Raw genomic sequence first — 90,714 nt, forward strand, 5'->3', positions numbered from 1 at the left:
CCCAAGGGGCTCAGGCCTTTGGCGGGGGTTCGGGGGCGGAGCCCCCGAGTGACCAGGGCTCTGCCCTGGACCCGCAAAAGGTCGCAGACCTTTTGAAACCAGGACTTTTCAAGAGGCGATGCGTGCGCTCTGAGGATCTTAGCGATGGAATCTGAGCCGACATCCGACTTGCCCCTCGCCGGGATCCGCGTCCTCGACCTGTCCCGGGTCCTGGCCGGGCCGTGGTGCGCGCAGGTGTTGGGCGATCTCGGCGCCGACGTGATCAAGGTCGAGCATCCGGAGCGCGGCGACGACACGCGCGATTGGGGCGTGGCGACCAGCCCCGGCAACACCTCGTATTTCGACAGCGTCAACCGCAACAAGCGCTCGATCGGGGTCGACCTCGCCACGCCGGAGGGGCTGGCGATCGTCAAGGCGCTGGCCCGCGAGAGCGACGTGCTGGTCCAGAACTTCAAGACCGGCGGCGCCGACAAGCTCGGGCTCGGCTACGCGGCCCTCTCGGCCGAGAACCCGCGGCTGATCTACTGCTCGATTGCCGGCTACAGTTCGGATGGCTCGGAGGCCGGGCGGCCCGGCTACGACCTCGTGGTGCAGGGCGAATCCGGCGTGATGGCGCTCAACGGCGAGGCCGGCGGCCCGCCCCTGAAGTTCGGGGTCGCGGCGGTGGACCTGTTCACCGGGCAATACGCCGCCCAGGCGGTGCTGGCGGCCCTGTTCCAGCGGGAGCGCACCGGGCGCGGCAAGACCATCGACCTCGCCCTGTTCGATTGCGGCGTGGCGCTGACCTCCTATTACGGGCTGGAGGCGCTTGCCCGAGGGATCGACCCGCCGCGCTACGGCAACGCCCATCCGTCGATCGTGCCGTACGGGGTATTCGAGGCCAGCGACGGGCCTGTGGTGATCACGGTGGGCAACAACGCCCAGTACCGCCGCTTCTGCGAGCAGGTGCTTGAGCGGCCGGACCTCTGCGCCGACCCGCGCTTTTCTACCAATCTCGACCGCTCGAAGAACCGGGCCGCCTTCATCCCGATCCTGGATGCCGAACTGGCCAAGTGGGAGCGGGCGCCCCTGATCGCGCGCCTGCGGGCGGCGGGCATCCCCTGCGGGGAGGTGATGGGCCTGCGCGAGGCGCTGACCTGCGACCGCGCGCGGGAGGCCGGCCTCGTGGTCGAGGCGCCCGGCAACGCCCATGTCATCGCCCCGCCCTACCGCCTCGACGGACGCCGCCTGCCGGTCCGCCGCATGCCGCCGGGCCTCGGCGATTCGAGCCGGGAGATCCTGGCCGAGCGGCTGGATGTTTCGGCGGAGGCGCTGGACGCGCTCGCGGCGAGCGGGGTGGTCCGGTAAGGGCTGCTCAGCCCTCGGCCGGCGCCAGCCGGGCGCGGGCATCGTCCAGCACCCGGGTCAGGGCGTCGTCCCAGGCGACCCGGGGTTGCCAGCCGGTGGCTTCGTGCAAGCGGCTGGCATCGCCCGCCGCCAGCGGGATCTCGTTCGGGCGCACCCGCTCGGGGGCGATGCGGATCTCGAACGGCACCCGGGCGCGGGCGCGCAGCCCGTCGAGGACGCTGGCGATCGTGCGGGGCACGCCGGAGCTGATGTTGAACACGCTCCCGTCCGCCAAGGATTCCGACCGGCCGATCAGGTCGACGTAAGCGCCCGCCACGTCGGCGACATCGAGGAAATCGCGGTACGAGGAGAGATTGCCGACCTCGAGGACGGGCGGCGCGCGGCCGGCCTCGATCCGGGCGATCTGCCCGGCGAAGGAGGCCACGACGAAGCGCTCGTCCTGGCCCGGGCCGATATGGTTGAACGGCCGCAGCACCACGAGCTTCACCCCGATCCGGGGCAGCAGGTCGTGCAGCACCTGCTCGCCGACCCATTTCGACCGGGCGTAGGTGTTGCGCGGCAGGGGCTCGGCCTCCTCGGTCAGCGCGTGCCCGGCCAGGAAGGCGCTGCCGTAGACTTCGCCTGAGCTGACGAAGAACAAGGTGCAGCCCGGCACCGCCGCGACCGCCGCCACGAGGTTCATCAGGCCGTTGACGTTCACCCGCCAGGTCTGGCCCGGCCCGGTGGCGGACTGGCCCACTGAGGCCAGGCCGGCGAGGTGGAGGATCTCGGTCGGCCGGAAGCGCGCCACGAAGGCGGTCAGCGCGGCTTCGTCGAGGAGATCGATCGATTCGTAGGTCACCCCCTCGGGCAGGCCCCGGGGCGCTCCGCGGCCGATCCCGGCCACGCGGGCGCCTGTCGCCGCCAGCAGCGGCAGGACATGGCCGCCGACGAAGCCCGCCGCGCCGGTGACGAGGATGCGCCTCACGCCGAGCCTGCCGATCCGTTCCACGGGGTCGTCATCATCGTGCAGTCCCGGACGAGGTCAGGCGTTGTCTCCTTCTCGGAGAACGCAGGCATATAAAGCCGCACACCGGCAAGGAAACGGGTTTCCAAAGGGCCCACGGCCCTTTGGCGGGGTATCGGGGCGGAGCCCCGATGGCATCGAGCTTCGCTTGACCCAGGGCTCCGCCCTGGACCCGCAAAAGGTCGAAGACCTTTTGAAACCCTGACTCTTCAGCTCATCGTCCGGGTGCCCCAGCGGGTACCCATGCGGCTCTGGGCGCTGCCGGGGGAGCTGCCGGCATCGGCGCCGATCGCCGGCCCGGACGCGGTCTGCGGCCTGTGCTGGGAGCCCGCCGCCATGGGCGTCGGTGCGATCGAATCCGGCACCTCGGCCAGGTATTCCTCGTCCCGGTCGGTGGCGAACTGGCCGGCCTTGCGGAACGGCCAGAGATAGCCCGGCACCACCGCCTCGGCGGCGGTCGGGGTGATCCCGAGCGCCTCGATGGTCCGGCCCTCGGCCTTGGCGGCCTCGGACACGACATTGTCGTTCTGGAGCAGGATCACTTGGTCGCGGGTCAGCTTCAGGCTGTCCGGCAGCAGGCCGAAGGTGAGCGTGTCGGCGACCTCCAGGAGCCGGGCCTGGATCTTGGCCACGGGCAGCGGCAGGTCGATCACGGCGCGCTTGCGCTGGATCGTCTTCAGCATGTAGCGCACGAGGTGCTCCAGCGTCGCCACCTCGGGGCCGCCGAGCTCGTAGACCTTGCCCCCCGGCACGACGCCGTCCACCGCCCGGGCGATCGCCTCGGCGACGTCGCCGACGAAGACCGGCTGGAAGCGCGACTGGCCGCCCGCGAGCGGCAGGACCGGCAGCGCCCGGGCGAGTCCGGCGAAGCGGTTGAAGAAGCTGTCGCCCGGCCCGAAGACCAGCGACGGCCGGAACACCACGGCATCCGGGCAGGCGGCGAAGACCCGGGCCTCACCCTCGGCCTTGGTGCGGGCGTAGAGCGACGGCGAGGCCGGGTCCGCCCCGATCGCCGAGACGTGGATCATCCGGGCGCCCTGCCGGGCGGCGGCGCGGGCGATCTCCGCGGCGCCGTCGACCTGAAGCCGCGCGAAGCTCTGCGACCCGGTCTCCTGGAGGATGCCGACGAGGTTGATCACCACGTCCGAGCGCTCGGCCGCGCGGGCCACCGATTCGGGGTAGCGGAGGTTGGCCTGGACGGCCACGATCTGGTTGACCTTGCCCAGCGGCTGCAGGAACAGCGCCAGGTCCGGCCGGCGCACCGCGACGCGGATCCGGTAGCCGCGCTTGGCGAGCGCCCGCACCACGTGGCGGCCCAGGAAACCGGAGCCACCGAAGATGGTCACGAGCTGGGATTGCGGGCGCAGCGGGCCCGAAGCGGCGGTGGTTGCGGGCATGCTGTCCTGAGGCGTGTTCTGTGGGCCGGTCATCGCCGTGGTCTCGGGCTCCTCGCGCGCCCCGGGGCGCCGTCGTGCGCGCCTACTTAGCCTAAGTTCGGCGCCTTGGGAGCCGCCCATGCGCGTCGGGGCGCGATTAGCGCTTCGCAGCGCCGGAAGCGACCGGGAACGGGGGCCGGTCCCGCGCATTTCCACGGACGAATTCGCCGGGCCGGGGTGCCGGCCGGGACGCGCCGGGGACCACGATGATTCTAGGGATGCTCGTCTCGGCGTTGATCGCCGTCTTCGGCCTGCTCGTCGCGCTGGGCCAGATCGGCCATCCGATCGATGCGCAGCTCGTCACCACCTACGGCTGGAGCATCCTGACGGTCGGTGTCGCGCTGTTCGTCCTGTTCGCCTATCGCCGGTTCGGCCAGACGCGGCGCGGACGCTCCATCTGACCTACGGGATCAGGCGACCCTGATCCGGCGGCGGACCTCGCGCGCCACCGTGGGGCGGCCGCCCGCGCGGCGGCCCACCGAGCGCGGCGCGCCGACCGTGATGCTCTGAAGCTCCCGGGCGATGAAGGCGGTGGGCATCTCGGCCTGGAGATCCGCCTCCATATCGCGCAAGGCCGTGTCGGAATGGGCCGGGTGCAGGTGGATGATCGCCAGCGCCTTGACCCCGGCGGTCTGCGCGAGCTCGACGCCCTTCTGCCAGGTGGAGTGCCCCCAGCCGCGGCAGGTCGGGTACTCGCCGTCGGTGAACATGCCGTCATAGACCATGAGGTCGGCGCCGGCGACGAACCGGGCCAGCTCGGGCTCCGGCCACGGATCGCTGTGCTCGATGTCGCTGATCAGGCACAGGCGCCGCCCGGCATGCTCGAACCGGTAGCCGACCGATCCCTGCGGGTGGTTCAGCAGGATCGTGTCGACCCGGGTGCCGTCCGGGAAGGTCAGGGTCTGGCCGGCCTCGAAGCCGTGGTGGTTGAAGGTGCAGCACAGCTTGTCGAGCGTAACCGGGAACAGCGGCGGCGCGAACAGGCGGTCGAGGGTCGGGCCGGCCGATTCGCCGCCGAGATTTCCGCAATAGGTGTTGATCACCCGGTCGGAATCGAGGACCGCCGGCTTGAAGAACGGCAGCCCCGCGGTGTGGTCGAGGTGCAGGTGGCTGAACAGCAGGTCGACTTCCCGCGGCAGATCGGTGCGGTGGCCCTGGCCGAGATTGTAGATGCCCGAGCCGGCATCGACCACGAACATCCGCTCGCCGCAGCGCACCTCGATGCAGGGCGTGCTGCCGCCGAATTCGGCGTATTGCGGGCCGCTGACCGGGGTCGAGCCGCGGACGCCCCAGAAGCGGAGGACGAGGCCCTCGTCGGCCGCACGGATAGTCGGCTCGGAACAATTGGACATGGCGATCACGAATCTGCGGACAGTCGGTCCCAATCCGTTACGATCGAAACCCCGTCGCCGTTCCGGGAAGGTAGCGCTGAATAGGGCCGGCCGACGGGACAGGAGTACCGCTCATCCCCTGCCTGACAATGAATTGGGGGGTCGCAGGCGGCCGTGATGTGCGGCCGCGCACACGAACCGGCCGCGCTTCGGGGCGGCGCCACCCCTAGAGACGCTCGGCCGAGGCGATCAGGCCGGCCCCCGCGCCGGCGGGAATCGGGTGTCCGGCGACGGCGCCGCGCGAATCGGCCAGGCCCGCCGCCAGCAGGGACGGCAGGGCGTCGCTGTAGCGCGCCGGGAGGCGGCCTGCCAGGGCCCCGAACGGGTCGGGCGCGCGCTCGTAGGACGGGACGAAGCCGGCCATCTGCCGCAGCGCCAGCCCCGAATCCGGCGCGGCCCAGGCGGCCCAGACGGATTCCGGCACCGGGCGCGGCGCCCGGTGGCCCGGCACGACCACAACCTCCTGGCCGGCATAGGCCAGCGCCTCCGGCCGGCTGATGTCGCCGACGGCGCCGCCCCGGGCCGTGTAGGCCGCCCAGAACGCGTGCTGGCCGCCGTCGGAATAGGTGGTGCGCACGGCGGGCTCGCCGGCTTCCGCGAGCGCCGCCATGCGCGCCTCCTCGACGGCGTGGTAGGTCGCGACGGCGGCCTCCCGGGCGGGATCCCGGGACGGCGCGAAGGCGTAGCGGCCGGCGACCACCGAGACTTGAAGCTCCTCCCGGCTCGCCTCGAACCGGTCGGAGCCGGCCTTCAGCTCGCGCCAGAACGCGATGTTCGGGTCGGCCCGGTGACGGGCCATGTTCTCGGCGCTCATCCGGAACGGGTAGGACTGGAACTGGAAGGCCGCCTGCCCGCCGTTCAGGGCCTCGCGCGCGATGGCGTAGATCTCGCCGACCGTGGCGTCGGTCATGGCGAAGCAGCCCATCGACGAGCAGATGCCGTGGACCATCACGGCCGAGCCGGTGCCGCCATGGGCGCGGTCGTAGGCGTTGGGATAGCCGACGTCGAAGGACAGGTAGTAATGCGAGTTCGGGTTCATCTGGCGCTTGGGCACCATGTAGAACCCCTCCGGGGTCTGCCGGTCGCCGCTCTTGCGCTTGGGCCCGAGCTGGCCGGACCAGCGGCAGATCGGAAAGGTCTTGATGTGGACGAACCCGGCCGGGCCCTTCTTCCAGACCTCGATCTCGGATTCCTTCTTGTAGGCCCGGAACAGCACCGGGGCGGCGGCCGTGGTGCCCTTCTGCGCCATCAGGGCGAGCGTCGCGGCCGGGATCGGCGCGTCGGCCTTCCCGGCCTGCGCCGCGACCGGGCCGCAGACGGTCAGGAGCACGAGGCCGGCGGCGAAGGATCTCGGGATCGGGAGAGGCATGAACCGTCCGCGCTGGATCGGCCGGGCGAAGGCGTGGCGTGCCGGTCGAGCACGGCGTCCCGACCTGACGGGCCATTGCGGCCGTCGTGAGGCCGGCGCGGTCGCCGGCCCGCCGCTCAGGCGAGGGCAGGCTCCGCTTCCTCGGCCGTCTCGCGGACCGGGGGCGCGGCCAGGGCGCTGTTCTCCACCGCGATCACCGCGTCGAACGGCTCGATCCCGTCGGACACGCCCGCTTCGGGCAGGCAGACGATGAAGCCGCGGCCGGCCCTCGCCTGCCGGAGCCGGGCGAGGCGCTCGCGCACGCCCTCGACCGTGCGGTCCTCGAGCGCCACCGCGACCACCAGGATATCGGGCTCGCGGGCGAGGCAGCGGGCCAGCTCGATCGCGACGCGCTCCCGGGCGTTGATGGCGCCGTCCGTCAGCGCGCCGGTGCTGGGCTGGATCTCGACCTTGCTGTCCAGGCCGAGGCTGTAGACGGAGGCTTCGAGCCCCTCGTCGGCGAGAACGCGCTGCACCAGCGCCCGCACCCGCGGCTCGGCATTGGCCTCGCCGAGGCTGATCCGGCCGAACAAGAGGTTCTCCTCCAGGCTCGCCGCCGGATTGACCCGGCTGGGATCGTGGAACTCGACGGCGCCTGCGAGATGCGGCGGCAGCATCCGGGCGAACGAGCGGCGCGCCTGCACGAGGCGCTGCTCGAAGGCGGCGTCGATCAGCCCGAAGCGGTGGCGGGATTCGCTGTAGCGCAGGGCGAGGCCGATCAGCCGCGTGCGATCGCGCTGGCCGGCGGGCCCGCGGCGCAGGCTCGCGGCATTCGGCAGGCGGACGACGAGGTCTTCGAAGTAGCCGCGCTCCGAGGCCTGGAACAGCGAGTAATTGTCGAAGAGCGAATGATCGTTGGGCAGGTCGGCGAAGATTTCCACCGTGCTGCGGGCGACCGCCAGGCCGATCTCGGTGAGGGGGCGCACCAGCTCCTCGGCCTCGAGCACCGCCCGCAGGTAGGGGTGGCGGGCGAACCGCAGGGGCGCGAAGGCGCCGCCAACCGGCTCGCCGAACAGGATGTTCTCGCCGATGCTGGCCTGGTGGTTGTAGCGGTCCGGGTCGAACGGCTCGACCAGGCGCTCGGCCCCCTTGGCGGCCAGGGCCGCCCGCATGGTCCGGCGGGCCGCGACGATCGCCGCCGCCAGACGGGGCTGGCTAGCCGGGTCCAGGCGGCCGGTGAGCCCGCGGGCGTAGACGAAACTGTCGAGCCCCGCGAGCCGGCAGATCCCGATCAGCGCGATGTCGTCGGGGGCGTTGGCCGGCTCGGTGCCGTAGAGCAGGTTCTGGCGGAGCGAGCCCTCCATCAGGATCGCCTCCCCGGCCGCGAAGGCGATGCGACGGGCGCGCTCGGCGGCGTCGAAGCCGCGCAGGTCGGAGCCCGCATAGGTGACGGCGCCCGCGGTCGGCTCGACCTGGCCGGCCAGCACCGCGGCCAGCACCCGGGCACCGCTGCCCCGGCTGCCGGTGATCGCCACGTGGCCCGGCATGGTGACGGCGACGTCGACGCCGGTCAGCCGCTCGCCCGTGGCCGGATCGAAGGCGCCGACCCCCTGGGTCGCCAGGATTCCGGAGCGGGGCAGCGGCGGCGGCGCGACCCCGGTCCGGGGCGCCCGCGCCTGCCGTCCCTGCAGCTGGGCGATGATGCGCGCGACGTCCCGGAAGCGCGGGCGGACCGATTTGCGCACCGTCCAGAGCCGGGCGCAGATCGCCGCGAGCCAGCCGGCGAGGCCGAACGCCCCGGTGGCGGCCAGGAGCGCTGCGGGATCGACCGGCGGTGCCGGCGGGGCGCCCGGCGTCGCGGAACGCCACAGGGCCGTGCCGACGGCGATCGCCGGCAGGATCACCGCCAGGGCCAGTGCCGGCGCCCGGGCATAGGCCAGCCGCGCCTCGGCCCGGGCCACGTTGGTGCGCATCGCCGCGACCCGGGCGGCGATGCGCGTCCGCTCGAGGGCGGCGGCCCCGTGGACGCGGACCGCCGGCAGCCGCCGCACCAGGTCGTTCAGGTTCGTCTCGGCGCGGGTGCTCGTGCGCAGCCGCAGGTCCTGCCGGTCCCGGGCGCGCTCCAGCACCAGCCCGTAGGCGAGCCCGATCGCCGCCAGCCCGATCGCCGCGGTCGGGATCAGCCGGGGCGCGGCCAGCCCCGCGAAGCCGAGCGCCAGGAGCAGGGCGGCGAGCGTCATCGCCGGCACGACGATCCCGGCGGCGAGCAGCCGGTCGCCCCGGCCCAGAACCTCGCCGACGAGGCGCGCCAGGCTGCGGGCCTCGTCCCGGGCTCCGGCCGGCGCGTCGAGGATCGCCCGCAGGACGTTCTCCCGGACCGCGTCCGCGGCCCGGTTCTGGGCCTTGAAGCACAGGCGCGCCACGACCCAGCCGATCCCCGCCAGGGCCAGGGCGCAGACGGCGATGCACAGGAAGGCGGCGAGCTCCAGGTCGACCGGGCGCATCGGGAAGCCGGGGGCCAGCACGATCTCGCGACCGGGCAGCGACAGGGCGAGCCGCAGGAACCGCAGCGTCGGCGCCTCGTCGTGCGGCAGCACCGCAACCAGATCCCGCAGGCACAGCAGGGCGAGCGCGCAGAGCGGGGCGCCGATTCCGACCGCGAGGGCGGCCGCGGAAGCGTGCAGGCGGCGGGCCGCGCGCCAGGTCAGGACGATGGGATCGGAATCCATAGGGCTCCGGGGCGAGTCCGGTTTGGGCGGCGGCGGGATCGGGCCGCCGGATCCTGGTCAGGCAGCGCATAGGCCCTCGCGCCGCCGGCGGGAAGTGGCGCGGAGCCGGCGCACGCGGCGGCCGGCATTCTGATCCATGTTCTAGCCCTCGTCTGGAAAAGCTCTAGGTTCGGCAGCGGGGCATCCGGGACGGTCGCGGTGCGGCCGCCCCGGGGCCCGGCCGCTTTGGTCGCATTGCGCGAGCGATCCGGTGCACCGCACACTTCAACCCGGGACCAATGGTGGGGCGACGCTTGCGGCGCGAGGCTGAGCAGATCGAACCCGACGACCGGACCTTCGCGCCTTCCGGGCGTGCTGGCCTGTCCGGCGGGCGCACCTGATGGCGCAGCTGTTCACGCCCGGCGCGGACGCGGTCTACCGGCTCGCCCTGATGACCGGCGTGGCCTGCCTGGTCGGCCTGCCGGTTCTGGCGGCCGGGATCGTGCGCTCGAACTACGTCACCGGGGTCGGCATCGCCCCGGCCCAGCCGGTGCCGTTCAGCCACAAGCACCATTCGGGCGAGCTCGGCATCGATTGCCGCTACTGCCACACCACCGTCGACAAGGTGGCCTCGGCCGGCATCCCGCCGACCCATACCTGCATGACCTGCCATTCGCAGATCTGGACCGGCTCGGACATGCTCAAGCCGGTGCGCGACAGCTACGCGCAGGACAAGCCCCTGGAATGGGTCCGGCTGAACAAGCTGCCGCAATACGTCTACTACAACCACTCGGTGCATGTGACGAAGGGGATCGGCTGCTCGACCTGCCACGGCGACGTCACGTCGATGCAGATGACCTACCGGGCCAACGCCTTCGAGATGCAGTTCTGCCTCGATTGCCATCAGGCGCCGGAGAAATACGTCCGCACGCCCGACCAGGTCTGGAACATGACCTGGAAGCCGCCGGCCGACCAGGCGACGCTCGGGCCGAAGCTGGTGGCCGAGTACCATATCCGCGGCGGTTCGCGGCTGACCGAGTGCGGGATCTGCCACCGATGACCAGCGGATCCGACATCGCGTCCCTGCGCGAGAAGCTCGCCGGCAGCGACGGCCCGCGCTTCTGGCGCAGCCTCGACGCCGTCGCCGACAGCCCGGAATTCCGCGACTACCTCGCGGCCGAGTTCCCCTCCGCGGCCCGGCTCGCGGCCTCCCCGGAGCGGCGCGGCTTCCTGAAGCTGATGGCCGCCTCCTTCGCGCTCGGCGGCCTCACCGCCTGCGGCGGCGGCGCGAGCCGGGATTACGAGGTGCCCTACGTCAACCAGCCCGAGCGGATCGTGCCGGGCACGGACCTGTCCTACGCCTCCTCGGCCGTGTTCGACGGGTTCGGCAACGGCATCCTGGTCACCACCCGCAACGGGCGGCCCCTGAAGATCGAGGGCAATCCCGAGCATCCCTGGAGCCTCGGCGGCACCGACGTGCTGGCGCAGGCCTCCGTGCTCGGCCTCTACGATCCGTTCCGCTCCCAGGCGGTGCAGCATCTCGGCAAGCCGAGCTCCTGGGCGGCGTTCCGGGCGGAGCTCCAGGCGCAGATGCCGGCCTGGCACGCGGCCGGGGGCGAGGGGATCGCGGTGCTGACCGGGCCGGTGACCTCGCCCACCGTGGCGGCGCAGATCGCCCGGATGCGGGCCGCCTATCCGGCCTCGCGCTGGTTCGTCGGCGGCGGGGCGGGCCGCGAGGCGATCTACGAGGGCGCGCGCCGCGCCTATGGCCGGCCGCTGGAGACGATTCCGGATTTCGGCCGGGCGCGCACCATCGTGGCCCTGGACGGCGACTTCCTCGATCTCGGGCCCGGCCAGGTCGGCCTGTCGGGGCGCTGGAGCGCGGGCCGCCGCGCGGCCTATGCCGAGGGCCGCCTCCTCAGCCTCCACGCCGCGGCGCCGACCCCGACGCTGACCAGCGCCAAGGCGGATCACGCGGTGGCCGTACCGGAGGGCCGCCTCGAAGCCCTGGCGCATGATCTTCTGGGCGTGGCCGGGGGCGGCCCGGCGCCCGGGGGCGACGATCCGGTCTCTCGCTGGGTCCGGGGTGCCGCCAAGGCGCTGATTGAGGCGCGGGGCGCCGGCATCGTCACCGCCGGGCTCACCACGAGCCCCGACCTGCACGCCCTGGTCCACCGCCTGAACGGCGCGCTGGGCAATACCGGCGCGACCCTGCGGCACGCGGCGCCTGTCGTCGAGCACGGCGCGGGCACGCTGGCGGAACTGGCGGAGGCGATGGAGCGCGGCGCCGTCAAGGTGCTGATCGTGCTCGGCGCCAACCCGGTCTACGACGCCCCGGCCGCCCTCGATTTCGCGGCCCGGATGGAGCGCGTGCCGCTCAAGATCCATGCCGGGCTCTATGCCGACGAGACCGGGGCCCATGCCGACTGGCACCTGCCCACCGCCCACCCGCTCGAATCCTGGGGCGACGTGCGATCCCTCGACGGCACGGTCGGGCTGATCCAGCCGACGGTGGCGCCGCTCTATAACGGCCGCACCCTCCAGGACATGCTGGCCTTCCTGACCGATGGGCGCGGGAGCGAGGGCGGCGCGGACGCGCTCGGCCTGGTCAAGGCGCGCTGGCGGAAGGAGGGCGAGGATGCGGCCGCCTTCGAGGCCCGCTTCGCCGACGCCCTGCGCCGAGGTTTCTTTCCGGACAGCGCCGGCGCCGCCGAGGATGTCGCCCTCACCCAGGAGGCGCCGCCCGCCCCTCCGGCGCCTGCTCCGGGCGGGATCGAGGTGGTGTTCCGCCCCGATCCCACGATCTGGGACGGCACCCATGCCGACCTCGCCTGGCTGCAGGAGCTGCCCAAACCCCTGACCAAGATCGTCTGGGAGAACGTCGTCGCCCTCAGCCCGCGTCTCGCCGAGCGCGAGAGCATCGCCATGGGCGATATCGTGCGGGTCGAGGCCGACGGGCGCGCCGTCGAGGGCGCCGCCTGGATCCTGCCCGGCCAGGCCGCCGAGACCGTGACCCTGAGCCTCGGCTACGGCCGCAACGTGCCGGACCACCTGTCGAACGGCCTCGGCTACGACGCCGCCACCCTGCGGCCCGTCGCGACGCCCTGGCGGCTCACCGGGGCGCGGCTGACCAAGACCGGCCGACGCCGGATGCCGGCGACCACCCAGAACCTCGGCACGATGGAGGGGCAGGACATCGTCCGGGTCCAGGCTCTCGGCGCCGCGCCGGTGGGCGACCCCAAGGACGCGGCGGCCCCGGCCTCGTTCTACCCGCCGCCGGAGAGCCAGCTCACCGGCGAGGCGGCGCAATGGGGCATGGCGATCGACCTCGATGCCTGCATCGGCTGCAACGCCTGCGTCACCGCCTGCCAGGCCGAGAACAACATCCCGGTGGTCGGGCGCGAGGAGGTCGCGCTCGGGCGCTGGATGGGCTGGCTGCGGGTCGACCGCTACTACGCGGGCGACCTCGACGCGCCGGCGACGCATTTCCAGCCGGTGCCGTGCATGCATTGCGAGCAGGCGCCCTGCGAGGTCGGCTGCCCCGTGGAGGCGACCCTGCACGACAGCGAGGGCCTGAACCTGCAGGTCTACAACCGCTGCGTCGGCACCCGGACCTGCCAGAGCTACTGCCCCTACAAGGTCCGCCGCTTCAACTACCTGGACTACACGGGCGGCATGACCCCGGTGCAGCAGCAGCAGCGCAATCCCGAGGTCACGGTCCGCGCCCGCGGCGTGATGGAGAAGTGCACCTACTGCATCCAGCGCATCGCGGCGGCCCGGATCACCTCCGCCAAGGATGCGCATGCCCCGATCCCGGACGGCGCCGTCGAGACCGCCTGCCAGGGCGCCTGCCCGACCCGGGCGATCACCTTCGGCAACGTCGCCGACCCGGGAAGCCGGGTCTCGGCCGCCCGCAAGGATCCGCGGGAATACGCGCTGCTCGGCCACCTGAACACGCGCCCGCGCACCACCTACCTTGCCGGGCTCGCGCCCGCGGCCGATCCCACCGGACGGGAGGGCTGAGCATGTCCGGCGCCCTCTTCGGCGGCCAGCCGGCCGGCCCCCTGATCGGCCCGGAAGAAACCCTCCAGGGCATCGGCGGCGCGGTGGCGGCGATCCCGCTGACGCATCCGCGCAACCGCCGCTGGTGGATCGCCTTCGCGGGGGCGGTGGCCTTGCTCGGCGTGTTCGGCTTCACCCTCGGCTACCTGCTCTATGCAGGGCCGGGGGTCTGGGCCAACAACAACGCCGTCGTCTGGGCGCTCGACATCGCGAGCTACGATTGGTGGATCGGCGTCGCCTCGGGCAGCCTGCTGGTCTCGGCCGTGCTGCTCCTGCTCGGGGCGGAGTGGCGCGGGGCCGTGAACCGCATCGCCGAGACCCTGGCGCTGCTCGCCACCGCGTCGGCCGGGCTCTACCCGATCATCCATCTCGGGCGGCCGTGGTTCTTCTTCTGGAACCTGCCCTACCCCAACACCTACAATCTCTGGCCGCAATTCCGCTCGCCGCTGCTCTGGGACGCGATCGACATCGTCGCCTTCCTGGTGATCTGCGTGAGCCTCTGGTTCATCGGGATGCTGCCGGACCTCGCGACCCTGCGCGACCGCGCCTTCGTGGAGGCGATGCGCCAGAGCGACGCCAAGGCCCGCACCCGCAAGCTCGCTTTGCTGCGCGCGCAGGTCTACGGCATCGTCGCCTCCGGCTGGCGCGGCTCGGCCGCCCATTGGCAGATCTGGGTCCAGGCCTACCGGACCGTGGCCCTGCTCGGCGTGCTGCTGGTCGTCTCGGTCCAGACCGGCGCCTCGGTGATGCTCGCCGGATCGCTGATGCCGGGCTGGCACAGCACGCTCCTGCCGGTGAGCTTCCTGGTGAACGCGGTCTATTCCGGCGTCGGCGTCACCGCGGCGATCGTGGTGCTGATCCGCATCGTCTACGGCCTCGACGCCCTGGTGAGCGTGCGCCATCTCGACGTGCTCGGCCGCCTGCTGCTCTGCCTCGGCTGCGCCAGCGCCTATTGCTACGCCGCCGAGTATTTCGACACGTTCCTCAACGGCGATCCGGAGGCGCGGGGCGTTCTGGTGCGGCGCATGACCGGCGACCACGCCCTGGTTTCGTGGACGGCGATCCTCGGCCTGGTCCTGCCGGCGCAGGTGCTGTGGTCGGCCCGCGCCCGCACGGCGCCGCTGGTGCTCGCCGCGGTCGGGCTCCTCGTGGCGGCCGGCGCCTATGCCGACCACGTCATGGTCCTGGTCGTCACCCTGACCCAGGACTTCCTGCCCTCCTCGCGGCTGCCCTACGGGCCGGATCCCTGGGGCATCGCCACCTTCGCGGGCTCGCTCGGCCTGTTCCTGACCCTGCTGCTGCTGTTCCTGCGCTACCTGCCGGCGGTCTCGATCATCGAGAGCCGGCGCCTGGCCCTCGCCCGGGCCCCGGGCACCGAGGCCGCCGCCCGGGAGGCCGCGTCCCGGGCCACCCTCCGCCCGGAGGAGAATCCCGGGCCGGCGCCGCTCTGGGGCGTGTCCGCCACCTTCGCCAGCCAGTCCGACCTCGCCGCCGCCCTGCAGGCGGTGTCGTCGATCAGCCCGCCAGACCAGGTCCATCTCGACGGGCACGGGCCGGTGCCGATGCCCCGGACCTTGCGGGCGCTCGGCCTGGAGGGCCGCTCGATCCTGCCCTACGCGCTCGCCGGCGCGCTGCTCGGCGGCGCGGGCTTCTACGCCATGTGCGTCTACGCCACGGCCTACGATTACGTGTTCCTGATCGGCGGGCGCCCGCGCCTGTCCTGGCCGTCCTTCGTGGTGCCGAGCATCTCCTTCGCGATGATGACCGGCTGCATCGCGATCCACCTCGCGCTCCTGGTGCTCAACCGCCTGCCGCGGCTGAACCACCCGGCCTTCAACATCCCGGGCTTCCTGCGCGCCTCGGACGACCGGTTCTTCCTCTCCGCGGAGGCGCGGGGCGACCGGTTCGACGCGGCCCGGTTCGAGCGCCGGCTCACCAGCCTGCCGGTCGAGGCCGGGCGTCCCCTCGAGATCCGCAGGATCCCGCGATGAGGCGCGCCGTCGGCCTCATCCTCGTCGCGGCGCTGCCGGCCCTCTCGGCCTGCGGCGAGGCCAACATGGACGACCAGGCCCGGGCCAAGACCTGGGACCGGAACCCGTTCTTCCCCCGCCAGCTCACCATGCGCCAGCCGGTCTCCGGGACCGTGCCGCGGACCGACCCGGCGCGGGAGGCGCCGCAGCCGCAGACGATCAGCCAGGACCTGGTCGAGCGCGGCCGGCAGCGCTACGCGGTGTTCTGCACTCCCTGCCACGGCCAGGACGGGCGCGGCCAGGGCATCGTCGTGGCCCGCGGCTTCCCGCATGCCGGCGACCTCACGGCCGAGCCCCTGCGCAAGGCCCCGGCCGCCGAGATCTACGACGCCATCGGCAACGGCAGGCGCGCCATGTTCGGCATGGCGCAGATGATCCCCTCCGCCGACCGCTGGGCGATCGTCGCCTATGTGCGGGCGCTCCAGCTCAGCCAGGACGCCCCCGTGGCGAGCCTGCCGCCGGACGACCGGGCCCGGCTGGAGGCGACCCAGTGAGCCGCCCCCTCCTCCTCGGCCTGATTGGGCTCGGCCTGCTGGCCGGCTGCTTCCTCGCGGGCGGCTGGCGCGGCGCGGCCTGCGGGTATCTCTCCGCCTGGCTCGTCCTCCTGGCGCTGCCGGTGGGGGCGCTGCCGGTGACGATCGTGGCCGAGCGCTTCGGCAAGCGGGTGCGCGAGCGCGGCGGCGTCGAGATGCTGGCGGCCCTGCGCCGGCTGATGGCTTTGATGCCGGTGGCCGCGCTGCTCGGGTTGCCGCTCCTCGCCGCCGTGCCGCTGCTCTATCCCTGGGTCGGGGCGGCGCCGCGCACGCCGCTCGCGGCACTCTGGTTCACCACGCCGTTCTTCGCGGCCCGGGTGATCGCGTATCTCGCGGCTTGGACCTGGCTGGCCTTCCGCTTCGCGCGGCCCTTCGACGAGCCGGGCGAGGGCCGCACCGTGCCGGCGGTGGGGCTCCACGCGGTGGTCGGCACCCTGTTCACCACCGACGTGATCGCCTCCCTCGACCCGCGGCTCGATTCCACCCTGCTCGGCCTGCTTGTGATGACCGCCTGGAGCGGGCTGGCCTTCGCGGCCGCGATCCTGCTCGCCTGGGAGGAGCCGGAGCCGGTGGGCCGCGGGCGCACCCCGCCCGGGCGGGGCCGGCTGGTCCCCCTGGTGGTGCTGCTCGGCCTCTGGGCGTTCCTGCATTTCGTGCAGTTCCTGATCGTCTGGTCGACCAACCTGCCGCCGGAGGTGTCCTGGTACTTCGCCCGCGGCGGCGGGCTCGGGCGCGGCCTGTCGATCGCGGCCGGGATCGTCGTCGTGCTGGCCGGGCTCGCGACCCTCCGTCCGGGCCGCCCGACCACCCGGATCCTGGCCGGCGCGGCGCTCGCCGTGCACGCGCTTGAGATGTTCTGGCTGGTCACGCCGGCCCTGCGCGACCGGTTCGTGATCCGCCCGGCCGACGCGCTCGCCGCCCTGGCGGTGGCGTGTCTGGCCGCCGCGCTGTATCCCCTGCTGGGCGGGCGCGCGGCCCCGAAAGCCCGGCGCGCCGGGAGGGCTGCATGAGCGCCGGCGGCACCCCTGGTCCCGGCCTGATCCCGGCGATCCTGGCCGGGCTGACCCTGCGCGGCAGCGGCCTGCTGAACGGCCGGCCGCCCCGCGGCACGCCGGCCAACGCCCCGCGCGATCCGGACGGTCCCGGCTACGAGACGCGCGACGTCAGCGTCCGCAACACCGCGCTCGTGATGGCGGGCCTCGCGCTCGCGGTCCTCACGGTGATCGGCACCATGGTCTGGCTGATGGGCGCCTTCAGCGCCAGCCAGCGCCGGAGCCTGCCGCCCCTCACCCGCCAGCAGACCGCGCCCCTGACGCCGCCGCCGCCGAACCTCCAGGCGGACCCCTATGTCGATCTCGATCGCCAGCGGGCCGGAGCGGCGGCGCAGGTCTCCGGCTACGGCTACAGCGATCCGGCCCGCACCCGGGCCCGCATCCCGGTCGACCGGGCCATGGAGCTGATCGTCGGCCGCTCCCTTGACGCGCCGGAACGGTAGACAGGATGACGCCGAACCACGCAGCCCTCGAACTCTGGCCCCCCGCGATCTCGGCCACAGCGTCCGAGACGGATCTGTTGATCTTGGCCTTCACGGTCCTGACCCTGCTGCTGACCGTGCCGGTCTTCGTGGCGATCACCTATTTCGCCCTGCGCTACCGGGAGGGCTCGGAGGCGGACCGGCACCCGTCCGGCATCCGCTCCAACCTGATCGAGATCAGCTGGATGCTGATCCCGTTCCTGCTGACGCTGATCTTCTTCGTCTGGGGCGCGCGCCTGTTCATCGCCTCGAAGAACGCGCCGCCCGACGCGATGGTGATCGAGGCGATCGGCCGGCAATGGATGTGGAAGTTCCAGCACCCGACCGGCCAGGCCGAGATCAACGACCTCCACCTGCCGATCGGGCAGCCGATCCGCCTGCGGATCATCAGCCAGGACGTGATCCACGCCCTCTACCTGCCGGCCCTGCGCCTGCAGGTCGCCGCCCTGCCCGACCGCTACACCGACCTGTGGTTCAAAGCCGACAAGATCGGCACCTATCACCTGCACTGCTCGGAATATTGCGGAACCGACCATTCCGTGATGGGCGGCCAGGTCACGTTCATGAACCCGGGCGACTACCAGGAGTGGCTGACCCATGCCGGCGCGCAGCAGAGCAAGGTCGCGGCCGGCCGCACCCTCTACGAGGCCTATGGCTGCGCCGGCTGCCACGATCCCGGCGCAACCGTGAAGGCCCCGAGCCTCGTCGGCCTCTACGGCAGCCCGGTGAAGCTCGCCGATGGCCGCACGGTGACGGCCGACGAGACCTGGCTGCGCGAGAAGATCCTGAACCCGAACGGCGACCGGCTCGCCGAGGGCTACAAGCAGGTCATGCCGAGCTTTGCCGGGCGGATCCCGGAGGACGAGCTCGGTCGCCTCATCGACTTCCTGAAATCCTACACGGCGCCGGCCTCCGGCAAGGCCGCGCAGGCGAATCCATGAGGGCGACACCATGAGCGCAACGGGCAGCGTCGGCGGCACGGCCCGCCGCGAGCCGCACGCGCCGGAGGCCACCCTCGGGCGCAAGGCGGATTATCTCCACGCGGATTCGACCCTGCGCTCGTGGTTCCTCACCACCGACCACAAGCGCATCGCGATCCTGTACCTCACCTCGATCACCGGCTTCTTCGTGATCGGGGCCGTGGCGGCCGGCGTGGTCCGGCTGGCGCTGATCGTGCCGAACGGCGCGATCATGACCAACGACACCTACAACAAGGCCTTCACCATTCACGGCGTGGTGATGGTGTGGTTCTTCCTGATCCCGTCGATCCCGGCGACCTTCGGCAATTTCCTGATCCCGCTGATGATCGGGGCCAAGGACCTGGCCTTCCCCAAGCTCAACCTGACGAGCTGGTACGTGTTCATGGCCGGGGCGTTCTTCACCCTGGTCTCGCTGGTGCTCGGCGGCGTCGACACCGGCTGGACCTTCTACGCCCCGCTCTCCACCGCCTTCTCGAACACCTGGGTCCTGCCGGCCCTGATCGGCGTGACCATCGTGGGCTTCTCGTCGATCCTCACCGGCCTGAACTTCGTGGTCACGATCCACACCATGCGGGCCCCCGGCATGACGTGGTTCAAGCTGCCGATCTTCGTCTGGGCGCATTACGCCACCAGCCTGATCTTCCTGCTCGCCACCCCGGTGATCACCACCGCGCTGATCCTGCTGATCATGGAGCGCGGCTTCCATATCGGCGTGTTCGATCCGGCCTATGGCGGCGACCCGGTGCTGTTCCAGCACCTGTTCTGGTTCTACTCGCACCCGGCCGTGTACATCATGGTCCTGCCCGGCATGGGGGTGATCTCGGAGATCGTCCCGGCCTTCGCGCAGAAGAAGCTGTTCGGCTACCGCTTCGTCGCCTACGCGTCGATCGGGCTGGCCTCGGTGACCTTCTTCGTCTGGGGCCATCACATGTTCGTCAACGGCCAGAGCGACCTGGCCTCCCTGGTGTTCTCCGCCCTGTCCTTCGCGGTGGCGGTGCCGTCCGCGGTCAAGGTCTACAACTGGACCGCCACGATCCATAAGGGCAGCCTGCGGCTCGACACGCCGATGCTCTACGCCATGGGCTATATCGGGCTGTTCGTGCTCGGCGGGCTCACCGGCCTCTACCTCGCGACGCTCGCCATCAACCAGCACATCCACGCGACCTACTTCGTGGTCGCGCATTTCCACTACATCATGGTCGGCGGCACGGTGCTGGCCTTCCTGGGTGGCCTGCACTTCTGGTGGCCGAAATTCACCGGCCGGATGTACAGCGAGCCCTGGGGCCGGGTCTCGGCGGTGCTGATCTTCCTTGGCTTCAACGTCACCTTCTTCCCGCAGTTCATCCTCGGCTATCTCGGGATGCCCCGGCGCTACGCGACCTACCCGGTCGAGTTCCAGCTCTTGAACGTGCTGTCCTCGGCCGGCGCCACGATCCTGGCCGCGGGCTACATCTTCCCGATGCTCTACCTCGTCTATTCCCTGTGGTTCGGCCGGAAGGCGCCGGCCAATCCGTGGAACGCGAAGGGGCTCGAATGGGAGACCGCCTCGCCGCCGCCCAAGCACAATTTCCACTCGCCGCCCGAGGTGCCGCGCATCCCCTACGATTACCCGATCCAGGCGCAGGAAGCCCGGGACCAGCACGGATGAGCGAGGGACTGGCAGAGGGCGTCGGGGTCTCCCGCGCCGGGCATTTCGAGACGGTGGGCCAGCAGCGCGCCGCCGCGACGCTCGGCATCTGGGCCTGGCTGATCACCGAGCTGCTGCTGTTCTCGGCCCTGTTCCTGGTGGCTCTGATCACCCGGATCCAGCATCCCGAGGCGACGGTCGCGGCGGCCAAGCACCTCAAGTTCTGGATCGGCGCGGTCAACACCGTGGTGCTGATCTGCTCCAGCCTGACCATGTCGATGGCGATCGAGTTCTCGCGGATCGGCTGGCAGCGCGCCATGGTCCGGGCGATGCTCGCCACCGCGGCGCTGGGCAGCCTGTTCCTGGTGCTCAAGGGCTACGAGTATTACGCCGACTGGGACGAGCACATGATGCCGTTCCTGAGCAATCGGCCCTTCGCGCTGGCCGAGACGCCGCCGGCACGGCTGTTCGTGAACCTCTACTACGTCGCCACGATCCTGCACGCGCTCCACCTGTTCACCGGCATCGCGCTCCTGCTCGGCATGACCTGGATGGCCGCCAAGGCCGGATTCCTGTCCCGCCACCAGAACTGGATCGAGGTCTACGGCCTGTACTGGCACTTCATCGACCTCGTCTGGATCCTGGCCTTCCCGATCCTCTACGTGGTGAACCGATGAGTCGGGGGATGCGATGCGATGTCGAAGGAGCCAAGCGGCCGCTTTCGGGGCGGATCGCAGACCCGGCGCGACCGTTGGTTCGGCCTCGACCAGCAACCTGACTTCGAAGCCTTTCGGCGCTGGTGGCATCGCGTCGGCAAGGAGGAGTCCGGGGGACGCGATCTGGAGAGCCGGGAGCAGACGCTTGCGGAATACGAGGCGTGGATCAAATCAGGTCGGAATCGTGTAAGGTCTTGAGCATGGCCGTCGCTCTACAGGATTGGGAATCTCCGGGCTCCGTCGACGAGGAGCAGATGATCGCGTGGCTGCGCGACATCGGGAGCCGGCCGCCGGCCCTGACGACGGCGGAGATCGCGCGCCTTCTCGACCGGACCGGTTCGCACCGCCTGCGCAACGCCGCCGCTCTGGCGCTCGCGGACCTGAAGGCGGACGGTGCCGCAGAGCGCATCGGCGTGCTCCTCCGGCGGGCTGACGTCGCGCCGCAATCTGGGTCGCTCCTGTTCGCCCTCGACGAGTTGGGCGGGACGCTTTCTCTGGAGGGCCTCCTCAACATCCTGCGCAACGGCTCCTTCGAGGCGCGGTCCGAGGCGCTTCACTTTCTGGACGCGGATCGCGTGTCGATGGCGGATCCCGAGAGCCGCCGCGTCGCGAGCGCTCAACTCACCGCACTCGCCGCCGGGCCGGATCCGGACGCCGCCGCCGCCGCGCAGGACGCCCTCGCGATGCTTCCGGATCGAACCGGCCATGTCGGTCCGGGGCAGCATCAGGCATGAGGCTGCTTGCGCCCTGGTCGACCCTGAGCGCCGAAGACCGCGCCCTGCTCCGGCGGCGGCTGCGCACGCCGGTGCTGACCTTCCTGGCGCTGCTGGCCCTGCTCGCGGTCAACGTCACCCTGGGGGCCACCCTGCCCTTCCCCCAGGTCTGGGTCGTCGAGCTCCTCGTGGTCGCCGTGATGGTGGCCCTGATCCTCCTGGTCTCCATGGAGGTGATCCACGAGCCGCCGCTGGTGCGGCTGTTCTCGGTGCTCGGTTTCTTCTGGGTCGCCATCATGATCGGGATGACGCTGACCGATTATCTTGCTCGGTGAGCGGCGCGAAAGCCGTTGTTCGGGCGACCGAACACTCCTAAACGTTGCCCCTTCCCCGCATGGTCCCGGCATTATCCTGATGTGCGAACTGCTCGGCATGAGCGCCAACGTGCCGACCGACATCCGCTTCTCGTTCGCCGGGCTCGCCCGGCGCGGCGGCGACACCGGGCCCCATGCCGATGGCTGGGGCATCAGCTTCTATGACGGGCGGACCTGCCGCAGCTTCCACGAGCCGGAGCCGAGCTCGCGCTCACAGCTGGCCCGGCTGCTGCGCGACATGCCGATCAAGAGCCGCATCGTCGTCGCCCATGTCCGCAAGGCCAATCGCGGCCGGGTCAGCCTGGAGAACACCCACCCGTTCGCGCGCGAATTGTGGGGCCGCCGGTGGACCTTCGCGCATAACGGGCAGCTCAAGGGCGTGAAGCGCCTGCCGCTCGGCAGCTTCATGCCGATCGGCTCCACCGACAGCGAGCACGCCTTCTGCTGGATGCTCGGCCGCCTCCAGGCGCGGTTCAAGGCCCTGCCCCGGCCCGAGACCCTCGACCGGGCGGTGGCCGACCTCGCGGGCGAGCTGCACGCGCTGGGCGTCTTCAACATGCTGCTGACCGACAGCCGCACCCTCTACGCGCATTGCGGCAAGCGCCTCTGCTATCTCACCCGCCGGGCGCCGTTCGGCACCGCCACGTTGATCGACGAGGATTGGCAGGTCGATTTCGCGCAGGAGACCTCGGAGAGCGACGTGGTCACGGTCATCGCCACCCAGGCGCTGACCCGGGACGAGTGCTGGACCGACCTCGCCCGCGGCGACGTCCTGACCCTGCGCGATGGGGCGATCCGCCTGTTGAGACCGGCCGGGCTCTCCTGAGGACGACTTGAGCGAGGGTGCATGCGCGCCCCCGATGCGCTAGAACGACCGTAACAGGAGAGCATCGACCGGACTTGAAGGGAGTTCGGCCGGCAAGCGATCCGCCTCGACCGTTCCGGACCGCAGGTCGAGCCACGATGAGCTGACGAGCACGACACGCATGAGCCGCGACGAGACCGACACCGTCCTATCCCAAGAGGACGGGCTTCAGGATGGCCGCCCGAACCTCGCGCCGAACATCCGCACGCATCTCGGCGAGCACTTGCGCACCGTCTACGAGCGGATCGGCGAAGAGGTGCTGCCCTCCCGCTTCGCCGACCTGATCGAGAAGCTGGAAGAGGCGCTGCGCGCCCGTGGCGAGGCGATCGAGCCGGAATTCCGCAACGGCCTGCTCGCGGCGGTGCCGTCGCTGCGCGCCTTCGCGCTGTCGCTGACCTCGAACCCCGCCCGCTCCGACGACCTCGTCCAGGACACCCTGCTGAAGGGCTGGCAGCACCGCGCCCGGTTCCAGCCGGGGACCAACCTCAACGCATGGTTGTTCACGATCCTGCGTAACATCTTCTACTCGGATCACCGCAAGCGGGTCCGCGAGGTCGAGGACCAGGACGGCTCCTACGCGGCGCGGCTGGCCACGGCCCCGCATCAGGGCGACCGACTCGACGTCGAGGATCTGCAATCGGCCCTGGCCAAGCTGCCGCCGGATCAGCGCGAGGCGCTGGTGCTGGTCGGCGCCGAGGGCGTCTCCTACGAGGAGGCGGCCACTATCATGGGCTGCAAGGTCGGCACCGTGAAGAGCCGCGTCAGCCGCGCCCGCGGCCGGTTGGCCGAGCTGCTGGGCTACGACGAGGAGGATCTGGGTTCCGACCGGTTCATCCAGTCGGCGATGCCCAAGGACGCCTAGTAAACTCTGGGCTGCGTGGTCTTCGGCGCGTCGCGCCGGAGAAAGGATGCATCCGTTTCCGGGGATCGGGCGTTACCGGCCCGAGCTTCGTCGCCTCGTTGCGGCGGAACGCCACGGAATGGAGTGATCCTGCATGACCCTCAAGACCCTCATCGCCGCCTCGGCCCTCGTCCTGTCGCTGCCGCTCGCCGCCCAGGCCCAGGGCACCATCCCGGGTGCCGAGCGCGGCGCGGCCGCCGGTAACGACGCGGCCGGCCCGATCGGCGGGATCGTCGGCGGCGCCGTCGGCGCGGCCACCGGCACGGTCGGCGGCATCCTCGGCGTCGACATGGCGCCGCGCTTCCGCAGCTACGTCCGCGAGCGCAACGTCCGCTCGTACGATTACGACGGCCGCGTCGCCGTCGGCTCGACGCTGCCGGCCTCCGGCGTCACCTATTACGACGTCCCGTCCGAGTACCGCGTGCAGCCGGGCTACCGCTACACGGTCGTGAACGATCGTCCGGTCCTGGTCGATCGCGGTCACCGGATCGTCGAGGTCATCGACTAATCAGCCGGGCCGGTCCCGCGCCGGCCCACCGGGCCCCGGAGCGACCCGCTTCGGGGCCCGTCTTCGATCTGCGACCCGCGACGGCGGCGCAACGGTTCTCCGGCGAAGTCGTTGATCCGCCAAGGCATATGTGAGGAGACCATGAGCCAGGATCCGAGCGACCCCGGCGCGACGCTGCCGGAACCGGTGCGTGACCATCTCGGCCAGCAGCTGCGCGGCGTGCTGCCCGTCGGTCCGGACAAGCCCCGCTTCCTCGGGGACGACCCGGTGCCGGACGCGTTCGAGCCGCAGATCCGCCGGCTCGAGACCCGACTGAAGACTCACGAGGAGGGTACCGGCGCGGTGGGCCAGGCCCTCGACCAGATCCTCGACGCCCTCGGGGTCAATCCGGAGGATGCCGACAAGCCCAAGACCTGAGCGTCGGACCTGACCGTCAGACCCGCGGCTTCTCGGCCAGGAGATCGCGGATCTCGGACAGGAGCTTCACATCCGCCGGGACCTCGGCCACCGCCTCGGGCTTCTTTGCCTCGGCATGCTGCAGCTTGTTCATGGCCCGGATCACCAGGAACAGCACGAAGGCGACGATCAGGAAGTTGAGGGTCAACGTCAGGAACTGGCCGTAACCCAAGACTGCGCCCTGCTTTTTGGCATCCGCGTAGGGCAGCCCGGCCTGAACCTTGGACGAGAGCGGGATGTAGTAGTTCGAGAAATCGAGCCCACCGGTGATCGCGCCGATCGCCGGCATGAACAGGTCCTGCACCGCCGAGTTGACGATCGCCCCGAAGGCCGCGCCGATGATCACGCCGACCGCGAGGTCGACCACGTTCCCGCGCAGCGCGAACTTCTTGAACTCTTCGAGCATCCCCAACCCCCGCCGGTATCCCCGGCCAACCTAGGCCGGAGGCGCGCGAAAGCCAGCGCCGGCCTCGGCCTATCCCCCACCGATCGCCGCAGGTCCCGACGGCTCGTCCACGGCGGCAGCCAGTTCGGCCTTGGCGCGGCGGCGATACTGGGCCGCCACCACCGGGATAGTCAGCAGGTAGCCGCCGCTCACGGCCACCAGGGCCTCGAACGGGTAGCTGATCAGGATGCCGAAGGCCGCGACCCCGAACAGGAAGATCGGCAGAACGAGGCTGCGCGGCACCCGCTTGCCCATGGTCTTGCCCGAGAAGGTCGGCACCGTGGAGACCACCAGCAGGGCGATGGCCAGCACGTAGATCAGGATCGCCGGGGCGGCCCAGGTGTCGCCGCCCAGGCCGAGGAAGTGCAGGTAGAGGGGCAGCATCGCGGTCAGCGCTCCCGCGGGCGCGGGCATGCCGACGAAGAAATCCTTCTTCCATTCGGGCCGGTTCGGGTCGTCCAGCATCGCGTTGAAGCGGGCGAGCCGCAGGGCCATGGCGATGGCGAAGATCAGCGCCACGATCCAGCCGGCGGATTTGAGGTGGAACAGCGCGAAGCCGTAGAGGATCAGCGCCGGGGCGCAGCCGAAATTTACGAAGTCGGCCAGCGAATCGAGTTCCGCCCCGAACCGGGACGTGCCCTTGAGCAGCCGCGCCACCCGCCCGTCGATCCCGTCGAGCACGCCGGCCGCCACCACGGCGATGACGGCGGGCTCGAACTTGCCCTCGAAGGCGAGCCGAATCGCGGTCAGCCCGAGGCAGAGCGCCATCAGGGTGATCATGTTGGGCGCGATCATCCGGAACGGCACCGGCTTGAACCGGCGCGGGCGCGGCTCGTTCGGATCGGGCGCGAAGGGCGGGAACAGGTCGTCCATGATCGTCTAGATCCGCTTGAACTGCCGCCCCGGGCCGCCGCCGAGATCGGCCAGCACCGTCTCGCCGGCCACCGCCTTCTGGCCGAGGCCGACCAGCACGGTGGCGCCGGCCGGCAGGTAGACGTCGACCCGAGAGCCGAACCGGATCAACCCGAAGCGCTCACCCACCGCCAGCGTGTCCCCGGCCGAGACGAAGCTGACGATCCGCCGCGCCACCAGCCCGGCGATCTGCACCACGCCGACGCGCTTGGCCTGCCCGGCATGGCTGGTCTCGATGACCAGGCCGTTGCGCTCGTTGTCGTCGCTGGCCTTGTCGAGCTCGGCGTTGAGGAACAGGCCCGGGGTGTAGTGGATCTGCCCGATTCGCCCGGAGACCGGCACCCGGTTCACGTGGCAGTCGAACACGTTCATGAACACCGAGACCCGCAGGGTCGGGACCTGCGGCAGGTCGAGCTCCGGGGGCGGCAGCACGGTGGCGATCAGGTTGACGCGCCCGTCCGCGGGCGAGACCACCAGCCCGTCGGCCACCGGGGTGATCCGCTCCGGGTCGCGGAAGAAGTAGCAGACCCAGAGGGTGAGGATCAGGAAGATCCACCCGAAGAACTGCGAGAAATAGCCGGCCAGCACCGTGAGCACGATGCCGATCAGGATGAAGGGATAGCCCTCCTTGTGAATCGGCACGAGCGTCCGGCGGATCGTCTCGATCAGGTCTGTCATTGCTTTTCGGACTCGAACGGCGCCGCTTGCGGGCGGACATCTCAGGACGCGCGGATGGCAGCCTGCCGGGCCGGCGTCAACTTTGCGGGGCGTTCCGAGGCTCTACCAGACATGCGTCATGGTCCCCACCCGCCTGCGGCGCCGGGGCATGGAAGAGGGTCGCCCGACAGAGGGAGGCGGGGCGCCGCAGAGCCCGAGGGTCGGTTCAAGATACGCTGCGCGCAGCAAAAAGGCCGCGGTGGCGCCCTGCCCCCGCGGCCTTCCCGGAAATTCGGCGGATCAGGTCTGCTGCTGCGTCCGGCGAGGACGGACGGTCCAGCGCTCGAACACGCCCGCGGCCTCGTCCGACTTCGCGTCCTTGGCCTCGGTGGTGGCGTGTTCCGGCTGCTGGTGGATCGCGGCGCCGAGCGCCTGGGACAGGCTCTCGATCACGTCGTCGATGCGGGCATCGCTGTGGATGGTCTCTTGCGGCGCGGCCTGGGTCGGGGCGGCGCTGGGCTCCTGGGCGACCGGCGCAGCGTGATGCACGGGCTCCGGGGCGGGGGCCGGCTCGGGCTCCGGATGATGCTCGGTCTCCGGATGGGCCTCGGCGACGGGGGCCGCCGGGGGCGGCTCGACGGCTTCGGGGGCCGGAGCCGGGGCCGGCGGGGCGGGCGGTGCCGCGACGGGGGCTGCCGCGGTGGCCGGGGTCACGATCCGGCGCATGGCGTTCATCGCGCCGTCTTCCGACGGCTCGCTGGCGCGCGCGGTGCTGCCGTACCGGCCGAAGCCGAAGCGCGGCTCGATCAGGTCGAGGACCGCGTCGAGGGCCGCGTTGCTCAGGGGCACCTCTTCGGCCGCCGGCACGCCCTGGATGGCGAGCGCCTGGCGCTCGAAGGCCGGCTCGCTGCTGACCTCGCGGCCGAACCAGGTCGGCGCCTGGAAGGCGGAGGCATCGCCGTCGTTGTCGAAGGCGACGCTGATCAGGTCGAGATTGCCCGGCGTGACGTAGCGGTCGATCGTGACCTCGCGCCCGCCGATGGTCAGGACCGTGCGGTCGTAGGCCGCCTTGCCGGGGCAGACGTCGAGCAGCGCGTCGCCGTGGGCGCGCGGCACGTCGGTCCGCTCCTCGACCGGGATGCCGTCCGGCCCCTTGTTCACCAGCACCAGCTGGCAGTTCTGGCCGTCGACGCGCACGTAGGAGCTGCGGCCCCCCTGCGCGGCGAAGTGGCCCTCGGTGATCCGGGCGCCGCCCCGCTCCTTGCGGATCAGGCGGACCAGGGATGGCGCGACCAGGAATCGGCGAATGGTGCTCATGAACTCAAAACCCCTCCCGCTTCGTCGGCGGTGCGCCGATCCGGCGGACTGCCCTCAGGGCCGCCGGCCCGGATGGATCTGGTAAGTCGAACCAGCACTGACGGCGTATAAGCTGAGCCGCAACGCCGTATTGGCTCGGACAGGACCGCATCCACCGCCAATACCGGACGGCGACAACATGAGACGGTTAACCGCTAAGCAAAAACACGACGAAATCAAGACCGGAACCGGGTTGTGATTCGCCCGGATCCCCGCCTGTCCCCGATATCCCGTCTTTCAGCGCCGTTTTCCCAATCCAGATTAAACCGGCGCCGGGCGGCTCAGGCCGCCGGCTCGAAGTTCATCGCGGCGCCGTTCATGCAGTAGCGCAGGCCCGTGGGGGCGGGGCCGTCGTCGAAGACGTGGCCGAGATGGCCCTTGCAGCGGGCGCAATGGACCTCGGTCCGGACCATCCAGTGGCTGCGGTCCACCGTGGTCTCGACGGCGCCCTCCAGCGGCTCGAAGAAGCTCGGCCAGCCGGTGCCGGACTCGAACTTGGTTCCCTGCTCGAACAGCGGCTGGCCGCAGCCGACGCAGGTGAAGGTGCCCGGGCGCTTCTCGGCGAGCAGGCAGCTCGTGCCGGCCCGCTCGGTGCCGTGCTCGCGCAGCACCCGGTACTGCTCGGGCGTGAGCGTCGCGCGCCACTCGGCGTCGCTGCGGGTATCCGGGTTGGTGGTCGCGCTATCGGCCATGAACATCTCCCTTTTCGACGGGAGATATAGGCATCGCGCGCGAGGCCCGGCAGTCCCGCACCCCCGAAAACGGCTGCACCGGCGGCATCCTGTCGCCGGGTGCCGTCAGACGTGCCGCTACGCCGCCGCCCCGACCGTGTCGGCCATCCGGGCCCGGCGGTGGCCCATCGGCAGCGGCGCGCCCGTGGTGGTGTCGCGCCCGGTCTGGTGCTCCAGCTCGGCGTTGATCTCGCCGCCGAGCAGCACGATGGTCGACGAGATCCAGATCCAGGTCATGAAGCCGATCACGGCGCCGAGCGAGCCGTAGGTCTCGTTGTAGGTGCCGAAGCTCGCCACGTACCAGGAGAACAGCAGCGACGCGATCAGCCAGAGCAGCCCCGCCACGATGCTGCCGACGCCGACCCAGCGCCAGCGGGCATGCTCGCGGCTCGGCCCGAACCGGTAGAGCACCGAGAGCCCGGCGAGCAGCACCAGCAGCACCGCCGGCCAGCGCAGGGCCGCGAGCAGCCACGCGCCCGAGCCGAGGCCGAGGAAGTTCAGCACCACCGGCACCACCACGATCGCGTTGAGCGCGATGATGATGAACAGCAGCGCGCCCACCGTGAAGGTCAGCGAGCGGATGTTGAGCCAGAAGAAGTTGCGCTTCTCCTCCTCCTCGTAGACCACGTTCAGGGCGTCGAACATCGCCTTCATGGCGGCGTTGGCGCTCCACAGCGACAGCAGCAGGCTGGTGAAGAAGGTCAGGCTCAAGGAGCTGCTGCCCTTGGCGGCGATGCGCTTGATCTGATCGCCGATCAGCTCGACCGCGCCCGAGGGCAGCACCGCGTGCAGCTGCGCCAGGTGCTCGTTGATCGCGTTGACGTCCGCGAACAGGCCGTAGCAGGTGACGAGCGCCGCGATGGCCGGGAACAGCGACAGCAGGGTGTAGAAGGTCACCCCGGCGGCCACCGCCAGCACCCGGTCCTTGTTGAATTCCAGGTAGACCCGGACCGCGATGTCCTTCCAGCCGGCCGGGGTCATCTCGGTGGGGCTGTTGGCCGCGCGCCCGCGCTCGGGCTGCGTCGCCGCGGTGAGCTGCGCGGCGCGGCCGGCGATCGAGCGCGCGCCGCCGTTAGCCGCCTTGTCGCGGGCCGTTTCGTTCGCGTCCGACGGGGTCCGGTCGGCCGGGGCCTCGGGCCGTTCGGGCAGGTCCGGCATGCGCCGCCGGGCGGGCGCGGCGGCGAGCGCCACCAGAGCCGAGCCCAGCATCAGGATCCAGAGGAGCGAGCCGGTTTCCGGCGCGGAACTCGGGCGGGGGGGCGACGCGGGCATGGAGGTACGAGACGGCCGTCCGCGCGGAACTGCCGCGCTCGAAGGCTCAAACGTCGGCGAAGCGCGGCCGTTCCGCGCGCGATGTCGGGCACGCGCGGCGTCCTCGCGCGTTGTGCATCCTATGCGCGATCAGCCCCGCCTCGGTTTCTGCTGCAAGTTCGTTCTGGACGAGCCGCTCGACACGCACGCCACCCTCAAGGCGGAGCGCGAGGCGACGCTCCACATGAACCTGACCAGCGTGACCATGGCGCATCTCGCCAAGCTGGACCCCGTCGCCCGGCATGCGAAGCTCGCCGGTCTCGTCGCGCACAACCTCGATGCGCTGGCCCGCCAGATCGCCTGGGTGGGGGCCCGGCCGCCGATCGAGCGCCTGCTGCGCATGGCGAGCAACGTCCTGCCCGGCTACACCCACGCCATCGCGCGCCCGATCTACGCCGAGCCCGAGATGGAGGCCCTGGTCGCGCGCGGGCTGGCCGAGGCCGGGGCGCTGGCGCGCCGGCTCGGCGTGCGGCTGAGCTTCCATCCGGGGCCGTTCTGCCTGCTGGCGAGCCGCAACCCGGCGGCCATCGCCAACGGCCTGTCCGAACTCGACTACCACGCCGAGATCTTCGACCGCATGGGCTATGGCGGCGGCTGGCACCCGCACGGCGCCCACATCAACATCCATGTCGGCGCCGGCGATCCGGGCGTGGCGGGGTTCCGCGAAACCCTGCCCCGGGCGAGCCAGGTGGCCCGCGACCTCATCACCGTCGAGAACGACGAGAACGTCTTCGGCGTCGAGGCGGTGCTCCAGCTCGCCGACATCGTGCCGGTGGTGCTCGACCTGCACCATCACTGGGTCCAGAGCGGCGGCGAATATCTCGAGCCCGACGATCCCCGCGTCGCCCGGGTGCGGGAGTCCTGGCGCGGGGTGCGGCCAGTGGCGCATATCAGCGTCTCGCGCGAGGCGGTCTCGGCCGATTGCGACCCGGATGCCCTGCCCGATTTCCCGGCCCTGCGCGCCGCCGGCCACGCGGTCCGGGACCTCGCCGCCCATTCCGACATGATGTGGAACCGGGCGGTGAACGATCTCGTGGCCCGCCACATGGTTTGGGCCGATTTCGAGATCGAGGCCAAGGCGAAGAACTACGCCTCGACCCAGATCGCCCGCCACATCACCGATGCGGCCCGGGCCGCCCCGATCGCTGCGGAGTAAGCGACGGTCCCGACGCCCGTCCCGAAGGGCGGCGCTAGCGCCTTGTTCCCGCATGATGATTTCGGGAAACCGGATTCCACTTTTCCGCATCATGCGCTAGGCAGCCGGCATGAAGACCGCCGATTGCGACATCCTCATCGTCCCGGGGCTCGGAGGCTCGGAGGAGGACCACTGGCAGGCCCGCTGGGCCGGCCGCCTCGCCACCGCGCAGGTGGTGACCCAGGACGATTGGCACGCGCCGACCCCCGAGGCCTGGTGCGGGCGGATCGCCGGGGCGGTGGCGGCCGCGACCCGGCCGGTGATCCTGATCGCGCACAGCCTCGGTGTCGTCGCGAGCGTCGAGGCGGCGCCCCGCTTCGACGCCGGCGTGGTGCGCGGGGCCCTGTTCGTGGCCTTCCCGGATGTCGAGGAGGCGCCCGGCCTGCCCGACGCCGTGCGCGCCTTCGCGCCGGTGCCGCGGGAGCCCCTGCCCTTCCCGTCCCTCCTGGTCGCCAGCCGGACCGACCCGTATTGCCGCTACGAGCGGGCCGACGATTTCGCCCATGCCTGGGGCGCCCTGACGGTCGATGCCGGCGAATCGGGCCACATCAACGTCGCCAGCGGGCATGGACCGTGGCCCGAGGGCCTGATGCGCCTCGCGGGATTCCTGAAGGGGCTGTAGGACAGCGCGCTCGCGTTAACGCGTCGTTTACCCTCGCGGCTTCCAGTGTGGGCTTGGGCGGTCCTTCGCCCCGAAGGCGCCCGTGGAGAGCACCGTGACGCGTAAAGAGCTTCTGGAACGACTCGACCTGGTGCAGGCCGCCCTCGGGCCCCGGGCCCACATCAACTTCAACAGCTCCCTGTTCAACGACGCCGCGCTCCTGAAGCGCATCGAGGCGTTCGAGGCCAAGGTCGGCGAGCCCGAGAAGCCGAAAGTCGCCGACTACACCGGCAACATGTTCTCCCGTATCGCGAATCGCCGCGCCGCCACCGCCGCCAAATAAGCGGGCCGGCCTATTTCGATTCGGGCTCTGCCGCGCGCAGCAGCTCGCCCGCCACATCGGCGAGGCGCGGCGGCGCCTCGCGCACGAACGGCAGCGGCCGGCAGACATTGAGGGCGGCCAGCCCGAATCGGGCGGTCATCAGCCCATTGAGCACGCCCTCCCCCAGCTTCGCCGAGACCCGGGCGGCGATCCCGAGTCCCAGCACCTGCTGCATCACGCTCTCGCCGACCGCCATGCCGCCGGTGACGGTGAGATGCGCCACCGCGGCGCGCGCCAGCCGCAGGAAGCCCAGGAAGCCGGGCCGGCCCCCATAGATGGCCGCGATCCGGCGCAGCAGCCGGACGGCGGCGAAGACCACGAACGCGACATCGACGATCGCCCGTGGGCTGAGCGCCGTCACCGCCGAGACCTGCTTGGCGGTGGACGCGATGGCGTTGCGCGCCTGCCGGTCGAGACCCGCCAGCAGCTCGTGCTCGGCCAGCCCAATCCGGTCGTCCACGTCGAGGATCGCGTCGGCGGCCGCATCGATCCGGGCGCGCCCCGGCGCCAGGGATTCCCGGTCGGCGTAGAAGGTCGAGAGCGCCTGCACCACCGCCTGTGCGCCGGTATGGTCGCGGGTGGCGAGCGCATCGATCGCGGATTGCCGCAGCCGCTCGATCTTCCGCTCGCGCCGCAGCCCGGCGAGCTCCCGCCCGACGATCGCCAGGAGCGCCAGCCCGGCGAGGCCCAGCAGCGCGAGTGCCACCCAGCCGAGCCAGGGTGCAGCCTGAAACAGGTCGGCGATCATCCGCTCGATCGACAGCCCGATCCCCAGCGAGACCAGCCCGCCGGCCGCGGTCAGGAACAGCGCCCCCCAGGGCGAGCGCCGCCGCGGCGCCACCGGCACCGCGACGCCGTCGGCCGCGTCGACGATCTCGAACGGCTCCTCCACGATCCGGGCCTGCTCCGGCCGCGCCGCGAGCGGTGTCGTGGTCACCCCCGGACCGGGCGGCGGCTCGGGATTGATCCGGAAGGCGCGGGGCTTCTGGCCTGACGACATGCTTACGGCCTCCAGAGGGGTTTTTTCGGGTCTGCCCTCACGGCGGTGGGCTGTTGGAGCCGGTCGGTGCGGGTGCCCCGGATGCCGACGCCGGCATGGACTCCAAGGTTGACCCGTCGCTTCGCGCCGGCCGCGACACGCCCCCTCTCCCGTGCGGGAGAGGGGACCCGCGCCCCAACCGGCGCCGTGTGCGTCGTGCCCCATGCGTGTGAACGAGCGCCGGCACACCGCAGAGCGATCGAAACATGCGTCGACCGGCTCACGACCGCGGCGGCGTCCCGGACAGCCACCCTCCCCATCACCCGAGCCTGTCGCCGATCAGAAACTGCATCGCCCGGTCGAGGCGGATCTGCGGCAGGTGGCCGGGGCGGCCGAGGCCGTCGGGACGGATCAGCGGTGGGCGGAAACGCGGGAAGCGCAGCGACCCCGGGGCGACGGCACCCTCCAGCACGGCCTCGGCGCGGGCCGGCAGCTCGCCCGGGAAGACCGCGGCCTCGCTGTTGCCGTCGAACACCTCGTCGCCCACCGTCTCGCCGGCCTCGGGCGTTCCGGCGACCGCACGCAGGATCTCGGGCCCGTCATGGACCGTGGTCTCGCGGGTCGCGCGCACGGAGGCGAGCGCCACGGTGCCGACCCGGGCGCCGGCGGCCTCCGTCCGGCGCATGGCCCGGGAGACCAGCAGGCGCAGCAGCGCGTCGAGCCGGTCGTGGCTGGTCTGGTGGAGGTGGTCGGCCTTGGTGGCGGCGAACAGCACCCGGTCGGCCCGGGGCGCGAACAGCTTCGACAGCACCGTGTTGCGGCCGATATTGAGGCTGAGCAGCACCGCGTCGAGGGCCTCCTCCAGCTCGGCCAGGGCGGTGGCCCCGGCATCGACCGCGGCAAGCACGTCCACCAGCACGATCTGCCGGTCGACCCGCTGGAAATGGTCGCGGAAGAACGGCGTGACGATCTTGGCCTTGTAGGCCTCGAAGCGCCGCTCCATCAGCCCGGCCAGGCTGTCCGGGGCGATGCTGCCGGTGAGGTTGTCCAGCGGCGCGAAGGTCAGGGCCGGCGAGCCCGCGAGGTCGCCGGGCATCAGGAAGCGCCCCGGGGGCGTCGTGGCGACCGATTCCGGGCCGGCGCGCAGGGCCGCCAGATAGGTCTTGAACGCGTCGCTGGCGCGCTCGGCCGCGACCTCGTCGAGGGGGCCGTTGGGATCGAAGCCCTTGAGCGCCTCGAGCCAGGGCGCCGCCACGGCATTCCGGCCCGGCCGGCGCGTGCCGTTGATCGTGGCGCGCGACCAGGCGGTGTAGCTCGTCTCGATCAGCGCGAGGTCGAGCAGCCATTCGCCGGGATAGTCGACCACGTCGAGCATCAGGGTCGCCGGGCCGCTGCGCCAGCCGGCGGCGCGCTCGTAGGCGATCTCCAGGCGGAACTGGCTGATCCGGTCGGTGGAGCGCGGCCAGCGCCTCGCCTCGGTGAGCGTCGCGAAATGCTCCTCGAAGGGGAAGCGCGGCACGTCGTCGTCGGGCTGCGGCACCAGCCGGGCGCGGCGCAGGCGCCCTTCCTGCGCGGGCGCGAAGGCCGGCAGGGCGTGCGCCTCCACGAGGTGGTGGATCAGGGCCGTGGTGAACACGGTCTTGCCCGAGCGCGCGAGCCCGGTGACCCCGAGCCGCAAGGTCGGCTGGATCAGCAGGTCGTGCGAGGCTTCGGCGAAGGCTTTGACGGCCGAGCCGGCGCGTGCGGCAAGGTCGGTCAGGGGCACGGGCGGGCTCGTCGTCTCGGGAAACAGGCCGGGCACAGGTGGCGCGGTTCGGGCCGAACCGCAAGGCTTGGCCGGCTCGGGGTTTCCAAAGGGCTTTGCCCTTGGCGGGTTTCGGGGGCGGAGCCCACGAGAGACCAGGGCTCCGCCCTGGACCCGCAAAAGGTCTCGGACCTTTTGGAACCAGGACGTTAGGGTGTCGGTGTCGTGGGCTTCAGGCGGGCGATAGCCCCCGCGACGAGATCCGGGCCGGCCCGGAGCGTTCCGAGTTCCACCGCCGACATGGCCAGCATGACCGGCGCCAGGTTGGGCCGCGGCGTACCGTCCGGCCCGAACAGGTCGAGATCGTCGCCGGGCTTCAGCCCGACGCTGCCGCTGATCCGCGCCGCATAGGCCTGGATCCGGACCTCGTCGCCGGTACAGAGCGGCGCCGGCAGCCGCAGGTCGAGCAGGGGCAGCCCGGCCGCGATGGCCGGCAGCTGCGCGGATTCCGCGACCATCCGGTCCGGGCTCGGCAGCTTGCGGTCGAGGAGCGCTGCGGGATCCGCAGCGCTCCGGGGCGCGGCCGCCCGCCGGGATTCGGCCGAGGCCGCGATCCCGGCAGCGATGTCGGGCACCGGCTGGAGCGTCGCCACGTGCGGCACGCGGGCGGCGGCCGGACGCGCCCCGGGCCGGCCGGCCATCCGGGCGAGCGGCGACCAGGGCTGCACCCGCAGGGCCTTGGCCCGCGCCCGGGGCACGCCGCCCGGCCGGTGGGCGGCGAGGAAGCGGGCGCGCAGGGTCCGGCCGAGTCCCCGAGGTGCCAGGGTCGCCGAGACCGTCGGCGTCGCGACCCCGGTCGCGATCCCCCTGCCCGCCCGGGCCGGCGTCGCGACGCGGCACTCGGACGGCGCCCAGCGGCGCACGATGGCGAGCGCGTTGCGCCGACCGTAATCGCGGAAGTAGCGGCGCAGCAGGCTCGCCGCTGCATCGGCCCCGTCGGCCAGGGTCGCGAAGGCGGTGTGGCCCTCGGCGTCGGCACCGATCTCCCCCGGCCAGCGGGCGGACTTGATGCACCAGCCGTTGTTGAGCCGGACGCAGCGGGCGACGTAGGGCGGATCCTCGGCCAGCCGGGCCGTCAGGGCCAGGGCGCGCGGCAGAAGGCTCTCGCCCGCCTGCACATGCCAGTTGGACACGGAGCGCGTCGCCGGATCGAAACGCGGCGGCGCAGCCTCAGCAGGGGCGGCCGTCGCCGCCGGCGCGGCCATGAGCGTGGCCGCGCGATCTTCCACGGCGGGCATCAGGCCCGTCAGCAGGACGAGCGCGTTCAGCAGCACGCGGACAGGCTCCCGCGCGCATGCGAATCTCGGAGCCGATGGACCGTGAGACGGTGCGCCCTCAAGGGTTCAGGACCTTCAGCGCCGCCTCGTGCAGGCGCGGGTCGCCGGCCGCCACGATCCGCCCGCCCTTGGCGGCCGAGCCGCCGTCCCAGGCCGTGACCCGGCCGCCGGCGCCCTCGACGATCGGGATCAGCGCGACGATGTCGTAGGGCTTCAGGCCGGCCTCGACCACGAGGTCGATCTGGCCGGCCGCCAGCATGCAATAGGCGTAGCAATCGGCGCCGTAGCGGGACAGCCGCACCTGGCCCTCCAGGGTGCGGAACCGCTCGGCCTCGTCGCCGGAGGCGAACAGGCGCGGGTCGGTGGTGGCCAGGATCGCCTGGCCCAGCTCGGCGCAGCGGCGGGTCCGCAGGGTGCGCTCGCCCGCCGGGCCGCGCAGGCGGGCGTGGCGGCCGTCGCCGGTGAAGCGCTCGCCGAGATAGGGCTGGTGCATCAGCCCGCGCACCGGCACGCCGTTGCGGGTCAGGCCGACCAGCGTGCCCCAGGTCGGCAGGCCGGCGATGAAGGCGCGGGTCCCGTCGATCGGGTCGAGCACCCAGACGCATTCGGCGTCCAGCCGTTCGGCGCCGAACTCCTCGCCCAGGATGCCGTGGCCGGGAAACGTCTGGCCGATCATCGCCCGGAGCACCACCTCGGCGGCCCGGTCGGCCTCCGTCACCGGATCGAACGGCGCGCCGCCGCGGGCCTTGTCGTCGAGGCCGAACTGGGCGCGGAAGAACGGCAGGATCGCCTTGCCGGAGGCGTCCGCGAGATCGTCCATGAACCGCCCGAGTTCGACGACGCTCATCGGCCCTGTCCCCTGATCTGTCCGCGACCCGTCCGGCAGCCCGGCCGGTGCGCGACGAAACCGGGGCGGCACCCCGGCCGTCAAGTCCCCTCCGCTCATGCGTCCGCCGGTTCCGGCCTGCGCGCCGCCGCCCCGGTCTCCGGAACGGCCGCGATGTCCGCCTGGACGGCGGCCAGAACCGCCTCGATGGCCTCGCGCAGGGACGCGACCTGGTCGGTCGCCGCGGTCGCGCCGTCCTTGGCGCGCGCGACCTTGTCCGACTGGCCGTTCTGGGCGAGCCACAGGCCGAGCAGGACCGGCACGCCGGGCATCCGATCCTGCAGGCGCCGGACCAGTCGGCGCAGATGGGTCGGCTCGCCGTTCAGCGCCAGCGAGACGACGCAGGCCATCCGGGCGGGGCCCGGCTCGAACCGTCCGATCCGCGCCGTCGAGGCGTCCGAGAACGGCACCGTGCGGACGCCGATGCCGCGCTTCTCCAGGATCTGGGCCAGGATCATGGCTGCGGCCTCGTCGAGGAAGCCGCGCCCCGAGATGCACAGAACCGCGCCCTGGCGGGTCCAGGCCTGCGGCAGCGCGTCGGGCGCCGGGCCGATCGGCATCGGGCTGCAGGCGTTGTCGCCGTTCTCGCCCGCCGCCTCGGTGCTGGCGTCGCTGCGGTCCGACAGGTCGGCGATCAGCTCGCCCAGCGCGGTGCGCATCGCCCCCTTCTGCTGGGCGGTGAGCACCCCGCGCGCCGCGTCGCGGGCGGCCAGTTCGAGGGCCTTGAGGACGACCTCGTCGTAGTAGGACGAAAGCGAGCATTGCTGCAGGATCAGCTCGGCATGGCCCAGCACCTCCTCGGAATCGCCCGCGAGGATCCGCTGGTAGAAGTTCTGCACCGGGGTGAGCGCCGGCCTGTCGCCGAACAGCACGTCGAGGAATTCGAGGTGCTCGACGTGGCGCCCCAGCACCACCAGGCAGACGGTGAGCGGCGTCGACAGGAGCAGGCCGACGGGCCCCCACAGCCAGGTCCAGAACAGGGCCGAGACCAGCACCGCGAAGGGCGAGAGCCCGGTGGACTGGCCGTAGAAGATCGGCTCGAACACCTGGCCGGTGAGCGGCTCCAGGATCAGGAACAGGATCGCCACCGCGATCATCATGTTCCAGCCGGGATCGACCGCGGCGGCCAGCGTGATCGGCAGGAGCGCCGACAGGAACGCCCCCAGATAGGGCACGAACCGCATCAGCGCCGCGAAGATCGCCCACAGCACCGGGTTCGGCACGCCGATAAAGTAAAGTCCGATCCCGATCACGACCCCGAAGGCGGTGTTGAGGGCGAGCTGCACCACGAAGTAGCGGCTGAGGCGGCCGGCCGCGTCGTCGATCGCCCCGGTGGTGCGGTGCAGGTCGCTGGAGCCCGCGAGCCGGATCATCCGGTCGCGCAGATCCTCGCGCTGCATCAGGACGAACAGCAGCACCACGAAGACGATTCCGACGGTCGCCAGCGGCTGCAGCACCGGCGACAGCAGGGTGCCGAGCGTCTCGAGCGGCCCCGGCTGGGTCGACGACACCTCGACGAGGACGGGTTTCGGCCCCGGCCGCGCCGGGTCCAGCCCGGGCGCCGCTTCGGGTGCCTGCGGCGCGGCCTGCTGTGGCTCTTTCGCCGGCTCCTTGGCCGGCTCTTTGGCCTGGTCCTGGCCCGGCTCCTTGCCGCCGTTGTGGAGGGCCCGGCCGATATTGGCGATATAATCGGTGACGTGGCCTACCGGCGAGGCGCGCAGGCCCTCGATCTTGCGCTCGATGGTGGCGCGGTAGCGCGGGATGTCGCCGGCGAGATCGGCCGCCTGGATGCCGATCAGGGTCGCCATCGCGCCCACGATCCCCAGGGTCAGCAGGACGCTCACGCCCACCGCCATCAACCGCGGCAGGCGCAGGCGCCGCAGGCGGTTCACCAGCGGCGTCAGCACGAAGGACAGGAGCAGCGCGATCGCGATCGGGATGAAGATCTCGCGGCCGAAATACAGCACCGCCACGATGGTGGCCCCGACCAGGATCGGCGACGCCAAGGTGGTCCGCGGGGTCTCGGCCGCGGTCACGCGGGCCGGCCGCGGCGGAACCAGCGCGTGTCCAGGCTGCGCCCCGACCGGGGTTCTGGTGCCCATGCTGCGAGTCCACACCCCGAACGCCACAAGCGGGCGCCCGCCGGGGTCACGGGGCCTCGCGGCAGGGGAACGGCACGGGGCCGGAAAACGATCCCGCAGGCTCCGCGGATCAGAGGCCGGAATGCCGTGCGGGCTATGGCGCGGGGACTGAGAGGGCCTTACACCCGCGCCTCGACCAAGAGCAGGGCGAGGATATCGGTGAGCTCCACCGGATCGATGGCAGCCAAAGCCTGGGCGGCGCTCTCGGCCTGATCGCAGGCATCGACGGCGTCCGATCGCCGAAAGGCGACTTGCGGATCGTAATCGGCCCTGTGCCGAAGGGCCTGCAGGCTCACGAAGGCGTTGGCGAATGTCCGTGCCTCGGGGGAGACGCGGGTTCGCTGCAACAGCGTCTGATGCCGCTGTCCCAGGATCGGCCGGTCGATCGCCCGGCAAACGTCCTTCATTCGATTCTGGACGAAGCCGCGATAGATCAGAGCGTAGGCCGACGTGGTCCGATGCGGCGCGCCCACGAAGCGCTCGGTCGCCATCTTCAGGGTCGCGTGAAACAGCGCGTAGTAGGCGGACGAGATCGCACGACGGAGTTCGGCATCGACCGGCGATGGTCCGGCCGCCAGGGCGCGCGCGACCTGGAGCAACTCATGGGGATCGAGCACGGGTGCGGGCGTCCCAGTCGTCTTGCGACAGGAAACGGACGAACGGATAGCGCTCGTCGCCGGCCTCGATCAGGGCATCCCGTATCTTCTGGCGGATCTGGAGCCTGTCCGCCGAAGACAGAATGGATTGCTGGCCGCGATCGAGTTGCAGCGTGATGTGATAGACGGGCTCGTCGGACGAATCGAGGCCGATGCCGACTTCAGCTTCACCGGCTTGAGAGCCTGCGATGCTTCGAACGGCCTCAAGACTGATCTCTCGAATGTCTTTCATCGGCAGGTCGGCCATCCCGGGATCTTGGTGCCGGAACGGCGGACCGTCAACGTCGGCCGGCCGTCGTCTTTACGCGCCCTGCACCCCGGCCCGCGCCACCTCGCCCACATCCGCCAGCTCGGGCAGCGACCAGCACATCTGCATGACCCGCCTGGCCTGGGCCTCCGGCAGGACCCCGGCGGCGAGGTCGGTGAACTTCGCTTCGAGCTGCGCATCCGACATCGGCGTCTCGACGCTGCCGATCGCGTGCTCGATCCGGCGGTGGAAGCTCCGCCCGTCGGTCAGGGTCACGGTCATGTCCACCTGCGCGGCGTCGATGCCCGGGGTGATCACCGGCACCACCTTCTGGCGCAGGGCGACCACGCGCGGGTCGTTCACCGCCCGGTCGCTGAACTGCTTCTCGCCGCCCGCACCTTCAACGAGCGCGATCGCGGCCGCGTGGTAGATGCTGAACTTGCCCTCCAGGCCGGTCCTCGGCGCCGTCTTGCCGGTGAGCTCCAGCACCAGCGGATGGACCTTGAGGTCGACCCGGGCGATGTCCTCCGGCCGGACATGGTCCTGGTCGCGGATCTGCACCCCGGCATCGATCGTCGGATGCATGACGATTCCGCAGGCGAACGGCTTGTAGGTGTTGAGCAGCGCCTCGTAGCGGGTGCCCAGCCCGTCCGTGATCTCGGACCAGTCCTGCTTGGTCGAGATGGTATTGGCCCAGCCGCGCTTGGCCTCGATCATGCCGTCCGAGGAGGTGAAGCCCTTGGCCGCCAGGATCGCCGCGAACAGGCCGTTCGAGGCCGCCCGGCCCGGATTGAAGCTCTTGTTCATCGAGCCGAACGATTCGCGCAGGCCGACCGGCTGCGAGGCGGCGAGCCCCAGCGCGTGGACCATCTGCGGCTCGGTCAGCCCCATCAGCTTGCCGACCGCCGCCGCCGCGCCGAACGGCCCGCAGGTGCCGGTGATGTGCCAGCCGGCATCGTAATGGTTCGGGTAGACCGCGTTGCCGATCCGGCACTCGGTCTCGATCCCGACCACCAGGGCGTCGAGGAAGGCTTTCCCCGAGACCGGCTTCATCTGGGCATAGGCCAGGATCGCCGAGGCGACCGGGCCGGCCGGGTGGATGATCGTCTTGAGGTGGGTGTCGTCGAAATCGAAGATGTGGCTCGCCACGCCGCTCAGGAAGGCGGCGTTCATGATGTCGAACCGCTCCGACCGGCCGAACAGGCCGGCCTGCGGCGGCCCGGAGAACGGCTGCAGCGCCGAGACCGCGACGTCCACGGTCTCATGGTGCGAGCCGCCGATCGCCACGCCGACCCAGTTGAGGAAGCTGCGCACGCCCTCGCGCCGGACATTCTCCGGCAGGGTGTCGTAGGACGAAGCCAGGATCCACTGCGCCAGGATCTTGGTGACGGGCGGCGCCTTGGCGGCCGGCTTCGCGGCGTCGGCGGCCTGCGCGCCGTCGAGGGCCGGCGCGGCCAGGGCGAGGCCCGCGGCGCCGATGAGCGAGCGGCGGTTCAGGGTCATGGCGTTCTCCCATCGGGCCGGCCAGGCGGCGGGCCCTGTTGGTCGACACCATACCTGTTGTCCGCGCCGGCCGTCAGGGGGTGGGCTTCACGGATGCGAGGCCGGAACCGCCTCACACCAGGACCGGCAAAGCCTCCTGCTCGCCGACCCCGAACACCCGGCGGTAGCGCGCGATCTCGTCGGTTGGTCCCTGGGCTTTGGTCGGGTTGTCCGAGAGCTTCACCGTCGGGCGGCCGTTCGCCTCCGTGACCTTGCAGACCACCGAGACCGGATCGAGCTTGCCGTCCGGCAGGAGGCCGCGGAAATCGTTGGTCAGCAGGGTGCCCCAGCCGTAGCCGATGCGCATGCGCCCGTGGAAATGGGCGTGGATGTGCTCGATCTGGTCGATGTCGAGCCCGTCGGAGAAGATCGCCAGCTTGTCCCGGGGATCGTAGCCGCGCTCCCGCCAGAAGCGGATCGCCTCCTCGCCGCCCTCGATCGGGTCCTTCGAGTCGATGCGGATCCCGGTCCAGTCGCTGACCCAGTCCGGGGCGTTGGCCAGGAATCCGGTGGTGCCGTAGGTGTCGGGCAGGATGACCCGGAGGTTGCCCTGGTAATCCTCCTGCCAGTCGGCCAGCACCCGGTAGGGCGCGGCGGCGAGCGACGCGTCGTCCTCGGCCAGCGCCGCGTAGACCATCGGCAATTCGTGGGCGTTGGTGCCCACCGGCTCGACTTCCTGCCGGGCCGCGATCAGGCAGTTCGAGGTGCCGAGGAACGCGCCGCCCAGACCCTCGGCCATCGCCTGGACGCACCAATCCTGCCAGAGGAAGCCGTGGCGCCGGCGCGTGCCGAAATCCGCCACCGACAGGTCGGGCAGCTTCTGCAGCCGCTGGATCTTCTCCCAGACCCGGGTCATCGCGCGGGCATAGAGCACCTGCAGGTCGAGCTTGCCGAGGCCGCGCAGCACGGCGCGCGCGCGCAGCTCGTTGAGGATCGCCAGCGCCGGAACCTCCCACATGGTGGTCTCGATCCAGGGACCGTGGAAGGTCAGCTCGTACTGGCCGTCATGGACCGCGAGCTCGTAGTCGGGCAGCTGGAAACCCTCGAACCACGCCACGAATTCGGGGCCGAGGATCCGCCCCTGGCCGCGAAACACGTTGCCGCGCAGCCAGGTCACCTCGCCCTTGCTGAGTCGGAGGCTGCGGGCATGGTCGAGCTGCTCGCGCAGCAGCCCGGCATCGACCTCGTCGGCGATGCGGATGCGCTTCGTCCGGTTGGTGATCCCGAAGGTCGTGCTGATCTGGGGATGCCGGCGCAGGATCGTCTGCGCCATCAGCAGCTTGTAGAAATCCGTGTCGAGCAGCGACCGCACGATCGGGTCGATGCGGAAGCTGTGATCGTAGACCCGCTTCGCCAGATCAATCATGCTCTTCGGACTCTTCCGCCGCGTCACCGGCGCAGAGCGCATGCCGGGCGCCGTCGCGTCAAGAAGAAGGGCGGCCCGCCCTCCGGCGCGCCGCCCCCGATATCCTCGCCGCGCAGTCGCGCGCGATCAGGCGAGATCGACCTTCTTGGTCTCGGTCTTGGGGCTCTCGCCGGTGAGCGACGCCTTCACGTAGCCGTAGAGGTGCAGCATCGTGCTGTTGGGGCTGTCCCAGTACTCGCCCTTCTCCGGATGGACGCGGATCAGCGCGACCTCGGGGTCGTTCTTGCCGTTGGGGAACCAGGTCTTCAGGCTCTCATTCCACTTCTCGTCGATCTTGGCCTGGTCGCGCACGATCTCGGCCTTGCCGGCCACCGAGACGTAGGTCTGGCTCGACGGGTCCGAATAGGCGAGGTTCACCTGGTTGTCCTTGCTGATCTCGGAGGTCTTGGGCGAGTGCAGCTTGGTGAAGAACCACAGGTCGCCGTTCTCGTCGGCGTCGTTGTTCCACATCGGGCGGCTGTTGAGCGTCCCCTCGGCATCGACGGTGGTCATCATCGCGATCTTCACGTCTTTGATCAGCTCGAACAGCTTTTTCGCGCCCTCGTGGTCGCGGTGGTTGCCCTGATGCATGAAACCGGTCTCCTTGCTGTCGCCGACGTGGCACTCGAGTCGCGCGGGGGGACCCCTCTGGGGAGGCCCCGCCCGCAAGTCGCCTCGACAACGGGCGAAGGCCCGCTTGGTTCAGGAGGTTTCGGGATGGGGGCGAACGGGCGGTGGACGGCCCGCTGGGGGCTGGCCGTGCTCATTGGATCGGTCTGGCTGGCGGCCGCGCCGGCCCGCGCCGAGGTCCGGTTCGGGCCGGGCGTCCGGATCGGCGGCCACGATTTCTCCGGGCGCCGCGCCGGCAGCGTCCATATCGAACGGGTGAAGCGCCTGCGCGGGCCGCTCGGCTGCCGCCACGTTCGCCACGGCTTCTACCGGCGCGGCGACGGCACCGTGGTGCACGGCCCGATGGAGGAATGCAATCTGATCGCGGTTCCACCGGGGCGGCGGTGATCGCGCGAGGCGATCGTCTAGGACGCGGTAAGGTCAAACAGCATCGCGATCTCGGCCATCGGCTTGAACAGACGGCGGGGCTGATCGGGCAGCCGAAGGAAGTCATGGCCCTCGTAGAACGCGACCGCGGCTTCATCCTTCGCATCGACCACGACTGCCAGGGAGGCCGTCTCGCTCCTGAGGCAGCGCCGCAGCGCGTCCAGCAGCAGAAGCGTACCGAACCCCCGGCCGCGCCGTGACGCATCGACCGCCAGCCGGCCGAGCAACGTGGCCGGCAGGATCGGATAGCGCGGCAGTTTCTTGACGAAGGCCGGCGGCAATTCTGCGGCCCGGATCGAGGTGTTGGCGAGGGTGTAGAACCCCAGGATGGCGGGCTCCGGAGGCTCCAGCAGGACATACGGGGCGGCCACGCGGCGCCGCGCATCCTGCCCGGCCTGCGAGCGGAGATAGCGATCGAGAGCGTCGACGCCGCACGCAAAGCGGGATCGATCGTGCCGCCCGGCATCGAAGATCTCGATGGCCGGCCCAGCGCCGATGGTCACGTCTCCGAGCCACCCATCAGCGTTCGGTAAGTTGCCACGCGATCCCGCATCCGCTCGCTGGGTTCGCGCGGCGCGAGGAGCGCCTCCACGAAGGCGCGGGAATCCCGGACGCTGAGCTGGATCACCTCGTGCTCCGCGATGGCACGCTTGGCGGCATCCTGGACGCTCGTCAGGACGAAGTCGGTGATGCTGCGTCCTTCGAGCGCTGCGGCATGCGCGACGAGAGCTTTCTGCTCCGCCGTCACGCGGGCCTCCAAGCGATCGGCGCGTCGCCGGTTCTTCGGGATGTCGTCAGATCGTCGCGCGTTGCGCATCGCCACCTCCGTCCGACCCGGAATGTACGGCCCGTGGCCGGCAATTTCGAGGGAAAACCGCCGCGCGTCGTGGAGCGGTGGAGATCTCGATGGCGGGGACAGGGTCTGGCGTTCTCGCGGCGCTCGGTTACATGCAGCGGGTATTAGACCTGCTTGCTCCCGGTGGAGGACGATTTGGCGATTACCCGCGACGACGTGCTGCGCGCGCTCCAATCCGTCACCGTCGACGCCGCCGGCACCACCCTGCCCGGCTCCGGGCGACTGTCCCAGGTCGTGGTCGATCCGAGCAACCGGGTGATGTTCTCGATCCTGGTCGATCCGAGCGAGGCCGAGCGGTTCGAGCCGGTGCGGCGGCAGGCGGAGGGGCGCGTGCTGCAGATGCCCGGCGTCTCGGGGGTGTTCGCCAGCCTGACCTCGGAGCGCGGCCCCGGCATGCCCGCCCAGAGCGACGCCGCGCCCCGTCCGGTGACCCCGCCGCCGGTCGCGCCGCCGCGGCCCGGCGCACCGCCGAACCAGGGGCCGCAGATCGCCGGCGTGCGCCACATCGTGGCGGTCGCCTCCGGCAAGGGCGGCGTCGGCAAGTCCACCACCGCCTGCAACCTCGCGCTGGCCTTGCAGGCCCAGGGGCTGAAGGTCGGCCTGCTCGATGCCGACATCTACGGGCCCTCCGTGCCGAAGCTGTTCGGCCTGTCCGGCAAGCCGACCGTGGTCGACAACAAGGCCATGGAGCCGATGGTCGGCTATGGGCTGAAGGTCATGTCCATCGGCTTCCTGATCGAGCCGGAGACGGCGATGATCTGGCGCGGCCCGATGGTGCAATCGGCCATCACCCAGATGCTGCGCGACGTGCTCTGGGGCGAGCTCGACGTGCTGATCGTCGACATGCCGCCCGGCACCGGCGACGCCCAGCTCACCATGGCCCAGGCGACGCCGCTCTCGGGCGCCGTCATCGTCTCGACGCCGCAGGATCTCGCGCTGATCGACGCCCGCCGGGGCGTGACCATGTTCAAGAAGGTCGCGGTCCCGATCCTCGGCGTGATCGAGAACATGGCGACCTTCATCTGCCCGAATTGCGGCCACGCCTCGAACATCTTCGGGCATGGCGGCGCTCGCATCGAGGCGCAGCGCCTCGGCGTGCCGTTCCTCGGCGAGGTGCCCCTCGACATGACCATCCGGGAGACCTCGGATTCCGGCCGCCCGGTGGTGGCAACCGATCCGGACGGGCCGCACGCCAAGGTCTACCGCGACATCGCCGCGTCCCTGTGGGCGAACCTCACCGGCGCCCCGGCCGGCCGCACCGCGCCGCGGATCGTCATCGAGTGACGTTTTCGTGGTCGACCGCCCACACATCCTAGGCCTGATCCTCGCCGGAGGCCTCGGCCGGCGCATGGGCGGCCTCGACAAGCCGCTGCTGCGGCTGGGCGGGCGGACGCTGCTGGACCGCGTGGTCGAGCGGCTCGGGCCGCAATGCGGGGCGGGGCTCGCGCTCAGCGTCAACGGCGATCCAGCACGGTTCGCCGGGTTTCCGGGGTCGGTGCTGCCCGACACGGTGCCGGGCCAACTCGGACCGCTCGCCGGCCTTCTCGCGGGGCTGGAGCATGCTGCTGCCCATCATCCGGGTGTGACCCACGTCCTGAGCGTGCCCGGGGACGCCCCGTTCCTGCCGGGCGATCTCGCCGCGCGGCTCGGATCGGCCCTGGAGGGCTCCCCGATCGCGCTCGCCGCCTCGGGCGGGCGCGAGCACTACACCGTGGCGTTCTGGCCGGTGGAACTGCGGGGGGATCTGCGCCGCTCCCTGGTGGAGCGGGACGAGCGGCGGGTCGGCGCGTTCATCGCGCGCCATGGTGCCACTGTCGTGGAATGGCTGGTGGAGCGAGTCGATCCGTTCCTGAACGTCAACACGCCGGAGGATCTGGCCGCGGCCGCGGAACTCGACCTCAAGCCAAGACCTGTAGGCCGTGCTTCTGGACTACCGCTAAAAGCTTGAGCGCCGTGCCACTGGGTTTCTTGGCGCCGGTTTCCCACTTCTCCACGTTGCGCTCACTGGTGTTGAGATAGCGGGCGAAGACTGGCCGGCTGACGTTGAGGTTTTCGCGCAGCTGCTTGATCTGGGCGGGCTTGATCGTTGGCGGCACGGCGAGGCAGATCTCGTCGAAGGCGCGCATCGTTTCCGCATCCGTCACGCCGACCTCGTGGAAGGCCATGGCGGTCGCGTGGATTGATTCGAAGGCGTCGCTCTTAAAGGCCCGCTTCCCGGTCATCGCAGATCTCCATGATGTGGCCCGCCGCAATGAGCCGAGCGATGTCGGCATCCGTCGTCCTGCCGAGGTCCTTGGCGAGCAAGCGAAATGCCTTCAGCTCGTTGTCCTCTATGTTGGCGCGATCCTTTTTCGCGAACAGGTACTGATAGAGCCAGTAATGGCCGATTTTGGCCAGAATGACGCTCCGGTGCATGTTCTTGTTCAGGCGCTTCTTGAAGACACCGCCGCCGAGATCGTCAGCTTGACCCTGCTCGACCTCCCGGATCGCCGCGCACAAGTCCCGGTCGGTAAGATGAGCTTTTCGCGCCGCTTTGGCGAACCAAGCGGTCTTAAAGGTTCGCGGGCGTCTGTGAGATTCGGACACGGGCGAAGCGTAGCGTTCCGTGTCAATGCTGAAAAGCTTAGGCTCGGCAGCGCAGTCGACCCGTCACGATCGGCCGCCCGTGCTCGCACCTGTCGCGAACACGGGCGGTCAACATTCGAACTAGGCGGCTTCGCTCACGCTGGCCTTGACGATCTTGTCCGGCGAGCGCGGCGGCTCGCCCTTGTTGAGCGTGTCGACCACATCCATGCCTTCCACGACCTTGCCCCAGACGGTGTATTGCTTGTCGAGGAAGCGGGCGTCGTCGAAGCAGATGAAGAACTGCGAGTTCGCCGAGTGCGGGAAGTTGGTGCGGGCCATCGAGCAGGTGCCGCGCACGTGGGGCTCGGCGTTGAACTCGGCCTTCAGGTCCGGCAGCTCGGAGCCGCCCGAGCCGGTGCCGGTCGGGTCACCGGTCTGGGCCATGAAGTTCTCGATCACCCGGTGGAACGGCACGCCGTCGTAGAAGCCCTGGGCTGCCAGCGTCTTGATCCGCTCGACATGGCCCGGGGCGAGGTCGGGGCGCAGCGCGATCACGACGCGGCCCTTGGTGGTCTCGAGGGTGAGAGTGTCGGTGTCGGCCATGGTGTGGTCCTTCCTGTTGGGGGGAATGTAGCGGCGCTCCCCGGATCCGGCGAGCGCGGCGAAACGGTCAGGCCGGCGGGCGGTAGATCAGGCGCAGGGCCACCGGCCGCCCGGCGATCGCCCGGCCGAGGCCCGGGGTGATCCGCGCCGGGGTGCAGCCGGCGAGCGCCTCGAGGGTCGCCCGCACGAGGGTGCGGCGCTGGTCCTGCGCGAACCCCGCCGCGTAGGTGATGCGCGGGGTGCCGATCAGGCTGCCGTCGCGCCGGAGCGACAGCCGCGCGGTGATCTCAACCTCGTCGGACCCGGCCGCGGGCCGGCCGAGACCGGCGGGCGGCTGCCAGCAGGCCGCTAGCACCGGGTAGAGCTCGGCCAGGGTGTCGGCAGCCCCGGCCGGGGGCTGCGCCAGCGGCACCGCGACGGTGCCCCGCAGGGTCTGCGGCAGGCTCAGGCGATAGCCGCCGCCGGCCTGGTCGGCGTAGCCGCCATAGGCATAGCCGCCATCATAGGCACGCGCCGCCGCCGGAGCGAGGGCGAGCGCGCCGAGGACGGCGAGCCGACGCCACATCGGCGCGCGCTACTTCGCCTTCTCGGCGAGCGTCATGCGGACGATCTTGTCCGGGTCCTGCACGGCCCCGCCCGGTGCGCCGGGGGCGGCCTTCTTGATCTTGTCGAGCACGTCGAGCCCGTCGGTGACGTTGCCGACGACGGTGTACTGCTTGTTCAGGAACGGCGCGTCGCCGAGGCAGATGAAGAACTGCGAGTTGGCCGAGTTCGGATCCGACGAGCGGGCCATGCCGACGGTGCCGCGGCGGAACTCGGCGGTCTGGGAGAACTCCGCCGGGATGTTCGGCAGGCTCGAGCCGCCGGTGCCGTTGCCCTTCGGGTCGCCGGTCTGGGCCATGAAGCCGTCGATCACCCGGTGGAACTTCAGGCCGTCGTAGAAGCCCTGAGAGACCAGCGTCTTGATCTGCTTGACGTGCTTCGGGGCGAGGTCGGGCCGCAGCGCGATGGTGATGCGCCCGTCCTTGGTCTCGAGATAGACCGTGTTGGCGTCGGCGGCCCGGGCGGCCGGGACGGAGCCGAACGTGAGGGCGAGCGCGAGGAGGGCGTGGCGGCGATTCATCGGGTTCCTTCCAGAGAGGTCAGAGGATCAGGCGGTGGCGGCGAAGCGCTGCCGGAGGCGGGCCGCGACGGCGGCGGGCACGAAGGGCGAGACGTCCCCGCCCATGCCGGCGATCTGGCGCACCAGCGTCGCGGTGATCGGGCGCGCCTGCGTCGAGGCGGGCAGGAACACGGTCTGCACCTCGGGCGCCATGGCACCGTTCATGCCGGCGAGCTGCATCTCGTAATCGAGATCCGTGCCGTCGCGCAGGCCGCGGATGAAGATCGAGGCGCCGCAGCGCCGGGCCGCCGAGACCGCGAGGTCCGCGAACGTCGCGATCTCCAGCGTCGCGCCCTCGGCCGCGGCCACCGGCCCGCAGGTCTCGGTGAGCAGGGCGGCGCGCTCCTCGGCGGAGAAGAGCGGCGCCTTGCCGGGATGGACGCCGATGGCGATCACGAGGCGGTCCACCAGCCGGCAGGCCTGGCGGACCACGTCGAGATGGCCGTTCGTGACCGGATCGAACGAGCCGGCGTAGAGGGCGGTGCGGGTCATCGAGGCCCGACCTAGAGCATTTTTGCGCCGGACGGAACCTCGCGGTGCGCGGGCCGGAGCCTCACGCCTCCTCGGCGCCGCCCTCCGGACCGGCTTCGGCGACGCCCTCGCCGTTCTCCTCGTCCTCGCCCTCGATGTGCTCCACCGACACGACCTTCTCGTCCTTGGCGGTGTTGAACACGGTCACGCCCTGCGAGGCGCGGCCGACGATGCGGATGTCGTCCACCGGCACCCGGATCAGCTGGCCGCGGTCGGTGACCAGCATGATCTGGTCCGTGGCCTCGACCGGGAAGGAGCCCACGAGGTTGCCGTTGCGGTCGTTGACCCGCATGGCCGTGATGCCCTTACCGCCGCGGCCCGAGGTCCGGTACTCGAAGGACGAGGAGCGCTTGCCGTAGCCCCGCTCGGACAGGGTGAGCACGTATTGCTCGGCCGCGCCCATCTCGGCGTAGCGCTCCGGCGAGATCGCGGCGGCCTCGGTGCCGTCCTCGGCCTCTACCTCGGCGCCCTCCTCCGCCTCGCCGGTGACGGCGCGGCGCATCTTCAGGTAGCCCGTCCGCTCCTCGGCGCTGGCGTCGAAGGCGTTCAGGATGGTCATCGAGATCACCCGGTCGTCCGGGGCGAGCAGGATGCCGCGCACGCCGGTGGAATCCCGGCCCTTGAACACGCGCACATCCTCCACCGGGAAGCGGATGCACTGGCCCTTGGCCGTGGTGAGCAGCACGTTCTGGTCCGGCCGGCAGATCTCGACATGGACGATGTGATCGCCCGGATCGAGCTTCATGGCGATCTTGCCGTTGCGGTTCACCTGGACGAAGTCCGACAGCTTGTTGCGCCGGACGTTGCCGCTGGCGGTGGCGAACATCACGTCGAGCGTCTCCCAGGACGCCTCGTCCTCGGGCAGCGGCATGATCGTGGTGATGCGCTCGGAGGTGTCCTGCAGCTGCAGGATGTTCACCAGCGCCTTGCCGCGGGCGTTCGGGGCGGCCATCGGCAGCCGCCAGACCTTCTCCTTGTAGGCCTGGCCCTGGCTGGAGAAGAACAGCACCGGCGTGTGGGTGTTGGCCACGAACAGGCGGGTGACGAAATCTTCGTCGCGGGTGGCCATGCCCGAACGGCCCTTCCCGCCCCGGCGCTGGGCCCGGTAGGTCGAGAGCGGCACGCGCTTGACGTAGCCAGCATGGGACACGGTCACGACCATGTCCTCGCGGGCGATCAGGTCCTCGTCGTCGACGCTCGAATCGTAATCGACGATCTCGGTCCGGCGCGGGGTGGCGAATTGCTGCCGCACCTCGATCAGCTCGTCCTTGACGATCGCCTGGATGCGGGCGCGGGAGCGCAGGATGTCGAGATAGTCGGCGATCTCGTCGGCCAGCGTCTTCAGCTCGTCCCCGACCTCGTCGCGGCCCAGGGCGGTGAGGCGCTGCAGGCGCAGGTCGAGGATGGCGCGGGCCTGGGTCTCGGACAGGCGGTAGGTGCCGTCCTCGGCGACCCGGTGGCGCGGGTCGTCCACCAGTGCGATCAGCGGCGCGATGTCGTGGGCCGGCCAGTCGCGGTTCATCAGGGCCTCGCGGGCCGAGTTCGGGTCCGGCGAGGTCCGGATCAGGCGGATCACCTCGTCGATATTGGCGACCGCGATCGCCAGGCCGCACAAGACGTGGGCGCGCTCGCGGGCCTTGCCGAGCAGGAACTTGGTGCGCCGGGAGACGACCTCCTCGCGGAAGTCCACGAAGGCCTGGAGCAGGTCCTTCAGGTTCATCAGCTCCGGCCGGCCGCCGTTGAGGGCGACCATGTTGCAGCCGAAGGAGGATTGCAGCGGCGTGAACCGGTAGAGCTGGTTCAGCACCACCTCGGCCATCGCGTCGCGCCGGATCTCGACCACGATGCGCATGCCGCTGCGGTCGGATTCGTCGCGCAGGTCCGAGATGCCCTCGACCCGCTTCTCCTTCACGAGCTCGGCGATCTTCTCGACCAGCGTCGCCTTGTTCACCTGATACGGGATCTCGGTGAAGATCAGCGCCTCGCGCTCCTTGCGCAGCTCCTCGACATGCGACTTGGCGCGCATGATCACCGAGCCGCGGCCGGTGGCGTAGGCCTGCCGGGTGCCGGCCCGGCCGAGGATCATGCCGCCGGTGGGGAAGTCCGGCCCGGGGACGATCTCGGTGAGCTGCTCGATGGTCAGACCCGGATCGTCGATCAGCGCCACGCAGGCGTCGATCAGCTCGCCGAGATTGTGCGGCGGGATGTTGGTCGCCATGCCGACCGCGATGCCGCCGGCGCCGTTGACCAGGAGGTTCGGGAACCGGGCCGGGAGGACGGTGGGCTCCTCCCGCGATTCGTCGTAGTTCGGCTGGAAGTCGACGGTGTTCTTGTCGATGTCCGAGAGCAGCGCCGTGGCGGGCTTGGCCAAGCGCGATTCGGTGTAGCGCATGGCCGCCGGCGGATCGCCGTCGACCGAGCCGAAATTGCCCTGCCCGTCGATGAGCATCAGGCGCATGGAGAAGTCCTGCGCCATCCGCACCAAGGCGTCGTAGATCGATTGGTCGCCGTGCGGGTGGTAGAGACCGATCACGTCGCCGACGATGCGCGCCGACTTGACGTATTTCCGCTCCGGCAGGTGCCCGGATTCGAAGGCGGAATACAGGATGCGGCGGTGGACCGGCTTCAGGCCGTCGCGCGCGTCGGGAAGCGCGCGGCTCACGATCACGCTCATGGCGTAATCGAGGTAGGAGCGGCGCATCTCGTCGGTGATGGAGACGGGGCGAATGTCGCTGGCGGGCGGGGCGGTGCCCGTCGGATCGGTCTCGGCCAAGGAATTACCCGTAATCAGGCCCGGAGGGGCGGTGCTGGCGACCGTCCCGGTGGCGCGCGGAGCGCCCGGACGGCCTTGCGGAACAGCAGTGATATCAGGTGGTTAAATAAGCTTTTCCGCGCCCGCGCACAAGGCTGCGCCCCGGACCGATCCGGCCGGGGCGCAGGTTGCATCCGTCAGTAGAAAGTCGGGTGCCGGGGGGCGAAATGCCGGCGGTAAACGACGGGCCGGCGGTGCCAATGATGACGGTGCCAATGGTGCCGCCGATGCCAGTGATGGCGCCGGTGATGCCAGTGACGCCGCCAGTGATGGCGCCGGTGCCAGTGGCGCCGGTGATGCCAGCGCGCGAGCTGCACCGTGGGGCCGGGCGCAGCCGCCTCGGCGGCGGCCGGGACCGGCAGGGGCGCCGCTCCCGCGGGGGCGTTGGCGAAGCCCCCGATCAGCGCGGCGAGCAGGACCAGGATAGGCCAGGGTCGCATCGTCTCTCTCCCGTGTGAGCACCCGGAGGCCGTCCGCCGATCCGGGCCGGCGCGATCCGCGCCATCGGCAGGAACCGCCAAGGTCGGCAAACGGTTCGATCCGCTGCGACTGCGCAGACCGCCATGAGCGCCGGGACCTCCTGTCCCGGTTCCCTTGCGCGCGGCGCCGGAACGCCCAATTCGGGCGGCAGCACTCACGCTTCCCGCTCCGTCCAAGAGACTCCATGCCGTTCGCGCTTCCCGACGCCCTCCGGGCCTTCCTGCCGCGCCGCTTCCGCGACCGCCGCCCGCGGGTCGCCGTGGTCCGGCTCTCCGGCACGATCGGGGCGGTCTCGCCGATCCGCCCGGGGCTCTCGATCGGCGGGGTCGCGGGCAGCCTGGAACGGGCCTTCACGATGCCCGGGATCAAGGCGGTGGCGATCGTGATCAACTCGCCGGGCGGCTCGCCGGCACAGTCGCACCTGATCCACCGGCGCATCCGGGCCTTGGCCGAGGAGAAGGCACTGCCGGTCGTGGCCTTCGTGGAGGATGTCGCGGCGTCGGGCGGCTACATGATCGCCTGCGCGGCCGACGAGATCGTCGCCGACCCGACCTCGATCGTCGGCTCGATCGGGGTGGTCTCGGCCGGGTTCGGCTTCCACGGCCTGCTGGAGAAGATCGGCGTCGAGCGCCGGGTCCACACCCAGGGCGAGGCGAAGTCGATGCTCGACCCGTTCCGCCCTGAGGATCCGGCCGACGTGGAGCGCCTGAAGCGCCTTCAGGCCGACATCCAGGACCTGTTCACCGGGCTCGTGACGGCGCGGCGCCCGACATTGTCGACCTCCGAGAACCTGTTCACCGGCGCGGTCTGGACCGGCCGCCAGGCGCTCGCCCTCGGGCTGGTCGACGCGCTCGGCGACGTGCGCGCCACGATGCGCGCTCGCTTCGGCGACACGGTCGACCTGCGGCTGGTCGCCGAGGCCCGGGGCGGGATCCTCTCCCGCCTGCTGCGCCGGGGCGGGGCGCCGGGCGGGATCGCCGAGGACGCCCTGGCGGCGCTGGAGGAGCGCGCCGCCTTCGCGCGGTTCGGGCTCTAAAACGCCGAGCCCGAACCGGAGCCTGGCCCGGCCTAGGCGGCGACCTGCGCGAGGAAGCGCTCGATCTCGCTCTCCAGCTCGGCCGCCACCGAATCCACGGTCTGGGCCGCGCCGGTGACGGTGGCCGCCATCCGGGCGGAGCGCCTTGCGGCGCCGGCCACCGTGGTCAGGCCACCGGCGATCGCCTCCGTGGCCCCCGCCGTGTCGGCGACGTTGCGCGAGATCTCGGCCGTGGCCGCGCTCTGGGCCGAGACCGCGGAGGCGATGCCGCCCGTGGTCTCGGTGACCGCCCGCATCCGCTCGCCCATCCGGCCGATCGCCGCCACGGTCGCCTCGGTGGAGGATTGGACCCCGGCGATCTGGTTGCCGATCTCCTCCGTCGCCTTGGCCGTCTGCGAGGCCAGGGCCTTCACTTCGGACGCCACCACCGCGAAGCCCTTGCCGGCCTCGCCGGCGCGCGCCGCCTCGATCGTGGCGTTGAGCGCGAGCAGGTTGGTCTGGCCGGCGATCTGGCGGATCAGCCCGACCACGTCGCCGATCCGGCTCGCGGCATCCGCGAGGTCCGTGATCTCGGTGTTCATCGTCTCGGCCTCCACGGCCGCGGTGGTGACCAGCCGCTCGGCCTGGTCGAGCTGCATGCCGATCTCGCCGATCGACGCGGAGAGTTCCTCGGCCGCGCTCGCCACCGTCTGGACGCTCGCCGAGGTCTCGTGCGAGCCCCGCTCGGTCTCGGCCACGGCGATTTCGGCCTCCGCGGAGGTGGCCACCATCTCGTCGGCGCGCGCCCGCATCTCGCCGGTGCTCGCGGTGAGCGAGCCCTTCAGCACGACGACCTGCTTGCGGAACGCCTCGATGACGCGGTCGAGATTCGCCCGGCGCCGGGCCTCGTCCGCCGCGCCCGCGCTCTGGAGACCTTCGAGTTCCCGGGTCCGCAGGCCGGCGCTGCGCAGCACTTCGAGGGACCGGGCCACCGCGCCGATCTCGTCACCGCGCCCGGTATGGGGGATCGGGGTCTCCAGATCGTCCGCCGCCAGCGCCTCGATCCGCGACGAGATGGCGGCGAAGGGCCGGAACAGGCGCGCCGCCACTAGGCCGACCAGGGCGCAGGCGAGCACCGCGATGACCAGCGCGGCCACGCTGAGGCTCGTCATCGTCTGCGCGTAGGCGTCGAAATACATCTCGATCGGGAGCCCGATGAACAGGATGCCGTTGACGGTGCCGGCCGCGTCCAGGGTCGGCTGATAGACGGTGTAGTAGCGGCGCCCGAACAGCACCGCCGGGCCCTCGTAGGTCCGGCCCGCGCGCACCGCGGCCTGGGCCGGGCTGTCCGCGGCGAGCAGGGTGCCGACGGCGCGGGCACCGTCCTGGCCGCGCACGGTCGTCTGCCGCCGCAGGAAGGTGCCGGTGGCCGGCTCGTAGCTGAACACCGTGGCGACACCGCCGGAATAGGCCACCGCGTCGTCGACCACGGACGCGTCCGCGAAGCCCGCGAGGCTCGGCGCCACCACCTTGGCGATCCGCGCCTCCGTCACGTCGGCCGTCGTTCCGGGAAGCCGCGCGGCCAGGACGAGCGCCAGCGTGCGCAGGTTGCGCTCGCCGTTGCTGCGCTGCTCCGCCTCCATCTGCGACCAGGTCTGCCGCGAGACGGTGATCCAGATCGCCCCCGCCGTGAGCGTCACCACAACCATGGCGAGCAGGATCACCTTCGTGGACAGGGTCATCGCCTGTAGCGAAAGAGGACGTCGGGTCATGGACTGGTATCCGCGCTTGAACTACGCGCGGACACTGTGACTTAGGGTTGAATCAATCGTTAAGGTCCCTATTAGAAGCAAAAGACCTAGCCGCTAGGTTCAACTCTGGCCTGCACGCCGTGCAGAGACCCGCGCCAGGGCGGCCAGATCCTTCTCGCCGTCCCCGTGGCTGATCGCCTCGATCAGCCCGTCGCGCAGGACGCTGGCGAAGGGCATCGGCACGCCCGCGCCTTCCGCGGCCTGGAGGGCGAGGCGCACGTCCTTGGCGCCGAGCTTGAGGCCGAAGCCCGGCGGCTCGTAGCGGTTCTGGGCGATCGAGGCGCCGTAGCCCTTGTAGACCGGCGAGGCGAACAGCGTGTTGGTCATCAGGTCGAGGAAGTCGGCGCCCGCGACCCCGTGGCCCTCGGTCAGCGCGCAGGCCTCGCCCATGGCCTCGATCGCCGAGATCAGCATGAAGTTGCCGGCGAGCTTGACCGCGTTGGCCCGCGACGGCTCCTCGCCGAACGGCCAGGTCTTGGCCCCCATCGCGTCGAGCAGCGGCGCGGCGCGGTCGATCAGGGTTCCGGCACCAGCGGCCACGATGTTGAGCTTGCCGGCCTCGGCCACGTCCGGCCGGCCGAAGACCGGCGCGGAGATGTAGGGAACGCCGGCCCGCTCATGGATCGCCGTGAGCTGCCGGGCGAGCGCCACCGAGATCGTGCTCATGCCGATATGCAGGCCGGGGCGCTCGGGCTGGTCGAGCAGCCCGCCCGACACGATCACCGCCTCGAGCGCCGCGTCGTCGGCCAGCATGGTGATGACCGCCTCGCCCGCGAACGCCTCGGCGGCGCTCGCCACCGGGGTCACCCCGTCGAGGCCCTGCGCGCCCTCGGGCGAGCGGTTCCAGGCCCGGACCCGATGGCCCGCCCGCGCGAGGCTCGCGGCCATGCCGCGGCCCATCCGCCCCAAACCGATGAATCCGACGTCCATGCCGTGCTCCTCGTCGCGCCCTGCCGTCCGACCAACCCGGATCGGGCGGGGATGGCGCACCGGGATTTGCCCCGATCGCCGGCCGTGGCAAGCTCGATCCATGCCGCGCAACCGCATCACGGATATTCCTGGCCTGCGGGTCGGTCACGCCAGCGACCTCACGGTCGCCAGCGGGGTCACCGCGATCCTGTTCGACGCGCCCGTGGTGGCGTCGGTCGACGTGCGCGGCGGCGGCCCGGGCACCCGCGAGACCGACCTGCTCGATCCCGAGCGCACGGTGGAGCGGATCGACGCGCTGGTGCTCTCGGGCGGCTCTGTCTTCGGGCTCGACGCGGGTGCGGGGGTGACCGCGTGGCTCGCCGAGGCCGGTCGGGGCTTTCCGGTCGGCCCGATGCGGGTGCCGATCGTGCCGGGCGCGATCCTGTTCGACCTGCTCAACGGCGGCGACAAGGATTGGGGCCGCTACCCGCCCTATCGCGAGCTGGGCTTCCTGGCGGCGGCGGCCGCGTCGGACGATTTCGCCCTCGGCTCCGTGGGGGCCGGCACGGGCGCGCGCACCGGGCGCCTGAAGGGCGGGATCGGCTCGGCCTCGGCGACGGTGCCGGGCACCAGTTTCTCGGTTGGCGGGCTGGCTGCGGTCAACGCCTTCGGCAGCGCCACGATCGGCGACGGGCCGCATTTCTGGGCCGCGCCGTTCGAGGTAGACGACGAGTTCGGCGGGCTGGGCTCCCCGGCCCGGGTGCCGGCGGACGCCCTCGCCTTCCCGGCCCGGACGCTGCCCGGCGCGGCGACGACGCTCGCGGTGGTCGCCACCGACGCCGCACTCACCAAGGCCCAGTGCCGGCGCCTCGCGGTGGCCGCGCAGGACGGCCTCGCCCGCGCCCTGGTGCCGGCCCATACGCCCCTCGACGGCGACCTCGTCTTCGCGGTGGCCACCGGCACCGTGCCGCTGGCCGACCCGGTGGCCGATCTCGCCCGCCTGGGCGACGCCGCCGCGCGGGTGCTGGCGCGGAGCGTGGCGCGGGGCGTCTATTGCGCGACGACCCTGCCGGGCCACGCTGTCGCGGCGCCTCTGTCGGTCATGGGCTTGCCGCCGGCTTGGTGCGACGTGTTCCGAGAGTCTTAGATTTCGAGACCGACCACGAAGCGCGTGATCGCGGGTGTCTTCAATTCGGCGCTAGGAAAAACCATTTGTCCTGCGCGAATCTGATAACCTTGCCCTCGAATTGATCGTAGAATTCCGGTGTCGTAAAAAACACAATCTCATGCCCGGAAAGTATCTGAATACCGTGTTCGATTTTGTGTCGTTCTGAAACTCTATAAAAGCTCACGACGACGTGACTCCAAGATCTGCCGTCGTTCAGTATAGTTCTTCCCCAGCCGATCACGAGAACATCGGCTTTATCGGCGAATTTGCTGTCCCAGAACTGCCGTATGCGCTCGATTTCCTCCCACGCTTCCGAGGAAATCGTGAAATTGATTGGGAGATACGGTTCTGTTTGCATGGCCCGCTGGCCTTTAGAATTGTCGTTCAGCAGCATTCCATGATTCACGACAACTATGTATTTTCTATTATGTAAATATTCATCATGACAATAATTTTTTGAAATCGTAGTACTTCCAAGATAATGCCATCAAATTATTGTCGAGATGTTTGTGTGCATATCTGATTTGGTAGACATACGCCAGAACGGCGGCTATCATTTCGGTGCTATACCCCATGATGTCTTGTTTGACACAATGATGACTCTACGGAACTACGTTTCACTGGACAAGACTCAACTCGGTGGCATCGCTCTCGCGGCCTTTGAGCAATTCAAGTCCGATTATACGGATTGGCCAGCCATGGTTGCTGGTGTGTCTCGTATGGGGGATCTTGCCGAAGACGGTGAAATCATCGTTGCGGAGGACGCAGGACGAATTGTCGGCGGCGTTGTTTATGTTGGACCCCACAAGCCCAAGGCATCGTACTTCGATCCATCTTGGCCGATCATAAGAATGCTCGTCGTAGCACCCGAAGCCCAAGGGCGGGGCCTCGGCCGGCAACTGACCCAGGCCTGCATCGATCGTGCCTCACGCGATCGGTCGCCGATCATCGCGCTTCATACGTCGCCGATCATGGCCGTGGCACTACCGATGTATCTCCGCATGGGGTTCATCAAGCACAGCGACGCGCCCGATATCCATGGCGTACCCTACAGCATCTACACCAGAGCAGTCGGCTAGACATTTTCGTCAGGCTGTAGAGGATAGGAACGCACGAAGCATAAAAGCCCGTTGGACCGGTCTTTCCCACCCCCGCCCTCATCCTGAGGCGACGAAGCGAAGCGGAGGCCTCGAAGGAGCCCTCCAGCCGGCCGCGCGATCCCTGGAGGGCTCCTTCGAGGCTGCTACGCAGCACCTCAGGATGAGGGGAACGATTGGGATATTTGTTGGTCGGAACCGTCACGCGGCTGAGATCAGGCAGTCAAACAGGCTGAAAGAGAACTATCCGATCTCGTTTCTTGTGACGAGATGTTCCGTTGAGTTGTGATTTTTGCTTGAATGCCGATGCGTCTATCTGTGAGCGTTCATGTGCTCCGATAGCCCGACCTATATTTCCTGCCTGGCATCCTCGATCAGCTGCGCCAGCCCGGCATCGACCTCCTCGGCGAGCATCTTGCGCTCGGCATCCGTGAGGTCCTTGGCCCAGGTGGTGCCGCCAAAGCCTTCCGCGCAGCGCGCCCGCTCGGAGGCGATGTAGGCTTCGGTCTCGGCGGGCCGCGTCTTCATCGCGTGGACGAGGCCGAACCAGGCCGCCCGCTCCACCACCGCCAGCCGCGCCCGCAGGCGGATCGCCGCCGCCTTGTTCGGATCAATCCCGTCGTCGCTCATGGCTTATCTCCCACATCGTTCTCGGCGAGCCGCTGGATCAGGCCCTGGAGCCGGCCCGGGACCGGCTCGGCGGTCGAGCGGGCGTAGAGCACGCGCAGCTGCCGGCCGATCTCGGCGAGGCTCATGGAGCCCTTGGCGATCACCCGGTCGGCCTGGGCCCCGAGGCTCGCCTTCTCGGCGCTGGTGATCTCCTTGGCGGTGAGCACCACCACCGGCACGTCGCCGTCCGGCCGGGCGCGCAGCGCCCGCAGGAAGCTGAACCCGTCCATCTCGGGCATCATCAGGTCGAGCAGGATCAGGCTCGGGCGCGTCTGGCTGACCCGCTCCAGGGCAATCCGGCCATTCTCGGCCTCGTCCACGGTCCAACCCTCGCGGCCGAGCGACCGGCGCAACCGCTCCCGGGCATCCGGGTCGTCGTCGACCACGAGGACGCGCGCCTCCCCCGGTCCTTCCGGGCGGTAGCGCTCCATCATGCCCTTCAGCCGGTCCCAATCGATCGGCTTGACGAAGTAGTCGGTGGCGCCGAGCGCCTGGCCGAGCCCCTGCTCGGCCACCACCGAGGTCATGATCACCGGCGTGCCCGCGAGATCCGGATCGCTGCGCACGGCGTGCAGCACCGCCCAGCCGTCCATGCGCGGCATCTCGACATCGAGCAGGATCGCCCGCGGCCGCAGCGCCCGGGCGAGGGTCAGCCCGGCGCGGCCGTCATTGGCGGTGCGGACGTGAAAGCCCTCGCGCTCGAGGAAGCGCTGGAGCAGCTCCCGGGCGGCCGGGTCGTCGTCCACCAGCAGGACCGTCTCGTGCTGCTCGTGCGGCTCGACCGCCGCGGCTGCGATCTCGGCCACCTCCGGCGGCTCGTCCTCGGGCTTGAGGGTCGCGGGCAGGCGGATCGTGAAGGTCGCGCCCTGCCCTTCCGTGCTGGCGACGGCGATGTCGCCGCCCATGGTCTGGCAGAAGGCCCGGGTGATGGCGAGGCCGAGGCCGGTGCCGCCGAACTGGCGGGTGGTCGAGTCGTCGGCCTGGACGAAGCGCTCGAACAGGCGCCCGATCTGCTCCTCGCTCAGCCCGATGCCGGTGTCGCTCACCGCGAAGGACAGCCAGTCCGCCCCGTCCTCCTGATGGCGGCGCACCGCCAGGGTGATGGTGCCGTTCTCGGTGAACTTGGCGGCGTTGCCGATCAGGTTGACCAGGCACTGGCGGATCTTGGTCTGGTCCTGATGGATGGAGCCCAGCGCGTCGGCATCCGCATCGACCACGAAGCGGTTGCCCTTCTTCTCCACCAGCGACCCGGTGGAATCGCCGACATCCTGGATCAGGTCCGCGACCGGGAAGGTCTCGGCCGATGCGGTCATGCGCCCGGCCTCGATCTTGGAGATGTCGAGCACGTCGTTGATCAGCGACAGCAGGTGCCGGGCCGCCGCCTCGATCTTGCGCAGGTCCGGCAGGAGGGCGGCCTGGCCGATATCCTCCAGCTCCTCGCCGAGCATCTCGGAATAGCCGATCACCGCCGAGAGCGGGGTGCGCAACTCGTGGCTCATATTGGCGATGAACTGGCTTTTGGCCCGGTTGGCGGCCTCCGCGGCCTGGCGGGCCCGCTCGACCGCCTCCTCGGCCTCCTTGCGCTCGGTGACGTCGACGCAGGTGCCGACCCATTCGCGCAAGGTGCCGTCCTCGGCGAGCACCGGCACGCCGCGCACCTCCATGGCGCGCCAGACGCCGTCATGGCGGCGCAGGCGGTACTCGACCTCGTAGGGCTTGCGCTCCTCGACGCAGGCCGCCCAGGCATCGGCCGCGTGGGCCCGGTCGTCGGGATGGACCGCGTCGACCCAGCCCCAGCCCTGGTAGGCCTCCTCGTTCTGGCCGGTATAGGTGCTCCAGCGGACCTGCGGCGGCATCAGCTCGCCCACCGCGTTGGTGTTCCAGATCACCGCCGCGGAGGCGTCCACCAGCGCCCGGAAGCGCTGCTCGGAATCGCGCAGGCGGTCCTCGACGGCGCGGCGGCGGGAGATGTCGGTGTTGGTGCCGTACCAGCGCAGGATGTTGCCCGCCGCGTCCCGGTGCGGCAGCGCCTTGGACAGGAACCAGCGATAGATCCCGTCCCGGCCCCGCAGCGGGAACGTGTCCTCCCAGGATCGGCCGAGCATGATCGCCGCCCGGAAGCGCTCGGTCACGGCCTCGACATGGTCGGGATGGTGGACGGCGCGCCAGCCCCAGCCGCGCATCTCCTCCAGGGTGCTGCCCGTGTAGTCGTACCAGCGCTGGTTGTACCAGACGATGGTCCCGTCGGCCTCGGCGATCCAGGCGAGCTGCGGCAGCGTCTCGGCGAGATTCCTGTAATCGGCATCGGTGACGACGCCTCGGCCGCCCTCGGATTCGCTCATCGGCCCGCCGGTATCCCGTCATCGCCCCGCGGGGCGCATGGAATGCCTTATACACGCATCGGATCGGGATCCGACCGGATCTCGGGCACGGGATCGGCGGGGCGCCGGCCGCGGAGGGCGTCGACGCTGTAGAGGGCGAGCGCCACCCAGATCAGGGCGAACATCGCCGCCCGGGGCGGCTCCACATGCTCGCCGTAGGCCAGGACGCTGAGGCACAGCAGGCAGGTCGGGGCGACGTATTGCAGCAGGCCGAGGGTCGTCAGCCGCAGGCGCACCGCCGCGGCGGCGAACCAGATCAGCGGCAGCGCCGTGGTGAGCCCGGTGAGCATCAGCAGCGCGAGGTTCTTCGGCTCGGCCGGCAGGAACGGCTCGGGCGAGAGGATCAGCCACGCGACCGCCGCCGGCAGGAGCAGCAGCGTCTCGGTCAGGAACCCGACCAGGGCATCGACCCCGACGATCTTTCGGACCAGCCCGTAGAGGGCGAAGCTCACCGCCAGGGAGAGCGACAGGATCGGCAATTCGCCGGCCCAGACCACCGCCACGGCGACGCCCGCGGCCGCGATCCCCACCGCCACCGCCTGCAGGGGCCGCAGCCGCTCGCCGAGCACGATGCGCCCGAAGGCAACGCTGACCAGCGGGTTGATGTAATAGCCGAGGCTCGCGTCGAGCAGGTGCCCGCGGTCGATCGCGTAGAGGTACAGCAGCCAGTTGATCCCGATCATCACGGCCGAGACCGCCAGCAGGGCGTGGCGCGGGCGCAGGGGCAACGGCAGATGGAGCCGCTTGCGCGCGGCGAGCGCCAGGGCCAGCGCCCCCGCGAACAGGCTCGACCAGACGATCCGCTCGGCCAGGATGTGGTTCGGGCTGAAGGCCCCGAGCATCCGGAAATGCACCGGGACCAGGAGGCCCCAGCTCAGATAGGCGGCGAGCGCGTAGACGAGGCCCACGTCAGTCTTCCCGGTCGACCCGCCATGCGACCCGAGCGGGCGGACGGCCCCGGGGCTTTACGCCCGACCGGCCGCGCGCGACAGGGGGGACGGCGCAAGTCTGCCCTCCCCGGCCGCTGCGCGGCCCGCGTCTGGCTCAGGCGGCCCGGATCGTCGACAGGAACCGGTCGACCTCGCCGCTGAGGTGTTCGGACTGGCGCGACAGCTCCGAGGCGGCGCCCAGAACCTGGTCCGCCGCCCGGCCGGTTTCCGCCGCCGCCGAGGCCACGCCGGCGATGTTGCTGGTCACCTCGCCGGTGCCCTGCGCCGCCTGCCCGACATTGCGCACGATCTCCTGCGTGGCCGCCCCCTGCTCCTCGACCGCGGCCGCGATCGAGGTCGCCACCGACTCGATCTCCTTGATGCGCGCGGTGATGCCCGCGATCACAGCCACGGCCGCGCCGGTGGATTTCTGGATCTGGCCGATCTGGCCGGCCACATCCTCGGTCGCCCGGGCGGTCTGGTTGGCGAGTTCCTTGACCTCGGACGCGACCACGGCGAAGCCGCGACCGGCCTCTCCGGCCCGGGCCGCCTCGATGGTGGCGTTCAGCGCCAGCAGGTTGGTCTGGGCGGCGATGTCGGTGATCAGCCGGACCACGTCGCCGACCTTGGCGGCGGCACCGCTCAACTCCTGGACCAGGGTCGCGGTCTGGTCGGCTTCGGCCACGGCGCCCTGGGCGAGCTTGGCCGAGCCGTCGACCTGCCGGCCGATCTCCTGGACCGACGAGCCGAGCTCCTCGGCCGCGCTCGCCACCGTGTTCACGTTCGAGGCGGCCTCCTCGGCCGCGGCCGCCACGGTGGTGGATTGGCTGGCGGTCTGGGTCGCGGTGGCGGTCATCGACTGGGCGGTCGCCTGCAGCTCGGTGGCCGCGGACGAGACCAGGCCGATGATCCGGCCGACCGTGCCCTGGAAGCCGTCGGCCAGTTCCAGCATGGCCTTGCGGCGCGCCTCCGCGGCGGCCTCGTCGGCGACGCGGCGGATCTCGGCCTGCTCGGCGGCCTTCTGGGCGACCAGCGCCTTGATGCCTTCCACCGCGCGGCCGATCAGGCCGATCTCGTCGCCGCGCCGGGCCTCGGGGATCTCGGCATCGATCTCCCCGTTCGCCATGCGCCGCAGCACGGCGGTCAGCCGGGTGATCGGGCGCGTGACGCCGTAGACCACGACCAGCATGCCACCGATCATGCCCAGGGCGATGCCGAGGAGCGAGATGGTCAACAGCACGGTGCGCGTCCCGGCGGTGTCGGCGGTCAGCTCGTCGGACCGCTTCTGCAGCGAGACATCCATGTCGTCCACGAGCGTGCGGGCGGACTCGGTCGTCTCCGACTGGACGCCGTCCGCGATCCGGCGCGCCAGCGACAGGGCCTCGTCGGCCTTGCCCTTGTCGGCCAGGTCGCGCAGATCGCGGAGGGCCCGGTTATAGGCGTCGAAATGCCCGGCGATCTGCTCGATGCGGTCCCGGAACGCGGGCGCTTCCCGGCGAGCGCCATCGATCAACTTCGCAGCCTCGGCGGCCAGGGTGTCGAGGCTGCGGGCGACGCGGCTTCCGTCCGCGGTGCCGGCTTCGGATGCGGTGCGCAGGGCGGCGTAGCCGAGCTGCGCCACGACGCGGTTCAGGCGCGCGACCTTGACGACCGCCTTCGATTCCTTGTCAAGCAAAAGTGAGTATGACGCGTCGATCGCGACAATCTTCTGCGACGTGTACCAGGCACATCCGAAGAAAATTGCGCTCATGAGAGCAATAACTGCGAAAAGCTTCGACGGAATACTTAACTTCGACATCAGTTGCATGACGGCCCCACTCGGCACGATACCCTTCGAGCCAAAGTGACCTATGTTGATTTCTGCTGCCGGCGGCAAGTAATATTATCGAACGATCAAGCCGGCGGCAGGATTGCCGAAGGACCGGTTTCGATCTTTATCAATAAAACTTCATCTCGAGCATTTATTTCGCCGCCTTGCATGGCGCGTAATTGAAGCAGAAACATTATTTTAATGCTGATTGTAGGAGTCGTAATCTGGTGGGGTCCGCTCACCGTCTCCGATCAGGGCGCGATCCAGCCGCCGGTCCAGTCGCCCTGCCCCCGCGTCCAGGCCGCCCGGCGATGGCCGCGGCGGTCGAGATAGAGGAAGTCGAGGCGCGCGGCCCGCACCCTGACGGCCGCGAAATGGGGGCGTCCGAGGGACGCCGCCGCATCCTCGTCCGGCAGCGTGTAGGCACCGCCCGCGGGCAGAGCCGTCCCGGGCGCGGGGTCGGCGCCGTAGCAGACCCGGCTCATCGCCCGGGAGCCGGCCCAGGCGGCCTCGGCGACGGCGTCGTCCGTGTGGAGCGTGGCGCGGCCCTCGATCCGGATCTGGATCTTGCTGGCCTCGTCGTAGGCGGCGAGCGCGCAGGCCGGGTTCGCCAGGATCTCGGCGGCCTTGTCGGAGCGGCGGTCGCAATGGAACCGGAGGGTGCCGGATTCGGCGTCGGCTTCGCGCAGCACCACCGTGCGCAGCCGCGGGCCGTCGGGCCCGAGGGTTGCCAGCGCCGGCAGGTGGAAGCCGCTGCGGCCCTGCGCGGCGCCCTCCGCCAGAAGCCGCCACAGTTCGGCGAAGGTCGCGTCGAGATCGTCGTAGAAATCCGGCAGGGGGGCGCGGGTCATGCGGGATCCCGCTGGCGTCGCCGGCGCTCGCGGAAGATCAGCGCGAGGTTGCGGAGGTAGATGCCGGTGGACAGGCCCTGGCCGATGATGATCACCGGCTCCCGGCGGACGAACCCGTAGACCAGGGTCATCAGCCCGCCCAGGATCGACAGGAACCAGAACGAGAGCGGCATCACGCTCCGGCCGGCGCGCTCGCTGGCGATCCATTGCAGGATGAAGCGCGAGCCGAACACCATCTGGGCGACGATACCGAACACCACCCAGAAATCGAGACGGGTGACGAACACGTCGTAGAAATAGTCCGGCAGGTCGTGGGCCAGCTGGATCAGCATCGGGCGTCCTGGTCTGCCGGCGCGGGGAGTTCGTGCGGCTGCGGGTCGGCCCGCTTGCGCCGGATCAGCCACCAGACCCCGGCGAGGTCGAGGAGCCCGACCCAGAGCCGGTCGAACAGGCCGTAATTCGAGACGCCGGTGAGCCGGGGCCGGTCGATCACGTCGTGGTGGACCACGGTAAAGCCTTCGCGCACGACCAGGGCCGGCATGAACCGGTGCAGGGCGTCGAAATAGGGCAGCCGGAGATAGACGGCGCGGCGGAACACCTTCAGGCCGCAGCCGGTGTCCCGGGTGGCGTCCTTCAGGATGCGCCCGCGCACGCCGTTGGCGATGCGCGATTGCAGCATCTTGAAGCGCCCGTCCTTGCGGCCGCGCCGCTGCCCCTGGGCGAGGCCGGCCCGTTCGCCCCCCGCCTTCAGGGCGGCGAGCAGGGCCGGGATGAAGGCCGGGTCGTTCTGGCCGTCGCCGTCCAGCGTCGCGACGACCGGCGCCCGGGCCGCCAGGACGCCGCTGCGCACCGCCGCCGACTGGCCGCCGCTGCGCGCGTGCCGCACCACCCGCATCCAGGGCCGGCCGGCGCGCGCCGCCGCCAGGCTGTCCGGCGTGCCGTCGGTGGAGCCGTCATCGACGTAGATCAGCTCGAAGCCGAGGGCCATGCAGGCCGCCTCGATCTCGGCCACCAGGGGGGCGATATTGCCGGCCTCGTTCTTCACGGGCACGACGACGCTGAGGTTCGGGGCGCCGGTCACGGGGCCACCGCGTAGGCGGTCACGAAGACCCGCCGGCCGGTGTTGAGGTTGAAGCCCTCGACCTCGGCGAGCGGCGCCGGCGCACCCCGCGCCACCGGCCAGGCGGCGTTGAAGTCGTCCCGGTCCCGGGCCTCGACGAACAGCAGCCGGCAGCCGCCCGCCTCCAGGAACTGCTTGGCCGCGGCCCCGTCCGGCGGCAGGGCGAGATCGGTGCCGGTGAGGAAGACCAGGCTCGGCTCCCGGTAGCCGAGGCTCGCGACCTGCGGGTTCGGGCAGGCCATCCGGTCGCGCAGGGCGGCGAGACGCGGCGAGACCTTCAGGGCCGGCAGGGACCGCTGCGCCACGCCCAGCACCGCCGGCCCGAGCAGGCAGGACGCGAGGATCCCGAGCACGAGGGCGCGCTCGGGCCTGCCGCCCGCGAAGGCCATCCAGGCCAGGACCGCCACCGCGCAGGCGGCGGCGAGCAGCGGCAGCGCCGCCCAGGGGAGCGTGTGGCTGTCGAGGCGCCAGCCCGCGAGGCACAGGCCGAGCGTCAGCCCGATGGGGATCGCCGGCAGCAGCAGGGCGGTCGCCCGCGCCCCGCGCAGCCGCGGGTCGAGCGCCCCGCGGGACAGGGCCAGGGCGGTGAGGATGGCGAGCCACGGCATCAGCGGCAGGACGTAATGGGGCAGCTTGGTCGGCACCGCCTCGAAGATCAGCCAGGCCGGCAGCACGGCGGCGATCAGGAAGGCGACGGCGGGCTCGCGCCGGGTGCGCCAGGCGAGCGGGAGGCTCATCGCCGCGAAGGCCGCCCCCGGCCAGAAGGTCGCGAAGAAGGCGAGCGCGTAGGCCCCGGGGGGAGCCCAGTGCCGCTCGGCGCCGCCGCCAACCTTGGCCAGCATGTCGTGACCCACCGCCTCCGCGTAGAAGGCGCCGCCGCTCTTCCAGGCGATCGCCGCGAACCACGGCGCCACCAGCAGCAGCGTGAGGGCGAGGCCGGCCGCGGGCCTCAGGGCGAGCAGCCAGCGGCCCGAGCGCGCCGCCATTGACAGGCTCAGGGCCGGCAGCACCACGAACAGTGGCACCATCGGCCCCTTGATGAGGATGCCGAGCGCCATCCCGAGCCAGAAGGCCGGGAACACGGCACGGCCCACGGTTCCCCCGGCCCGGGACGCCAGCCAGACCCGTGCGAGCGCCCCGAGGCTGGCGGTGGCGCAGGCGGCGAGCAGGGCGTCGGTCTTGGCGAGATGCGCCTCGGCGGTGAGCATCAGGCCGGCGCCGTACAGGGCGGCGGCCAGCAGGGCGAGCCGGCGCGGCAGGAACGCCAGGGCGGCCCAGTAGGCGAGCAGCACCGAGGCCGTGGCGCCGATCAGCGACGGGATCCGGTACAGGGCGATCTGCCGGCGCGCATCGGGGACGCCCAGCGCATCCCCGGCCGCCACCGCGGCGGCCTGCGCCCAGTAGATCCCGACCGGCTTCTTGTGCCGGGCCTCCCCCTGGAAGCGGATATCGACGAGGTCGCCGCTCTCCAGCATCTGCTTGGAGGCCTGGGCGAAGCGCGGCTCGTCCCGGTCCATCGGCTGGAGGGAGATCTGGCCGGGCAGGAACAGCAGCAGGCAGAGCGCCAGCAGGGCGGCCGCGGCCCGGGCATGGGTGAGGCTCAGCGCGTCGAGGCCGCGGCCGATCCGATCGACAGAAGCGAGGCGCGGGACGCCGTCGGCGGAGAGGCTCGTGCTCATGCCCGGCCGGTCAATCAGGATCGGACGGGAAGGTCAAATGCTCCGTCACCCCGCCGTCATCGCGCGCGACGACGCGGGCGCCGTCAGGATGCCGCCCGCAGCCGCGCGAAGCCGGCGTCGAGATCGGCCTGGAGGTCGGCGATGTCCTCCAGCCCGATATGGAAGCGCAGGGCCGGGCCGCCCGGGGCCCATTGGGTCGCGGTCCGGTAGCCGGCGCAGTCGAACGGGATCACCAGGCTCTCGAAGCCGCCCCAGGAGAAGCCCATCCCGAACAGCTCCAGCCCGTCCAGCATCGCGGCCACCGCCGACTCGGGCACCGGCTTGAGGATCACCCCGAACAGCCCGGAGGCGCCGGCGAAGTCGCGCTTCCAGATGGCGTGGCCGGGATCCTCCGGCAGGCCGGGATGCAGCACCCGCAGCACCTCCGGCCGCGCCTGGAACCACCGGGCCATCTCCAGCCCGGCGCGGCCGTGCTCGCGCAGGCGCAACGCCATCGTGCGCATGCCCCGGAGCGCCAGGAAGATGTCCTCGGCCCCGGCGCAGGGCGCGAAATGGTCGAAGGTGCGCCGCACCGCCGGGAAATAGGCCGCGTTGGCGGAGGTGAGGCCGATCAGCAGGTCCGAGCCGCCGCTCAGATACTTGGTGCCGGCCTCGACCGCGATATCGACTCCACGTTCGTGGGGCGGGAACAGCAGCGGCGTCGCCCAGGTGTTGTCCATGATCACGCAGGCGCCCCTTGCATGGGCGACCTCGGCGATCGCCGGCACGTCCTGCATCTCGAAGCTCTGCGAGCCGGGCGCCTCGACCAGCACCGCCTTGGTGTTGGGGCGCATCAGCTCGGCGATGCCGGCCCCCACGGTCGGGTCGTAATAGGTGACCGCGACGCCGAACCGGGCCAGGACGCCGTCGCAAAACTGCCGGGTCGGGCGGTAGGCCGAATCCGTCACCAGCAGATGGTCGCCGGCCGAGACCGCGGCCATCAGCGCGATGGTCAGCGCCGACAGCCCCGAGGGGGTCACCACGGTGCCGGCGGCGCCGGCGAGTTCCGTCCAGGCGTCGGTGAGCGAGTCCATCGTCGGCGTCGCCGAGGTGCCGTAATTGTAGCGCCCGCGCCGGTTCTTGATCGCGTCGTAGGTCGGATAGAGCACGGTCGAGCCGCGATAGATCGGCGTGTTGACGAAGCCGTGCTGCGCGCCCGGATCCCGGCCGGCATGGACGAGGCGCGTCGCCGCCCCGAATGTCTGCTTCGATTCGGGCTTGGGCGTCAGGGACATTGGGGCTCGACGATCGTGTTGCGCTGCGACGCACGAAGCCCGCGGGCCCGGGCGAGGTCAAGCCTGAGGCGCGATGGAGGGGTTTTCTTGATGGCGACGGTGGGCTGTCATACCCGCTTGGTCATTCCGGGGCGCGGCAGGCGAGCCCGGAATCCAGCACCGCAGACGGCGCAAGGTCTTGGGCTGTTAGCGTCTCTGGATCCCGGGCTCCGCTACGCGGCCCCGGGATGACGCGGGGGATGCACGGTGTCGATGGGCTTCCGCTCACGGCGTCTCGGGCGGATCGGAGACCACGGCCTCCTCGTAAGCTTGCATCCAGGCGGCGTGCTCTTCGGAACCCTCCGCATAGGGGCATTCGCTCACGGGCTTACCGTAGAGGCGGGCGTTGCGGCCCTGGATGAACGGGCTGTCGCTCGCGGTCGCCTGGACGTTCGTCAATATCGCCTCCCGAAGACTGGCACCCGGCCCGCAAATTTGGGGTGGGCTTCGTTAACGGGCCGGCGGGTAATCTGTTGCCGTCTCAAGTCGCGTTCCGGGTCGTCTGCGTGCGTATCCTGCGTTCTCTCTTCGGCGGCATCCTCGTCCTGGTCTCGACGGCGATCGTCGCCCTCGTCAGTGCCGACCGGCTCGCCCATCTGGCGCCGCCCGCGACGGTGCGGGCTGCCCAGGCCGAACCCTCGGCGACCGGGTCGCTTCCCGCCCCGGTGAAGGCTGCGCCGGCGCCCAAGCCGGTCGTGCCCAGCATCCCCAACGGCTTCGACACCGAGCGGCTCAACGCCCTGATGCGCGGCGACCCGATCCTGCCCCGGCGCTGACCGGAGCGCTTGCCGCCGCCGTGGATAGGGGCTCCAGGCGTCTCGGGGCTCCGCCCCGAACCCCGCCAAAGGGCTCGCCCTTTGGCAACCCGTTACCGGGCGGTGCGGAACACCTGCAGGTCGAGGTCCCGGACCTTCTTGCGCAGGGTGTTGCGGTTGACGCCCAGCAGCTCGGCGGCGCGGATCTGGTTGCCCCGCGTGGCGGCGAGCGCCGCGCCGATCAGCGGGCCTTCGATCTCGCGCAGGATCCGGTGATAGAGCCCGGGCGGCGGCAGCGTGTCCCGGTAGCCCGAGAAGTAATCCGACAGGTGCCGCTCCACCGCGCTCGACAGGGTCTCGGATTCGCCGGTGGCCTTGCGGGCGCTGCCATTGGCCGAGGCCGGGGCGGCGAGCGGCAGGGTGTCGAGCTCGGCCTCGATCACCGGGCCGGTGATCGTCTCCTGCGGATAGAGCGCGGCGAGCCGCCGGACCAGGTTCTCCAGCTCGCGGACGTTGCCCGGCCAGCGATAGCGCTTGAGCCGTTCCATGGCGTCGCCGTCCAGCGTCTTGCGGGTCAGGCCCTCGCGCTCGACCAGCACGAAGAAGTGGCGGATCAGGTCCGGCACGTCCTCGGACCGCTCGCGCAGGGCCGGCAGCCGCAGCGGCACCACGTTCAGCCGGAAGAACAGATCTTCGCGGAAGATGCCCTGCTGGATCGAGATCCGCAGGTCCTTGTTGGTCGCCGCGATGATCCGCACGTTGGTCTTGATCGGCACGCGGCCGCCGACCGTGGTGTACTCGCCCTGCTGGAGCACGCGCAGCAGCCGGGTCTGGGCCTCCATCGGCATGTCGCCGATCTCGTCGAGGAACAGCGTGCCGCCCTCGGCCTGCTCGAACCGGCCGGCCGAGCGCTGGAGCGCGCCGGTGAAGGCGCCCTTCTCGTGGCCGAACAGCTCGGACTCGATCAGGTCGCGCGGGATCGCGGCCATGTTGACCGGCACGAACGGGCCGGTGCGGCGACGGCCGTAATCGTGCAGCGCCCGGGCGACCAGCTCCTTGCCGGTGCCGGACTCGCCGGTGATCATCACGGTGAGGTCGGTGGGCATCAGCCGGGCGAGCGCCCGGTAGATCTCCTGCATGGCCGGCGAGCGCCCGACCAGCGGGATGTCCTCGTTCTCCGGCGGCGCGCCGGTCGGCGCGGTGCCACGCGGGCGGGACAGCGCGCGGCCGACGATGGCGATCAGCTCCTTCAGGTCGAAGGGCTTGGGCAGGTACTCGTAGGCGCCCCGCTCGGAGGCGCGGATCGCGGTCATGAAGGTGTTCTGCGCGCTCATGACGATGATCGGCAGCTCCGGCCGCACGCGCTTGATGCGCGGCAGCAGGTCGAACACGTTCTCGTCGGGCATCACCACGTCGGTGATGACCAGGTCGCCCTCGCCCTGCGCGACCCAGCGCCAGAGGGTGGCGCAATTGCCCGTCGAGCGGACTTCGTAGCCCGCCCGGGACAGTGCCTGGTTCAGCACCGTGCGGATGGCGGCGTCGTCGTCGGCGACGATGATGTGGCCGTTCGGCATGATTCTCTTACTCAGACCTCCGGCCGGGCGGCCGAAACACAAGGCGACATCACGGATCGACCGCCGATTCGCGCCCGTCGCGGGCGCTGGACATCGGCAGGAGGATGCGGAACGTCGTACGGCGGGGGGCGGGATCGCACTCGACGATGCCTCCGTGGTCGCCGACGATCTTGGCGACCAATGCAAGTCCGAGGCCGGATCCCTGCGCCTTGGTGGTCACGAACGGGTCGAACAGGTCGGGCAGCAGGTCGGCGGAGATGCCCGGCCCGTTGTCGCGGATCGCGACCTCGATCGGCAGGCTGACCCGCTCGCGCGAGCCCGGAACCTGCAGGCGCAGGCCGGTGCGGAAGGCGGTGGACAGGGTGATCTCGCCCTCGACCGCATCCGGGCCGATCGCCTCGGCGGCGTTCTTCACGAGGTTCAGGATCACCTGGATCAACTGGTCGCGGCTGCCGAGCACCGGCGGCAGCGACGGATCGTAGGTCTCGACGAACCGGATATGGCGCGCGAACCCCGACTGCGCCGAGCGCTTCACCTGGTCGAGCACCCCGTGGACGTTGACGGCGCCGCGATCGGCCGGGCGCTCGTCGCCGAACAGCTCCATCCGCTCGACGATCCGCACGATCCGGTCGGATTCGTCGCAGATCAGCCGGGTGAGCATCCGGTCCTCCTCGGCGCCGGTGCTCTCGAGGAGCTGCGCGGCGCCGCGGATGCCGGCGAGCGGATTCTTGATCTCGTGGGCCAGCATCGCGCCGAGCGCCACCATCGAGCGCGCGGCGCCGCGATGGGTGAGCTGGCGGTTCATCTTGTCCGCGATGGTGCGCTCCTGGAGCATCATCACAACGGCGTCGTCGTCGTCGGCCAGGGGCGTGGCGAAGACGTCGACGCTGCGCTCCAGCCCGAGGCGGGGCTGGGTCAGCTCGACCCGGTACTCGCTGACGCTGGCCCGCCGCCGCCGGACCTCGGCCACGAGCGCGATGATCGGCGAGGCGAACGGGATGATGTCGCGCAGGCGGCGGCGCTGCATCAGGCGCGCGGAATAGTCGAAGAACGCCTCCGCGGCGTGGTTGCAATGGAGGATCCGCTCGTCGCCGCCGATGGTCAGGACCGGCAGCGGCAGGGCGTTGAGCACGGCCTCTCCGGCCGGGTCGCGCCGGCCGCCCGACGCCTCGGGACGGGGATCCTGCGGAAAGCCGTCGTCGCTCACGCGGCCTCCCGGACCAGATCGGCCTGCCCGAAGGCGCGGGCCAACAGCGTCAGCGCCACCTCCGGATCGGTGGTGGTGAGGAGCGCGGTGCGCTCGGCCGGCTCCAGCGCGCCGCCGGTCTCGGCATAGGCGGCCAGATGCTTGCGGGCGTGGCGCACGCCCATGTGGCGGCCGTAGAGCGCGAGCAGCCCGGCATAGTGCGCGGCCGCCATGGCGGCCTGCTCGGCCCGCGACGGCGGCTGCGCGGGACGGCCGGCGAGCGCCGCGGCCACCTGCCCGACCAGCCAGGGCCGGCCGGTGGCGGCGCGCCCGATCATCACCCCGGCGGCGCCGGAGGCGGCCAGGCACGCCCGGGCGCTGGCGAGATCGACGACGTCGCCGTTGGCGATCACCGGGATCGACACCGCCTCGACCACGGGGCGGATCGCGGCCCAATCGGCCACGCCCTTGTAGAATTGCTGCCGGGTCCGCCCGTGGACGGTGACGGCGTTGAGCCCGAGCCGCTCGGCCCGGGTGGCGAGATCGACGGCGTTGCGGGTGGCGTCGTCCCAGCCGAGCCGCATCTTGACGGTGACCGGCACCGACACCGCCCCGCGCACGGCCGCGAGCAGTTGCTCGGCATGGTCGAGGTCGCGCATCAGGGCCGAGCCCGAGGCGATCCCGGTGACGATCTTGGCCGGGCAGCCCATGTTGACGTCGATCACGTCGGCGCCGCCGGCCTCGGCGAGCCGCGCGGCCTCGGCCATCGGCTCGGCCTCGCAGCCGGCGAGCTGGACCACGTGCAAGTCGACCCCGGAACCCTCCGCCCGCAGGGTCGCCTCGCCGGCGCCGCGGGTGAATTCGCGCGCCGCCACCATCTCGGACACAACCGCGTCGGCGCCGCAGCGCCGGGCGATCCGGCGCATGTGCAGGTCCGTGACGCCGGACAGGGGCGCGAGCAGGCAGAGCGGGGCGGGAGAATCGCCCCCGCCGGCCGGTCGTCCATCGCGCAGCGCGCTTAAATAATGATCAGTCGCCATTCTGCACAACAATGAGGCAAGTGCGGTCCGCTGGCAAGCGGGGGCCGCGCGTTGATTTCGCGCCCTCCCCCGCTTAAACGACGCTCATCCTCACCGGCAGAGGTCCGGCAGCACGGCTGGCCCGCGCGCCCGCTGCCGTCCGCTTCCCGGTTTCGACGAGTTCGCCGCCCATGCCCGCCACCGGCACGCCTGCCACCGGACCCGTGGATACGGGGTCCGGCGTCGCCGCCGTGGTGGTCGCGGCCGGCCGCGGCATCCGCATCGGCGGGGGCACCCCCAAGCAGTATCGCCGGGTCGGCGGCCAGGCGGTCCTGACCCGCACGCTCGCGGCGCTGGCCGCCCAGGACGCGATCGACCGGATCCAGCCGGTGATCGCCGCCGACGCGGCCGCGTTCTTTCTCAGCTGCCTGGACGAGCTCGCGCCTGAGTTTCGCGAAAAGATCGGCGCGCCGGTCGAGGGCGGGGCGACGCGCCAGCTCTCGGTGCGCGCCGGCCTCGAGGCCCTGGCATCCGGCGACGCGCCGGAGATCGTGCTCGTGCACGATGCCGCCCGCCCCTATGTCGACGCCGCCCTGATCGCCCGGGCGATCGCGGCCGGGCGCGACCATGGCGCCGCGGTGCCGGGCGTGCCGGTCACCGACACGGTCAAGCGCGTCGCCGAGATCGCCCCCGGCATCGGCCGGGTGCACGAGACCCCGCCCCGGGAGCATCTGCGCGCGGTCCAGACCCCCCAGGCCTTCGCCTTCGCGCCACTGCTCGGCGCCCATCGCGACGCGGCCGCGCAAGGCCTCGACGGCTTCACCGATGACGGGGCGCTCGCCGAATGGGCGGGCTTGCCCGTGGTGGTGTTCGTCGGCGACATCGCCAACCGCAAGATCACCCAGCCCGCCGACCTGATCGAGGCGGACCGGGCCTTCGCGTCCGACCCATCCGAAATGCCAGCGCCCGGAGCCCGCGCCATGACCGCCTACGTCACCCGCCTCGGCACCGGCTTCGACGTCCACGCCTTCACCACCGGCGACCATGTCTGGCTCGGCGGCATCAAGATCCCGGCCGATCGCGGCGTGCTCGCCCATTCCGACGGCGACGTGGCGCTGCACGCCCTCACCGACGCGCTGCTCGGCGCCATCGCGGACGGCGATATCGGCACCCACTTCCCGCCCTCCGACGAGCGCTGGCGCGGCGCCTCCTCCGACCAGTTCCTGGCCCATGCCTGCGGGCTGGTCCGGGCCCGGGGCGGCCGGATCGACCATCTCGACATCACCGTGCTCGCCGAGGCGCCGCGGATCGGCCAGCACCGGGAGGCTATCCGGGCGCGCATCGCCGAGATCGCCGGCGTGCCGCTGACCGCCGTGTCGATCAAGGCGACGACCACGGAAAAGCTCGGCTTCGTCGGCCGCGCCGAAGGCCTCGCCGCCCAGGCCGCCGCCACGATCCGCCTCCCTGAAGAGGCCGGCCCCGCCCTCGACGCGGAGGCCGAGACCGCGATGCGGCAGGGGTGAGGGGCCCCTGCGCCTTCTTCCCGTTCTCGGGAGGGGGGGCGACGATCGCCGACCCAGCCGCGACGGCGTGATCAGAAAAGGCGATCGGTCAGCCAGCTGCGCGGGCTGACGCACGACATCGGGTCTATCCCACCCCTGCCCTCATCCTGAGATGCGAGCGCAGCGAGCCTCGAAGGCCCTCTCCAGGGAGCGCGCGGCCGGCTGGAGGCCTCCTTCGAGGCCTCCGCTTCGCGACGGCACCTCAGATGAGGGGATTGGTTGGATGGGCGCCCATCATGGCCTGGGCACCCCTGTCGGAGGCCACGAACGCACCGGTCGATGACGGCCGCCCCCATCCAAAAACGGATCACGCCGTCCGCAGCAGCAGCGCGATCGCCGCGATGGCGAGCACGGCCAGCGTCAGCAGGATGCCGCCGCCCCGGCAGGCGAATTGGCGGGGGGAGTTGGGCGCGGCGAACATGCCGATCGGGTGGAGGATGCGGCCGACCAGCAGGGCGATCAGCAGCCCCTGGACCAGGCCGTGGCTGCCGCCGCCGGCTTCCAGGAGGCCGACCAGGATCAGCGCCAGCGGCACGTATTCGGAAAAGTTGGCGTGCGAGCGGACCCGCTTGAGCATGGATTCGTCGCCGCCGTCGCCGAACAGGACGTTGCCAGAGACGCGAGAACCCATCACCCAGCCGGATAGGCCGAGATACACGAGGGCGAGCAGCGCGGCGTAGACGGCCGTGGTCGCGGGGAAGATCATCGGGTCGGGGTCTCCGGTGGGGGCCGCCGGTCCTTGAGCCGGGGCCGGGCTTGGGTCACAACACGAGATAGGGCGCTCCGGCCCAGGGCGAGCCTCGCGCATGATCGACGACACGGAGCTTCTCGACCGCGCCGCGGCGCTGGTCGCCGCCTATGCCGAGGCCGGACGCACGATCGTCACGGCCGAATCCTGCACCGGCGGGCTGGTGGCGGGGCTGCTCACCGCTGTGCCGGGCTCCTCGGCGGTGGTGGAGCGCGGCTACGTCACCTACTCGAACGAGGCCAAGGCGGAGGCGATCGGGGTGCCGATGGACCTGATCCGCCGGCACGGCGCCGTCAGCGAGGAGGTCGGCCGGGCGATGGCCTGCGGGGCGCTGGCCGCCTCGCGCGCCACGGTCGCGGTGGCGATCACCGGCATCGCCGGCCCCGGCGGCGGCAGCGCCGAGAAGCCGGTCGGGCTGGTCCATTTCGGGCTCGCCCTGCGCGAAGGCGGGCGCCGCCACCTGGAACGACGCTACGGCGACCTCGGCCGCGGCGCGATCCGCCGCGCGGCGGTCGCGGACGCGCTCGGCCTGCTCGAAGGGGCGCTCGTCGACTGATCCGGTGCGGAGGGCTCGATGGACGGCCTGAAGACCCAGCTCTGCATCGTCGGCGGCGGCCCGGCCGGGATGATGGCCGGCCTGCTCTTCGCCCGGGCCGGGATCGCCGTCACGGTGCTGGAGAAGCACGCCGATTTCCTGCGCGACTTCCGCGGCGACACGATCCACCCCTCCACCCTCGACCTGATGGACGAGCTGGGCCTCGCCGAGCGCTTCCGCGCCCTGCCCCAGCGGCGGGTCGAGACCTTCTCAGGCGTCGTGAATGGCCGAAGCTACCGGGTCGCGGATTTCAGCCGGCTGCCGACCCGCAACCGCTTCCTGTCCTTCATGCCGCAATGGGATTTTTTGGACTTTTTGGCCGGTGAAGCGTCCGGCTATCCGGGGTTTCGATTGATCCGCAGGACCGAGGCCCACGACCTCATCGAAGACGAGGGCCGGGTCGTGGGCGTGCGGGCCGAGGGGCCGGACGGGCCGGTGGAGATCCGGGCCGACCTCGTGCTCTGCGCCGACGGCCGCCATTCGCGGATGCGCGCGCGCGCCGGCTTCGTGCCCCGGGCCTTTGGGGCGCCGATCGACGTGCTGTGGTTCCGCCTGCCGCGCCGGGACGGCGACCCGGAGGCGGCGGCCGGGCAGTTCGGGCCGGGGCGCATCCTGATCACGCTGGACCGGGGCGACGCCTGGCAATGCGCCTACGTGGTCCCGAAGGGCGGCGACGCGGCGCTCCGCGCCAAGGGACTGCCGGCCTTCCGGGCGACGGTGGCCGAGATCGCGCCGTTCCTGGCCAACCGCACCGAATCCATCGCCGATTGGGATGCGGTGAAGCTCCTCACCGTGACCGTCGATCGGCTGGCGCGCTGGCACCGTCCCGGCCTGCTCTGCATCGGCGATGCCGCCCACGCCATGTCGCCGGTGGGCGGGGTCGGCATCAACCTGGCGATCCAGGACGCGGTGGCGGCGGCCAACATCCTGGCCGAGCCCCTGCGGGCGGGGCACGTGACCGAGGCCGACCTCGCCCGCGTCCAGGCCCGGCGGATGTTCCCGGTCCGGGCGACCCAGATGCTGCAGCGGGTGATCCAGGCCCGGGTGATCGCCACCGCGCTCAAGGCCGACGCCCCGTTCCGGGCGCCCCTGGCCCTGCGCATCCTCGACCGGCTGCCGTTCCTTCAGGCCCTGCCCGCCCGGATGATCGGGATGGGCGTGCGGCCGGAGCATGTCGCCGCTCCGGCCCGGGCCTGATCGCGCACCCCGCGGCGCGGCGCTACAGCAGGCGCCAGTCGGCCAGGCGGCCGTTCACGAAGACCAGCTCCAGCTTGTTGCCGGCGCCCCGGGCCTTGGCGGACGAGGCCGCGGAAGCGGCGGCGATGCTCTCGACACCGTCGACCGCGCCGCCGGCATGGTAGAGGGCTTCGCCCGCCGACGACCCGAGCGGGGTCAGGGACGCGATGGCGCCCAGCGTTTCGCCGACCCCGCCCTTGACCGCCTCGGGCCGGATATAGGTCATGACGCTGCGGTCCCCCGACGGGGAGGCGACGTTGTCCCGGCTCGCCGGAGGGCCGTACAGCGCCAGCACCTGATCGACCGTGGTGCGCCTGACCTTGAGATGGGCATGGATGAAGGACGGGCTGAAGCGGTCCTCGGCCAGGGCGACCGGCGCGGCGCTGGCACCGGCCGCCGCCGGGGCCGCCCCCGAAGCCGTGCCGGTGCTGTTGCAGGCCGTCAGCGTGATCAGGGCAGCCGTCGTCAGAGGAATGGCGAGCACCGCCTTCCTGTACGTCATGATCAATTCCCGAAAGTGTCAGTAAAACCACGGAATCAATTGGATCCCGATGCGTTTTGCTGGCACGCTCCCCGGAAGCTGTAAAGCTGAGTGTCGCGACGGCGCTGTCCTGCGTATGACTTGCAGGCGGCCGTGGTTTTATCGGGCGATATAGTGAGATTGAAGGCAGTGCATGGGCAGATGCTGTCGTTCCGCGCCTGCGCCGCAAGCTGTGCAATATTGGCGCAACGCCGGCGGTGAGGCCGCAACGCTGTCAACTCGGTCACCCGACCTAGGCGATCGGAGGCTCATCTCGGGCGAGGCGACCGGATCCCTTCGGGGCCGGGCCCATCCTTGCGCGCAGCGGAGCAAACCGGGGAAGCGCCACGGTCCGGGATCGCACGCGGCCCTGAGTCAGCTCGCTGCGCGCGCGATGACGGACGCGCTCGACCGAAAGCCCCCTCAGGCGGTGCCGTACATCCGGTCCGCCCGTCCCTCGAAGGCGTCGGTGAACTTGCGGAAGGCGCGGTCGAACATCGTGCCCATCAGGAGGCCCAGCGTCCGGCTCTTGAACTCGTAGGTGATGAAGAAGTCGACGGTGCAGCCGCCATCCGGCGCCTCCTTGAACAGCCATCGGTTCTCCAGATGGCGGAACGGGCCGTCGATATACTCGGCCACGATCTTGCGGTTGTCCGGATCCAGGCTGACCCGCGTGGTGAAGCGCTCGCGGATCGCCTTGTAGCCGACGCCCATCTCGGCGATCAGCACCTGCCCGCCCTCCGGCATGTCCTGGCGGCGGATCACCCGCAGGGATTCGCACAGCGGCAGGAACTCGGGATAGCGCTCCACATCGGCCACGAGATCGTACATCTGCTGCGGCGAATGCCGCACCGCACGGGTAACCCGGAAAGACGGCATCGGTGTCGGGACTTTCTCAGGCCGAGAGCGCGGGCGACAGCTTGGCGAGGCGGGCCGCCTGCAGCCGCGCGAAATCCTCGCCGGCATGGTGCGACGAGCGGGTCAGGGGCGTGGCCGAGACCAGCAGGAAGCCCTTGGCGTAGGCGGTGGTCTCGTAGGTCTTGAACTCGTCGGGCGGAATGAAGCGCACGACCTCGTGGTGCTTCTTCGACGGCTGCAGGTACTGGCCGATGGTCAGGAAGTCGACATCGGCCGAGCGCAGGTCGTCCATGAGCTGGAGCACCTCGTTCCGCTCCTCGCCGAGCCCGACCATGATGCCGGACTTGGTGAAGATCGACGGGTCGAGCTCCTTCACCCGCTGCAGCAGGCGCACCGAGTGGAAGTAGCGGGCGCCGGGCCGCACCGTCAGGTACTTGGCCGGCACCGTCTCGAGGTTGTGGTTGAACACGTCGGGCTTGGCCGCGACCACGACTTCGAGGGCCCCGTCCTTGCGCAGGAAGTCGGGGGTCAGGATCTCCACCGTGGTGCCGGGGCTCGCGTTGCGGATCGCCGCGATGGTCCGGGCGAAATGCTGCGCGCCGCCATCCTTCAGGTCGTCCCGGTCCACCGAGGTGATCACGACGTGGTGCAGGCCGAGCTTGGCCACCGAGTCGCCGATCTTCTCCGGCTCGTGCTGATCGAGGGCGTCGGGCAGGCCGGTGCGGACGTTGCAGAAGGCGCAGGCCCGCGTGCAGGTATCGCCCATGATCATGAAGGTGGCGTGCCGCTTCTCCCAGCACTCGCCGATATTGGGGCAGCCGGCTTCCTCGCAGACCGTGACGAGGCCGTGCTCGCGGACGATCTTCTGGGTCTCGGTCCAGGCCTTGGAGCCCGGTGCCTTGACCCGGATCCAGTCCGGCTTCTTGGCCTGGACGGGCTGGTCCGGCCGGTGCGCCTTCTCGGGATGGCGCAGGCGCGCCGAGCGCGGATCGTTCTTCAGGATATCGAGGACGACGGCCATGGGTCGGGGGCTGCCACACCGCGGGGAGGCGCCCGGAGGCGCGGTCGGTCAGGAAAGACTGACTTAAGGCGCCCGGCCCCGCACCGCAAACCGCCGCGACGCCGGGACGCCATGCGGCGGTTGAGGATGCGGCGTTTCCGTCAGATCCCGAGCGCCCGCACCAGCAGCCCCGCCAGCACGGCCCCGATCACCGGGCCGCCCACCGGGATCAGCGCGTAGCCCCAGTCGGACGAGCCCTTGCCAGCGATCGGCAGGACCGCGTGGGCGATGCGCGGCCCGAGGTCGCGGGCGGGGTTGATCGCGTAGCCGGTGGTGCCGCCGAGCGAGAGGCCGATGCCCCAGACCAGCATGCCGACCATGTAGGGCGCGACCCCGCGCGGGATCGCCCCGGTGGCGCCGAGCGTGTTGGTCACCAGCGCCGAGATGGTCAGGATCAGGAAGAAGGTGGCGATGATCTCCGAGGTCCAGTTGGCCTTGGCGTCGCGGATCGCCGGCCCGGTGCAGAAGCAGGCAAGCTTGAGATCCGGCTCGGGCGTCGCCGCCCAGTGCGGCAGGTAGTGCAGCCAGACGATCGCCGCGCCCGCGAAGGCGCCGAGCATCTGGGCCGGGATGTAGACCCAGAGCTTCGAGAAATCCCCGGAGGTGACGGCGCCTGCCACGGTCACAGCGGGGTTGAGATGCGCGTCCGGGCTGCCGGTGGCGGTGGCGACGAAGATCCCGGCGAGAACCCCGAAGGCCCAGCCGGCCGTGATGGCGATCCAGCCGGCGCCCTCACCCTTGGACTGCTTGAGCAGGGCGCCGGCGACGACGCCGTCTCCCAGCACGATCAGCGTCATCGTGCCGAGGAATTCACCCAGGAATGGCGACGTCATGGTCTATCTCCCCCGTTTGCTGTTTATTGTAAGGCTTTACAGCTTGTTCGAGCGTCTAAGTCTTTGAGATGGTTGTCGATCTCTGTCGGCCTTCCGATCTCTTCCCGCATCCTGAGGTGCCGGAGCGGAGGCCTCGAAGGAGCCATCCTTCGAGGCTGCTGCGCAGCGCCGCAGGATGAGGTCGCGGGTGGGCGTGATCCGGCCCGAAGGCGCCCCCTCAATCCTCGTCGAGCTTCCAGTCGAAGGAGCGCTGCACCGCCCGGCCCCAGGCGGCGGCGATCTTCTCGCGCTGGCCGGCATCCATCTTCGGGGTCCAGCGCTTGTCGACGCCCCAGTTGCGCTTGAGGTCGTCGAGGCCCTTCCAGTAGCCGACCGCGAGGCCCGCCGCGTAGGCGGCGCCGAGCGCCGTGGTCTCGGAGACCTTCGGGCGCACCACCGGCACGTCGAGCATGTCGGCCTGGAACTGCATCAGCGTGTTGTTGGCGACCATGCCGCCGTCGGCGCGCAGCTCCTTGACGGGAATCCCGGAATCCTTGGCCATCGCGTCCAGCACCTCGTGGGTCTGGAAGGCGGTCGCCTCCAGCACCGAGCGGGCGATGTGGCCGCGGTTGACGTAGCGGGTGAGGCCGATGATCAGCCCGCGGGCGCCCTCGTTCCAGTGCGGCGCGTAGAGGCCCGAGAAGGCCGGCACGAAGTAGACGCCGCCATTGTCCTCGACCGTGGTGGCCAGCGTCTCGACCTCGGCCGAATCCTTGATCATGTGGAGGTTGTCGCGCAGCCACTGCACCAGGGCGCCGGTGATGGCGATCGAGCCCTCCAGGGCGTAGGCCGGCTTCTCGCCGTCGAGCCGGTAGGCCAGGGTCGTGACCAGGCCGGCCTTGGACGGGACCGGCTCGGTGCCGGTGTTCATCAGCGCGAAGCAGCCGGTGCCGTAGGTGTTCTTGGCCTCGCCCGGACTGAAGCAGGTCTGGCCGAACAGGGCCGCCTGCTGGTCGCCCAGGATGCCGGCGATCGGCACGCCCGCGAACGGCGCCTTGGTCTCGCCGTAGACCTCGCTCGACGAGACGATTTTTGGCAGCATCGCCTTCGGGATGCCGAAGGTCGCCAGCATGCCGTCGTCCCATTCCAGGGACTTCAGCGACATCAGCTGGGTGCGGCTGGCATTGGTCACGTCGGTGACGTGCAGCCCGCCCTCGGTGCCGCCGGTGAGGTTCCAGACCAGCCAGGTGTCGATGTTGCCGAACAGCACGTCGCCGGCCTCAGCCCGCTCCCGGGCGCCCTCGACATGGTCGAGCAGCCAGCGCAGCTTCAGCCCGGAAAAATAGCTCGCCAGCGGCAGGCCGGTGAGGTCGCGGAACCGATCGCGGCCGCCGTCGCGGGCGAACTCGGCCACCAGCCGGTCGTTGCGGGTATCCTGCCAGACCAGGGCGTTGTGGAGCGGCTTGCCGGTGCGCCGGTCCCAGATCAGCGTGGTCTCGCGCTGGTTGGTGATGCCGACCGCCGCGAGGTCGGTGGGCTGGAGGCCGGCCTTGTCCAGGGCCTCGCGCATCACGGCCTGGGTCTTGGTCCAGATCTCGGCGGCGTCGTGCTCGACATGGCCGGGGGCCGGATAGATCTGCGCGTGCTCGGCCTGGGCCAGCGCGATGACGCTGCCCTCGCGATCGAACACCATGAAGCGGCTGCTCGTGGTGCCCTGGTCGATGGCCCCGACGTAACGGCTCATCGTTCCCTCCCTGGTTAGGCCCGACCGGTCTCGCGCCGGCTCGGGTTTGACACAATCATGCAGCCTCGGCCCTGCGGTCGAGGTAGGCGGACAGGCGCGCGGCGCTCTCGGGGCTGGTGCGCAGGCCGAGCTTCGAGCGGCGCCAGAGGATGTCCTCGGCGGTGACCGCCCATTCCGCGACGCGTAGGTAATCGACCTCGGCCGCGGTCAGGCCGCCGTCGAACGCCTCGCCGAGATCGGCCATGGATTGCGCGGTCCCGACGATCTCGCGGGCCTTGGTCCCGTAGGCCCGGGCGAGGCGCCGCGCGGTCTCGGCGGGCAGGAACGGCTTCTCCGCCTGGAGCTTGGCCAGGAACTGGTCGAAATCCGCATCCGGCATGGCGCCGCCGGGCAGGACCGCCTCGCCGGTCCAGGCCGGCTTGAGGCCGGGGAAGAACGGCTTGAGCTTCTCGATCGCGTGCTCAGCCAGGCGCCGATAGGTGGTGATCTTGCCGCCGAACACCGACAGCACCGCCGCCCTGCCGCCCTGGTCCTCCACGTCGAGGACGTAGTCGCGGGTCACCGCCGAGGCGTTCTCGGCCGCGTCGTCGTAGAGCGGGCGCACGCCCGAATAGCTCCAGACCACGTCGGCCGGGGTGATGCGGGTGTCGAACGAGCGGTTGATGCAGCCGCAGAGGTAATCGGTCTCCTCCGGGGAGATCGAGACCGGGCCGGGCTCGCCGTCATAGGGCACGTCGGTGGTGCCGATCAGCGTGAAGTCGCGCTCGTAGGGGATCGCGAAGATGATCCGCTTGTCGGGCTGCTGCAGGATATAGGCCTGGTCGCCCGGGAACAGGCGCTTGACCACGATGTGGCTGCCCTTGATCAGGCGGACCGCCGCGCGGCTGTTGATGCCGAGCGTGCCGCCCAGCGTCGCGCTGACCCAGGGGCCGGCGGCGTTGACCACGGCCTTGGCCCGGATCGTCCGCTCGGTCCCGGTGCGCTCGTCGCGCAAGGTCGCGACCCAGCCCTCACCCTCGCGCCGTGCCGAGACGACGCCGGTTCGGGTGAGGACCGTGGCGCCACGCTCGCGGGCGTCCATGGCGTTGAGCACGACCAGGCGGCTGTCCTCGACCCAGCAGTCGGAATAGACGAAGCCCTTGGTCAGCCGCTTCTGCAGCGGCGCGCCGTAGGGCGAAGTGCGCAGGTCCACGGACTTCGAGCCCGGCAGGGTCCGCAGCCGCGCGAGGTGGTCGTACAGGAACAGGCCGAGCCGCAGCATCCAGGCCGGGCGCAGGCCCTCGTCGTGAGGGAGCACGAAGCGCAGGGGCCAGATCACATGGGGGGCCTGACGCAGCAGCCGCTCGCGCTCGGCCAGGGCCTCGCGGACCAGACGGAACTCGTAATATTCGAGGTAGCGCAGCCCGCCGTGGATCAGCTTCGTCGAGGACGAGGAGGTGAAGCCGGCCAGGTCCCCGCGCTCGGCCAGCAGGACCGACAGGCCGCGGCCCGCCGCATCGCGCGCGATTCCGGTGCCATTGATGCCGCCGCCGATGACCAGGAGATCGTAGGCGTCGGACGGCGCGTGCTGGCGCGTTGCAGCCGGCATTGTTCCTCCTCTCCCGCCCTGAATGGCAGGTTCAGGACATATTGAGCCGCCTGCCGATTTTCGCAAGCGAAAAACGCATGTTCGTTACGGTTCGTCGTCGGCCACCGCCAGGGTGACCCCCTGGCGCTCGATCATCGCGACGATCTCGGGCGGCGGCATCCGGTCGGTGAAGAAGGTATCCACCTGATCCAGCCGCCCGACCTGCACCATCGGGCGCCGGGTGAACTTGGTGTGGTCGGCGACCAGGAAGGTCTTGCGGGCATGGGCCAGGATGGTCTGCGTCGCCCGCACCTCCTCGTAATCGTAGTCGAGCAGCGCGCCGTCGGCATCGATGCCGCTGATGCCGATCACCGCCACGTCCACCCGGAACTGGCTGAGCGTGTCGCAGGTGAGCTGGCCGAGCACCGCGCCGTCGCGGTTGCGCACCGTGCCGCCGGCCACGACGATGTGAAATTCCGTGGCCTCGGCCAGGGAGAGCGCGACGTTGAGGTTGTTGGTGATGACGCTGAGGTCGTCGTGCCGGGTCAATTCCCGGGCGACCGCCTCGGGGGTCGTGCCGATATTGACGAAGACCGAGCAATGCGACGGGATCCGGCTGGCCGCCAACCGGCCGATCCGGGTCTTCTCCGGCAGGAGCGTCACCCGCCGGTCGGCATAGTCGATGTTCTCGACGCTCGACGGCAACCCGCCGCCGCCCCGGTAACGCTCGAGCCGGCCCTCGGCGCTCAGCTCGTTCAGGTCGCGTCGGATCGTCTGGACGGTGACACCGAACTGCGCGGCCAGGGCCTCGATCGTGACGAAGCCCCGCTGGCGCACGGCCGCCACGATGGCGCTGCGCCGCGCCTCGACCCCGGTGGCCTCGACCCTGTCCTCGGATCTCCGGTCGAGCGGTCGTGACATCGAGACTCCTGGCGTTCCCCGGCCCGTCCGGCTCGGGAATGTTCGTTTGCGAACATTCTGTGGGGTGAGCGGCTTTCGCACGAGAGTGAACCCGCCGGGGCGGCCGGGCAACCGGGTTGGGCACGCGGCGGATCGGATGCGCACAGGTGACGGGGGTGGGCGAAGGCCCGCTCCATTGGGGTGACCGAACTCGCACGCTGCCGGTCGCGGTGCGGGTCGTCTGTCCCGCAGGGGCGCGGACATGCATCGATCGGCTGACGCAAGGCGGAACGCGCGCTCCTCCCCCCTTGCGGGGAGGGAGTTGGAGGTTGGGGGCGGAAGTGGCGCAGCGGTGCCGCCTGCGGCCACCCCTGGCCCCTCTCCCGTGCGGGCGAGCGGCTTCAGATCGAGAGAGGGGAGCGACGGTGCGGAACAGGGCTTCGCCCGTCATGCCGGCCACGCCTTGTCCTGAACCCGGGTTCCCCTCTCCCGACCCGGCCTGACGGCCGGCCCACCCTCCCCCGCAGAGGGGGGAGGGAGGCGCGCCTGGGGTTGGCCTTGGTTCGCGTCCGGCAGCGATGTGTGAACATCGTAGCCCGCAAGGGGAGAAGAAAAGCGCGGCGCCGCAAGCGCTTGATGCCGAAACGATGGGGTGGATCCGCTGGCCCGCGCGGGAGGGGTGCGTCGCGACCTGCAGAGCCGGCCGTGCGACCGCCGTAGGCCGCGACCGGACAACCCAACAAAAAAGCCTGCCGCGGCTGCGGCAGGCCTGATCGAGCCGGTGACGCCGCTTGGCGGCGCGCCCGGGCTGCTCACATCTGGTGGTGACGCGACCGGCGATGATGCTTCATCATCCGCTTGTGCTTCATGCGCTTGCGCATGACCGGACGCTGGGCCGGGGCGGCGCCCTGCTCCATCGCGGCAGCTTCGCCGGCGCGCTCCAGGCCGCCACGGGGACCACCGGCCTGTGCGCCGGAATTGTTGTAGGGCGCGTTGCCCTGGGCGTAGGCGGAGCCCGCGAGCAGCGTCAGCGACGCGGCGGCCAACAGAAGTTTCCTCATGATCAATCCCTGGCGTAGACAGTCGCAGGCGAGGCGTCGCCCGTCGTCTGGGCTTTGCCGCTGCGTCGGAAAATAAGCGGCTGAGGGGAGACATGGTTCCCTGGCGCCGCGATCCGGTGTTGGATGCCGGGATCGGGTCATTGCCTGCCGGGGGGCGGGGGCCTATTGCGCGGCCTGTCCCGGCGGGGCCGCGATGCGTACGGGAGGGGGCGGCTTTGGCCAGCAGCGGTTCGGCCTATCTGCTCCTCGACATCGCCGGCACGCCCTGCGCCCTGCCGCGCGCGGCCGTCTCCGAGATCCTGCCGCTGCCGGACCTGCACAAGCCCCCGGCGACCGGCGGCTGGCTCGCCGGCTTCCTCAATCTCGGCGGCGCGCCGATCCCGGTGATCGATCTGGCCCCGCTCCTCGGCCTGCGCCCGGCCGCCACCCGGCCCGGCCTCTACGCGCATCTGGTGCTCACCCGGGACGATGCGGTCGCCTATCTGGTCGACCGCGCCGCCGATCTGGTGATCGTGCCCGAGGACGCGATCCGGCCCGCCGAGGAGGCCGGGACGCTCAACGGCTGCGTGGCGGCCGAGCTCGTGATCGGCGACCGGCTCGTCCACGCCCTCTCCCCCGAGAGCCTGCTGACCGCGCAGGAGCGGGAACGGGTCGCGGCGCTGACCCGGGCGGCGGCCGAGCGCCTGGCCGCCCTGCCCCCGTCCGCGTGATCGGCGATGCCGCGCTTCGTTCCTTCCCGCCCCGATCCGGGTGGCGACCCGGCCTATGCCGCGCTGAAGGCGCGGATCATCGCGCGCACCGGCCATCATTATTACATCGACAAGGACGAGCTCCTGACCGAGCGCCTGCACCGGCGCTTCCGGGCCACCGCGATCGCCGATTGCGCCGCCTACAGCGCCCTGCTGGCCGACCGGTCCCGGGGCGAGGCGGAATGGGCCAATCTCGAGGCCGAGATCACGGTCGGCGAGACCTTCTTCTTCCGCTACGCCGAGCAGTTCCAGGCCCTGCGCGAGACGATCCTGCCGGCGCTGATCGCGGCGCATCGGCACGACCGCACCCTGCGGATCTGGAGCGCGGGATGCTCGACCGGGGCCGAGCCCTATTCCCTGGCGATCCTGGTGCGCGAGGCCCTGGGCGATGCCCTGCCCGACTGGCGGATCGTGATCCTCGGCACCGATATCAGCGTCGAGGCGCTGGCGACCGCCCGGGCGGCCGAGTACGGGCGCTGGGCGCTCCGGACCATGCCGCCGGAGGACCGCCTGCGCTACTTCACGCGCCTGCCCCCCGCCCCCGGGATCCGGCGCGAGGGCGGCTTCGCCCTGCGGCCGGAATACCGCGCGCTGGTCCGGTTCGAGCGCGGCAACCTCCTGAGCCTGATCGAGCCCAAGGTCCCGCCGGGCGAGGGCTTCGACCTGATCCTGTGCCGCAACGTGCTGATCTATTTCGAGGCCGAGACGGTGGCCGCGGTGGTGCGCGGCCTCGGTCGCCGTCTCCGGCCGGACGGCTGGATGCTGCTCGGCCATGCCGAGCCCAACCCGACCTTCTCCGGCTTCCTCGACCCGGTCAGCCTGCCCGGGACCGTCGCCTATCGCCGCCTGGCCGACGCGGTGCCGACGCTGGCGCCCCGGCCGGTCCCGCCGGCGCTCGAGCCGGCCTGGTCGGCGCCGCGCATTCACGAGGCGGACGAGCCGGACGAGCCCGTCGAGAGCGCGGTGGCGACGATCCTCGCCCCGCCCCGGCCCACCCTCCTGCCGAGCCTCGACCTGGGCGATGGCGAGACGCCGGCCGGCGACCTCGCGCGCATCCGTGCGCTCGCCGATGCCGGGGAGACCGGCGCCGCCTGGCGGGTGCTGCGCGACGCCCTGGCGCGGGACCCGACCGATCCGGCCCTGCGCTTCTACGAGGGGCTCCTCGCCCGCACCCTCGGCCGGGACGTCGAGGCCGAGCGGGCCCTGCGGGCGGCGCTCTATCTCGACCGGGGCTTCGTGATGGCCCATTACCATCTCGGGCTGCTGCTGATCGCGCTCGGCCGCCCCGAGGCGGCGGCCCGCGCTCTCGACAACGCCATCGCGCTCAGCCAAGCCCTCGGGCCGAACACCCTCCTGCTCGAGGGCGACGGCGCCGCGGCGGGCGAGATCGCCGCCGGCGCGGCCGCGGCCCGCGCCGGGCTCGGTGCGGATGGCGGAACCGGGAGGCCCTGATGGACGCGCGCATAAGCGCATCGGAGCAGGCGACGAAGCCGAGAACCGCGCGGGACATCCGGGCCGAGCGCGCCGCGTCCCTGGCCCGGCGCAGCCAGGCCGCCGCGGGACCCGAGACCGGCATCGACCACCTCGTCTGCGCCTGCGGGACCGAGCGCTACGGGATTCCCCTCGCGGCGGTCGCGCACGTGCTGCCGATGCGCCCGTTCACGCCGATGCCCGGGGCGGTGCCGGCGCTGCTCGGCCTGATCGCCCTCTCGGGCCGGATCGTCGGCGTCCTCGGCCTCGCCCGGGCGCTCGGCCGGCCGGAAGCGCCGCCCGAGGCCGAGGGCGAGGCCGGGCATCTCGTGGTGCTGCGCGGCAGCCAGGCCCAGCCCGTGGCGCTGGCGGTCGACCGGGTGCTGGGGATCGCCGCCGCGGCGGGACCGTCTGCCGCAGGGATGGCGGAGGCGGCCGACCCCGCCGGGTTGGGCAACGCCGCCGCTTCGGGCTATGCCCCCGCTTCGGCCGGCGGCGGCCGACCGGATTTCGTCGTCGTCGACCTGCCCCGCCTCCTGCGTCGCGTGCTGCCCTAACTGTTCAGGTCCGCGCCCCCGCGCCCCATCACCGGAGCCAGCCCCGACCGTGACGTTCTCGATCGGAAGACGCATCCTCCTCGGCTTCGTCGCCGTCACGGTGGTGATCGTGGCCCTGGGCTTCTACGCCCTCGAGCAGATCGGGGCGGTCCGCGACACGACCGACGCCATCGTCCGGCGCGACATGTCGGTGCTGCGCCAGCTCGACGACCTCGGCAACCAGGCCCGGGATCTCGGGCTCCTGCGCCGCAACGCCGTGATCGCGCTGCTGTCGCAGGCCCAGGGCCGCCCGGCGCGCACCGACGACAACGTGGCGGCGTGGCGCCGGACCGCGGCCCAGGTCGAGAGCGCGCTGGCCACCACGATGCAACTCGCCGGCGAGTACCGGACGCTCTCGATCTCGGCCCAGCGCAACGCCGTCTGGGACCGGATCGCCGCGGCGGCGGCCGAGGTGCAGCGCTCGTTCCGGGATGTCCGGACCGCGAGCGAGGCGCAGTTCGCCGCCATCGCCCAGCAGGATGTGGCCGGGGTCGAGGCGCGCAACGACGAGATCAGCCGCCTGCAGGCGCCGTTCCTGGGCGGCATCACCAACCTGCGCACCCTGCTCGACGGCGGCATGGCCCTGGGGCAGCGCGCCGCCCACGAGGTCTACGAGCGCTCGCGCCTGTCGATCTACCTGACCCTCGCCGCGGCGGTCCTGCTGGCGATGCTGGTCACCTGGATGATCCGCCGCGCCGTGGTGCACCCGCTGGAGACCGTCATGGCCTTCGTCGAGCGGGTCGGCTCCGGCGACCTCTCGGGCAAGCTCGACATGCGCGGCGGCGACGAGATCGCGCGCCTGGGGCGCACGCTCGACGCGATG

At 71.0% G+C, this 90,714-nt stretch carries 91 protein-coding genes; 35 read left to right on the forward strand and 56 right to left on the reverse strand.

The genetic code is table 11. The features are described 5' to 3' along the window. The first annotated feature begins 144 nt into the window (after window positions 1–144). Window positions 145–1,347 (forward strand): CaiB/BaiF CoA-transferase family protein, encoded by a 1,203-nt coding sequence (locus WYO_RS12365; protein WP_007562790.1) that lies wholly within the window; start codon window positions 145–147, stop codon window positions 1,345–1,347. Window positions 1,348–1,354: 7 nt separating this feature from the next. Here the strand turns inward: WYO_RS12365 and WYO_RS12370 are convergent, their stop codons facing one another. Then, a complete protein-coding gene (locus WYO_RS12370) occupies window positions 1,355–2,314 on the reverse strand; it encodes a GDP-mannose 4,6-dehydratase (protein ID WP_007562792.1) in 960 nt (319 codons plus the stop codon). A 248-nt stretch (window positions 2,315–2,562) separates the two neighbouring features. Continuing rightward, a complete protein-coding gene (locus tag WYO_RS12375; RefSeq protein ID WP_039902840.1) occupies window positions 2,563–3,750 on the reverse strand; it encodes a complex I NDUFA9 subunit family protein in 1,188 nt (395 codons plus the stop codon). Window positions 3,751–4,007: 257 nt separating this feature from the next. On the opposite strand from WYO_RS12375, the gene WYO_RS12380 reads away from it, so the two are divergent. Next, window positions 4,008–4,190, forward strand: a complete 183-nt coding sequence (locus WYO_RS12380; RefSeq protein WP_230365285.1) for a hypothetical protein — start codon at window positions 4,008–4,010, stop codon at window positions 4,188–4,190. 9 nt (window positions 4,191–4,199) lie between these two features. Here WYO_RS12380 and WYO_RS12385 read toward each other — a convergent pair whose 3' ends face one another. The 3 genes from WYO_RS12385 to WYO_RS12395 all read right to left on the reverse strand — a co-directional run bounded on the left by WYO_RS12385 (window position 4,200) and on the right by WYO_RS12395 (window position 9,257). After that, window positions 4,200–5,141, reverse strand: coding sequence for an MBL fold metallo-hydrolase (locus WYO_RS12385; protein ID WP_007562798.1), 942 nt, complete (start codon window positions 5,139–5,141; stop codon window positions 4,200–4,202). A 205-nt stretch (window positions 5,142–5,346) separates the two neighbouring features. Continuing rightward, on the reverse strand, window positions 5,347–6,549 hold the full coding sequence (locus tag WYO_RS12390; RefSeq protein WP_007562800.1) for a murein L,D-transpeptidase family protein: 1,203 nt from the start codon (window positions 6,547–6,549) through the stop codon (window positions 5,347–5,349). Window positions 6,550–6,665: 116 nt separating this feature from the next. Continuing rightward, a complete protein-coding gene (locus tag WYO_RS12395) occupies window positions 6,666–9,257 on the reverse strand; it encodes an ABC transporter ATP-binding protein (RefSeq protein ID WP_007562802.1) in 2,592 nt (863 codons plus the stop codon). Window positions 9,258–9,636: 379 nt separating this feature from the next. On the opposite strand from WYO_RS12395, the gene WYO_RS12400 reads away from it, so the two are divergent. From WYO_RS12400 to WYO_RS12470, 16 genes are all read left to right on the forward strand, one after another. Beyond that, the gene (locus WYO_RS12400) at window positions 9,637–10,296 is read left to right on the forward strand and encodes a cytochrome c3 family protein (protein WP_007562804.1); all 660 of its coding nucleotides are present in this window, start codon (window positions 9,637–9,639) and stop codon (window positions 10,294–10,296) included. Continuing rightward, window positions 10,293–13,259 (forward strand): TAT-variant-translocated molybdopterin oxidoreductase, encoded by a 2,967-nt coding sequence (locus WYO_RS12405; RefSeq protein WP_007562806.1) that lies wholly within the window; start codon window positions 10,293–10,295, stop codon window positions 13,257–13,259. Before WYO_RS12400 ends, WYO_RS12405 begins: the two co-directional genes overlap by 4 nt. Before the next feature lie 2 nt (window positions 13,260–13,261). Continuing rightward, window positions 13,262–15,289 (forward strand): quinol:electron acceptor oxidoreductase subunit ActD, encoded by a 2,028-nt coding sequence (locus WYO_RS12410; protein ID WP_007562808.1) that lies wholly within the window; start codon window positions 13,262–13,264, stop codon window positions 15,287–15,289. Next, on the forward strand, window positions 15,286–15,822 hold the full coding sequence (locus WYO_RS12415; RefSeq protein WP_007562810.1) for a cytochrome c: 537 nt from the start codon (window positions 15,286–15,288) through the stop codon (window positions 15,820–15,822). The genes WYO_RS12410 and WYO_RS12415 overlap by 4 nt, the downstream gene beginning before the upstream one ends. Further along, the gene (locus WYO_RS12420; RefSeq protein ID WP_007562812.1) at window positions 15,819–16,871 is read left to right on the forward strand and encodes a hypothetical protein; all 1,053 of its coding nucleotides are present in this window, start codon (window positions 15,819–15,821) and stop codon (window positions 16,869–16,871) included. The genes WYO_RS12415 and WYO_RS12420 overlap by 4 nt, the downstream gene beginning before the upstream one ends. Then, complete coding sequence (locus tag WYO_RS12425; RefSeq protein WP_007562813.1) at window positions 16,868–17,356, forward strand: hypothetical protein; 489 nt, start codon at window positions 16,868–16,870, stop codon at window positions 17,354–17,356. Before WYO_RS12420 ends, WYO_RS12425 begins: the two co-directional genes overlap by 4 nt. A 5-nt stretch (window positions 17,357–17,361) precedes the next feature. Next, window positions 17,362–18,336: a cytochrome c oxidase subunit II gene (gene coxB, locus WYO_RS12430; protein ID WP_007562815.1), complete on the forward strand. Its 975-nt coding sequence runs from the start codon at window positions 17,362–17,364 to the stop codon at window positions 18,334–18,336. 10 nt (window positions 18,337–18,346) lie between these two features. Beyond that, window positions 18,347–20,023 (forward strand): cbb3-type cytochrome c oxidase subunit I, encoded by a 1,677-nt coding sequence (locus WYO_RS12435; RefSeq protein WP_007562817.1) that lies wholly within the window; start codon window positions 18,347–18,349, stop codon window positions 20,021–20,023. Continuing rightward, window positions 20,020–20,679, forward strand: coding sequence for a cytochrome c oxidase subunit 3 (locus WYO_RS12440; RefSeq protein WP_007562818.1), 660 nt, complete (start codon window positions 20,020–20,022; stop codon window positions 20,677–20,679). Before WYO_RS12435 ends, WYO_RS12440 begins: the two co-directional genes overlap by 4 nt. An 18-nt stretch (window positions 20,680–20,697) precedes the next feature. Beyond that, window positions 20,698–20,916: a hypothetical protein gene (locus WYO_RS30870; RefSeq protein ID WP_128754995.1), complete on the forward strand. Its 219-nt coding sequence runs from the start codon at window positions 20,698–20,700 to the stop codon at window positions 20,914–20,916. 2 nt (window positions 20,917–20,918) lie between these two features. Next, entirely contained in the window at window positions 20,919–21,452 is a 534-nt protein-coding gene (locus WYO_RS12445) for a hypothetical protein (RefSeq protein ID WP_007562820.1), read from the forward strand. Further along, a complete protein-coding gene (locus tag WYO_RS12450; protein ID WP_007562823.1) occupies window positions 21,449–21,766 on the forward strand; it encodes a hypothetical protein in 318 nt (105 codons plus the stop codon). The genes WYO_RS12445 and WYO_RS12450 overlap by 4 nt, the downstream gene beginning before the upstream one ends. Before the next feature lie 79 nt (window positions 21,767–21,845). Then, the gene (locus WYO_RS12455) at window positions 21,846–22,631 is read left to right on the forward strand and encodes a class II glutamine amidotransferase (protein ID WP_007562825.1); all 786 of its coding nucleotides are present in this window, start codon (window positions 21,846–21,848) and stop codon (window positions 22,629–22,631) included. A gap of 160 nt (window positions 22,632–22,791) precedes the next feature. Beyond that, entirely contained in the window at window positions 22,792–23,532 is a 741-nt protein-coding gene (locus tag WYO_RS12460; RefSeq protein ID WP_007562827.1) for a NepR family anti-sigma factor, read from the forward strand. A gap of 133 nt (window positions 23,533–23,665) precedes the next feature. Beyond that, window positions 23,666–24,079: a DUF1236 domain-containing protein gene (locus WYO_RS12465; RefSeq protein WP_007562829.1), complete on the forward strand. Its 414-nt coding sequence runs from the start codon at window positions 23,666–23,668 to the stop codon at window positions 24,077–24,079. Between the two features lie 141 nt (window positions 24,080–24,220). Continuing rightward, a complete protein-coding gene (locus WYO_RS12470) occupies window positions 24,221–24,496 on the forward strand; it encodes a hypothetical protein (protein ID WP_007562831.1) in 276 nt (91 codons plus the stop codon). Between the two features lie 16 nt (window positions 24,497–24,512). Here WYO_RS12470 and mscL read toward each other — a convergent pair whose 3' ends face one another. The 6 genes from mscL to WYO_RS12500 form a co-directional block, all read right to left on the reverse strand. Beyond that, window positions 24,513–24,941, reverse strand: coding sequence for a large conductance mechanosensitive channel protein MscL (gene mscL, locus WYO_RS12475; RefSeq protein ID WP_007562833.1), 429 nt, complete (start codon window positions 24,939–24,941; stop codon window positions 24,513–24,515). A 69-nt stretch (window positions 24,942–25,010) separates the two neighbouring features. Then, the gene (locus WYO_RS12480) at window positions 25,011–25,853 is read right to left on the reverse strand and encodes a phosphatidylcholine/phosphatidylserine synthase (RefSeq protein ID WP_007562835.1); all 843 of its coding nucleotides are present in this window, start codon (window positions 25,851–25,853) and stop codon (window positions 25,011–25,013) included. A 6-nt stretch (window positions 25,854–25,859) separates the two neighbouring features. Then, window positions 25,860–26,570: a phosphatidylserine decarboxylase gene (locus tag WYO_RS12485; protein WP_007562837.1), complete on the reverse strand. Its 711-nt coding sequence runs from the start codon at window positions 26,568–26,570 to the stop codon at window positions 25,860–25,862. Window positions 26,571–26,849: 279 nt separating this feature from the next. Beyond that, entirely contained in the window at window positions 26,850–27,866 is a 1,017-nt protein-coding gene (locus WYO_RS12490; protein ID WP_007562839.1) for a hypothetical protein, read from the reverse strand. Window positions 27,867–28,186: 320 nt separating this feature from the next. Further along, window positions 28,187–28,597, reverse strand: a complete 411-nt coding sequence (msrB, locus tag WYO_RS12495; protein WP_007562841.1) for a peptide-methionine (R)-S-oxide reductase MsrB — start codon at window positions 28,595–28,597, stop codon at window positions 28,187–28,189. A 117-nt stretch (window positions 28,598–28,714) separates the two neighbouring features. Continuing rightward, window positions 28,715–29,908: a YihY/virulence factor BrkB family protein gene (locus tag WYO_RS12500; RefSeq protein WP_039902842.1), complete on the reverse strand. Its 1,194-nt coding sequence runs from the start codon at window positions 29,906–29,908 to the stop codon at window positions 28,715–28,717. 121 nt (window positions 29,909–30,029) lie between these two features. Here WYO_RS12500 and WYO_RS12505 point away from each other — a divergent pair, with 121 nt between their 5' ends. The 3 genes from WYO_RS12505 (at window position 30,030) to WYO_RS12515 (ending at window position 32,086) form a co-directional block, all read left to right on the forward strand. Then, window positions 30,030–31,103 (forward strand): UV damage repair endonuclease, encoded by a 1,074-nt coding sequence (locus WYO_RS12505; protein ID WP_007562844.1) that lies wholly within the window; start codon window positions 30,030–30,032, stop codon window positions 31,101–31,103. A gap of 109 nt (window positions 31,104–31,212) precedes the next feature. Beyond that, window positions 31,213–31,764: an alpha/beta hydrolase gene (locus WYO_RS12510; protein ID WP_007562846.1), complete on the forward strand. Its 552-nt coding sequence runs from the start codon at window positions 31,213–31,215 to the stop codon at window positions 31,762–31,764. Between the two features lie 94 nt (window positions 31,765–31,858). After that, on the forward strand, window positions 31,859–32,086 hold the full coding sequence (locus WYO_RS12515; RefSeq protein WP_007562848.1) for a hypothetical protein: 228 nt from the start codon (window positions 31,859–31,861) through the stop codon (window positions 32,084–32,086). Between the two features lie 10 nt (window positions 32,087–32,096). Here the strand turns inward: WYO_RS12515 and WYO_RS12520 are convergent, their stop codons facing one another. The 10 genes from WYO_RS12520 to WYO_RS12565 form a co-directional block, all read right to left on the reverse strand. Next, window positions 32,097–33,125, reverse strand: a complete 1,029-nt coding sequence (locus tag WYO_RS12520) for a TIGR01620 family protein (RefSeq protein ID WP_007562849.1) — start codon at window positions 33,123–33,125, stop codon at window positions 32,097–32,099. Between the two features lie 298 nt (window positions 33,126–33,423). Continuing rightward, entirely contained in the window at window positions 33,424–34,869 is a 1,446-nt protein-coding gene (locus WYO_RS12525) for a YcjX family protein (protein WP_007562851.1), read from the reverse strand. A gap of 188 nt (window positions 34,870–35,057) precedes the next feature. Next, a complete protein-coding gene (locus tag WYO_RS12530; protein ID WP_007562853.1) occupies window positions 35,058–36,182 on the reverse strand; it encodes a hypothetical protein in 1,125 nt (374 codons plus the stop codon). 61 nt (window positions 36,183–36,243) lie between these two features. Then, entirely contained in the window at window positions 36,244–37,032 is a 789-nt protein-coding gene (hisN, locus tag WYO_RS12535; protein WP_007562855.1) for a histidinol-phosphatase, read from the reverse strand. A 95-nt stretch (window positions 37,033–37,127) separates the two neighbouring features. Continuing rightward, window positions 37,128–39,173: an AI-2E family transporter gene (locus tag WYO_RS12540; protein ID WP_007562858.1), complete on the reverse strand. Its 2,046-nt coding sequence runs from the start codon at window positions 39,171–39,173 to the stop codon at window positions 37,128–37,130. A 158-nt stretch (window positions 39,174–39,331) separates the two neighbouring features. After that, entirely contained in the window at window positions 39,332–39,829 is a 498-nt protein-coding gene (locus tag WYO_RS29345; protein WP_007562860.1) for a hypothetical protein, read from the reverse strand. Beyond that, window positions 39,813–40,115, reverse strand: a complete 303-nt coding sequence (locus WYO_RS12550; RefSeq protein ID WP_039902844.1) for a hypothetical protein — start codon at window positions 40,113–40,115, stop codon at window positions 39,813–39,815. Before WYO_RS12550 ends, WYO_RS29345 begins: the two co-directional genes overlap by 17 nt. Before the next feature lie 54 nt (window positions 40,116–40,169). Beyond that, a complete protein-coding gene (locus WYO_RS12555; protein WP_007562865.1) occupies window positions 40,170–41,618 on the reverse strand; it encodes an MmgE/PrpD family protein in 1,449 nt (482 codons plus the stop codon). Between the two features lie 112 nt (window positions 41,619–41,730). Next, the gene (gene pncB, locus WYO_RS12560) at window positions 41,731–43,023 is read right to left on the reverse strand and encodes a nicotinate phosphoribosyltransferase (RefSeq protein ID WP_007562867.1); all 1,293 of its coding nucleotides are present in this window, start codon (window positions 43,021–43,023) and stop codon (window positions 41,731–41,733) included. A gap of 126 nt (window positions 43,024–43,149) precedes the next feature. Beyond that, window positions 43,150–43,653: a pyridoxamine 5'-phosphate oxidase family protein gene (locus tag WYO_RS12565; protein ID WP_007562869.1), complete on the reverse strand. Its 504-nt coding sequence runs from the start codon at window positions 43,651–43,653 to the stop codon at window positions 43,150–43,152. Window positions 43,654–43,779: 126 nt separating this feature from the next. Between WYO_RS12565 and WYO_RS12570 the strand changes: the two genes are divergently transcribed. After that, complete coding sequence (locus WYO_RS12570) at window positions 43,780–44,079, forward strand: hypothetical protein (protein ID WP_007562871.1); 300 nt, start codon at window positions 43,780–43,782, stop codon at window positions 44,077–44,079. 17 nt (window positions 44,080–44,096) lie between these two features. Here the strand turns inward: WYO_RS12570 and WYO_RS12575 are convergent, their stop codons facing one another. Both WYO_RS12575 and WYO_RS12580 read right to left on the reverse strand, forming a co-directional pair. Next, a complete protein-coding gene (locus WYO_RS12575; RefSeq protein WP_007562873.1) occupies window positions 44,097–44,621 on the reverse strand; it encodes a GNAT family N-acetyltransferase in 525 nt (174 codons plus the stop codon). Further along, window positions 44,618–44,935: a DUF1778 domain-containing protein gene (locus WYO_RS12580; protein ID WP_007562875.1), complete on the reverse strand. Its 318-nt coding sequence runs from the start codon at window positions 44,933–44,935 to the stop codon at window positions 44,618–44,620. Before WYO_RS12580 ends, WYO_RS12575 begins: the two co-directional genes overlap by 4 nt. A gap of 174 nt (window positions 44,936–45,109) precedes the next feature. Here WYO_RS12580 and apbC point away from each other — a divergent pair, with 174 nt between their 5' ends. Beyond that, window positions 45,110–46,258, forward strand: a complete 1,149-nt coding sequence (gene apbC, locus WYO_RS12585) for an iron-sulfur cluster carrier protein ApbC (RefSeq protein WP_007562877.1) — start codon at window positions 45,110–45,112, stop codon at window positions 46,256–46,258. A 7-nt stretch (window positions 46,259–46,265) separates the two neighbouring features. After that, window positions 46,266–46,922 carry a molybdenum cofactor guanylyltransferase MobA gene (mobA, locus tag WYO_RS12590; RefSeq protein ID WP_007562879.1) on the forward strand — a complete coding sequence of 219 codons (657 nt, stop codon included), beginning with the start codon at window positions 46,266–46,268 and terminating at the stop codon, window positions 46,920–46,922. Here the strand turns inward: mobA and WYO_RS12595 are convergent. The 8 genes from WYO_RS12595 to WYO_RS29880 form a co-directional block, all read right to left on the reverse strand. After that, window positions 46,873–47,196 carry a DNA-binding transcriptional regulator gene (locus WYO_RS12595; RefSeq protein ID WP_007562881.1) on the reverse strand — a complete coding sequence of 108 codons (324 nt, stop codon included), beginning with the start codon at window positions 47,194–47,196 and terminating at the stop codon, window positions 46,873–46,875. The two genes, mobA and WYO_RS12595, sit on opposite strands and share 50 nt — an antisense overlap. After that, window positions 47,174–47,560 (reverse strand): type II toxin-antitoxin system RelE/ParE family toxin, encoded by a 387-nt coding sequence (locus WYO_RS12600; RefSeq protein WP_007562883.1) that lies wholly within the window; start codon window positions 47,558–47,560, stop codon window positions 47,174–47,176. The genes WYO_RS12595 and WYO_RS12600 overlap by 23 nt, the downstream gene beginning before the upstream one ends. A gap of 120 nt (window positions 47,561–47,680) precedes the next feature. Next, the gene (locus WYO_RS12605; protein ID WP_007562886.1) at window positions 47,681–48,142 is read right to left on the reverse strand and encodes a peptidylprolyl isomerase; all 462 of its coding nucleotides are present in this window, start codon (window positions 48,140–48,142) and stop codon (window positions 47,681–47,683) included. Window positions 48,143–48,209: 67 nt separating this feature from the next. Continuing rightward, entirely contained in the window at window positions 48,210–48,707 is a 498-nt protein-coding gene (locus WYO_RS29015; RefSeq protein ID WP_007562888.1) for a hypothetical protein, read from the reverse strand. 9 nt (window positions 48,708–48,716) lie between these two features. Further along, a complete protein-coding gene (locus WYO_RS12615) occupies window positions 48,717–49,265 on the reverse strand; it encodes a peptidylprolyl isomerase (RefSeq protein WP_007562890.1) in 549 nt (182 codons plus the stop codon). A 27-nt stretch (window positions 49,266–49,292) separates the two neighbouring features. Next, a complete protein-coding gene (gene coaD, locus WYO_RS12620) occupies window positions 49,293–49,796 on the reverse strand; it encodes a pantetheine-phosphate adenylyltransferase (RefSeq protein WP_007562892.1) in 504 nt (167 codons plus the stop codon). 61 nt (window positions 49,797–49,857) lie between these two features. Continuing rightward, complete coding sequence (gene gyrA / locus WYO_RS12625; RefSeq protein WP_007562895.1) at window positions 49,858–52,608, reverse strand: DNA gyrase subunit A; 2,751 nt, start codon at window positions 52,606–52,608, stop codon at window positions 49,858–49,860. A 176-nt stretch (window positions 52,609–52,784) separates the two neighbouring features. Then, complete coding sequence (locus WYO_RS29880) at window positions 52,785–53,087, reverse strand: hypothetical protein (protein WP_007562897.1); 303 nt, start codon at window positions 53,085–53,087, stop codon at window positions 52,785–52,787. A gap of 224 nt (window positions 53,088–53,311) precedes the next feature. On the opposite strand from WYO_RS29880, the gene WYO_RS12630 reads away from it, so the two are divergent. Next, window positions 53,312–54,163 carry a S49 family peptidase gene (locus WYO_RS12630; protein ID WP_007562899.1) on the forward strand — a complete coding sequence of 284 codons (852 nt, stop codon included), beginning with the start codon at window positions 53,312–53,314 and terminating at the stop codon, window positions 54,161–54,163. Window positions 54,164–54,195: 32 nt separating this feature from the next. Here the strand turns inward: WYO_RS12630 and WYO_RS12635 are convergent, their stop codons facing one another. Both WYO_RS12635 and WYO_RS12640 read right to left on the reverse strand, forming a co-directional pair. Further along, window positions 54,196–55,914: a methyl-accepting chemotaxis protein gene (locus tag WYO_RS12635; protein WP_007562901.1), complete on the reverse strand. Its 1,719-nt coding sequence runs from the start codon at window positions 55,912–55,914 to the stop codon at window positions 54,196–54,198. 99 nt (window positions 55,915–56,013) lie between these two features. Beyond that, the gene (locus WYO_RS12640) at window positions 56,014–56,883 is read right to left on the reverse strand and encodes an NAD(P)-dependent oxidoreductase (protein ID WP_007562903.1); all 870 of its coding nucleotides are present in this window, start codon (window positions 56,881–56,883) and stop codon (window positions 56,014–56,016) included. Window positions 56,884–56,983: 100 nt separating this feature from the next. On the opposite strand from WYO_RS12640, the gene WYO_RS12645 reads away from it, so the two are divergent. Beyond that, on the forward strand, window positions 56,984–58,009 hold the full coding sequence (locus WYO_RS12645) for a P1 family peptidase (RefSeq protein WP_007562904.1): 1,026 nt from the start codon (window positions 56,984–56,986) through the stop codon (window positions 58,007–58,009). A 40-nt stretch (window positions 58,010–58,049) separates the two neighbouring features. On the opposite strand, the gene WYO_RS30875 is transcribed toward WYO_RS12645, so the two are convergent. Then, window positions 58,050–58,424: a hypothetical protein gene (locus WYO_RS30875; protein ID WP_007562907.1), complete on the reverse strand. Its 375-nt coding sequence runs from the start codon at window positions 58,422–58,424 to the stop codon at window positions 58,050–58,052. Window positions 58,425–58,539: 115 nt separating this feature from the next. Between WYO_RS30875 and WYO_RS12650 the strand changes: the two genes are divergently transcribed. Next, window positions 58,540–59,109: a GNAT family N-acetyltransferase gene (locus WYO_RS12650; RefSeq protein ID WP_244424159.1), complete on the forward strand. Its 570-nt coding sequence runs from the start codon at window positions 58,540–58,542 to the stop codon at window positions 59,107–59,109. Window positions 59,110–59,475: 366 nt separating this feature from the next. Here WYO_RS12650 and WYO_RS12655 read toward each other — a convergent pair whose 3' ends face one another. The 10 genes from WYO_RS12655 to WYO_RS31545 form a co-directional block, all read right to left on the reverse strand. After that, entirely contained in the window at window positions 59,476–59,757 is a 282-nt protein-coding gene (locus WYO_RS12655; protein ID WP_007562909.1) for a hypothetical protein, read from the reverse strand. After that, entirely contained in the window at window positions 59,754–62,138 is a 2,385-nt protein-coding gene (locus WYO_RS12660; protein WP_007562910.1) for a PAS domain-containing hybrid sensor histidine kinase/response regulator, read from the reverse strand. The genes WYO_RS12655 and WYO_RS12660 overlap by 4 nt, the downstream gene beginning before the upstream one ends. Window positions 62,139–62,185: 47 nt before the next feature. Then, window positions 62,186–63,085, reverse strand: coding sequence for an EamA family transporter RarD (rarD, locus tag WYO_RS12665; RefSeq protein WP_007562912.1), 900 nt, complete (start codon window positions 63,083–63,085; stop codon window positions 62,186–62,188). 136 nt (window positions 63,086–63,221) lie between these two features. Continuing rightward, window positions 63,222–64,856, reverse strand: coding sequence for a HAMP domain-containing methyl-accepting chemotaxis protein (locus tag WYO_RS12670; protein ID WP_244424161.1), 1,635 nt, complete (start codon window positions 64,854–64,856; stop codon window positions 63,222–63,224). A gap of 311 nt (window positions 64,857–65,167) precedes the next feature. After that, on the reverse strand, window positions 65,168–65,767 hold the full coding sequence (locus tag WYO_RS12675; RefSeq protein ID WP_007562917.1) for a pyridoxamine 5'-phosphate oxidase family protein: 600 nt from the start codon (window positions 65,765–65,767) through the stop codon (window positions 65,168–65,170). Beyond that, window positions 65,764–66,099, reverse strand: a complete 336-nt coding sequence (locus WYO_RS12680) for a lipid-A-disaccharide synthase N-terminal domain-containing protein (protein WP_007562919.1) — start codon at window positions 66,097–66,099, stop codon at window positions 65,764–65,766. The genes WYO_RS12675 and WYO_RS12680 overlap by 4 nt, the downstream gene beginning before the upstream one ends. Next, the gene (locus WYO_RS12685; RefSeq protein WP_007562921.1) at window positions 66,093–66,848 is read right to left on the reverse strand and encodes a glycosyltransferase family 2 protein; all 756 of its coding nucleotides are present in this window, start codon (window positions 66,846–66,848) and stop codon (window positions 66,093–66,095) included. The genes WYO_RS12680 and WYO_RS12685 overlap by 7 nt, the downstream gene beginning before the upstream one ends. Continuing rightward, a complete protein-coding gene (locus tag WYO_RS12690) occupies window positions 66,845–68,566 on the reverse strand; it encodes a hypothetical protein (protein ID WP_007562924.1) in 1,722 nt (573 codons plus the stop codon). The genes WYO_RS12685 and WYO_RS12690 overlap by 4 nt, the downstream gene beginning before the upstream one ends. A gap of 83 nt (window positions 68,567–68,649) precedes the next feature. Beyond that, window positions 68,650–69,840 (reverse strand): cystathionine beta-lyase, encoded by a 1,191-nt coding sequence (gene metC, locus WYO_RS12695; RefSeq protein WP_007562926.1) that lies wholly within the window; start codon window positions 69,838–69,840, stop codon window positions 68,650–68,652. A gap of 264 nt (window positions 69,841–70,104) precedes the next feature. Beyond that, window positions 70,105–70,278 (reverse strand): Rmf/CrpP family protein, encoded by a 174-nt coding sequence (locus WYO_RS31545; RefSeq protein WP_007562928.1) that lies wholly within the window; start codon window positions 70,276–70,278, stop codon window positions 70,105–70,107. A 74-nt stretch (window positions 70,279–70,352) separates the two neighbouring features. On the opposite strand from WYO_RS31545, the gene WYO_RS12700 reads away from it, so the two are divergent. Then, on the forward strand, window positions 70,353–70,655 hold the full coding sequence (locus WYO_RS12700; RefSeq protein WP_244424163.1) for a hypothetical protein: 303 nt from the start codon (window positions 70,353–70,355) through the stop codon (window positions 70,653–70,655). 92 nt (window positions 70,656–70,747) lie between these two features. Here WYO_RS12700 and ntrC read toward each other — a convergent pair whose 3' ends face one another. The 3 genes from ntrC to dusB form a co-directional block, all read right to left on the reverse strand. Further along, window positions 70,748–72,208 carry a nitrogen regulation protein NR(I) gene (gene ntrC, locus WYO_RS12705; protein ID WP_007562933.1) on the reverse strand — a complete coding sequence of 487 codons (1,461 nt, stop codon included), beginning with the start codon at window positions 72,206–72,208 and terminating at the stop codon, window positions 70,748–70,750. 49 nt (window positions 72,209–72,257) lie between these two features. Further along, entirely contained in the window at window positions 72,258–73,340 is a 1,083-nt protein-coding gene (locus WYO_RS12710; protein ID WP_047170804.1) for an ATP-binding protein, read from the reverse strand. A gap of 71 nt (window positions 73,341–73,411) precedes the next feature. Continuing rightward, window positions 73,412–74,434 (reverse strand): tRNA dihydrouridine synthase DusB, encoded by a 1,023-nt coding sequence (gene dusB, locus WYO_RS12715; RefSeq protein ID WP_007562937.1) that lies wholly within the window; start codon window positions 74,432–74,434, stop codon window positions 73,412–73,414. 170 nt (window positions 74,435–74,604) lie between these two features. On the opposite strand from dusB, the gene WYO_RS12720 reads away from it, so the two are divergent. Then, on the forward strand, window positions 74,605–75,936 hold the full coding sequence (locus tag WYO_RS12720; protein ID WP_007562940.1) for a bifunctional 2-C-methyl-D-erythritol 4-phosphate cytidylyltransferase/2-C-methyl-D-erythritol 2,4-cyclodiphosphate synthase: 1,332 nt from the start codon (window positions 74,605–74,607) through the stop codon (window positions 75,934–75,936). 346 nt (window positions 75,937–76,282) lie between these two features. On the opposite strand, the gene WYO_RS12725 is transcribed toward WYO_RS12720, so the two are convergent. Further along, complete coding sequence (locus WYO_RS12725) at window positions 76,283–76,681, reverse strand: MAPEG family protein (RefSeq protein WP_007562942.1); 399 nt, start codon at window positions 76,679–76,681, stop codon at window positions 76,283–76,285. Between the two features lie 100 nt (window positions 76,682–76,781). On the opposite strand from WYO_RS12725, the gene WYO_RS12730 reads away from it, so the two are divergent. Beyond that, the gene (locus WYO_RS12730) at window positions 76,782–77,279 is read left to right on the forward strand and encodes a CinA family protein (RefSeq protein ID WP_007562944.1); all 498 of its coding nucleotides are present in this window, start codon (window positions 76,782–76,784) and stop codon (window positions 77,277–77,279) included. A gap of 18 nt (window positions 77,280–77,297) precedes the next feature. Continuing rightward, window positions 77,298–78,515, forward strand: a complete 1,218-nt coding sequence (locus tag WYO_RS12735; protein WP_007562946.1) for an FAD-dependent oxidoreductase — start codon at window positions 77,298–77,300, stop codon at window positions 78,513–78,515. Between the two features lie 22 nt (window positions 78,516–78,537). Here WYO_RS12735 and WYO_RS12740 read toward each other — a convergent pair whose 3' ends face one another. From WYO_RS12740 to WYO_RS12775, 8 genes are all read right to left on the reverse strand, one after another. Further along, window positions 78,538–79,056 (reverse strand): hypothetical protein, encoded by a 519-nt coding sequence (locus WYO_RS12740; RefSeq protein ID WP_007562948.1) that lies wholly within the window; start codon window positions 79,054–79,056, stop codon window positions 78,538–78,540. 441 nt (window positions 79,057–79,497) lie between these two features. Further along, window positions 79,498–79,953: a type II toxin-antitoxin system RatA family toxin gene (locus WYO_RS12745; RefSeq protein ID WP_007562951.1), complete on the reverse strand. Its 456-nt coding sequence runs from the start codon at window positions 79,951–79,953 to the stop codon at window positions 79,498–79,500. Window positions 79,954–79,969: 16 nt separating this feature from the next. Next, a complete protein-coding gene (gene lipA, locus WYO_RS12750; protein ID WP_007562952.1) occupies window positions 79,970–80,953 on the reverse strand; it encodes a lipoyl synthase in 984 nt (327 codons plus the stop codon). A gap of 140 nt (window positions 80,954–81,093) precedes the next feature. Further along, entirely contained in the window at window positions 81,094–81,825 is a 732-nt protein-coding gene (locus tag WYO_RS12755; RefSeq protein WP_007562954.1) for an MIP/aquaporin family protein, read from the reverse strand. 217 nt (window positions 81,826–82,042) lie between these two features. Further along, window positions 82,043–83,548 carry a glycerol kinase GlpK gene (gene glpK, locus WYO_RS12760; protein WP_007562957.1) on the reverse strand — a complete coding sequence of 502 codons (1,506 nt, stop codon included), beginning with the start codon at window positions 83,546–83,548 and terminating at the stop codon, window positions 82,043–82,045. A gap of 55 nt (window positions 83,549–83,603) precedes the next feature. Further along, window positions 83,604–85,136 (reverse strand): glycerol-3-phosphate dehydrogenase, encoded by a 1,533-nt coding sequence (gene glpD / locus WYO_RS12765; RefSeq protein ID WP_007562959.1) that lies wholly within the window; start codon window positions 85,134–85,136, stop codon window positions 83,604–83,606. 84 nt (window positions 85,137–85,220) lie between these two features. Beyond that, window positions 85,221–86,036: a DeoR family transcriptional regulator gene (locus WYO_RS12770; protein WP_007562961.1), complete on the reverse strand. Its 816-nt coding sequence runs from the start codon at window positions 86,034–86,036 to the stop codon at window positions 85,221–85,223. Window positions 86,037–86,827: 791 nt separating this feature from the next. Beyond that, entirely contained in the window at window positions 86,828–87,076 is a 249-nt protein-coding gene (locus WYO_RS12775) for a hypothetical protein (RefSeq protein WP_007562963.1), read from the reverse strand. Window positions 87,077–87,291: 215 nt separating this feature from the next. Between WYO_RS12775 and WYO_RS12780 the strand changes: the two genes are divergently transcribed. From WYO_RS12780 to WYO_RS12795, 4 genes are all read left to right on the forward strand, one after another. Beyond that, window positions 87,292–87,786: a chemotaxis protein CheW gene (locus WYO_RS12780; RefSeq protein WP_007562965.1), complete on the forward strand. Its 495-nt coding sequence runs from the start codon at window positions 87,292–87,294 to the stop codon at window positions 87,784–87,786. Between the two features lie 6 nt (window positions 87,787–87,792). Further along, on the forward strand, window positions 87,793–89,277 hold the full coding sequence (locus WYO_RS12785) for a CheR family methyltransferase (RefSeq protein ID WP_007562967.1): 1,485 nt from the start codon (window positions 87,793–87,795) through the stop codon (window positions 89,275–89,277). After that, window positions 89,277–89,852, forward strand: a complete 576-nt coding sequence (locus WYO_RS12790) for a chemotaxis protein CheW (protein WP_007562969.1) — start codon at window positions 89,277–89,279, stop codon at window positions 89,850–89,852. The genes WYO_RS12785 and WYO_RS12790 overlap by 1 nt, the downstream gene beginning before the upstream one ends. 49 nt (window positions 89,853–89,901) lie before the next feature. Then, window positions 89,902–90,714 (forward strand): HAMP domain-containing protein (locus tag WYO_RS12795; protein ID WP_007562971.1); only part of this gene is annotated, 813 nt, incomplete at its 3' end.

Source organism: Methylobacterium sp. GXF4 (genome assembly GCF_000272495.1).
GTDB lineage: Bacteria > Pseudomonadota > Alphaproteobacteria > Rhizobiales > Beijerinckiaceae > Methylobacterium > Methylobacterium brachiatum.

What these genes read in the sequence shown, in the direction of transcription:
- WYO_RS30870 (WP_128754995.1), top strand. Translation starts at nt 20,698, where the DNA reads ATGTCGAAGGAGCCAAGCGGCCGCTTTCGGGGCGGATCGCAGACCCGG.
- WYO_RS12500 (WP_039902842.1), bottom strand. Translation starts at nt 29,908, where the DNA reads ATGCCCGCGTCGCCCCCCCGCCCGAGTTCCGCGCCGGAAACCGGCTCG.
- WYO_RS12460 (WP_007562827.1), top strand. Translation starts at nt 22,792, where the DNA reads ATGAGCCGCGACGAGACCGACACCGTCCTATCCCAAGAGGACGGGCTT.
- WYO_RS12675 (WP_007562917.1), bottom strand. Translation starts at nt 65,767, where the DNA reads ATGACCCGCGCCCCCCTGCCGGATTTCTACGACGATCTCGACGCGACC.
- pncB (WP_007562867.1), bottom strand. Translation starts at nt 43,023, where the DNA reads ATGATTGATCTGGCGAAGCGGGTCTACGATCACAGCTTCCGCATCGAC.
- metC (WP_007562926.1), bottom strand. Translation starts at nt 69,840, where the DNA reads ATGTCCCTGACGCCCAAGCCCGAATCGAAGCAGACATTCGGGGCGGCG.
- WYO_RS12755 (WP_007562954.1), bottom strand. Translation starts at nt 81,825, where the DNA reads ATGACGTCGCCATTCCTGGGTGAATTCCTCGGCACGATGACGCTGATC.
- WYO_RS12640 (WP_007562903.1), bottom strand. Translation starts at nt 56,883, where the DNA reads ATGGACGTCGGATTCATCGGTTTGGGGCGGATGGGCCGCGGCATGGCC.
- coxB (WP_007562815.1), top strand. Translation starts at nt 17,362, where the DNA reads ATGACGCCGAACCACGCAGCCCTCGAACTCTGGCCCCCCGCGATCTCG.
- ntrC (WP_007562933.1), bottom strand. Translation starts at nt 72,208, where the DNA reads ATGCCGAACGGCCACATCATCGTCGCCGACGACGACGCCGCCATCCGC.
- WYO_RS12445 (WP_007562820.1), top strand. Translation starts at nt 20,919, where the DNA reads ATGGCCGTCGCTCTACAGGATTGGGAATCTCCGGGCTCCGTCGACGAG.
- WYO_RS12555 (WP_007562865.1), bottom strand. Translation starts at nt 41,618, where the DNA reads ATGACCCTGAACCGCCGCTCGCTCATCGGCGCCGCGGGCCTCGCCCTG.
- WYO_RS12380 (WP_230365285.1), top strand. Translation starts at nt 4,008, where the DNA reads ATGCTCGTCTCGGCGTTGATCGCCGTCTTCGGCCTGCTCGTCGCGCTG.
- WYO_RS12570 (WP_007562871.1), top strand. Translation starts at nt 43,780, where the DNA reads ATGGGGGCGAACGGGCGGTGGACGGCCCGCTGGGGGCTGGCCGTGCTC.
- WYO_RS12785 (WP_007562967.1), top strand. Translation starts at nt 87,793, where the DNA reads ATGCCGCGCTTCGTTCCTTCCCGCCCCGATCCGGGTGGCGACCCGGCC.
- WYO_RS12385 (WP_007562798.1), bottom strand. Translation starts at nt 5,141, where the DNA reads ATGTCCAATTGTTCCGAGCCGACTATCCGTGCGGCCGACGAGGGCCTC.
- WYO_RS12580 (WP_007562875.1), bottom strand. Translation starts at nt 44,935, where the DNA reads ATGCGCAACGCGCGACGATCTGACGACATCCCGAAGAACCGGCGACGC.
- WYO_RS12730 (WP_007562944.1), top strand. Translation starts at nt 76,782, where the DNA reads ATGATCGACGACACGGAGCTTCTCGACCGCGCCGCGGCGCTGGTCGCC.
- WYO_RS12435 (WP_007562817.1), top strand. Translation starts at nt 18,347, where the DNA reads ATGAGCGCAACGGGCAGCGTCGGCGGCACGGCCCGCCGCGAGCCGCAC.
- WYO_RS12550 (WP_039902844.1), bottom strand. Translation starts at nt 40,115, where the DNA reads ATGGCCGACCTGCCGATGAAAGACATTCGAGAGATCAGTCTTGAGGCC.
- mscL (WP_007562833.1), bottom strand. Translation starts at nt 24,941, where the DNA reads ATGCTCGAAGAGTTCAAGAAGTTCGCGCTGCGCGGGAACGTGGTCGAC.
- WYO_RS12635 (WP_007562901.1), bottom strand. Translation starts at nt 55,914, where the DNA reads ATGACCCGACGTCCTCTTTCGCTACAGGCGATGACCCTGTCCACGAAG.
- WYO_RS12660 (WP_007562910.1), bottom strand. Translation starts at nt 62,138, where the DNA reads ATGAGCGAATCCGAGGGCGGCCGAGGCGTCGTCACCGATGCCGATTAC.
- WYO_RS29880 (WP_007562897.1), bottom strand. Translation starts at nt 53,087, where the DNA reads ATGCGACCCTGGCCTATCCTGGTCCTGCTCGCCGCGCTGATCGGGGGC.
- WYO_RS12520 (WP_007562849.1), bottom strand. Translation starts at nt 33,125, where the DNA reads ATGTCGTCAGGCCAGAAGCCCCGCGCCTTCCGGATCAATCCCGAGCCG.
- WYO_RS12605 (WP_007562886.1), bottom strand. Translation starts at nt 48,142, where the DNA reads ATGGCCGACACCGACACTCTCACCCTCGAGACCACCAAGGGCCGCGTC.
- msrB (WP_007562841.1), bottom strand. Translation starts at nt 28,597, where the DNA reads ATGGCCGATAGCGCGACCACCAACCCGGATACCCGCAGCGACGCCGAG.
- WYO_RS12405 (WP_007562806.1), top strand. Translation starts at nt 10,293, where the DNA reads ATGACCAGCGGATCCGACATCGCGTCCCTGCGCGAGAAGCTCGCCGGC.
- WYO_RS12375 (WP_039902840.1), bottom strand. Translation starts at nt 3,750, where the DNA reads ATGCCCGCAACCACCGCCGCTTCGGGCCCGCTGCGCCCGCAATCCCAG.
- WYO_RS12485 (WP_007562837.1), bottom strand. Translation starts at nt 26,570, where the DNA reads ATGACAGACCTGATCGAGACGATCCGCCGGACGCTCGTGCCGATTCAC.
- WYO_RS12745 (WP_007562951.1), bottom strand. Translation starts at nt 79,953, where the DNA reads ATGCCGTCTTTCCGGGTTACCCGTGCGGTGCGGCATTCGCCGCAGCAG.
- WYO_RS29015 (WP_007562888.1), bottom strand. Translation starts at nt 48,707, where the DNA reads ATGTGGCGTCGGCTCGCCGTCCTCGGCGCGCTCGCCCTCGCTCCGGCG.
- WYO_RS12365 (WP_007562790.1), top strand. Translation starts at nt 145, where the DNA reads ATGGAATCTGAGCCGACATCCGACTTGCCCCTCGCCGGGATCCGCGTC.
- WYO_RS12440 (WP_007562818.1), top strand. Translation starts at nt 20,020, where the DNA reads ATGAGCGAGGGACTGGCAGAGGGCGTCGGGGTCTCCCGCGCCGGGCAT.
- WYO_RS12670 (WP_244424161.1), bottom strand. Translation starts at nt 64,856, where the DNA reads ATGAGCGCAATTTTCTTCGGATGTGCCTGGTACACGTCGCAGAAGATT.
- WYO_RS12770 (WP_007562961.1), bottom strand. Translation starts at nt 86,036, where the DNA reads ATGTCACGACCGCTCGACCGGAGATCCGAGGACAGGGTCGAGGCCACC.
- WYO_RS12565 (WP_007562869.1), bottom strand. Translation starts at nt 43,653, where the DNA reads ATGCATCAGGGCAACCACCGCGACCACGAGGGCGCGAAAAAGCTGTTC.
- WYO_RS12455 (WP_007562825.1), top strand. Translation starts at nt 21,846, where the DNA reads ATGTGCGAACTGCTCGGCATGAGCGCCAACGTGCCGACCGACATCCGC.
- WYO_RS12415 (WP_007562810.1), top strand. Translation starts at nt 15,286, where the DNA reads ATGAGGCGCGCCGTCGGCCTCATCCTCGTCGCGGCGCTGCCGGCCCTC.
- WYO_RS12725 (WP_007562942.1), bottom strand. Translation starts at nt 76,681, where the DNA reads ATGATCTTCCCCGCGACCACGGCCGTCTACGCCGCGCTGCTCGCCCTC.
- WYO_RS12720 (WP_007562940.1), top strand. Translation starts at nt 74,605, where the DNA reads ATGCCCGCCACCGGCACGCCTGCCACCGGACCCGTGGATACGGGGTCC.
- WYO_RS12775 (WP_007562963.1), bottom strand. Translation starts at nt 87,076, where the DNA reads ATGAGGAAACTTCTGTTGGCCGCCGCGTCGCTGACGCTGCTCGCGGGC.
- WYO_RS12425 (WP_007562813.1), top strand. Translation starts at nt 16,868, where the DNA reads ATGAGCGCCGGCGGCACCCCTGGTCCCGGCCTGATCCCGGCGATCCTG.
- WYO_RS12395 (WP_007562802.1), bottom strand. Translation starts at nt 9,257, where the DNA reads ATGGATTCCGATCCCATCGTCCTGACCTGGCGCGCGGCCCGCCGCCTG.
- WYO_RS12690 (WP_007562924.1), bottom strand. Translation starts at nt 68,566, where the DNA reads ATGAGCACGAGCCTCTCCGCCGACGGCGTCCCGCGCCTCGCTTCTGTC.
- hisN (WP_007562855.1), bottom strand. Translation starts at nt 37,032, where the DNA reads ATGAGCGTCGTCGAACTCGGGCGGTTCATGGACGATCTCGCGGACGCC.
- WYO_RS12595 (WP_007562881.1), bottom strand. Translation starts at nt 47,196, where the DNA reads ATGACCGGGAAGCGGGCCTTTAAGAGCGACGCCTTCGAATCAATCCAC.
- WYO_RS12645 (WP_007562904.1), top strand. Translation starts at nt 56,984, where the DNA reads ATGCCGCGCAACCGCATCACGGATATTCCTGGCCTGCGGGTCGGTCAC.
- WYO_RS12490 (WP_007562839.1), bottom strand. Translation starts at nt 27,866, where the DNA reads ATGAGCACCATTCGCCGATTCCTGGTCGCGCCATCCCTGGTCCGCCTG.
- WYO_RS12505 (WP_007562844.1), top strand. Translation starts at nt 30,030, where the DNA reads ATGCGCGATCAGCCCCGCCTCGGTTTCTGCTGCAAGTTCGTTCTGGAC.
- WYO_RS12450 (WP_007562823.1), top strand. Translation starts at nt 21,449, where the DNA reads ATGAGGCTGCTTGCGCCCTGGTCGACCCTGAGCGCCGAAGACCGCGCC.
- WYO_RS12480 (WP_007562835.1), bottom strand. Translation starts at nt 25,853, where the DNA reads ATGGACGACCTGTTCCCGCCCTTCGCGCCCGATCCGAACGAGCCGCGC.
- WYO_RS12410 (WP_007562808.1), top strand. Translation starts at nt 13,262, where the DNA reads ATGTCCGGCGCCCTCTTCGGCGGCCAGCCGGCCGGCCCCCTGATCGGC.
- WYO_RS12510 (WP_007562846.1), top strand. Translation starts at nt 31,213, where the DNA reads ATGAAGACCGCCGATTGCGACATCCTCATCGTCCCGGGGCTCGGAGGC.
- WYO_RS12740 (WP_007562948.1), bottom strand. Translation starts at nt 79,056, where the DNA reads ATGACGTACAGGAAGGCGGTGCTCGCCATTCCTCTGACGACGGCTGCC.
- lipA (WP_007562952.1), bottom strand. Translation starts at nt 80,953, where the DNA reads ATGGCCGTCGTCCTCGATATCCTGAAGAACGATCCGCGCTCGGCGCGC.
- WYO_RS12790 (WP_007562969.1), top strand. Translation starts at nt 89,277, where the DNA reads ATGGACGCGCGCATAAGCGCATCGGAGCAGGCGACGAAGCCGAGAACC.
- WYO_RS12400 (WP_007562804.1), top strand. Translation starts at nt 9,637, where the DNA reads ATGGCGCAGCTGTTCACGCCCGGCGCGGACGCGGTCTACCGGCTCGCC.
- glpK (WP_007562957.1), bottom strand. Translation starts at nt 83,548, where the DNA reads ATGAGCCGTTACGTCGGGGCCATCGACCAGGGCACCACGAGCAGCCGC.
- WYO_RS12470 (WP_007562831.1), top strand. Translation starts at nt 24,221, where the DNA reads ATGAGCCAGGATCCGAGCGACCCCGGCGCGACGCTGCCGGAACCGGTG.
- WYO_RS12735 (WP_007562946.1), top strand. Translation starts at nt 77,298, where the DNA reads ATGGACGGCCTGAAGACCCAGCTCTGCATCGTCGGCGGCGGCCCGGCC.
- WYO_RS12680 (WP_007562919.1), bottom strand. Translation starts at nt 66,099, where the DNA reads ATGCTGATCCAGCTGGCCCACGACCTGCCGGACTATTTCTACGACGTG.
- dusB (WP_007562937.1), bottom strand. Translation starts at nt 74,434, where the DNA reads ATGGCGACTGATCATTATTTAAGCGCGCTGCGCGATGGACGACCGGCC.
- WYO_RS12630 (WP_007562899.1), top strand. Translation starts at nt 53,312, where the DNA reads ATGCCGTTCGCGCTTCCCGACGCCCTCCGGGCCTTCCTGCCGCGCCGC.
- glpD (WP_007562959.1), bottom strand. Translation starts at nt 85,136, where the DNA reads ATGCCGGCTGCAACGCGCCAGCACGCGCCGTCCGACGCCTACGATCTC.
- WYO_RS12615 (WP_007562890.1), bottom strand. Translation starts at nt 49,265, where the DNA reads ATGAATCGCCGCCACGCCCTCCTCGCGCTCGCCCTCACGTTCGGCTCC.
- coaD (WP_007562892.1), bottom strand. Translation starts at nt 49,796, where the DNA reads ATGACCCGCACCGCCCTCTACGCCGGCTCGTTCGATCCGGTCACGAAC.
- WYO_RS30875 (WP_007562907.1), bottom strand. Translation starts at nt 58,424, where the DNA reads ATGCTGCTGAACGACAATTCTAAAGGCCAGCGGGCCATGCAAACAGAA.
- WYO_RS12655 (WP_007562909.1), bottom strand. Translation starts at nt 59,757, where the DNA reads ATGAGCGACGACGGGATTGATCCGAACAAGGCGGCGGCGATCCGCCTG.
- WYO_RS12465 (WP_007562829.1), top strand. Translation starts at nt 23,666, where the DNA reads ATGACCCTCAAGACCCTCATCGCCGCCTCGGCCCTCGTCCTGTCGCTG.
- WYO_RS12540 (WP_007562858.1), bottom strand. Translation starts at nt 39,173, where the DNA reads ATGGGCACCAGAACCCCGGTCGGGGCGCAGCCTGGACACGCGCTGGTT.
- WYO_RS12390 (WP_007562800.1), bottom strand. Translation starts at nt 6,549, where the DNA reads ATGCCTCTCCCGATCCCGAGATCCTTCGCCGCCGGCCTCGTGCTCCTG.